General features: G+C 62.7%; 114 protein-coding genes and 3 pseudogenes (1 of these 117 running past the window's edge). 72 read left to right on the top strand and 45 right to left on the bottom strand.

Annotated elements, in window-relative coordinates:
- The 3 genes from V6S67_RS18220 to V6S67_RS20015 all read left to right on the top strand — a co-directional run.
- Nucleotides 1-378, top strand: partial view of a CBS domain-containing protein gene (locus tag V6S67_RS18220; protein WP_334211746.1) — the 3' portion only. It extends 39 nt beyond the left edge of the window; only the last 378 of its 417 coding nucleotides appear in the window; the start codon falls outside the window, past its left edge; the stop codon is at nt 376-378.
- Nucleotides 379-849: 471 nt separating this feature from the next.
- Nucleotides 850-1,215: a hypothetical protein gene (locus tag V6S67_RS18215; RefSeq protein WP_334211745.1), complete on the top strand. Its 366-nt coding sequence runs from the start codon at nt 850-852 to the stop codon at nt 1,213-1,215.
- A complete protein-coding gene (locus tag V6S67_RS20015) occupies nt 1,202-1,681 on the top strand; it encodes a pullulanase X25 domain-containing protein (RefSeq protein WP_442884900.1) in 480 nt (159 codons plus the stop codon). The genes V6S67_RS18215 and V6S67_RS20015 overlap by 14 nt, the downstream gene beginning before the upstream one ends.
- Nucleotides 1,682-2,274: 593 nt before the next feature.
- Here V6S67_RS20015 and V6S67_RS18205 read toward each other — a convergent pair.
- Nucleotides 2,275-3,153: a helix-turn-helix transcriptional regulator gene (locus V6S67_RS18205; RefSeq protein WP_334211743.1), complete on the bottom strand. Its 879-nt coding sequence runs from the start codon at nt 3,151-3,153 to the stop codon at nt 2,275-2,277.
- A 178-nt stretch (nt 3,154-3,331) separates the two neighbouring features.
- Here V6S67_RS18205 and V6S67_RS18200 point away from each other — a divergent pair, with 178 nt between their 5' ends.
- The 3 genes and pseudogenes from V6S67_RS18200 to V6S67_RS18190 form a co-directional block, all read left to right on the top strand.
- Nucleotides 3,332-4,213, top strand: coding sequence for an aldo/keto reductase (locus V6S67_RS18200; RefSeq protein WP_334211742.1), 882 nt, complete (start codon nt 3,332-3,334; stop codon nt 4,211-4,213).
- A gap of 120 nt (nt 4,214-4,333) precedes the next feature.
- Nucleotides 4,334-5,314 (top strand): aldo/keto reductase, encoded by a 981-nt coding sequence (locus tag V6S67_RS18195; protein WP_334211741.1) that lies wholly within the window; start codon nt 4,334-4,336, stop codon nt 5,312-5,314.
- A 285-nt stretch (nt 5,315-5,599) separates the two neighbouring features.
- Nucleotides 5,600-6,148, top strand: a pseudogene (locus tag V6S67_RS18190) (recombinase family protein); the annotation flags it as partial.
- 369 nt (nt 6,149-6,517) lie between these two features.
- On the opposite strand, the gene V6S67_RS18185 reads toward V6S67_RS18190, so the two are convergent.
- Together V6S67_RS18185 and V6S67_RS18180 are read right to left on the bottom strand one after the other, a co-directional pair.
- Nucleotides 6,518-6,793 carry a hypothetical protein gene (locus V6S67_RS18185; RefSeq protein ID WP_334211740.1) on the bottom strand — a complete coding sequence of 92 codons (276 nt, stop codon included), beginning with the start codon at nt 6,791-6,793 and terminating at the stop codon, nt 6,518-6,520.
- A gap of 142 nt (nt 6,794-6,935) precedes the next feature.
- On the bottom strand, nt 6,936-7,214 hold the full coding sequence (locus tag V6S67_RS18180; RefSeq protein ID WP_334211739.1) for a hypothetical protein: 279 nt from the start codon (nt 7,212-7,214) through the stop codon (nt 6,936-6,938).
- A gap of 811 nt (nt 7,215-8,025) precedes the next feature.
- Here V6S67_RS18180 and V6S67_RS18175 point away from each other — a divergent pair.
- The 6 genes from V6S67_RS18175 to V6S67_RS18150 all read left to right on the top strand — a co-directional run bounded on the left by V6S67_RS18175 (nt 8,026) and on the right by V6S67_RS18150 (nt 11,037).
- Entirely contained in the window at nt 8,026-8,166 is a 141-nt protein-coding gene (locus V6S67_RS18175) for a hypothetical protein (protein WP_334211738.1), read from the top strand.
- Between the two features lie 550 nt (nt 8,167-8,716).
- Complete coding sequence (locus V6S67_RS18170) at nt 8,717-9,031, top strand: RidA family protein (RefSeq protein ID WP_334211737.1); 315 nt, start codon at nt 8,717-8,719, stop codon at nt 9,029-9,031.
- Between the two features lie 209 nt (nt 9,032-9,240).
- Entirely contained in the window at nt 9,241-9,648 is a 408-nt protein-coding gene (locus V6S67_RS18165) for a hypothetical protein (protein ID WP_334211736.1), read from the top strand.
- A gap of 82 nt (nt 9,649-9,730) precedes the next feature.
- Nucleotides 9,731-10,060, top strand: a complete 330-nt coding sequence (locus tag V6S67_RS18160) for a hypothetical protein (RefSeq protein WP_334211735.1) — start codon at nt 9,731-9,733, stop codon at nt 10,058-10,060.
- Entirely contained in the window at nt 10,057-10,362 is a 306-nt protein-coding gene (locus V6S67_RS18155) for a DUF3040 domain-containing protein (RefSeq protein ID WP_334211734.1), read from the top strand. The genes V6S67_RS18160 and V6S67_RS18155 overlap by 4 nt, the downstream gene beginning before the upstream one ends.
- A 429-nt stretch (nt 10,363-10,791) precedes the next feature.
- Entirely contained in the window at nt 10,792-11,037 is a 246-nt protein-coding gene (locus V6S67_RS18150) for a hypothetical protein (RefSeq protein WP_334211733.1), read from the top strand.
- 202 nt (nt 11,038-11,239) lie between these two features.
- Here the strand turns inward: V6S67_RS18150 and V6S67_RS18145 are convergent, their stop codons facing one another.
- Both V6S67_RS18145 and V6S67_RS18140 read right to left on the bottom strand, forming a co-directional pair.
- Nucleotides 11,240-11,542 carry a DUF4193 domain-containing protein gene (locus V6S67_RS18145; RefSeq protein WP_334211732.1) on the bottom strand — a complete coding sequence of 101 codons (303 nt, stop codon included), beginning with the start codon at nt 11,540-11,542 and terminating at the stop codon, nt 11,240-11,242.
- A 162-nt stretch (nt 11,543-11,704) separates the two neighbouring features.
- Nucleotides 11,705-12,319, bottom strand: a complete 615-nt coding sequence (locus V6S67_RS18140) for a hypothetical protein (RefSeq protein ID WP_334211731.1) — start codon at nt 12,317-12,319, stop codon at nt 11,705-11,707.
- A gap of 294 nt (nt 12,320-12,613) precedes the next feature.
- Between V6S67_RS18140 and V6S67_RS18135 the strand changes: the two genes are divergently transcribed.
- Both V6S67_RS18135 and V6S67_RS18130 read left to right on the top strand, forming a co-directional pair.
- The gene (locus V6S67_RS18135) at nt 12,614-12,856 is read left to right on the top strand and encodes a hypothetical protein (RefSeq protein ID WP_334211730.1); all 243 of its coding nucleotides are present in this window, start codon (nt 12,614-12,616) and stop codon (nt 12,854-12,856) included.
- Nucleotides 12,857-13,150: 294 nt separating this feature from the next.
- Nucleotides 13,151-14,236: an AI-2E family transporter gene (locus V6S67_RS18130; RefSeq protein WP_334211729.1), complete on the top strand. Its 1,086-nt coding sequence runs from the start codon at nt 13,151-13,153 to the stop codon at nt 14,234-14,236.
- A 536-nt stretch (nt 14,237-14,772) separates the two neighbouring features.
- Here the strand turns inward: V6S67_RS18130 and V6S67_RS18125 are convergent.
- The 13 genes and pseudogenes from V6S67_RS18125 to V6S67_RS18070 form a co-directional block, all read right to left on the bottom strand.
- Entirely contained in the window at nt 14,773-15,105 is a 333-nt protein-coding gene (locus V6S67_RS18125) for a hypothetical protein (RefSeq protein WP_334211728.1), read from the bottom strand.
- 426 nt (nt 15,106-15,531) lie between these two features.
- Complete coding sequence (locus V6S67_RS18120; protein WP_334211727.1) at nt 15,532-16,374, bottom strand: sigma-70 family RNA polymerase sigma factor; 843 nt, start codon at nt 16,372-16,374, stop codon at nt 15,532-15,534.
- A gap of 460 nt (nt 16,375-16,834) precedes the next feature.
- Nucleotides 16,835-18,043 (bottom strand): globin domain-containing protein, encoded by a 1,209-nt coding sequence (locus V6S67_RS18115; RefSeq protein WP_334211726.1) that lies wholly within the window; start codon nt 18,041-18,043, stop codon nt 16,835-16,837.
- Between the two features lie 240 nt (nt 18,044-18,283).
- Nucleotides 18,284-18,694 carry a pyridoxamine 5'-phosphate oxidase family protein gene (locus V6S67_RS20010; RefSeq protein ID WP_442884913.1) on the bottom strand — a complete coding sequence of 137 codons (411 nt, stop codon included), beginning with the start codon at nt 18,692-18,694 and terminating at the stop codon, nt 18,284-18,286.
- A 944-nt stretch (nt 18,695-19,638) separates the two neighbouring features.
- Nucleotides 19,639-19,812 (bottom strand): annotated as a pseudogene (locus V6S67_RS18110) (IS256 family transposase); the annotation flags it as partial.
- A gap of 92 nt (nt 19,813-19,904) precedes the next feature.
- Nucleotides 19,905-21,728, bottom strand: coding sequence for a putative bifunctional diguanylate cyclase/phosphodiesterase (locus tag V6S67_RS18105; protein ID WP_334211725.1), 1,824 nt, complete (start codon nt 21,726-21,728; stop codon nt 19,905-19,907).
- 8 nt (nt 21,729-21,736) lie between these two features.
- A complete protein-coding gene (locus tag V6S67_RS18100) occupies nt 21,737-22,573 on the bottom strand; it encodes an alpha/beta fold hydrolase (protein ID WP_334211724.1) in 837 nt (278 codons plus the stop codon).
- Nucleotides 22,574-22,823: 250 nt separating this feature from the next.
- Nucleotides 22,824-23,390 carry a hypothetical protein gene (locus V6S67_RS18095; protein WP_334211723.1) on the bottom strand — a complete coding sequence of 189 codons (567 nt, stop codon included), beginning with the start codon at nt 23,388-23,390 and terminating at the stop codon, nt 22,824-22,826.
- Between the two features lie 321 nt (nt 23,391-23,711).
- On the bottom strand, nt 23,712-24,188 hold the full coding sequence (locus V6S67_RS18090) for a hypothetical protein (protein WP_334211722.1): 477 nt from the start codon (nt 24,186-24,188) through the stop codon (nt 23,712-23,714).
- Between the two features lie 90 nt (nt 24,189-24,278).
- A complete protein-coding gene (locus tag V6S67_RS18085; RefSeq protein WP_334211721.1) occupies nt 24,279-25,589 on the bottom strand; it encodes a nucleotide-binding domain-containing protein in 1,311 nt (436 codons plus the stop codon).
- Between the two features lie 2 nt (nt 25,590-25,591).
- Nucleotides 25,592-26,185: an SLATT domain-containing protein gene (locus tag V6S67_RS18080; RefSeq protein ID WP_334211720.1), complete on the bottom strand. Its 594-nt coding sequence runs from the start codon at nt 26,183-26,185 to the stop codon at nt 25,592-25,594.
- Between the two features lie 324 nt (nt 26,186-26,509).
- On the bottom strand, nt 26,510-26,782 hold the full coding sequence (locus V6S67_RS18075; protein WP_334211719.1) for a hypothetical protein: 273 nt from the start codon (nt 26,780-26,782) through the stop codon (nt 26,510-26,512).
- A gap of 380 nt (nt 26,783-27,162) precedes the next feature.
- Nucleotides 27,163-27,741: a recombinase family protein gene (locus V6S67_RS18070; protein WP_334211718.1), complete on the bottom strand. Its 579-nt coding sequence runs from the start codon at nt 27,739-27,741 to the stop codon at nt 27,163-27,165.
- 501 nt (nt 27,742-28,242) lie between these two features.
- On the opposite strand from V6S67_RS18070, the gene V6S67_RS18065 reads away from it, so the two are divergent.
- Complete coding sequence (locus V6S67_RS18065) at nt 28,243-29,661, top strand: SIR2 family protein (RefSeq protein WP_334211717.1); 1,419 nt, start codon at nt 28,243-28,245, stop codon at nt 29,659-29,661.
- Nucleotides 29,662-29,686: 25 nt separating this feature from the next.
- Nucleotides 29,687-31,651 carry an ATP-binding protein gene (locus tag V6S67_RS18060; protein WP_334211716.1) on the top strand — a complete coding sequence of 655 codons (1,965 nt, stop codon included), beginning with the start codon at nt 29,687-29,689 and terminating at the stop codon, nt 31,649-31,651.
- A gap of 212 nt (nt 31,652-31,863) precedes the next feature.
- On the opposite strand, the gene V6S67_RS18055 is transcribed toward V6S67_RS18060, so the two are convergent.
- Nucleotides 31,864-32,712 (bottom strand): hypothetical protein, encoded by an 849-nt coding sequence (locus V6S67_RS18055; protein ID WP_334211715.1) that lies wholly within the window; start codon nt 32,710-32,712, stop codon nt 31,864-31,866.
- 584 nt (nt 32,713-33,296) lie between these two features.
- On the opposite strand from V6S67_RS18055, the gene V6S67_RS18050 reads away from it, so the two are divergent.
- From V6S67_RS18050 to V6S67_RS18030, 5 genes are all read left to right on the top strand, one after another.
- Nucleotides 33,297-33,908, top strand: a complete 612-nt coding sequence (locus tag V6S67_RS18050) for a recombinase family protein (RefSeq protein ID WP_334211714.1) — start codon at nt 33,297-33,299, stop codon at nt 33,906-33,908.
- Nucleotides 33,909-33,958: 50 nt separating this feature from the next.
- On the top strand, nt 33,959-34,333 hold the full coding sequence (locus V6S67_RS18045; protein WP_334211713.1) for a hypothetical protein: 375 nt from the start codon (nt 33,959-33,961) through the stop codon (nt 34,331-34,333).
- A gap of 182 nt (nt 34,334-34,515) precedes the next feature.
- A complete protein-coding gene (locus V6S67_RS18040; RefSeq protein ID WP_334211712.1) occupies nt 34,516-34,917 on the top strand; it encodes a hypothetical protein in 402 nt (133 codons plus the stop codon).
- 1 nt (nt 34,918) lies between these two features.
- On the top strand, nt 34,919-35,170 hold the full coding sequence (locus V6S67_RS18035) for a helix-turn-helix transcriptional regulator (protein WP_334211711.1): 252 nt from the start codon (nt 34,919-34,921) through the stop codon (nt 35,168-35,170).
- A complete protein-coding gene (locus V6S67_RS18030) occupies nt 35,167-35,406 on the top strand; it encodes a hypothetical protein (RefSeq protein WP_334211710.1) in 240 nt (79 codons plus the stop codon). Before V6S67_RS18035 ends, V6S67_RS18030 begins: the two co-directional genes overlap by 4 nt.
- A 235-nt stretch (nt 35,407-35,641) precedes the next feature.
- Here V6S67_RS18030 and V6S67_RS18025 read toward each other — a convergent pair whose 3' ends face one another.
- Entirely contained in the window at nt 35,642-36,433 is a 792-nt protein-coding gene (locus V6S67_RS18025) for a GAF and ANTAR domain-containing protein (RefSeq protein WP_334211709.1), read from the bottom strand.
- Nucleotides 36,434-36,972: 539 nt separating this feature from the next.
- Between V6S67_RS18025 and V6S67_RS18020 the strand changes: the two genes are divergently transcribed.
- From V6S67_RS18020 to V6S67_RS17975, 10 genes are all read left to right on the top strand, one after another.
- Nucleotides 36,973-37,581 (top strand): flavodoxin family protein, encoded by a 609-nt coding sequence (locus V6S67_RS18020; RefSeq protein WP_334211708.1) that lies wholly within the window; start codon nt 36,973-36,975, stop codon nt 37,579-37,581.
- 193 nt (nt 37,582-37,774) lie between these two features.
- Nucleotides 37,775-37,951, top strand: a complete 177-nt coding sequence (locus V6S67_RS18015; protein ID WP_334211707.1) for a DUF1059 domain-containing protein — start codon at nt 37,775-37,777, stop codon at nt 37,949-37,951.
- Between the two features lie 212 nt (nt 37,952-38,163).
- Entirely contained in the window at nt 38,164-39,249 is a 1,086-nt protein-coding gene (locus V6S67_RS18010) for an EAL domain-containing protein (protein ID WP_334211706.1), read from the top strand.
- Between the two features lie 111 nt (nt 39,250-39,360).
- The gene (locus V6S67_RS18005) at nt 39,361-39,720 is read left to right on the top strand and encodes a hypothetical protein (RefSeq protein ID WP_334211705.1); all 360 of its coding nucleotides are present in this window, start codon (nt 39,361-39,363) and stop codon (nt 39,718-39,720) included.
- 226 nt (nt 39,721-39,946) lie between these two features.
- Entirely contained in the window at nt 39,947-40,726 is a 780-nt protein-coding gene (locus V6S67_RS18000) for a GAF and ANTAR domain-containing protein (protein ID WP_334211704.1), read from the top strand.
- Complete coding sequence (locus tag V6S67_RS17995; protein ID WP_334211703.1) at nt 40,726-41,115, top strand: hypothetical protein; 390 nt, start codon at nt 40,726-40,728, stop codon at nt 41,113-41,115. The genes V6S67_RS18000 and V6S67_RS17995 overlap by 1 nt, the downstream gene beginning before the upstream one ends.
- A gap of 29 nt (nt 41,116-41,144) precedes the next feature.
- Nucleotides 41,145-41,339: a hypothetical protein gene (locus V6S67_RS17990; RefSeq protein WP_334211702.1), complete on the top strand. Its 195-nt coding sequence runs from the start codon at nt 41,145-41,147 to the stop codon at nt 41,337-41,339.
- 1,014 nt (nt 41,340-42,353) lie between these two features.
- Entirely contained in the window at nt 42,354-42,593 is a 240-nt protein-coding gene (locus V6S67_RS17985; RefSeq protein WP_334211701.1) for a hypothetical protein, read from the top strand.
- Nucleotides 42,590-42,973, top strand: a complete 384-nt coding sequence (locus tag V6S67_RS17980; RefSeq protein ID WP_334211700.1) for a hypothetical protein — start codon at nt 42,590-42,592, stop codon at nt 42,971-42,973. Before V6S67_RS17985 ends, V6S67_RS17980 begins: the two co-directional genes overlap by 4 nt.
- 187 nt (nt 42,974-43,160) lie before the next feature.
- Complete coding sequence (locus V6S67_RS17975; RefSeq protein WP_334211699.1) at nt 43,161-43,916, top strand: GAF and ANTAR domain-containing protein; 756 nt, start codon at nt 43,161-43,163, stop codon at nt 43,914-43,916.
- A gap of 63 nt (nt 43,917-43,979) precedes the next feature.
- Here the strand turns inward: V6S67_RS17975 and V6S67_RS17970 are convergent, their stop codons facing one another.
- Complete coding sequence (locus V6S67_RS17970; protein ID WP_334211698.1) at nt 43,980-44,756, bottom strand: GAF domain-containing protein; 777 nt, start codon at nt 44,754-44,756, stop codon at nt 43,980-43,982.
- A 906-nt stretch (nt 44,757-45,662) separates the two neighbouring features.
- Entirely contained in the window at nt 45,663-46,352 is a 690-nt protein-coding gene (locus V6S67_RS17965; protein WP_334211697.1) for a helicase associated domain-containing protein, read from the bottom strand.
- Between the two features lie 363 nt (nt 46,353-46,715).
- Here V6S67_RS17965 and V6S67_RS17960 point away from each other — a divergent pair, with 363 nt between their 5' ends.
- The 4 genes from V6S67_RS17960 (at nt 46,716) to V6S67_RS17945 (ending at nt 48,785) form a co-directional block, all read left to right on the top strand.
- Nucleotides 46,716-47,195, top strand: coding sequence for a hypothetical protein (locus V6S67_RS17960; RefSeq protein ID WP_334211696.1), 480 nt, complete (start codon nt 46,716-46,718; stop codon nt 47,193-47,195).
- Nucleotides 47,196-47,341: 146 nt separating this feature from the next.
- Nucleotides 47,342-47,689, top strand: a complete 348-nt coding sequence (locus V6S67_RS17955; protein ID WP_334211695.1) for a hypothetical protein — start codon at nt 47,342-47,344, stop codon at nt 47,687-47,689.
- 96 nt (nt 47,690-47,785) lie between these two features.
- Nucleotides 47,786-48,133 carry a histone-like nucleoid-structuring protein Lsr2 gene (locus tag V6S67_RS17950; protein ID WP_334211694.1) on the top strand — a complete coding sequence of 116 codons (348 nt, stop codon included), beginning with the start codon at nt 47,786-47,788 and terminating at the stop codon, nt 48,131-48,133.
- A 31-nt stretch (nt 48,134-48,164) separates the two neighbouring features.
- Nucleotides 48,165-48,785 (top strand): hypothetical protein, encoded by a 621-nt coding sequence (locus V6S67_RS17945; protein WP_334211693.1) that lies wholly within the window; start codon nt 48,165-48,167, stop codon nt 48,783-48,785.
- A gap of 234 nt (nt 48,786-49,019) precedes the next feature.
- Here V6S67_RS17945 and V6S67_RS17940 read toward each other — a convergent pair whose 3' ends face one another.
- On the bottom strand, nt 49,020-49,283 hold the full coding sequence (locus tag V6S67_RS17940) for a helix-turn-helix domain-containing protein (protein ID WP_334211692.1): 264 nt from the start codon (nt 49,281-49,283) through the stop codon (nt 49,020-49,022).
- Between the two features lie 774 nt (nt 49,284-50,057).
- On the opposite strand from V6S67_RS17940, the gene V6S67_RS17935 reads away from it, so the two are divergent.
- The 3 genes from V6S67_RS17935 to V6S67_RS17925 all read left to right on the top strand — a co-directional run bounded on the left by V6S67_RS17935 (nt 50,058) and on the right by V6S67_RS17925 (nt 53,032).
- Entirely contained in the window at nt 50,058-50,183 is a 126-nt protein-coding gene (locus V6S67_RS17935) for a hypothetical protein (protein ID WP_334211691.1), read from the top strand.
- A gap of 1,535 nt (nt 50,184-51,718) precedes the next feature.
- Nucleotides 51,719-52,441 (top strand): ParA family protein, encoded by a 723-nt coding sequence (locus V6S67_RS17930; protein WP_334211815.1) that lies wholly within the window; start codon nt 51,719-51,721, stop codon nt 52,439-52,441.
- 3 nt (nt 52,442-52,444) lie between these two features.
- A complete protein-coding gene (locus V6S67_RS17925) occupies nt 52,445-53,032 on the top strand; it encodes a hypothetical protein (protein ID WP_334211690.1) in 588 nt (195 codons plus the stop codon).
- Nucleotides 53,033-53,123: 91 nt separating this feature from the next.
- Here the strand turns inward: V6S67_RS17925 and V6S67_RS17920 are convergent, their stop codons facing one another.
- From V6S67_RS17920 to V6S67_RS17900, 5 genes are all read right to left on the bottom strand, one after another.
- Nucleotides 53,124-54,797, bottom strand: a complete 1,674-nt coding sequence (locus V6S67_RS17920; protein WP_334211689.1) for a MarR family transcriptional regulator — start codon at nt 54,795-54,797, stop codon at nt 53,124-53,126.
- A 343-nt stretch (nt 54,798-55,140) separates the two neighbouring features.
- Nucleotides 55,141-55,380, bottom strand: a complete 240-nt coding sequence (locus tag V6S67_RS17915) for a hypothetical protein (protein ID WP_334211688.1) — start codon at nt 55,378-55,380, stop codon at nt 55,141-55,143.
- A gap of 334 nt (nt 55,381-55,714) precedes the next feature.
- Complete coding sequence (locus V6S67_RS17910) at nt 55,715-56,023, bottom strand: hypothetical protein (protein WP_334211687.1); 309 nt, start codon at nt 56,021-56,023, stop codon at nt 55,715-55,717.
- Between the two features lie 10 nt (nt 56,024-56,033).
- Entirely contained in the window at nt 56,034-56,804 is a 771-nt protein-coding gene (locus V6S67_RS17905) for a hypothetical protein (RefSeq protein WP_334211686.1), read from the bottom strand.
- Entirely contained in the window at nt 56,801-57,529 is a 729-nt protein-coding gene (locus V6S67_RS17900; RefSeq protein WP_334211685.1) for a hypothetical protein, read from the bottom strand. The genes V6S67_RS17905 and V6S67_RS17900 overlap by 4 nt, the downstream gene beginning before the upstream one ends.
- Before the next feature lie 174 nt (nt 57,530-57,703).
- On the opposite strand from V6S67_RS17900, the gene V6S67_RS17895 reads away from it, so the two are divergent.
- Genes V6S67_RS17895 through V6S67_RS17840 form a run of 12 tightly spaced genes read left to right on the top strand, consistent with a single transcriptional unit; the run spans nt 57,704 to nt 71,065 of the window.
- Nucleotides 57,704-58,822 (top strand): transglycosylase SLT domain-containing protein, encoded by a 1,119-nt coding sequence (locus V6S67_RS17895; protein ID WP_334211684.1) that lies wholly within the window; start codon nt 57,704-57,706, stop codon nt 58,820-58,822.
- The gene (locus V6S67_RS17890; protein WP_334211683.1) at nt 58,819-59,481 is read left to right on the top strand and encodes a hypothetical protein; all 663 of its coding nucleotides are present in this window, start codon (nt 58,819-58,821) and stop codon (nt 59,479-59,481) included. The genes V6S67_RS17895 and V6S67_RS17890 overlap by 4 nt, the downstream gene beginning before the upstream one ends.
- Nucleotides 59,478-61,028, top strand: coding sequence for a hypothetical protein (locus tag V6S67_RS17885; protein ID WP_334211682.1), 1,551 nt, complete (start codon nt 59,478-59,480; stop codon nt 61,026-61,028). The genes V6S67_RS17890 and V6S67_RS17885 overlap by 4 nt, the downstream gene beginning before the upstream one ends.
- Entirely contained in the window at nt 61,028-62,452 is a 1,425-nt protein-coding gene (locus tag V6S67_RS17880) for a MinD/ParA family ATP-binding protein (protein ID WP_334211681.1), read from the top strand. The genes V6S67_RS17885 and V6S67_RS17880 overlap by 1 nt, the downstream gene beginning before the upstream one ends.
- 2 nt (nt 62,453-62,454) lie before the next feature.
- Entirely contained in the window at nt 62,455-63,057 is a 603-nt protein-coding gene (locus V6S67_RS17875; protein ID WP_334211680.1) for a DUF6668 family protein, read from the top strand.
- 15 nt (nt 63,058-63,072) lie between these two features.
- Nucleotides 63,073-63,378, top strand: a complete 306-nt coding sequence (locus tag V6S67_RS17870) for a hypothetical protein (protein ID WP_334211679.1) — start codon at nt 63,073-63,075, stop codon at nt 63,376-63,378.
- A 40-nt stretch (nt 63,379-63,418) separates the two neighbouring features.
- Nucleotides 63,419-64,234, top strand: a complete 816-nt coding sequence (locus V6S67_RS17865; RefSeq protein ID WP_334211678.1) for a hypothetical protein — start codon at nt 63,419-63,421, stop codon at nt 64,232-64,234.
- The gene (locus tag V6S67_RS17860; RefSeq protein WP_334211677.1) at nt 64,234-65,901 is read left to right on the top strand and encodes a hypothetical protein; all 1,668 of its coding nucleotides are present in this window, start codon (nt 64,234-64,236) and stop codon (nt 65,899-65,901) included. Before V6S67_RS17865 ends, V6S67_RS17860 begins: the two co-directional genes overlap by 1 nt.
- Nucleotides 65,898-67,430, top strand: a complete 1,533-nt coding sequence (locus V6S67_RS17855) for an SCO6880 family protein (RefSeq protein WP_334211676.1) — start codon at nt 65,898-65,900, stop codon at nt 67,428-67,430. The genes V6S67_RS17860 and V6S67_RS17855 overlap by 4 nt, the downstream gene beginning before the upstream one ends.
- Nucleotides 67,430-68,971: a hypothetical protein gene (locus V6S67_RS17850; protein ID WP_334211675.1), complete on the top strand. Its 1,542-nt coding sequence runs from the start codon at nt 67,430-67,432 to the stop codon at nt 68,969-68,971. Before V6S67_RS17855 ends, V6S67_RS17850 begins: the two co-directional genes overlap by 1 nt.
- A 10-nt stretch (nt 68,972-68,981) precedes the next feature.
- Nucleotides 68,982-70,670 (top strand): type IV secretory system conjugative DNA transfer family protein, encoded by a 1,689-nt coding sequence (locus tag V6S67_RS17845; protein WP_334211674.1) that lies wholly within the window; start codon nt 68,982-68,984, stop codon nt 70,668-70,670.
- Nucleotides 70,667-71,065, top strand: a complete 399-nt coding sequence (locus V6S67_RS17840) for a DUF4913 domain-containing protein (RefSeq protein WP_334211673.1) — start codon at nt 70,667-70,669, stop codon at nt 71,063-71,065. Before V6S67_RS17845 ends, V6S67_RS17840 begins: the two co-directional genes overlap by 4 nt.
- 161 nt (nt 71,066-71,226) lie before the next feature.
- Here V6S67_RS17840 and V6S67_RS17835 read toward each other — a convergent pair whose 3' ends face one another.
- The 4 genes from V6S67_RS17835 to V6S67_RS17820 form a co-directional block, all read right to left on the bottom strand.
- Nucleotides 71,227-72,195: a DUF4862 family protein gene (locus V6S67_RS17835; RefSeq protein ID WP_334211672.1), complete on the bottom strand. Its 969-nt coding sequence runs from the start codon at nt 72,193-72,195 to the stop codon at nt 71,227-71,229.
- A complete protein-coding gene (locus tag V6S67_RS17830) occupies nt 72,176-73,294 on the bottom strand; it encodes an N-acetylglucosamine-6-phosphate deacetylase (RefSeq protein WP_334211671.1) in 1,119 nt (372 codons plus the stop codon). The genes V6S67_RS17835 and V6S67_RS17830 overlap by 20 nt, the downstream gene beginning before the upstream one ends.
- Nucleotides 73,295-73,570: 276 nt before the next feature.
- A complete protein-coding gene (locus tag V6S67_RS17825) occupies nt 73,571-74,317 on the bottom strand; it encodes a glucosamine-6-phosphate deaminase (protein WP_334211670.1) in 747 nt (248 codons plus the stop codon).
- Nucleotides 74,314-75,051, bottom strand: coding sequence for a FadR/GntR family transcriptional regulator (locus V6S67_RS17820; RefSeq protein ID WP_334211669.1), 738 nt, complete (start codon nt 75,049-75,051; stop codon nt 74,314-74,316). Before V6S67_RS17820 ends, V6S67_RS17825 begins: the two co-directional genes overlap by 4 nt.
- Before the next feature lie 209 nt (nt 75,052-75,260).
- Here V6S67_RS17820 and V6S67_RS17815 point away from each other — a divergent pair, with 209 nt between their 5' ends.
- The 11 genes and pseudogenes from V6S67_RS17815 (at nt 75,261) to tatC (ending at nt 86,034) form a co-directional block, all read left to right on the top strand.
- The gene (locus V6S67_RS17815) at nt 75,261-76,874 is read left to right on the top strand and encodes an ABC transporter substrate-binding protein (RefSeq protein WP_334211668.1); all 1,614 of its coding nucleotides are present in this window, start codon (nt 75,261-75,263) and stop codon (nt 76,872-76,874) included.
- A 68-nt stretch (nt 76,875-76,942) separates the two neighbouring features.
- Nucleotides 76,943-77,902 carry an ABC transporter permease gene (locus V6S67_RS17810; protein ID WP_334211667.1) on the top strand — a complete coding sequence of 320 codons (960 nt, stop codon included), beginning with the start codon at nt 76,943-76,945 and terminating at the stop codon, nt 77,900-77,902.
- 2 nt (nt 77,903-77,904) lie between these two features.
- Nucleotides 77,905-80,040 carry a dipeptide/oligopeptide/nickel ABC transporter permease/ATP-binding protein gene (locus V6S67_RS17805; protein ID WP_334211666.1) on the top strand — a complete coding sequence of 712 codons (2,136 nt, stop codon included), beginning with the start codon at nt 77,905-77,907 and terminating at the stop codon, nt 80,038-80,040.
- Nucleotides 80,037-80,837, top strand: coding sequence for an ATP-binding cassette domain-containing protein (locus V6S67_RS17800; protein WP_334211665.1), 801 nt, complete (start codon nt 80,037-80,039; stop codon nt 80,835-80,837). Before V6S67_RS17805 ends, V6S67_RS17800 begins: the two co-directional genes overlap by 4 nt.
- 32 nt (nt 80,838-80,869) lie before the next feature.
- Nucleotides 80,870-81,790, top strand: coding sequence for a dihydrodipicolinate synthase family protein (locus V6S67_RS17795; protein WP_334211814.1), 921 nt, complete (start codon nt 80,870-80,872; stop codon nt 81,788-81,790).
- Nucleotides 81,791-81,795: 5 nt separating this feature from the next.
- The gene (locus V6S67_RS17790; protein WP_334211664.1) at nt 81,796-82,758 is read left to right on the top strand and encodes an ROK family protein; all 963 of its coding nucleotides are present in this window, start codon (nt 81,796-81,798) and stop codon (nt 82,756-82,758) included.
- Complete coding sequence (locus V6S67_RS17785) at nt 82,745-83,419, top strand: N-acetylmannosamine-6-phosphate 2-epimerase (RefSeq protein WP_334211663.1); 675 nt, start codon at nt 82,745-82,747, stop codon at nt 83,417-83,419. The genes V6S67_RS17790 and V6S67_RS17785 overlap by 14 nt, the downstream gene beginning before the upstream one ends.
- Nucleotides 83,416-84,348, top strand: a complete 933-nt coding sequence (locus V6S67_RS17780; RefSeq protein WP_334211662.1) for an alpha/beta hydrolase — start codon at nt 83,416-83,418, stop codon at nt 84,346-84,348. The genes V6S67_RS17785 and V6S67_RS17780 overlap by 4 nt, the downstream gene beginning before the upstream one ends.
- Nucleotides 84,349-84,424: 76 nt before the next feature.
- Nucleotides 84,425-84,784 carry a Sec-independent protein translocase TatB gene (locus tag V6S67_RS17775; RefSeq protein ID WP_334211661.1) on the top strand — a complete coding sequence of 120 codons (360 nt, stop codon included), beginning with the start codon at nt 84,425-84,427 and terminating at the stop codon, nt 84,782-84,784.
- Nucleotides 84,781-84,981: pseudogene (tatA, locus tag V6S67_RS17770) on the top strand (Sec-independent protein translocase subunit TatA); the annotation flags it as partial. The gene V6S67_RS17775 and the pseudogene tatA, both read left to right, overlap by 4 nt.
- A 267-nt stretch (nt 84,982-85,248) precedes the next feature.
- Nucleotides 85,249-86,034: a twin-arginine translocase subunit TatC gene (tatC, locus tag V6S67_RS17765; protein WP_307086696.1), complete on the top strand. Its 786-nt coding sequence runs from the start codon at nt 85,249-85,251 to the stop codon at nt 86,032-86,034.
- 200 nt (nt 86,035-86,234) lie between these two features.
- Here the strand turns inward: tatC and V6S67_RS17760 are convergent, their stop codons facing one another.
- Entirely contained in the window at nt 86,235-87,275 is a 1,041-nt protein-coding gene (locus tag V6S67_RS17760; RefSeq protein ID WP_334211660.1) for a PDDEXK nuclease domain-containing protein, read from the bottom strand.
- Between the two features lie 938 nt (nt 87,276-88,213).
- On the opposite strand from V6S67_RS17760, the gene V6S67_RS17755 reads away from it, so the two are divergent.
- Nucleotides 88,214-89,116, top strand: a complete 903-nt coding sequence (locus V6S67_RS17755) for a hypothetical protein (RefSeq protein ID WP_334211659.1) — start codon at nt 88,214-88,216, stop codon at nt 89,114-89,116.
- Between the two features lie 101 nt (nt 89,117-89,217).
- Complete coding sequence (locus V6S67_RS17750) at nt 89,218-90,285, top strand: hypothetical protein (protein ID WP_334211658.1); 1,068 nt, start codon at nt 89,218-89,220, stop codon at nt 90,283-90,285.
- A 53-nt stretch (nt 90,286-90,338) separates the two neighbouring features.
- On the opposite strand, the gene mobF is transcribed toward V6S67_RS17750, so the two are convergent.
- Entirely contained in the window at nt 90,339-95,141 is a 4,803-nt protein-coding gene (gene mobF, locus V6S67_RS17745; RefSeq protein WP_334211657.1) for a MobF family relaxase, read from the bottom strand.
- 532 nt (nt 95,142-95,673) lie between these two features.
- On the opposite strand from mobF, the gene V6S67_RS17740 reads away from it, so the two are divergent.
- Entirely contained in the window at nt 95,674-96,102 is a 429-nt protein-coding gene (locus V6S67_RS17740) for a hypothetical protein (protein ID WP_334211656.1), read from the top strand.
- A gap of 328 nt (nt 96,103-96,430) precedes the next feature.
- On the opposite strand, the gene V6S67_RS17735 is transcribed toward V6S67_RS17740, so the two are convergent.
- A complete protein-coding gene (locus V6S67_RS17735; RefSeq protein WP_334211655.1) occupies nt 96,431-97,945 on the bottom strand; it encodes a ParB/RepB/Spo0J family partition protein in 1,515 nt (504 codons plus the stop codon).
- Nucleotides 97,946-98,543: 598 nt separating this feature from the next.
- Between V6S67_RS17735 and V6S67_RS17730 the strand changes: the two genes are divergently transcribed.
- The 7 genes from V6S67_RS17730 (at nt 98,544) to V6S67_RS17700 (ending at nt 105,980) form a co-directional block, all read left to right on the top strand.
- The gene (locus tag V6S67_RS17730; protein ID WP_334211654.1) at nt 98,544-98,954 is read left to right on the top strand and encodes a hypothetical protein; all 411 of its coding nucleotides are present in this window, start codon (nt 98,544-98,546) and stop codon (nt 98,952-98,954) included.
- 167 nt (nt 98,955-99,121) lie between these two features.
- Nucleotides 99,122-99,532 carry a four-helix bundle copper-binding protein gene (locus tag V6S67_RS17725; RefSeq protein ID WP_334211653.1) on the top strand — a complete coding sequence of 137 codons (411 nt, stop codon included), beginning with the start codon at nt 99,122-99,124 and terminating at the stop codon, nt 99,530-99,532.
- A 34-nt stretch (nt 99,533-99,566) separates the two neighbouring features.
- Nucleotides 99,567-100,160, top strand: coding sequence for a DUF305 domain-containing protein (locus V6S67_RS17720; protein WP_334211652.1), 594 nt, complete (start codon nt 99,567-99,569; stop codon nt 100,158-100,160).
- Nucleotides 100,161-100,632: 472 nt separating this feature from the next.
- On the top strand, nt 100,633-100,968 hold the full coding sequence (locus tag V6S67_RS17715) for a heavy-metal-associated domain-containing protein (RefSeq protein ID WP_334211651.1): 336 nt from the start codon (nt 100,633-100,635) through the stop codon (nt 100,966-100,968).
- A 56-nt stretch (nt 100,969-101,024) separates the two neighbouring features.
- Nucleotides 101,025-103,235, top strand: coding sequence for a heavy metal translocating P-type ATPase (locus tag V6S67_RS17710; protein WP_442884897.1), 2,211 nt, complete (start codon nt 101,025-101,027; stop codon nt 103,233-103,235).
- A gap of 964 nt (nt 103,236-104,199) precedes the next feature.
- A complete protein-coding gene (locus tag V6S67_RS17705; RefSeq protein ID WP_334211650.1) occupies nt 104,200-104,880 on the top strand; it encodes a DUF305 domain-containing protein in 681 nt (226 codons plus the stop codon).
- Nucleotides 104,881-105,155: 275 nt separating this feature from the next.
- Nucleotides 105,156-105,980 carry a F510_1955 family glycosylhydrolase gene (locus V6S67_RS17700; RefSeq protein ID WP_442884911.1) on the top strand — a complete coding sequence of 275 codons (825 nt, stop codon included), beginning with the start codon at nt 105,156-105,158 and terminating at the stop codon, nt 105,978-105,980.
- A 164-nt stretch (nt 105,981-106,144) separates the two neighbouring features.
- Here the strand turns inward: V6S67_RS17700 and V6S67_RS17695 are convergent, their stop codons facing one another.
- A complete protein-coding gene (locus V6S67_RS17695) occupies nt 106,145-107,257 on the bottom strand; it encodes an IS110 family transposase (protein ID WP_334211812.1) in 1,113 nt (370 codons plus the stop codon).
- A gap of 689 nt (nt 107,258-107,946) precedes the next feature.
- On the opposite strand from V6S67_RS17695, the gene V6S67_RS17690 reads away from it, so the two are divergent.
- Nucleotides 107,947-108,153, top strand: a complete 207-nt coding sequence (locus V6S67_RS17690; RefSeq protein WP_334211648.1) for a hypothetical protein — start codon at nt 107,947-107,949, stop codon at nt 108,151-108,153.
- A 77-nt stretch (nt 108,154-108,230) separates the two neighbouring features.
- Here the strand turns inward: V6S67_RS17690 and V6S67_RS17685 are convergent, their stop codons facing one another.
- The 9 genes from V6S67_RS17685 to V6S67_RS17645 all read right to left on the bottom strand — a co-directional run bounded on the left by V6S67_RS17685 (nt 108,231) and on the right by V6S67_RS17645 (nt 113,376).
- On the bottom strand, nt 108,231-108,488 hold the full coding sequence (locus tag V6S67_RS17685) for a ParB family protein (RefSeq protein WP_334211647.1): 258 nt from the start codon (nt 108,486-108,488) through the stop codon (nt 108,231-108,233).
- Nucleotides 108,489-108,749, bottom strand: a complete 261-nt coding sequence (locus V6S67_RS17680) for a hypothetical protein (protein WP_334211646.1) — start codon at nt 108,747-108,749, stop codon at nt 108,489-108,491.
- Between the two features lie 78 nt (nt 108,750-108,827).
- The gene (locus V6S67_RS17675; RefSeq protein ID WP_334211645.1) at nt 108,828-109,286 is read right to left on the bottom strand and encodes a hypothetical protein; all 459 of its coding nucleotides are present in this window, start codon (nt 109,284-109,286) and stop codon (nt 108,828-108,830) included.
- Between the two features lie 121 nt (nt 109,287-109,407).
- Nucleotides 109,408-109,956 (bottom strand): single-stranded DNA-binding protein, encoded by a 549-nt coding sequence (locus V6S67_RS17670; protein WP_334211644.1) that lies wholly within the window; start codon nt 109,954-109,956, stop codon nt 109,408-109,410.
- A gap of 96 nt (nt 109,957-110,052) precedes the next feature.
- Entirely contained in the window at nt 110,053-110,307 is a 255-nt protein-coding gene (locus V6S67_RS17665; protein WP_334211643.1) for a glutaredoxin family protein, read from the bottom strand.
- 114 nt (nt 110,308-110,421) lie between these two features.
- Complete coding sequence (locus tag V6S67_RS17660) at nt 110,422-110,718, bottom strand: hypothetical protein (RefSeq protein WP_334211642.1); 297 nt, start codon at nt 110,716-110,718, stop codon at nt 110,422-110,424.
- Nucleotides 110,719-110,821: 103 nt separating this feature from the next.
- Nucleotides 110,822-111,259 (bottom strand): hypothetical protein, encoded by a 438-nt coding sequence (locus V6S67_RS17655; RefSeq protein ID WP_334211641.1) that lies wholly within the window; start codon nt 111,257-111,259, stop codon nt 110,822-110,824.
- A 683-nt stretch (nt 111,260-111,942) separates the two neighbouring features.
- Nucleotides 111,943-112,599 (bottom strand): TlpA family protein disulfide reductase, encoded by a 657-nt coding sequence (locus V6S67_RS17650; protein ID WP_442884895.1) that lies wholly within the window; start codon nt 112,597-112,599, stop codon nt 111,943-111,945.
- 129 nt (nt 112,600-112,728) lie between these two features.
- On the bottom strand, nt 112,729-113,376 hold the full coding sequence (locus V6S67_RS17645; RefSeq protein WP_442884909.1) for a vitamin K epoxide reductase family protein: 648 nt from the start codon (nt 113,374-113,376) through the stop codon (nt 112,729-112,731).
- Nucleotides 113,377-113,393 lie beyond the last annotated feature (17 nt).

The following is a 113,393-nucleotide window of genomic DNA, read 5'->3' as shown; positions in this document are numbered from 1 at the left end:
GAGTGCGTCGGTGAACGGGAAACCCTGGAGCAGGCAGCCCGGAAAATGAAGGACCTGAACGTGGGGTCGCTGCCCATTTGTGGGGAGGACCAGCGGCTTAAAGGGATGATCACCGATCGTGACATCGTCGTCAAATGCCTTGCCGATGGTGGTGATCCGAAGACCGTGACAGCCGGCGATCTCGGGCAGGGCAAACCCGTGACCATCGGAGCCGATGACGAGATCGACGTGGCCATCATGACCATGCAGGAACACCAGGTACGCCGGCTCCCTGTCATCGACGGACACGACCTCGTCGGCATCCTGACTCAGGCCGACATCGCCCGGAACTTCCCGGACGAGCGGGTCGGGGAACTCGTCGAATTCATCTCCTACTAACAACCCTGTCCGCTAAACGCCTGTATCCCTGAAAAGCAGGGAAATCTCCAAAAAGGCATGCGCAGAAGAGAGAAATGTGATGGCCGTCTGTGATACCTGCGGTAACGACTACGACAAGACGTTCACGATCAGCCGAGGTACGGAGACTCGGACCTTCGACAGCTTTGAGTGTGCGGTCCAGGCTTTGGCACCAGTATGCAGGCACTGTGGGTGCCGGATCCTCGGACACGGTGTAGAAGTGGGCCATAGCATCTACTGCTGCGCTCACTGCTCTCGACAAGAAGCTGCCCCGGGGGCCGAAGACAGAGTGTAAGCAGTAATCGCTTCTATATTGACGCTACCGAAACGCACCACCAACCCGTCCTGGGTCATCTTGTAGAACTGAGACTAGTTGAGGCGCTCTCCGAACAGCCCTGTCGACTTCATCACTCGTAAGTCCGTTGAACAACTGAGACGAAAAAGGGGTAAGCGGTGACAGACTCGCAGAGGCCGCCGGCGGTGCCCTACCGTCTGATCCCTGCGCGGGTCTCAGGTGAATGTGGACAGTTCCTCATCGACCTGGCGGCGCAGATGATGCGTTTACCGGCAAGCGGTACCTTCAAGGACCTCGCGGGCGGCATCATTCAGACAGGGCAGGATCCGCCTACTCGAGGGCAGCAACTCCAGGTGGACCCTGTGCGTGCGCTCAGCGATCTGGGTCTGCTGCGTATCCACGGGACGCAGTACAGCCTCACCGTCGAAGGAATGCGCGCAGCAGCAGCCCTCATGCCGTCATGGCCACAAGACGCTGAAACCTCAAACACCACACCATCAAAAGGATTTGATGAGCTCTCCTGACAGTTCCCGCGCCAACCACCCCTTACCCGCTCTGAAACCTGTACCGGTGGATCCATCGGTCGTTCTCGATCGCGTCGCTGCCCAACCACACACGGTCAACATTGCCGGCACCTTCCCTTCACCAGCCACCTCATCCGGATCGCCATCACCAGCCGATCCATCGGCTTCAAACATCCAGCAGTGGGATCCCGCGGAGCCCGGGTATCTCATGGCCTACCACCCCACCGACGGGTACTGGTGGCTGACGGTCGACCTGCCAGCAGGACAGTACGACTACAAAGTCACCATCGACGAGTCCTGGGAGGAGAACTACGGGGTGCGAGGAATGCGCAACGGCCCAAATCTCAGCCTCGAGCTACGCATCGCCCAGAAGGTCACCTTCTGCTTCGACTACGACACCAAGATCATCGAAACCACGGAACTCGACAACCCCACCACACCCCCACTGGCCCCCATCGACCAATAACGACCAGCACGCCCACCCACTGAGCATCATGGTCGAATTCGGGTTTGACTTGATCCGCACCGGGACTCGAGAAGGCATGGCTGTCAGGAAAGCCAAGAGCCTACTTCGTGGCAAGCAACCTAAGATTTCGAAGCACCTACCAGGCCTTACTGACGGCGGCGAGTACACGAGGTTAACGACACAGCCGTACTCCTATTCGCAACCGTTTCGAGCACGTCTCAAAAAGCTAAAGCTGGTCAAGACACTTCGAGCGGTCCTGCATCGAACGACCACTCCCCAGTGAATTCGCCGTTCTCGTAGTCTCGGAAACTTGTCTCGACGCGTTTCGTGTCAAAAGTCCTCATATTTGAGGTTTATGAGTCAGAATGTCCGAATGAGAAATCTGGGGTACACCTGTGAATCGCAGAGGTGAGTGGCGTTGTCTCCGCAGCGTTCGATGGCCGACCAACGTTCGTATCAAGCTCTCTCAGCGTGCGTGTTTGAGACTGTTTCACAGTGTGCTCACGGCGGGTTGGAGGGCCCGGAAGCGGGCCACTCGCACAGCCGGATTTACGGCATCAGCGTGCCCGGGTGGTCAAGATATCCGGGGCGGGTTAGCCGCTGGTGCGGGTTGTTAGGTCGGTGAGGGTTTCGTTCGCGGTCCAGCTCCGCAGTAGGTTCAGGGCGTCCGCGGAGGGTGTGGCAGGTTCGGTGAGGTAGGTCATGAGGACCAGCCCGGGTGTCGAGGTGATGGCCAGGGTTTCATAGCCCAGGGTCATGTCACCGACGATGGGGTGGTTGATGCGCTTGGTCCCGGTTGAGTGGGTCCGTACTGTGTGTCCGCCCCACCAAGTGCGGAACTCGTTGCTGCGGGTGGCGAGCTCACCGACGAGGGCCATCAGGGCTTTGTCGCTAGGATCCTGGCCGGCGAGCAGCCTCATCCCCGACACGGCCTCCAGTGCGGTCGTCTCCCAGTCTGGGTAGAACACCCGGGAACGCTCGTTCAGGAACATGTAGCGGGCGCTGTTCAGGACAGGCTTTCCCGCGGGGAAGAGGTCGGGAAACAGTGCCCGGCCCAAGGGATTGGACTCTACGGGGTCCCCGAGGCGGGTCATCGCGATCGCGGGAACATCGCTCATTGCATCGATCAGCTGCCCAACCCGGGTTGATACCCGGGGTTGGGGTTTCGTCCGGGGTGCCCGGCGCGGCCCGGATGCTGCTCGTGTCAGGTCGAACAGGTGCGCGGTTTCCGCCTCGTTGAGTTGCAGGGCCCGAACGAGAGCGAACAGCACGCTCTCGGACACGCCGCTGAGGTCCCCGCGCTCCATCCGCGTGTAGTAGGCGGTACTTACCCCGGCGAGTTGAGCGACTTCCTCGCGGCGCAGGCCGGGGACGCGGCGTTCCCCACCGAACACGGTCAAACCCGCAGCCTCGGGGGTGAGGCGGGCGCGCAGCGCGGTGAGGAACTGCTGCACGTCATTACGGGTATCCATACCCTCAAGGCTAGGCGCGTCGATGACGGAATTGGGAGTCCCTGCCGTTATCTCCCAACCCCCACGAGCTGGGCCCGCCCTTCCGTCCGACAATGCGTTTTTCGCCGCTGCCGGGCGCCGCTGGGGGATAACACCAGTGGCTCTCACCCCAACCTGTTTCCTGCCTACCGTTGAAAACATGACCAACAACATGATCACTGTGAACAACGACGTGAAGCTTCCCGCTATCGGACTCGGCGTCTTCCAAACCCCACCCGAGGAAACCGTCTCAGCTGTCGAGGAAGCACTGCGCGGCGGCTACCGACACATCGACACCGCTGCCGCGTACGGCAACGAAGTGCAGGTGGGCGAGGGCATCCGTAACTCAAGTGTCCCCCGCGAAGAGGTCTTCATCGAAACGAAGATCTGGATCAGCGATTACGGCTACGACGCGACCCTGCACGCCTTCGACAAGAGTGCCGCCAAGCTCGGCGTCGACTACATCGACCTGCTCATCCTGCACCAGCCGCTGCCTTCCGAATTCGAGCTCACACTTAATTCCTACCGGGCGCTGGAGAAGTTACTGGACGATGGCAAGGTTCGCGCGATCGGTGTCAGCAACTTCATGCCCGAGCACCTCGACCAGCTGCTCGCCGCGACGACGGTCGTACCGGCCGTCAACCAGATCGAGCTGCACCCCTACTTCCAGCAGAAGGACTTGCAGGCGCTGCACGCCTCGCACGGCATTCTGACCCAGGCGTGGTCGCCCATCGGCGGGGTCACGACGTATATGCCTGATGCCAAGAGCACCCTGGATGACCCGACAATCCAGGCCATCGGCAAGACGCACGACAAGACCCCGGCTCAAGTCATGGTGCGCTGGCACCTTCAGCAGGGCCGGTCGGCGATCCCGAAATCGACCAAAGCCCACCGCATCGCTGAGAACTTCGACGTGTTCGACTTCGAACTCAGCGCCGAGGAACTCGCCGTGATCGATGCTCTCGACACCGGGGTTCGCGGTGGCCCCCCGGTCGAGGCAATCACCCGCGAGGCTTTCGCCTTCACTATCCCCGAGGCCTGATCCCTTTTCCGGCGTGGGCGGCACCCCGCCGCTCCCGCCGGAACCGCCGGAACCGCCGGAACCGCTCAACCCTCCGCACGCCCCGCTTCACCTGCACACCCTTTGATAGGAACACGCACCATGGAATACACCCGACTCGGCACCTCCGGGCTGAAGATCAGCCGCCTGACCCTGGGCTGCATGGCCTTTAGCGACCCGAACCCGATGGCCGACTGGTCCCTTGGCGAAGACGGCTCCGCGCCGCTCTTCCGACAGGCGGTGGAGCTGGGCATCACCTTCTGGGACACCGCGAACGTCTACGGCATGGGCAGTTCAGAAGAGATCGTCGGTCGCGCCATGCGCGAATACAGCACCCGCGAGGAAACTGTCCTCGCCACCAAGATCTACTGGCCGATGAACCAGAACCCAGGTGGTGGCGGGCTGAGCCGCAAAGCGATCCTCGAACAGGTCGATGCCTCGCTCACACGCCTCGGCACCGACTACGTCGACCTACTGCAGATCCACCGCTTCGACCCCGAAGTCCCCGTGGAAGAGACCATGGAAGCGCTGCACGACGTCGTCAAATCCGGTAAAGCCCGCTACATCGGCGCTTCATCGATGTGGGCGTGGCAGTTCGCGAAGATGCAGTCGGCCGCTGTGCTGAACGGGTGGACGAGGTTTGTCTCAATGCAGGACCAGTACAACCTGCTCCAGCGCGAGGAAGAACGCGAGATGCACGGCCTGCTTACCGACCAGGGCGTCGGCAACTTGGTCTGGTCCCCGCTCGGCGGCGGCATCGTCGCCCGCCCCTGGGGAGACAAGTCCAGCACCCGCGCCAAGTCCTACCCCACCACTGACCAGTTCGGCCGGCCCCTCTACCTCGACTCCGACAAAACGATCGTCGACGCTGTCGAGCAAATCGCCGCCGAACGGGGCGTTGCCATGGCGACCGTCGCGCTGGCCTGGGTCCTGAGAAACCCCGTCGTGGACACCCCGATCATCGGCGCGACGAAGGCAAAGCACCTCATAGACGCCGCCGCCGCACTCGAGATCACCCTCACCGACGAAGAAGTAGCCGCACTGGAGGCCCCCTACACGCCCCGCGAGCCCACCTTCTTCTAGGCAGTACCGGACAAGGTGTTCCGAACCACGTCGGTTCGGAACACCTTGCCGCCTATCAGCCCTATGGAACATTCCGAGCGGTCGATCCGGGTTGGCGATGAGGATGTACGCACAGACACCCTTGCGCGCGTCGGCCACACCCCTTATAGGTGTCGATTTGGAGTACACCCATACCGGACGTCAGACGCTTTGGTACAAACCGTCAGATTAGGCTCCGATTTGTCATTTGTGGACAGTAGTTGTCGCAGGTCTTAGAGTCAAAGCTGACAGATGAGGGGTATTCGGGTGACCGGGCAGCGAGTTGGCTACATCAGGGTGAGCAGTCTTGACCAGGTGACGCTCCGTCAGCTCGACGGAGTCGCCCTCGACCGGAAGTACACCGATCACGCGTCGGGTAAGGATCAGAACCGACCCGCCCTGGAGGACCTACTCGATTTCGTCCGTGACGGCGACACCGTAGTCGTTCACTCGATGGACCGGCTCGCCCGCAACCTCGAGGACCTACGCAGCATCGTGCGACGACTGACCACAAAAGGCGTCCGGATCGAGTTCGTGCACGAGAAGCTCACATTCACTGGGGACGACAATGCAATGGCGACCCTGCTGCTGAACGTCATGGGCGCATTCGCCGAGTTCGAACGCTCCCTGATCCGCGAACGCCAGCGAGAAGGAATAGCCCTGGCAAAAGTGCGAGGCACCTACAAAGGACGTTCCCGGTCCCTGAGCCCAGAACGAGCTATCGAACTGTGCGAAAAGGCCGCCGCCGGCGTGCCCAAAGCAGTCCTGGCCCGTGAATACGGCATCAGCCGCGAAACCGTGTACGCCTACCTCCGCGCCGGATCCGGTCACAAGCCCGAGCCTGATCCTGACGGGGAGAGCACGCTGCGTGCCCTCGTTGAGAGTCTGCCCGCCGACACTAGGGACCTCCCCGACCTCACCCCTTACGACAGCCTGCTCACAACACCGACCGCACCCCAGATGCCGCCCCCTCAATAAGTACGTCACGCCGCACAGTCCAGGCGCTGGACCGGCGCTGGACCGGCGCTGGACCGGCGCTGGACTAGCGCTGACACGGTCAGCACTGCCCCGCAGACGGCTCATCTCTTCAGCCACTAACCGGTACAAGACGCGCCGTCTACCGCCGCCGATCATCTTTCGAGGTCGACCGCTGGTCTCCTCCGCGTTCTTTGGACCCGTTGGATATTACCTACGTGCGCGGGATCGGGAATAGCGACGTGCGAGGTCATTGAGGGCGAGTGTCGCGATGATAATGGAAACCGCTACGGCGGCCAGACCGACATAAAGCCCGGTCAGCATAGCCATGGGCGAGCTGGCTCCGGCCAGGAACCCAGCACCGCCGATCGCTCCTACCACCCAGAACACGATCACGGCGAGCACCGCAATGATCGACGGCACAGCACCCCGATGGTCCCTCAACCACAGCGCCGCACGTGCCTTCAGAACCCCCATGAATGCCATGCTCCCAGTCTCCAGTCACAACATCACAAGGACGCTGACGACACGTACTGGAATGGTCACAGTTCCCGGCACACACAGCCCACACCCCGCGGGTAAATCCCATCCTGCAGGCGATCAGGGCGACCAGTTGCCCAATACGCCGTCATCCGGAGATGTCGAGGCAATCGTTGATGATCCACCAGACATCGTCGATGGTGTACCCGCGGTCTAGGTCCTGGCTGAGTGCATGTGCCCGGACTGCTCGCATGGCGACACCCGCGTGCACCCAATCGACCGTCGCATCCCGATCGTTGGCGTACCGGTCCCACAGGTCATCGTGCCGCTTCTTCGGTAGGCGCACCATCGCTCCGTACGGCCCACGGAAATCATCGGCCGGGCCGTCGAAACGGACCGTCGCGAAACCGAGCCGCGCTTCGGCCAATAACAGCCTCAACCCGCTGATCCTCGGACAGCGCGCAAACACCCGCTCAATCGCTCGACCATACTCCTCAGGCCCCGGCTCTCTCACTGCGTCCCCCATGACAAGAAGTGCCCCACCCTCCCCACCAGCACTTTGGGCACTTTAGGCACTTCAGGTACAACGAACACATCTACCCCGCTAAACAGCTCCTTAGAAAGACCGGCACGCCGAGAAAAAGTCACATCCTCAAACTTTTTGAGGGGTGACGGCGGGCGGGCCAAGAAACGATCGGAGCTGACCGATTGATGCGTTCGCGAAGCGGCGCGCCTCCTGACCAGCTGTGCACGGCACAAGCTCCCCACGCTCCGCTGCTTGTCCCGCACACACCTGGACAGCAGGAACCAGTGGTCCGCCTGCACACAACCACCTGCGTCACCGACACGGTGAAGCTTGCCCCGAGCGAACGGTGGATGTGCACAGCCTCCTATCAGCGTGATCGCGATCAGCATGACCTCGGTCCAACACTGGGGGCCAGCAGGACGAATAGGACTAATAGGACTAATAGGACTAATAGGACTAATAGGACTAATAGTGGCAATAGGGACAGCATGGCTGGAGTCGGTTGCTGTAGCCGACCATAGGAGCTGTCCATGGCTGGGGTCAGGTCGGGTTATCCACGGCTGAGTTCAAGGAGCCATCCGGGTAGCTCCCCAGCCGTCGTAGCGGTGGATAACCCTCCAGAGCTGTCCCTAGGTGTGGGCAGCGGCGCAGAAAGGATCAGCCCCGTTTCTCCCGCTCATGTCTGCAATTTTGATGGCGATACTCTTGGGTCGTGACGAACTTCTACAACCAAAGCGATCTAAACCTTTACGGCGCCGAGGACGACTTCGAGATGGAAGCCATCCTCGATGCGATTGACGAGGCGACTTCGTCGACAACGCTCGACTCCGCTGAGCCTGCGGGTAAGGATTAGAGTCGGCTCCTTACGGCGCTGAGACGTGCTGCAAGTGGGCTGCCCGCGCGGATTTGCCGAGTGAGCCTGGGGTTTACCTGTGGTCGCGTGGTGGGGTACCGCAGTATGTCGGTACGGCGACGAGTTTGCAGAAGCGGGTGTCGACGCACCTTGGCGGAGGTGTGAGCCTCGCGGGATCTTCGTTGCATCGGAATGTATGTGAACTGCTGTTCCGGATCCCGCCTAATGTCGCGGGCAGTCCGACCCGGCAGAAGGTGACGACTGGGCAGGCGACCGCGATTCGGAGCTGCCTGCTGGGCCGTGACGTCTCCTGGCTCCGAGCGCATACTGAGCGGGACGCTGCCGCGTTGGATGCCCGGCTTCGGCATGTATTCCTGCCGCCGTTCAACCGGGCGTAGCCACCAAGCTACGGACAGCGAGGCCACCACGGCCATCCGTGAATATCGGGCGACACCGCGTGCTACAGCGGACCTGCAAGTCGGTCCTCCCGAGCCATTTACGGCAGGTGGGATGCTGGAGCTTCGTCGATACGAGGGAAAGCTGAGCGCGGATGGTTTCAACAGTGACTTTGATTCGCTCCACCGCACTATCTGAGATGGCACAGTACGCATCCGCGGCTACTGCGCCGGCAGATGCTCGACTCATCTTCTTCGCAGGGTCCTGCCCCCTCGATACGGCCGAAGCGTCGGTAAGTCAAGGCGACCATGCAGCTCAGGCTGCACAGTGCATCAGGAACATGACGACTGCTCTCCAAAAAGCTGGAGCGACCATCGAGGACGTAATCAGTACTCGGGTGCTCGTGGCGTCTACTGATCGGGATGACCTGTTCCGTGCTCGAAAGGACATACGTGACCAGTCGGGCTAGGGACGATGGCCGGTCCGGAAGAGGTTCGTGCTCGATCGGTGGGATGTAGCGAGCTCCTTCCACGCTGATGGGCAGGAGATTTTATCAAAGGCGCAGCCGTGATGGAGCCAACGAATTGTGCCCTGTGGTTCAGGAGGTTCGGTAGCGTTGAAGGTGGTGGTTGAGCAGCCGGGCACCATGAGAGTTTTCCTTACCGGAAGGTAGCCCTTATGGCCCATAAGCTCGGTGTGATACCGCATTTCAATGGTGAGACCGCGCAGGCTGACCTGCGCATCGCGGGTTGCCTAACCGTGAGCAGCAGTATCGCGTTACGGCCGCTGATTCGACGAGCGTTGTCCGTGACCGGTGTTCGTTCGGTCGTCGTGGACCTCACGACAGCGCGACATATCGACGTAGACGGACTCGAGTCGTTGCAAGCGTTCGTCCACACCATCACCGTAAACGGTAGTGACAGCCAGGACGATGACGCCACTGCGTCGCTTTCAGCACATAAGTCCGCGCAGATCGAGGTGCCCGACGAACTGCCTGCCTGCCCTGCCTACAGGGTGTGCCGGATCCCTTGGGAGCCTCCAGCGCGCACGCACCACGCCTCGACTGTGGCAAACGTGTTCGTCTGAACGCTTCCCTCGCCACCTCGTGTGATCACCGCGGACCCTAGTTTTCTCGTTGCCAGATGATGAAAGGAGAGAAGTTTTGAGCGTGACCACTGACGCCGCCGTCCTGCTGTCGGACACCGCAGAAGTGCTTTTCATTGCTGCCACTACTGATTGTTCACACGGGCTGGTCAGTACCGAGGTCCTGCACGCGTTGCAGCGAACTCTCGTATCTGTGCATCACACGCTGATCGCCATGGAACAGGCCCGCCCTGGCGCAGTGCCCGATTGTCAGGTCCTTGCCAGTCAGCTCGACAGCATCTCGACTGCCCTGGGACAGCAAGCCAATGATCCGCGCCCCAGGCTGCGGTTGGTCCCATGCCCAGCCCCTGTTGCCATACTGGAAGGACATACCGATGCCGGAGAATTACGATGACTCTCTCTGATGATGAACAGCGCCGCCTCGACGACATCGAGCACCAGCTCTGGGTAGAGGATCCCCGTTTCACCCGCCGGCTCGACACCCTTCACAGTGAGTACGTGAGCGGCATGCCTGGGGAGATCGATGTGCGGGGCCTGCTGATCGTGTTTACCGCACTCGTCATCGTGTTCGTCGGGATCATGGTCAATCTCCTGCCAGTGGGCGTGCTCGGTTTCGTGGCGATGATCGTCGGCGGAAACATTGCTCTTCAACACAGCACGCACCACACCTCGGAAGCGGCTGGGGTTCATACCTGAACATCAGATTGAGCGCCTAGTACGGAGCCTGAAAGCTGGTTCCGCATCCGGCCAGAGGATAAGCGGCGGAACACAAAGTCACCGACGCTGCGTCGGTGGACGTCTTCGCCTCTGATAACACTCCTGACCTAGCAAGTGTTGCGACGCTTACCAGAGTGCACCCGTCCTGCCGCACTCATCTGCCCACCCACAGCACAGCGGCGCAGGCCTGGTGATGTGGACTTCCTGCCACCGATGAGAAGCGATTTGGTTCCGAGCGTTCTAGTACCCGATGATCATTCTCGGACACTGCTTGGCTGGACGGTCATTGCCGGCCTTCCTTCTACTGGAAAGAACATGCCAGGGGCTGCAGGATACAAAAACGCAGCGGACACTGGCACCTCCGGACACCGCCGCCCTTGAAGATTGTGGAGTGACGAATGAGGTGTGATGAGTAGCCGGCTTCGCCCCGACGAGTTCTTCCCTCAGGACCTGGGTGTTCTGGCAACCGAGGATGTCGAGGTGCTCAACAGTAAAGTGCACCGGGAGCTTGAGTTCGAATACCGTGAGCACGGATACCCGGACCCCGAAACGGAGTTCCGGCTCGAGGACCTCAATGACGAGCTCGACCTTCGGGACGTTCTCGACGAGAACACAGCGGCCCGGCCGAGTAGCGAACACTTCACCGATGAATGAGATCTCCGCACCATGCACCCGACGGTGCCCAGTGGCGAGTATGGCCAGGAAAGCAGCGAGGGATCCTGTGATGACAGGCCACCAATAGACGCATACATCACTGATCGCGCGTGCGGTGGCCTGATGAGAGACTTCACCGTCGAGCCGCACACGCACAGCCATCTCTTCGTTTGCTGGAGCCGGGTGTTGTCGCTTCCAGTTATTAGTCGACGCATTCGGTGCAGTACTGACCGGTCGGTCCTTCCCCGGCGAGCTGGCTGCGGTGATGGACGAGGAAGCACACCTTGCAGGTAAATTCGTCCTCCTGAACCGGTACCACCTGCACCAATAGTTCTTCCTCGAGCACTGCCCCGGGCAGATCGAAGCCTTCTGCCGTGTCGGTGTCCTCGACGTCGATGAGGGCGGTTTGCGTTGTCGCACTGCGCTGGGCATTGATCGCTTCAAGCGATTCATTCGCAGGCTGGTCTTCTTCCCGGATGCGCGGGGCATCGAAATCAGTGGACATGAGAATGTGAGTCGCCTTTCTCCTGGAACCGTCGCAACAGGTTACCTGCGCCCGGGTCGCCGAAGCACGAGCTGTTTCCCCTTGTTTCTCATCCCCGTCTGCCGGTTCTGTGCTTTCACGTTCTGCAAGGACCCCGACACAAAAGAAAGTCTGACCGAGACCTCACCGGAACCGCGTGGACGGCACTTGGTCGGGAGCGATCACCACGCACTGCACAGTACTGAGTTCGGCTACCTCTAACACGGGATTTCCCGTCCCGGATGACGCGTGCTGCTGCATCCGGGCAAGGACTTTGCTGTGGTCTGCCTCTGTCTCATCGATGAGGTGTGACACGTCACCGCCGAGTATAGCGGTCAGCGGGTAAGTTCCCGTTCTCAAACGTTGGATCTTGCGGCCAGGGGAAAACGACAGAGTGAAACGGACCTCCGGAACGTCTCGGCCATGGTCCTTGGCGTACCGGTTTTCGTGGTGCAGGACAGCTGATAGGAGTGGATTCATCGATTCATTCTCGAGGCTCTTCGCGGCTTCGGAGGGAATGAAGGTATGCAGGCTGACAAGATGCTGCGGGTGGACGCTGGACACCACAACAACGCGTCCTGTGTGGACCTCGATCTGCAACCACGCCCGGTCTGCGTCGATCCCGCACTGCTCGGCGATCAACGATTTGGCTGAGCAATGATCCAGTGACGCCGCGAGGTGGGACAGCTCGGGGAAATTTGGGCTGGTGATCATGAACCCGTCCCCGACGGCATGGGCTCGTACTGTGAAGACCTGCATGTGAGACCGCCTTCAGGGTGCGATCAGCACCCGATGCTCACAGCGTAGAACCATCCGACGTCAAAGCACCACAAAAAACACTTTTTCTCAGCATGATGAGCATCTGATCTCGTCAATGACTCGACTGCGCCATCCCTATCAAGACCAAAGCACGCATAGGGGGTGGGATCACTGGTGTACCGGCGACCGTTTATCGTGAAGTCTCTGGTAGCTCATGAGCAGTGCGTATGAAAGCTGTACCTTCCGGATAGGAGGCACCTGATGCTGTCTCGGGCGCAGGTCTATGCTTCCCGGATGGGTGCACACACTGCCTCTCATGTCCTGGTCGTCGGCGTCGTCCTTCTCAGTGTTAGCGCCTGCACGGATGTGCTGACGGCGGAGAAGTTCGAGGCGTGCATGGCTGCGGAACAACACGCCATCAGCGCGTCCATCGACGGTGGCGCTGATCCTGAGCAGACCTACCAGCAGGCAATGGATGACTGCGGGTACGCCGACCTCACTGAGACCGAACGCGACGAGCTGTTCAACGGCCCCTAGAACAACGTTCACTCCGACAGCGAACCTATAAGCACCATTTCGACGAGGTGGGGGCGGACAGACGAGGACGACATGACGCGCACTCCCCCAGGCGACAACTCACCACAACCACACGACGCGCGCACGCCACACGATGCATACGGACCACATGGACCACAACAAGACACGGCGCCAGGGTCACCGAAGGATCCGAAGCCGGCAAAGGTACCGAGGCCAGCACTGAAGCCGGGGTCGGGTCGATTCGCGGGAGGCTTCTTCACCGCGGTCAGGTGGGTCGCGGGGACGATTGTCATCGTGATCGGCTTGTGGATCCTGTGGCAGGCCGCAGCGTACCTGTGGACTGTGCTTTTCCCGGTCCTGCTGGCACTGCTACTTGGCAGCGTCCTCTGGCCCGTCAACCGCGTCGTACGCAAAATCCTGCCGAACGCTGTAGCTGCCCTGCTGACCATCCTCACGCTCCTTGCCGCGATGTACGCGATCCTGCGGTGGATGATCCCTTCGCTGGTCACCGAATCAGCCGGGCTGCTGGAGAAGGCGCGTCTGCTGCTGGTCGACGTGAGCGCCTTCTTCCAAGGGCCTCCGTTCAATGTGCAGGACGTGGATTTGAGCGCACTGATCGAGGCCGGGCTCGACCAGATCCGCAACAACACCTCGGCCATCCTGACCGGCATCAGTTCAGGCATCTACTCCAGCGTAGGAACGGTCACTTCCTGGGTTGTTATTTTCCTGCTGGTCGTCGTGTTCGTGTTCTTCACCCTCAAGGACGGAGACAAGTTCCTCCCCTGGGCTGCCCATTGGAGCGATGCCCGCACCTACCAACACGTGCGGGCGCTGACCACTGCTGCGTGGGCGGCGCTGTCCGGGTACGTCCTCGCCCAGGTCGCCGTAGAACTCGTCGATGCCGTGTTCATCGGTTTGGGACTGTGGCTCCTGAACATTCCCTTGGCGCTTCCATTGACCGTGCTGATCTTTTTCAGCGCGTTCATCCCGATCATCGGGGCGGTGACCTCCGGTCTCCTGGCCACCATCGTCGCTCTCCTGGACGGTGGGTGGACCGCCGCACTTTTGGTCCTCGGCATCGTGCTGCTCGTCCAACAACTCGAAAGCAACGTCCTGCAACCAGTCCTGGTCGGACACTCCCTCCAAATCCACCCCGCCGTCGTGCTCTCCGCCGTCACCGTCGCAGGCACCCTGTTCGGCATCGCCGGAGCCTTCATAGCAGTACCCGTCACAGCCGTCGGCACCGTCATCCTCCGCTACATTCGCGATACGTCCTTCATCCCTGCACATCCATCCGCCGACGACGTACGAAAGATCAACCGCCGAGCACGAGCTTGGAAGAAACGAACACCAGGCCCCGACCCACAACCGGAAAAGTGAACGCACATTTCAGATACGTCATTGCGTTGGATCCGGCGCAGCTCCTCCCAGCACGATCGGTGCCGGACCGGGCTGCTGCTGGTCCTGCCGTTACGAAGACTCAGTCAGAGCCTGTTTCACGTAAATGTGCCCGTGTCGCTATCGCTATGCGTCCACGCTGCGTGTACGCGCTCCGGGTTTCGTTTACGCCTGGGAACAGGACGCTGTGGTGTGAGAAAACACGGGTGGGTGGGCCCGCCCCGGGATAAGTTGCCGTACCCCTTCACCCCCGGGTTGACACTCAGTTGTTACCTCGCCGTTGTTACCTCGCCGTTGTTACCTCGCCGTTGTTACCTCGCCGTTGTTACCTGGCTGGGTGGGCGGGGCAGTGCCGGTGTTTCGCTATCCAGGGGTGGATCACCGGCACTGTGGATGAGGTGTCTCGCAGCCCATCCGTCCCCCTTACCCATGGGTAGTGGGTTAGGCACGTCACACGATAGCCGCTGTCCAGCGTGAGCGTGAATTCTTTCGACGACTCACTGGGAGAGGTAGCGCCCTCATGTTGCTCGGGCCGGTCTGGTTGGGAGCAGCAGGGCGGTGATCTGGCCGATGATTGCCGCTTCCAGGAGCTCGCCGGCGACCTCTCGGACGATACCGGTGCTGGTGATATCCATATCCACGTTTTCCCTTCCGTGACCGGCACCACCACTGTCAAGACCGTTCGCTGCCGTGGGATTGGTCATGATGACCGTGCCGGACAGGAATCGTTCGGTGGGTCCCGACGCCGGTCTGTGGACATTCAGGAAAAGTTGCACCAGGACCCGCAGTTTCGGGTCGCGCCAGTACTCGCGCGGAAGCCCGGTCAGGGCGAGGTAATCATCGACGCTCATAGTGAATCTCTCCCACAAGTCTGAGGATGCACGGCTTGATGCAAAGTTCGAGCATCAAGTATCCGCAGCCATAAGTACGGACCAAAGCCCTTCACCATGTCCCTCCCTTCAAGCTACTCACGAGGACCTCAGCCGTCCGAAGCGTTCTGCTCGTCGCCTCAGACCGCTGAGGTCCTTCCCCCTTTGTCACACAAGTGTCAGCCTCGGACGAGCCAGTGCCAGTATTTAGCACCGGTTATGTTCGCGCTTCAACCTGAGAAAAGAATCATGCGTCGGTTGTGACCGTCATAAGGTCGGGCCATGACCGCCGACTCCCTATCCCTTCATGCCTCACGAATGGGTGGCTTCCCGAGAATCACGACGACCTCGAGGACTGATTATTAGGCCACCGGGAGCGGGTGTGGCCCCGTTCTTTAGACGGCGGTTCTATGACGCCAACGTGAGTACTGGTGCGGTAGGTCTCGTGGGTAGCCGGGTGTGTTCGCGTGATGGTGTGAGGGCTGCGCCGAGGGCGGAGAGGTACTCGGCGCGTCGCTTCGGTGAGATCCGTGAGACGGGGACAGGTGTGGTGCTGTTAGAAGGGGCGTCGGGGTAGTGCGTTGCGAGGCCGTCTTGTAGCAGGCGGAGCGCCTCGGATTTTTGCTGTGATACCGCGGAGTGGGTGGTGCCAAGTTCGGCCGCTATTTCGGTCACGGACCGGCCCTCGAAGAAGACTTGCTCGATGATGAGACGCATGCGTCCGGGCAGGTGCGCGACGGCCGCGCGCAGGTGCCGGATCTGCTCGTCCGCGAGCAGGGAGGCCTCGGGAAGCTGCTTGGATGAGACCCTGTCGACGAACATGTCGATCACGGTCTCGTCGAGCGTCTGCACGGACCGGCCGGCGTCATCGAGTGCAGCCTGGACGTCCTTGCGGCTGATCCCGAGTGTGGCCGCGAGCTCGTCGTTGGTCGGGGTGCGGCCGAGGGACGCGGCGAGGGTGTCCCTCGCGGCGAGGGTGTCTCCGATGCGGCGACGCACCACGCGAGGAGCCCAGTCATTGGATCGCAGGTCGTCGGCGAAGGCTCCTATGATGCGGCGTCGGGCATAGGCGCCAAACGGCACACCGAGCGTCGAATCGAACGAATCCGCCGAGGTGATCAGCGCAATCGCCCCCACCGAAGCAAGATCATCTCGCGACAGATGCGTAGCGCGCGCACACATCCTAGACACGAGGTATCCGACCAACGGCAGGTTATCGACGATGAGTTTTTCACGGTCACGTGAATGCATGAGCAAGCTCCCCAGCCAGCTAGAAGACGCTGCAACCCGGCACAATCGGCCAATCCTTCTGGCGCTTATCGGGCAGCACATTTCACGCTGACGCTACATCGGACACCACAGACCAGTTAGGAACCTGAGGCAACCCTGTCCCAAGGCTGAGGTTCCAGACGAATGTTGCACCGAACCTGCACATTCTTCGTGTGTTGAGGCCGAACTGGAGCACGCTCATCGGCCGTCGTCACCATCATTGCAGTTGTTACAGTCGTCGTTCACAACAGGCGGCACGCCCGGCGTTGCCAGCTCATGACGCACTATCGACGCTACTCAGAAGATGGTTAGGGCTCGTCTGATGTGGTGGCGACATCACTGACACTGAGAGTGTTGTGAGCGGCACCGCATCAGGCCCGGGTCAGCAGCACTTGCCCACGACAGGAGGTGTTCACGACAGTGTTTGCTGGATGTTTTGATGTTATTGGAAGTCGGCGAGCCAGAGGTCGGGGCCAAAGACTTCGTACTGGATGTCCTGTGCAGGGATTCCTCGGGTGATGAGGGAACTGCGGACAGCTTGCATGAACGGCAGCGGCCCGCACAGGTAGTACTCCGCATTGGCGGGAAGTCCGATGTCGTCGAGGTTCATGAAACCCGTAAACCCGTTCTTTGTCTGCTGGCCGTCCGTGGGGGGCTCCAGGAACCACGTGATGAGGGATGCATCGGGCAGTCGTGCGAGGTCCGCGCGGACCTGGTCCTGCAGGGCGAAGGACCCTGCGGAGTCATCGGCGTGCAACAGGGTCACCTGGCGTGCGGAGTTGGACTGGACGAGATGGGAGATCATTCCTGCCATGGGGGTGATGCCGATACCGGCGCTGGCGAACACGATCGGCCGGTCACCAGGCTTGAGCACGACGTCGCCGAAGGGCACCGACAACACCACTTCATCGCCGACATTCACGCTCGCGTGCAGAAGGTTGGACACTTCACCATCCGGTGTCGTCAGGCCGTGGAGGCGTTTGACGGAGAACTGGCGGTGCCGGCCGTCATCGGCGCGGGTCAGGCTGTACTGGCGCGGCTGGTGCACACCATCGGGCATCAATGCTTTCAGCGTCACGTACTGGCCGGGCAGGGACGGCTTCACCTCACGCTCATCGGTGCGCTCCACCACGAACGTCACGACGTCCTCGGTCTCCCGAATCTTCTCGGCAACCCGCCAGGAACGCCAGATCGTCTCCGGCGCCAGCCCCACAGCCGCATACATCGAACGTTCCTGATTGATCAGCACGTTGGCCATCAACCAGTACACCTCATCCCACGCCGCAGCGACCTCCGGTGTGACCGCGTCCCCCAAGACGTCCACGATCGCCCACATCAGATGCTCATGAACGATCTCGTACTGATCCGGCCGCAACCCCAGCGACACGTGCTTGTGGGAAATCCGGGACAGCAAATGATCAGGCATCTCATCTGGCCTGTTCACCAGGTAACCGGCGAACGCCGCAACGGAACCCGCCAAAGCCTGCTGCTGCCTGCCATCGGCCTGATTTCCCCGATTGAACAACCCATCCAGCAACTCCGGCCTGTCCTGAAACATGTGCGCGTAGAAACGCTCCGCGATGACACCGATATGTTCACCCACCACCGGCAGAGTCGCCTCAACCACAGGACGGGACTTATCAGAAAGCATCAGCCAACCCCTTCACACGTAACGGTTTGATGCACCCATCATAGTCCGATTTCTACAGCGTGTAGAAAAGTAGTTGCGCGTTGGATTTCCTCGCTTCAGCGGCCGCGCATCTCACCTGAGAACGACGGCTCAGCTTCGGGACGATCACGGTACCGAACTCCTGTTTACGGTGTCGGGCGTCCGGCGCAGCGTCGTCGTACCGTCGTTCCGTGCCGTCCTTGCGTGCCGTCGTCCGTCGTTTCAGCTGGTGCCGACGCGGCGGCCGGAAATCGAGGCGGATACTACCTGCACGAGGTGACGGCGGTCCCCGCCCGCCCATGGTTCATTCGTCATCCGCCCCCATACTGAAGCCGACAGGGCCTCGTCCTGCACGGCCGCCGTGGATCCCTGGACGAGGACGGTCCACCCCGACATTTGCTCGGGGGTGACGTGATCGACTTGGAACGCTACCCGATCCAACGGGGAGCGACCTAGATCACCGGATGCTGAGGTGCGAAAGAATATTGCCTGGTCATGGACGAGGTAGTTCACCGGGAAGATGAACACGCGTCCATCCCGGAGAAAACCAACCCGCCCGGTCAACCCGGTACCTAGCAAAGCCCAGCACTGCCCAGGCTCGAGGGATACATGCGAACGCCCCACTCCTGGCATTTCCCAAAAGTCGTCACCGGTGGACATAGTCACTCCTTACACTCGGGAACATAAACGTCTTACCAGTATGTGCGCTGGGCTGATCCTTGTGACTGTGACAGGTTTCGCTGGCCCTACCCGGTTGGATCTAGCCCCATTGGTGGAGCAAGGAGGCCAGCCATCTGACCGTTTTCGAACGGCAAAGACTCCTCTCAGGATCGACCGAGAGTAGGGCGCGGGTGATGTGCTGGGTAGAGCCCGGTCCGGGCTGACCGTTTAGTGGGGGGAAGCACTATGTGGGGAACCGGATTGAAGCGGCGGGTTCCCTGACCGCGGAAGATGCGCATCGCGATCGACGGCCATGTGCAGCATCTAAAGATGCTGTTGTTCATCCGTCAGGCGTGGATGATCGCTCAGGATGTGACTATCCCGGAGCTTAGCCCAGCGCCGGACATCGGAGCTTCGCGGATCCCAGAGTCACCGAGCCGGGAAGACTGGGAGGACCGGTGAAAGCGGGAATGGGAGCGTAGCTGGGCCTGGTACGACACAAGGGAGATTCAAGATGCCGCAGTCTCCCAGGTTGAGATGCGGGACATCTCACGGCCTGGTCAGGGTCTCCATCCGATCGTGCCGCCCTTTTGGCCCGTCGAATACGGTACGGACGGCTTTGACCTGACAGCCTTTAATATTTGGTACAGGATGACGCTATCGATTTTCCCTTCGCGGGCGGAGAAAGACAGCATGCCAGCGTTGGTTGCAGCGTGGGGGGGGACGGCTTGACGACGATCATTGTGCCGCCGTACAGCGGCTACTTCGCCAAGCGCCTCAACCACTCATTTGGTGGTGTCCCTAGAAACGAGGCAGAGCCCGGAGCCCTACAGCAGAGCGCTGAGCACCCGACCCTGAGGCCCCGGGTTCGGCCAACTTGAACCATCGACCGGGGCCACTCCAACCTGTCACAGCCACCCGAGTTGCTCCGTCAGCTCCGCCTCAAGCGCAGTCTCCAGCACGTTCCTGGTCAGCTGGTTCAGCAGCCCGCCTGGGCCGACAAGGCTCACACCCTGCTCCTTGGCCTGCGCGAGTAGCCGTTCTGCAAGGTCCTTTTGATCGATGATCTCTCCCGTCACAGGATCGATCATCGCCTCTGGTACTTCGGTCGTGAAGTTGTTTACAGCCATCTCCGCTCGGATCAAGCCGGACCCTCACACACCGTTTTTCTTACAGTCCCCGGCTACGTCGTTGCGGGTTCTCGGGCGGGGTGTCGGGATTGTTGGTGAGTGTTGTCGAGATCAGCTAGTGGTCGTGTGTCGACGAACGTGTTCTCGGGTGTGGCGCAGGTGTTGCTGGTGATCCAGTTGGTGAGGTGTTCTGGGCTGAGGGGTCTGCTGTAGTGGTATCCCTGCGCGAGGTCGCAGCCCATGCTGAGCAGGGTGGAGCGTTGGTTGTCTGTTTCGACTCCTTCGGCGACGGCTTTGATGCCTACGGCGTGGGCGAGTTGGATACAGCTTGCAACGATCGCGCTGTCCCCGTCATTGCTACCGAGGCCGTTGACAAAGGACCTGTCGATCTTGAGTTCGTCGATGGGGAAGTCTTTGAGGTAGGTCAGGCTCGCGTAACCGGTTCCGAAATCGTCGATGGCCAGTCCTACGCCCAGTGCTTTGAGAGCAGTGAGCACCGTGAGCGCTACCGCTGGGTTGTCCATGAGTGCGGTCTCGGTAATTTCCAGGGTCAGCATATGAGGATCGAAATTGTGCCGGGCAAGGGCGGCTTCGACGATTCCGGTCAGTTGCGGATCGATGAGTTGGCGGGCGGAGAGGTTCACGGCGATCTCGACCGGAGTGTGCACCACGGTCGAAGCGCTCCAATGGGCGCCCTGCTTGATAGCTTCATTGAGCACCCAAGCGCCCAGATCTCGGATGAGTCCGGATTCCTCTGCCAGGTCGATGAAGTCGATTGGTTGTAGAAGGCCTCGCGTCGGGTGTTCCCACCGGACCAATGCTTCGACACCGTTGATGATGCTCGTCGCGACGTCTATGCGGGGTTGGTAGTGGACGCGCAACTGCCCGGCCTCGATGCCGTGGCGCAGTTCTCCAAGGAGGCGCATGCGGTTCACTGCCGGATCGGACTCGGAAGGATCATGGACGTCCCAGGTGTTGCGGCCCCGCGCTTTCGCCCGATACATGGCGATATCAGCTCGCCGCAGCAGCCGATCGGCATCGGCGCCCTGGTCATCGGTGAGGGCAATACCAATACTGGCGGAACAGATGATTTCCAGGCCCTCGATGATCATCGGACTGTTCACCGTTTCGAGCAGCCGCTGGGCCAGTACTGTCGCATCGGACAGGGCACTGACCTGCTCAACCACGACGAATTCATCTCCAGCGAACCGCGCGACGGTCCCTGTATCCCGGATGGCTGAGGAAAGCCGTCGCGCGACAATGTTCAGTAGCTCATCCCCTGCATTGTGTCCCAGGCTGTCATTGACCGACTTGAAGTGATCGAGGTCCACGAACAAAGCTGCGACCTTCATGCTGGGCAGTGGTTCGGCGATATCCCGCTCGAGGATAGCCGCCAGGCCCGCCCGGTTCGGCAGCCCGGTGAGGGAGTCGTGCAGTGCGAGGTGTTGCAAGCCTGCTTCGGCGCGGACGCTTCGCGCTTCGGATTCTTCCGCGCGCCGGCGGGCCGCGACGAGTTCAAGCTCGTACTGGCGGCGTTCGTGCGCACTGAAGATGATGACCCGGATCTCCACACCACCGTCGGAACGGACTGCCCGGACAGCTGTGAGCAGGGCGGCCCGGCGTTGTCCTTCCACGTCGAGGATCTCAAGGGACACCTCGGACACGGTCCCGGTGAGCTGCATCTGAGGTGCGCTGTGGGTGGAGTGCAGAAGACGGTCGCCTATCGGCATCAGCCGGGGTAAAGGTGTTCCGATGACGTCGTCGCTGCCGTACCCCGTCCAGGCCAGGAAGCTCGCGTTAGCGGCAGTGATCGTCCACGCCTCATCAGTAATCAGGTAGCTGCACGGTGCATCCTGAAACAGCTGCTCGTAGTCCATGGCCAAGCTCATGAAAGGCTTGCCACCTGGTGCTGCAGGTACTGCAGAATCGCGTGTGCTGTTTCCTTCGGGGCGCTGGCCTGAGGTACATGTCCGGTCGCTGCGAGTTCGACGAGCGTACTGCCGGCCAACCGCCCCTTCAGGTAACGGCCCACCTCGGCGGGTGCGAGCATGTCATCGGAACATTGAAGGATCAGCGCCGGAACGGTCACATCAGTCAGGTGCGAGCGGATATCGGAGAGGAAACTGACCCTCGCGAAGCCCCGTGCGGTGTCGGGGTTGGTGCGGCAGAAACTCGCCTCAAGCTCATCCGTCAATTCGGGAGTGGTGGGATTACCCATGACAATGGGAGCGAGCGAAGCGGACCAAGCAAAGTAGTTGCTGTCCAGCGACTCCAGGAGACCGTCGATGTCCTGCTGCGTGAAACCGCCGACATAGCCCTCGGACGGATCATCAATGTAGGACGGCGACGGAGCTACCAGGACCAACCCACGGAACCTGCCCGCGTCCGCGATAGCGGCCTCAATGGCCATCATGGTCGCCACGCTGTGCGCTATAAGGACAACATCATCAAGCTCAAGCTCACGACACAAAGCGAGCAAATCCGCGACATAGCCGTCAAGGGTCGAATACTTCTCGGGATCGTACTGGTCGAGGTCGGACAGCCCGGAACCCATATGGTCGAATGACACGATCCGGTACTGGTCCTCGAAAAACGGGATGACCCGATGCCACATGCTTTGATCGCAGCCGAAACCGTGAGCGAACAGCAGCACCGGCCCATCAGATCGACCACTAAATCTGATGTTGTGCCGTTCGATGAGGTTCGAAGTGTTGGCGTGCAAGCGAATCTGCTTTCTACGGTCGTGAAGCAAGGCGTAAGGACTGATCCCCCGTTGGTGACTATCGGCATGCACGCGCTCCCCGTCAACAGTCAAGGACTTGCATCATCTCCGGCGTCTCAGCAATTTCAACCAGCAGCCACGAGCGAGCTCCCCGGCTGGCTGAAGTGGCAAACCTCCCTGCCATAATCAAACCGCGGAAAACCGCCCCGTAAGACGATCCACATACGGGAACCTAGGTGGGTGCACGACATCATGGCTTGTCGTTGAGTGAGCTGGGAATAGGGAACCCCTCGGGAAGCGGTTCGATGTAATAGTGCCGGTTTCCAACACCACGCAGTTTGAGGTTGCCCTCGGTCGTGCGTTCGTAGGCGTAGTACCTGCCCTTCGGCAGTTCACCTAAGTCCGCGTCTGCTGGGATCTGCTGAGTGAGCTGTTGGCCGTCGTGTTCGTAACGCCACTCCAAAGGCCCGCACAGGGTAAAAGTCTGATTCGGCATCACGATCCCGAGTTCCATCACAGTCTGGCTCTCGGCGTCCGTTGTGGTCAGTATCCTTTGCCCACTCGGAAGCGCGGGGCGCTGCTCCAATAAGGTCGGATAATCACCTTCATGCCAGGCGGTGACGTGACCGCCAACGGCTTCACACGCTGACACCGGATCGATGACAGCTCCTGCAGGAGGGCGTGCTGCGACCGTGCAAGCACCGAGGGGCGGTTCGACTTCGACATTCTCGTAGTGCTGATTATCCGCAACGAAGAAGGTCAACTCCTCGCACTTCACGCTCGTGGAGACGTTCTGAACCTCTGGTTCGGGCGCCACTGGAATAGGCGGAGACGATGTAAGGGCCGTATAGAGCACGATGTACCCGAAGGTCACTATCCCTGCGGCGGCTGCAATCGTTCCTCTCCGGTAAGGACTGCTAGGAGCCGGTTGCTGAGGTTGGCCGTCAGGTGAGAGGTCCCCTGAGTCGTTGAGCGAACCGATGTCCTCAACCGCTGGCCCGTTACTTCCCGCCCCCATGGCACTGTCTCCCTCTAAAGCTCTCCAAAGCTCTGACGCTATGGGATCTCAGGTTGCCCAGCGACATGCCTCACCGAAGGACGGCTGAATCTGGCATCCGTCCGTTTCACTGAGGATCCCTCAGCAGGGAGATAGGGCTACGTCGCAGCCGCTGTTTGTCGACTCCCCATCGACCGTGAAGTCCAGGTGCAGAGTCGCGGCTGCTGAAGGTGGTGCCGGCGTATAGACGCGCATGTCATCCCAACCAAGACCGTCACCCACCATTCGGAACCCGGACGGCTCGTACTGGGTACCCTCGTCGTCCGTAATGGTGACGCCCACTGTGTCGAGATTGCTCAACTTGGGAGGTCCGTCATTTTGGGCTTCCTCAGCTTCTGCCGCAAGGTCCTCACGACTTCGGGTCTGAGCGATTTCCGCGTCATGACTTACCGTCTCGTACCCTCGCACGGCGCTGAGATAGACAACTACGCAGGGGGTGCCTAAGGGAACGTCCACGTGGAGGGGAGCTTTCGTAACGTCGACCCCCGCGAAGCGAACATCTACCTTCTCGATGGTCGCAACGATTAGGTTTCCTGGTGCCCGAACGATGCTTGTCATGAGTCACCCTAGCCCTTGGCCTCTAGAAGGTGGCTCGTAGAAGGATCGGGCAACCCCGAGACGGGTTCCTACGGCGGCAATCGAGTCGGTTCAAGTGTCTGAGGTAGTTGTGATGGGCACGTCGATGCGGTCCCGGGCGACCACGATTCCGTCCCTGATTAGGTAGCACTCCACGATATGCTCACCTCGAAAAGTTGAGCTCTCCCTCCGGATGCCGGGCTCTGTCGAACCGACGATGTCGCCGCGTATCATGCGGCGACGCTCCGCCTCCGGTCCCTGATTAAGCACCTTCCATTTCAGCGTGTACGGCTCGGGGACCGTGCAGCCGGTAACCTCAAATTTCAGACGCTTACCAGCGATGAGCGGTACTCCGGCACGCCCCATCTCGCGCAGCCGCCACGGGCGCCAACCGTTCTGCGTGACTTCGCAGTCGATAGACACACTGCCGGTGATGTCAACCGGGTACCGATCCTCGATGAACTCCTCCGTGCGCTTGGGCATATTGCTGGCCGAGGCCTCGAGGACGTCGTCGGTGACCGTGAGCGGGACGTTGGTGCCAAAGACCTCCCGCCACTTTTTGATCGAGATGGTCTTGCCCTCGTTCTCAATCGCAGAGACACATCGCTTGTAGGCCTTCTTAGCCTTGGCCTGGAACTTCGCCTTAACGTAGACGCGCTGCCGGCTACCGAGCGCTAAGTAATAGTCCTTCTCTGGCTCGTCGACCAAAAACGAAAAGAAATCCCGTGACATCAGGTCAAACGAGCTGGTCTTCGCGGAATCGTAATCGTTGGTTTGCGCAAAGAAGTTGTATACCAAAGTGTCAATGACCAGGCCGCCGAGGTTTACGCCGTTCGCGTTCTTCCAGGAACGCACCATCCGGGAGAGGTGACGCATATTCGTCGAAGTGCGGTCATTGCACTCCTTCGTCGCGATAATCTCCGCGCGCGGCTTCGTGGTCCTCCAGGACTCCGCCTTAGTGTCTGGATAGTCGAAGCTACCGTCCGTATTGTCGAACGCTGGCTGAACCTCGAACTTGAACTTATCGGACGTGAACTGTACGCGTACGACGCATTGGTCGACACGGATGTCTGTGTTCTTATATCGCGCCTTTAGCACGTCGCGCACACGCTCAAGGATCCGACGAGGACCATTGGGGTCGTTGTAGTCGTCTCGCAGAGCCGGCGGCAGAATGAAGATCATATCGAGGTCGGAGATGGACTTAATCGCGGTGTGTCGTCCGAAGGAACCGATCATCAGCCTGTAGTCAAGGCAACCATCCTTATCTCGGAAGTTCTTATTGAGGGATTTGGTGATCTCGTCCCGACGGGACCGGATCGTCGCTACCTTCTCTCCCACCTTGAGGTTCGCCAGCAGCCCGTCAAAAATCTCGGAGGTCTCCATCCTTAGTTTTCACCTTCGTTCAGTCGTAACTTTTCAGGAAGCAGGAGGTCGAGCTCACGGGAGGAGAAGGTCAACTCCTCGTTGTCCTTTAGTCCCTTTTTGGCGCGGTCATACGCCTTCGCGGTGGTGCGCGGAGAAGACAAGTAGACCTCGCGGGTGGTCTCCTGCAACTCATCTCGGCGCATCCGGGCGTCGGAGTCAGCGATGGTGGCGGACATCAGATCGGCTATAAGCGAGACGAAGGACTCGCGCACATCCCACAACCGCGAAGCGATGTCCCGGTGAGCCTCGGCTTCCTCATGGAACCGGAACGTCTTTGAGCCAAGCGTGACCCAGGTGACCAAGACAGCGATGGTCGAAGTCACCAGGCTTGTCAACGTTGTACTCGCGATCGGGCTGACAACGGCGACCAGGAACGTGCCGGAACTGATCGCTGTCAGCGCGATGAGCACGCCCTGCTGCCAGCGGTGCTTCGTGAAGCAAATATCAGCCTGCTTCTCGTGAGTCTTGTGGCTATAAGCCACTCGCCCGAATGCCTCGCGCACCTGTGCAAGCAGGTATTGGCCAGGTTCGGGCGTCTCATTCTCGTCGATCAATTTGCTCCGATCACTCCTCGATGGTCAAAACACCCCCCCACCAGCGAGTGGACTGATCCGAGTATGGCCGAGACCTCGGACATTCTCGAAAGGGTCAGCCCGAGTTCTAGCCAGAATTGGGGTGGCGCGGTGGTCGAACGGGCAGTTCTTCGTTGTCCGAGTTGCTGTTGTCTGTGTAGTCGCCTTCGTTGCTCGCCCAACAAGCACGGCAAATCAGTGCAGCTAGACGCCGAAGGAGAGGTGGATCCCTGCGGAAGAGGTCGTCCGTAAGCCGGTCCATCTGTGGGTGAGCCGCAGGGGGAGCGCTGATGCAGACCGGATAGACTAGCCGTCCTCTACTGCCGCGTGTTGGGCTTCCTTGTACTCGGCGTACGTGGGGCCTGCGGTAAGCAGGATGGAGCCGATACCGATGAATCCGGCAAGGGAGTCTTCGAAGAGGGGCATGAAGTCCTCGGTGTCCATGCCAAAGAGAGCTGTGACCGTCGTCGTGACTCCGAGCGCCAGCCAAAACCAAACCATGATCCGAGAAGTTGTAGTGGCTTTGACGTACCCGGCGGCCGATCCTGGCTTGCGGGAGATCCTGATCGCCCAGACCAAGCAGATCACCATCGACCCCAGAGCGCACACCAAAGCTGCCGTCGCAGGCCATTTTCCCGGGTGGGAGCCCGATGCCACGAGGACCAGGAGCCCGAAAACGATTGTCAGTGCCCCGTAATGCAGGCGCTGCTGCCGCACCGGAATCGAGGCTCTCGTCCGGCGTTCGGGCGCACTTGTGCCCCTGCGCGATTCTGCTTGAACCGCGGCTGCACCATCACCAGGCATCTGCCCTCTTCACTGATTGGAAACTCCTACTGACTATCTACCTTGGTGCTGTGGCCGCTCCAGTGCCCGGTTACGGTGCCAGCGGCGTGTCGCAGTACCGGAATAGCTTGTGAAGCATGCCTTCGATTCCTAAACGAACAGGACCCCGGCCGGCTTCACTGTGGAACCTTGTCGTTGCTGCCAATGTTCAGGTAGCGGTACACCGTCGCCCGGCTGGCCCCAATGATCTTCCCAATATCAGCCGGCGCTAGTCCCTGAGCTTTGAGGTCTCGAGCGCGTCTGACCTTCGCATGATCGGTAGTCACTTCCCGCCGGCCGGCTTTCCGCCCGTGTTCAGCGGCCGCAGCCATACCTGCTCTGGTCCGCTCGGCGAGCTGGTCACGCTCGAGCTGCGCGAACGCGGACATGACAGTGAGCATTGCCCTACCCATCGGCCCAGTCGTGCTGATGCCTTCGGTGACGCTGCGAAAGTGCACACCCCTGCGCTCCAGGTCGTCGATGAGGGCCAACAGGTTGCGCGTGTTGCGCCCCAGCCTGTCCAGCTTCCACACCACGACCTCGTCACCTTTTCGGACGTGATCGAGGAGCTTGTCGAGTTCCGGCCGGCTGGCCCTCGTTCCACTCACACCATGGTCGGTGAAGATCCGATCACACCCCGCAGCAGTGAGCGCTGCGTGCTGCAGATCCGCGTTCTGCTCCAGCGTGCTGACCCTGGCATACCCGATGCTTCCCACTCGTCCACTCCTCGTGCTCATCAAAGGCTTTGTTCTGATTTGTTGAGAATAACAGGAGTGAGACACATTGCTGAGACGAAACGCGGAGGCCAACCGCCTTGCGGTTGCTGGAGTGCGCAAGCTGCCCGAGCAAGCACTTCAGTCGTCCAGTCAAAGGATCCTTTGCTTGGACAGGTAGCCAACGGTCGGAAGCTCCCCTTGATGCACGAACATGGCACCTTTCCGTACGTTCGCACTGCCCGGGCCAAACCCCCATTGCTCGATGCAGGGGAGCGCGCCACGGTTCCTGCCAGAGTATCAGCGTCGCGCGACGGGCCTGCGGCCGGCTAGAGATTCTGATTCGGACAACTCGTGTGGCGCTCGGCTGTGCTCGGCCTACGCCGTAATTGGCCGATCGGCGGGAGCGATGAAGGCTTAGGAGGTGCTGTGTCAAAGGTTTGCCCCTCTCCCCTCCACCGACCGCTGTTCACGGGGATGTGTCAGCGCGAGGCAGACACTCCGGTGACGCATGCCTACCGCACGCATGTCGATGCGATGGACGATTCGACAGGACCTGTATCTTTGGCACCGGCACCAAACTGGTGCGGGCCTACTGCTGGGGGTATTTTGACTACTGAGGCTATAGATCGTTCCCTAACGTTCCTCAAGGGCGGCAAGCACTACCGGGCCGGCACTCCTGACGCTTCGCAACGAACCGCCTACGAGATCGCGAAAAGCGACTTTAACGAGATATTGTCCTCCAAGAATCTCACGTTCCTGTTTGGCTCTGGATGCTCATCTCACGCTCCCAACGGCAGCGATGAACATGGCATACCTACGATGGGGCCCCTAGCACAGGGTCTTCTCGCTCCTGAGAATATAGACGTAGCAAATCAATACGGCCTCACAACCGAGATTCGGCGAACGTTGGAAGCTGACTTGGGAATTGATTTAGCCGACCCAGATTACGCTTGGAACCTCGAGCGGCTCATGGAAGTTCTGTTTGGCTTTCAATTTGCATTGGCGAAAACTCAGAAAGCAGAGTTGAGATCGTCGAAAACAGCCTTAGATGCTGCAATCGAATCAGTCAAGCGATACGTTTTTGACCAATGCAAAAGCGGGCAAGAAGCAGAAGCTTCAAATACCGTTCTAAGATTCTATCAAACCTTTTACCGTAAACTTTCGCAGCGTTCGAGATCATTGCCGCGCCCGACCATCGCGACCACCAACTATGACTTGTTCAACGAGATAGCAATGGACCGTATCGGCGTTCCCCACATCAATGGCTTTCTCGGATCGGTCGAAAAACGATTCAACCCTGCATCATTTCGATATACCCTTGCACAACGCTTAGACCTTACCTCTCAGCGATGGACATCTCTCGACAACTTAGTCTACTTCCTCAAGCTTCACGGATCACTCAATTGGCATGCTGTAGATACCGGTCTTTTCCCGGTCGAAGAGCGACCCCTAAGCGAGAGTGGGGATGGAAAGGCTATGTTAATATACCCAACCCCTGCCAAGCAGAACGCGAGTTTTGCTGCCCCATACTCAGACATGTTTCGTGAGTTTCAAAACAAGATCGTGCAAGAACAAAGCGCGCTAGTCACCGTTGGCTACAGCTTTGGTGATGAACACGTGAATAACAGCATATATCAGGCACTCACGATACCAACGTTCAGGTTGGTGATATTTAGTAAGCCAGAGTTGGGGACCAAGACGTCGAACAAGAATGTCAAGATGCTTCAAGAACTCAACGATCCGCGCATATGGATCATCGGCACGGAAGACTCGAATGCGACGTGGAAGGCGCACTACTTTAAGGAATTTGTCGATGACATCATGCCAACCGGAAACAATGATCCTGCAGACCAAGCGGTAGAGAGAGTCATGAACCTATTCGCTTCATTGAACAAGGACAGCGACGATGGCGACAAGTGACTCTCGAAGGCGACGGCTGGGAACCGTGGTCGACGTCACAGCGGAGTACTTTCGAGTCGAGATGATGGATAGTGCAGATGGGTACACGCTCGTTGGCTTCGACGGTCAGCATTATGTGGCACGCATAGGTTCACTCGTACTCATCCCGTTGACGAATACCTATGTAGTCGCGGAGGTCATCGGCCTTCAAGAACGAGTAGGATCATCACCAGTTTCTAGTGCGCTGAAATCATTGGAGGACATCACTCAATCCTCCTCCCGACAGCTCTCTCTGTCGCCTCTAGGGACGCTGCCCTTCGACCATTCTCTTCCCTTTTCTTTCGGCGTTTCCGAGTATCCGCCGCTTTACGCAGACGTTCTCCATGTAGAGAATCGTGACCTCGACCGAATCCTCAACGTAGCGGACCAAGAAGTCCCAGTCCCAGAGTCAGAACCAGCAGCAACGAAGCTGAGAAGCCTGACGGTTGGTACATCTGTGATTTTCAACGATTATGATGTGAAGCTGCGAATTAATGATTTTTTCGGCGCACACGCCGCTATCCTTGGTAATACTGGGAGCGGAAAATCTTGCACCATCGCGAGCATTCTGCAAGCGATCCTGGGTAAGAAAACTAACGCTCCCGCGGGTGGTAGCACGTTTATTCTCTTTGATACTAACGGAGAGTACCGTCGCGCATTTTCCCAACTACCCTCTCCGATACACCGAACATATGCACGTATCAACCACACCCAGGCCGCTGACCCATCCCCGAAAGAGCCCTACGACAATCGCGAGACGATGACCACGTTCCGCCTGCCACACTGGCTACTAACAATTGAGGAATGGGAGCTACTACTCCAAGCAAGTGATCGTGTTCAACGACCTGTGCTCCGCAACGCACTAGGATTGACTTCCCTTTTCGCGAACTCTGCGGCTGCCGACTTGAACGCTCTCCGAAATCATATTCTCTCTTCTTGCTTGCTGCACCTTCTCTCGGAGAGTGAAAATCATACAGCAGCTCGTTCACGAATCGGAGGACTCCTCAATGTTTACGAATCGGTAGAAATATCGAGGACGGCCTTCATTGAGCGGCTAGGCGTCTCCTACGGGAACTTTAGCGATAGAAACTACGAGTGGATGGTCGACACGCTGAAGGCCCTGCAATCACCAAGTAGTGAAATACCTCCTTACAGAAATCAACCTTTCAGGTTCGCTGACCTCGAAATGGCACTCGAAATGGCTATATTGTTCGAGGAAAGCCACGGGAACCGCCGTGTTCGCGACTACTGCGCCACTCTCATGACTCGGGTTAAGTCACTCATGTCTAGAGACGAATTTGAATTTTTGAAGGTAGAGTCCTCTGCTGATTTAATGGGTAATAGAACGACCGAGTCGTTCGTGAATACGTTGCTCGGTATCGCTGAGCGAGATATTGATTCAATGAAACAGGCTCAAGTTTTTATACTGGATCTAAGTACCGTTGATGATGAAATTGTTGAGGTAGTATCTTCGGTCGTTACCCGCCTGGTTTTTGATAGAGTTCGAAGAAGCAAAGCCCGAAATACTTTTCCTGTCAACTTGATCCTTGAGGAAGCTCACCGGTACGTTCCACGGCAGTCGACTTCAGCAAGCACGCTCGACGCGACTAAGATCTTCGAACGGGTCGCAAAGGAAGGACGCAAGTACGGGCTTTTCCTGATGCTGTCTTCTCAACGTCCGAGTGAATTGTCCGGAACAGTCCTATCGCAGTGCTCAAACTACATCATCCATCGCATTCAAAACCCAGAGGATCTTCAGCACATCCGTAAGATGACGCCCTTTATTTCCGAGTCAGTACTTAATCGTTTGGCCTCGCTGCCAAAGCAGTACGCGCTTGCTTTCGGCACAGCAGTAAGTATCCCGACAACCTTCAGAGTCCGAACTGCAGATCCTCTTCCTCATAGTGATGATTCCGATGTGAGCAGTCACTGGTTCCGCATGCCAAGTGACGTGCACCCGCTGCCTACATAAGGATGCTTACCGTTGGTGGGCTGTGAGAACGAACCACAGACGGGGAAGGGCTTCGCCATGACGTGAACCCCTGCCGCGGTGTAAGTACAGTGGTTGGTATCCTCATGGGCATGTGAGGCGTGGATGCGGCCTGATCAGTGCCGGCGGCGCGAGATTCCGCTCAAGGATCGTCTCAGTACCTGAGCACCAGTCGGCTTAGCGAACCTGAGCCATCAGGCCTCGGCCAAGACAGATCCGACAGCGATTAAGGATGTTCCAAACTCACGATGCTCATTAGGATCCTCCCCAAATTTCTGCATAGCGTCCGTCATGATTTTCGAATGAACCGAGAAGGCGCCCCACGCAATCTCAGCCAGAAGCTCATCAGATGCCTCAATTCGTGACGCGTGCAGCCCCGGAGCGATATGGGCCTGCTCTCGCACGACGAGACTGTGTATGCCACTGTTTTCCGCGTGAGCCACAGCTGAAAGCCTGGAGTACTCAAGCGAACCATCGTCCTCACCGTAAACGTGGTTGTAGACGTCGACAGCGAGAGCTGTGAAACTTAATTGGAGATCAGCTGGAGTAAAGCCGAAGGCAGTCGCATCCCCCTTCAAGGAGTCTCTCAACTGTTGCAGCCTAGCCTTATCTGCTCCATCTTCGGCCGACTTTATGGCCCATTTCAGACTGCTGAGCCGAGTGGCCATCCAACGTCTTATAAGACGGTCGACGTCAGTATTCTCTAAGAGGAAGTGTGCACGACCATAGGCTTCGACGGAACCTCGCACAATCGTGGAGAGCGAGTAGCCGAGTGTTTGGGAGGATTTGACGCTTGCAGCAAGCGCTGTCAAGTGGTCAATACCCGAGGCCAAACTCCAAGGTATCCCCGCCAGTGCTTGGGTAGCTGGTGCCGCACCTACGGCTTTTCCCTTATAAACGGCATCTCCCTGGGCCATCTTCGCCGCCCAACTACCGACGGGATAGCCACCCTGCGTGATGCGCGTGCTCAACTGAGCAGCCACATCTAGAGCCGGATCGATGTGTGCCTCGAGGGCAGCACTTAGGTTATCCCGAAAAGTCACAGTGACAGTATCGCCTTAATCCATCGTGTATGAACAAGGGTGTGTGCGGCCGTGTCTTGTGGCTCCTGCTGTCAAGTCTTCGTGCGGAGGAAGCAACGTCGTTTTTCCGCACGGCAGCAACACCGCTCGATTCCGGCACCGCGCAGCCGGCAGTGTCGCTCATTGACTCTGCGATGCTGCTCCGCAATGTCGTATGCGCTGCTATCGGCACCTCAGCTTCGCACAGTCCATCAGCACCATTGCGACTTGGTCCTGGCGGAACCGAACACCTGTATGTCGCCGCGACTACGTGGGTCTTAGACGCGGCTGAGTTTGTAGGGTCATCCACCTGTGGGCGGGTGGAGCCCGAAGGGTAGAGCTCAAAGCCGTCCACCTGTGGGTGAACCTCTAGACCTCTGACAAACAGCTACAGCTATCGTCTCGTAACCGGTGGGTAGCAAGACACCAGGACGAGACACCATCACTCCCCCCCCATCACTGCCCCTTTTGGTCTTGATACCCTGTCTCATAAGCAGGGGTCCGAAATCGTGACGTAAGAGATGGTTGCAAGACACTTTGTGGAGATGTGGACGCGAAGGAGTGGTGTGGGCAAGCTGATTGGGTACGCGAGGGTGTCGACGCGCGCCCAGTACACGGACCGGCAGGTCGCTGACCTCCTCTCCGCTGGTGTCCGCCGCGATGACCTTTATGTCGATTCCGGGGTCAGCGGCGCTCATGCCCGCCGCCCACAACTCGACAACGCTCTCGGGGCGCTGCAGGGGGGCGACACCCTGATCGTCACGACCCTCGACCGGCTTGGCCGGTCTACCGCGAACATGCTCGCCCTGGCCGACGAGCTCCGCCTCCGCCAGGTGAACCTCCGGGTGCTGAATCTTGGCGGCGGGAACGTGGACACCGGCACGCCGATGGGATCGATGGTCTTCACCGTCATGGCAGCCCTCGCCCAGATGGAACTCGAAATCAAACGCGAACGCGTCAATGACTCCAACACCAAGCGCCGGAGCGCCGGCATGGACCTTGGTGGGCGGCGGCCAGTGTTCAGTGACAGTCAGATCGCGAACGCCCGCCGGCTCATCGAGCAGGGCCAGCCCGCCTCCCATGTCGCCCGCGACCTGGGCATGTCCCGGGCAACCCTGTACCGGCGCATCGCACACCTCGAGGCGCAACAGTGGGTCACGTCCTATCCGCCCGCATGAGTGTCGACACCACAGCACCCGAGGAACCGTCGGATACACCAGGCGGACCAGTGAGTGAAGTGCCCCGTCACACCATCGAGGACCACGGGCACTGGATTGAGGTCCGGTTGATCGATGGAAGCGATGTCACCGACGCGGACCTGCTCGCCTTCCGCGACGACCTGACCGCTCTACCCGGGTGGCGGGAGAAACCGGTACTGATTCACATGGGAGCCTTGCGCGGCGTGAGCCTGGAGGGCCGGCAGCGACTCATCCGGTATCGGCACCCCACACTCGTCGCCGTCCTGGGATCAGGCCCCATGGACCGGGTCCTGGCGAACTTCATCATCCGCTCCACGCGCGCCCAGTACTTCTCGACACGCGCCGACGCCCTGCACTGGCTGAGCATCGATAACCCAGACAAGAACGCCCTACCCGCGCCGTGAAAGGTCCAGCAGGACGAGCCCCTTCCCCGGCGGTTCAGTGCTGCATCTATGGACAACTCCTGTCATGTAAAGCAAACTAGACATGTAAAACAACATGTACATATCAGGGGGTAACAGTGACGGATCAGAGCGGACGCACCACGTGGGGTCGCACAACTTTCGGCGCGGGACGATACCCGGCCATGGGGATCGCCCTCCCCTGCGGGATCATGATTGGCGCCCTGCTCGGCGTTCTGGCTGCCCTGCTCGGCGTTGGCGGACCCAACCCCGTGCTCGTCGGGGCAGTATTCGCGGTGTGCCTCGCAGCTCCGTCGACGATGCTGGTCTACCTTTTCGTGGTGGATCGTTCCACGATGAGGGGCGCGGCTGAACGTCCGGAGGAGTCCGTCGAGGCGGGCTGGTACGAAAAGGCGGCTGCCGGGGCCCTGACGGATATCGTCCTCGTCGCAGGCGTCACCGCGACCGTCCTTTCCTTTGTCCCGGAAAAGTTCGCCTTCGAACCGGGCCTGCTGCTGGCCGGCGTCATCACTCTGGCCTTCGTGTCGGTCGCGGCACGTTACCTGCTTCAACGCCGCAGAGGCTGAGGTGAAGAACCTGGTCAACGACTCCCGCACCCGGCTTCAATGGTCGCAGCAGAAGCTCGCCGATGAGTTGGGCGTCTCACGTCAGACGGTCATCTCCATCGAGCGCGGACGCTTCGACCCCTCGTTGCCGCTGGCGTTCCGGCTGGCGGCGATCTTCGGAATGTCCCTTGAGGAACTCTTCTTCCCCGACGACGTACCCTCCCCAGGACCTCCCACAGGAGCAACCGATAGCTCGGTAGTCTCACGAGCATGACAATGGGGACGAACGGACAGGCGAATCCACGCGCACGATTACACAGTTCGACGCGTGAGGCACTGATCTACGGCTTGGCGGGCATGGTCTTTGCGCTCGTGTCCGTGATGCTGCTCCGGCGCGCTGATACCTGGTATCTCACGCTCGGTGCCGGTCTCGTAGCCCTGGCCGCCGTCGCGTTCGTCGCCAAAGCGATCATCGCGCTACACACAGACGATCACGCATCACCCGAGTAGCCCCAGTACTACCGCGCCACAGGCGCCCCGGGACCTACCCGAAAGCCACTCAGTAGTGTCACGCCCATGACCCTGGAAAACGTGCACCTTCAGCAGCCCGCCATACCTCCGCGCACGTCCAGGCGGCCTTCAAGGACACCAAGGGAAACCACAGCGTTCAGGAACCCGCAGGGTCACCACAGCATTCAGGAACTCGCGGGGTCACCGCTGGGCTGGACGTGGAGTGGGCGTGGGATTAGGTTCGGCGGCGGTGGGAGGGTAGTGCGCCGGTGGTGGCGAGGTGTTCTGCGACGTCTGGCAGCTTGATGTTGGTGTGGGAGCTGGCCTGGGTGAGCAGGATGAACGCGTTTTGGGCGGTGAGGCCGTAGCGCTCCATGAGGATGCCCTTGGCCTGTCCGATGACATCGCGGGAGTGGAGGGCATCGTGCATCTGCCCGAGTTTCGTGGCGTCTGCGAAGGCGATCGCTGCATGAGAGGCGATGAGCAGCCCGACGTGTTCTGATTCCTCGGTGAAGGCGTGGGGTGTTCGTCCGTAGAGGTTCAGGGCGCCCAGGTTGTCGCCTTCAACGTAGAGCTGGAAGGAGAGCATGCTCGCCGCACCGAGAGCGGCGGCGTTGCGGCTGAACTCGGGCCACCGCTGCTCGGAGGCCAAGTCAGGGACGCGCACCGTTTGATGCTCATAGACAGCGTCCAAGCAGGGCCCCTGATTCACCTTCGACTGCAGGGCATCGACCTTTCTCGGCAGGTCGCTTGAGGGTGCCTGCGACTGGATATCGCGTCGGCCGGTCACCGCGCTGATGGAGCCTTCGTCGGCACCGGGGACGAGCTCGATCGCGGCACGCACCAGGTGGGCCAGTATTTCCTGGGGATCGTCCTCTGCCTGCAGGGACCGGGCGAGTTCGCTCATCTGCTCAGCCAGCCCTCCCACCTCCCCATTCTGGTCCTTACCCTCGTCCTGCCCCTCCGAGCTGTCGGCGGCGTTACTGGCGTCGTCGTTCCCGTCTGATCCTGCACCGTTGGTTGCCATCCACCCAGTATGGTTCCCGTGCACAAGCCACCCATCCGTACTCGGCGGCAGAATCGAGCAGTCTCACCTGGGACTCGTTAGAGGCCGCCTCCACTCCCACTTTCAGGACCGGGACCGGGACCGGGCCCGGGCCCGGGCCCGGGCCCGGGCCCGGTACAACCCGCACGTGGAGAACCTTCACCGGGACCCGGACACGGGCAGGGTCGGGACGGGGCAGGGAGAGGGTGTGTAGCGCCGGACGACTTGTGGGGTGATGGCTCCTGCGAGCAGGTTCTTGGCGTGCACGTTGGATAAGTGCGAAATGGGCGTGCTGGTCCACCCGTGCCCGTGGATGCTGCGGCGCGGCGGGGTCTGATTGGTGCTGCGATGTTCTGGGGTGGAGATCCCGATGGCGGAGCTGGATTTTGCTCGCTAGCGTAACCGGAGGTGGTTGATCATCCTGCTTTCGGGGTTCGTGAACCATCCGATCGTGCAGTGATCAACGAATCAAACCAACCCAGTGCGCTCAACCCACCGACGACAGCCTCCGGAGGTTTCCTGTGACCGAGCTTTCCGCTCTTGCCCTGATCTGCACTCTTACCCAGTCCCCCGACCCGTCGAGCAGCGAACTCATGGCTCAGCACATCCTCGATGAGTTCAAGGGCCAGGGGGTCAGCACGTCCTCGTTGAGGGTTGTCGATTACGACGTCAGGCCAGGGGTGAAGACCGATATGGGCGGCGGAGATCAGTGGCCTGAGATCCGTGAACAAATCCTCGCCGCGGACATCCTGGTCCTGTCCACCCCCATTTGGATGGGGCACCCCTGCAGCGTCGCCCAGCAGGTTATGGAGCGGCTCGACGCCGACCTCTCCGAAACGGACGAGCAAGGCCGGCCGATCATGTACGGGAAAGTCGCGACCGTAGCCGTCGTCGGCAACGAGGACGGCGCCCACAAGACAATCGCCGACATGCTGCAGGGACTCAACGATGTCGGCTTCACCATCCCCGCCCAGGGCGGCACCTACTGGGTCGGAGAAGCCATGCAAACCATCGACTTCAAAGACCTCGCCCAGGTCCCAGACCCTGTCGCGTCCACGAACGCCGGCCTCGCCCGCAATGCCACCCACCTCGCGACATGCCTCACAACCAACCCATACCCTGCGGACTAGGCCCCACCAGCGCCGTACCCGCACAAAGCACGCACCCGGCAATCCCCCATAGATAATCAACCGCTCCACAAAGCACCTCCCGATGCTGGCTCCAGCAGACTGTGCCGCCATCGCATCTAGTTACCGGTTGGCCGGATGCGTATATTGGACAGGTTGCTTCAGCGAAGAAGCAGGTACTGAGACGGAGAAATAGATGAAGTCTTTTGCGTGCGGTGACGTGGTGCCCGGGTGCGATGCCCGGTGGGTCTGCAGGTCAGACGATGAGGTCCTCTCCAACGTGGCAACCCACGCCGCTGCGGCTCATGGTCTTGGCGCCCTTCCGGACGATGTTGTGGCGAAGGTCCGATCCTCCATCGTGTCCGTTGGCTGATCCATCCTTCCGTTTACAGGCTTTCTCCGTTCACTCGAGGGCCATGCCGAAGGGTATGGCTGCGCCCGAACACAGTTCGATCGCAACGCGATACCCGCGATGTGAGCACCAGCACGCCGGCCGTGTGACACAGCGGCTCGACAGCAGGCGACGCTGTGGCGGGTGAATACAGTGTCGTGGGAGCAGTGATGCCCGGGACGGTGACGCGGGAGATGGTCATCGCAGTGTGTGAGGGGCATGGCGCCGGGACGGCTTACCAGCCGATCGTCGACACCGCTCGGGGTAGCATCGTCGGCTACGAGGCCCTGGCCAGGTTCCCCGGGTACGAGCAGAAGAACCCCGAGGTGTGGTTCGCCGCTGCCCGGGACTTTGGTCTGTCGGCAGCGCTTGAAGCCGCCACCTTACGCAGCGCTCTGGCCCGCCGTTCCGATCTGCCCGTCAACTGCTTCCTGACCGTGAACATTTCGCCGGCGCTGCTACTCAACGGTGAAGTGCAGGCGGTCTGGGCCGACCAGGGCGGGTTGGGCGGGATCGTGGTGGAACTGACCGAGCAGACACCCATCGAGTCCTACCTTGAACTCGAACCGGCACTGCACCGGCTCCGTAGTGCAGGAGCGATGATCGCTGTCGATGATGCCGGTGCCGGATACGCCGGTCTCAATCACCTGCTGGCGATTCGACCGGCCCTGATCAAGTTGGACCGCGAACTCGTCCGGGACATTGACGAGGACCCCGCCAAACGCGCGCTGGTCGAAATGATCGGCATGTTCGCCGGTCGCATCGATGCTTGGATACTCGCTGAAGGCATCGAGCGTGTCGAAGAACTGGATGCCCTCATTGCCCTGAAAGTGCCGCTCGTGCAGGGCTACCTCCTGGGCCGGCCGCAGGCCTCATGGTCGAGCCTCGACCCAGATCTTGCACACCGCATGCTGACGCGCACCCGCGACACCGGCGGGGCGACGCTGCGCCGCGTCCTCGAGACATGTCCCACCGCGCCCAGCACACGCGCAGCCGCCGCCCTCCTCGCAGCCCAGCCGCACCTACGCCGCGTTGTCGTCATCGACGACCACCAACGCCCCCTCTGGATCGTCGATGCCCAGCACGCAGACCTCGGCGTGGCCAGTCCCGGCGTTCGCCTCAATCTCGACACGCCTCTCAACGACGCCCTACACCGGGCCCTCACGCGTGGAGAACAACAACGCTACGACTCGCTGATGATCACTGACAACGCCGGACGTTACACAGGCGTCGTCCACATGGACCGCCTCATCACCGCCGCCATCACCCCGACCACCTAACAGCTGCACCGGTCGCGGTACCGGGGGTACCCGATGCGCCCGCCGGTGATGCCCGCTGTACGGTGTAGCTACCCAAAGTCGGAATTGGCCGCCAAACGAAGAGGTTTCGCCGTGCCCTATCGGAGTAAACAGGTGTTGGAGCAGTGGGTACGGGAATTCACTGCTGATACGGACAAAACATCCACCACCATTGAGGTTCTGCGGCATGACGGCGGTGCGGGCGCGGACACCGGGCTGGTCGTCATGCGAATGCACGACCTGCCCTCGGACGTTTTCTTGTATCCCGTAGGACCGGGAGACCCCCGGTGGGAGGTGAACTTCGGCCCGCGTGAGCGCGACCTTGTCATGAGCGCAGGGAAACTTCGTGGTCTCGCCAAGGAACTCGATCGTGTGGCCGCGCTGTGCGAGTTCTTCGAATTCAAGTCCGAACAGCACGCCTCACGCTCGAGACACACACCAACGACCTCCTGAACCTGATCCTGCCGGTGACGCACCCCTGGAAGCAGGTAGCACAGGAACCACGGAACGGGAGCTACAGGCAGCGCGAAAAATCCTCCCAATGGTGTGGAGGCGGCAGCAGTACAGTACGCAGTAGATACCCGATCCCACAGTTGGGCGAGCGGGATCTATCGGGGTTGAGCAGGCAGCCTCTTACCGGCCGGCGCGGCATCCCGGTGCAGGACAGCTAAGGCCCACCGTGAATACCACCCCGCAGCCCTCCCCCTCCTCCCCCTCCTCTTCTTCCTCGTCGGTTTCCTCCTTCCCGCCCGAGTTGTTGGCGGTTTTCGGGCGGACCAACGGGTACCTGCTGACCGAGCAGACCGCCCACGACGCCGTCGACAGCCTCGCCGAGATCGCCCGGGATATCATCGACGCGGCGACCGGCGCCGGTGTGAGCATCATCGACACCGACGGCACCCGGGTGAGCGTCGGAGCAACGAACCCTGATGTCCTCGAAGCCGACAATCTGCAATACGAGTACGGCCAGGGGCCATGCATGAGCGCCTGGTCCACCGGTCAGCCCGTCTACATCGCCGACACCACCACCGATGACCGGTTCACGGACTGGACGTCCGCGGTGACCGAGCTCGGCATCCGCTCCTGCCTCAGCGTGCCCCTGCTGAACAAACCGGCCGGCCTGGGCGCGATGAAGGTCTACTCGGACACCATCGACGCGTTCACGAACGAGGACCGGCGGCTACTGATCAACCTCGCCCGCTCCGCCGCGACCCTCCTGGGACATATCCAGGCCACCGACACCCCGCAACGCATCAGCGACGACGTGAAAGCATCCCTCGCCGAACGGGACACCATCGGTATCGCCCGCGGCATCCTGATGGAACGCTTTGACCTGGACCGGCAGGCGGCCATGAGCCACCTGATCGACCTCGCCACCGACACGAACACCACCATCGGTTCGATGGCGGCCATGATCAGCGAACGTCAGGACGGCACCCACCCCACTGATGGTGCGTGATGTTCCAACACACCGCAGAGGAACAACGCCGCCGCACGCTACACGCCATCCAGGCCAGCGGCCTTGATGTGCAAAGCGTCTGGGTCCGCTACTTCTCCCTCTCCGGCAGCGCCGACGAATTCGAAGTCGACGCCTACCTCAACGGGCTCATCAGCCTCACCCCACTGGAACGAGACCTCGTCTCCCACGCCGTCAACGAACTCATCACCGAAACACCACCACCCACCGCCCCCTACAGCAACGACCCCGCTGAGCTCAACGACCCCGCTGAGCTCAGCGCCCCCGGCGAGCTCAGCGACGCAGCGGCCTCGGCCGATCTCAACCATCGGGATGACCAGGACGGCCGAGAGGATGATCTGAAGGAAGACGGCCCAGGACAAGGCGACTGAGTGCGGGTATCAGCCGGGCAGGATGTTCAGTGGCGGCGGCTCCACCATCGGGCCTGATGTTCATGACGGTGATCGTCGTCCTACTGCTCCCGGACTGGACCGGGTCAGGCGACACTCGTCGCGTGTGGGTTTTTACCGTGCCCGTCCTGCTCGGCCTCGCTGGAGCAGTCATTGCACAAGCCCTGAGTGGTTCGGTGCGCGGCAAGATCGTGCCCGTGGGGTGAGTCCGCTCCTTTTTCGTATCTGCGGCCAGGATCTTGGCGTGAACGTCGATACCAGCGTCAACGACGCGCTGCCCCGAGCCATGGTGTGAAACAAACAGCACCGGGTCAATTCGCTGCTCGTCGCGGGCGATGCCGGCTGGCGGCTCACGTCCCAGCGGCAACCTTTTGAACACCGGTCATCGTGTCACCCCGCAAAGACCAGCCTTTCTGACGGCAAGATCTTGCGCTGACTGATCAAGGTCATGTGGTGGCACAATTGATGATGGCGGCAACGAGGGGCGACGTGCTTCAGCGTCCGTGGGTAGCCTGTTTAGATGGTTGCGCGGTGAGCTCGTGAGGCCCTTGACTGCGTCCAGTTTTGACTCTGCTGTTCTGTTCATTCGGCGATGGACGCAGGCTGCAGATGTAGTGGAAGGGACCTCGCGCCAACGGTTTTCACTTAACCGTTCTACTGCTTTATGCTGATGATCTGGTCCTGCAAGCGGCCAGTCGGTTTTCTCTTCATGGAGCCACCATGTACGACCGCCTTCTCACCCTGATCAGGGTCGACCTTGCCAATAACGGAGCAACGATTTTTGTCCGGGGTCGCTTTACCGCCACGAACTACCGTGCCCTTGTGCCCCTGATTAGACGAGCCCATGCACTCCCGGGTAACCCGATAGTCACCGTTAACATCACACGGGCATCAGCAGTGGAACCTGACGCGATCCGCCTCCTCATGGATGCCTGCCGCTCGGCTTTCCTGCACACGACCATCGTGCAAGTACGCACCACCGACCCCACTGCATCACGGCTCGCCTCACCGATGGCCGCCTGACAGGTCAACGCACCTCCTCAAGCAGTCACCCCACCAGCCCCTATATAGCGGTTGAAGGTCTTCCGCCTGCGCTGTATCTGCACCATCGACGCAGAATCGTTTCCCTGCAACGGAAGAGCACCAGCGCAACCGGCGTCCTCGGTCTTTCTCGCACTGCAGCTATCTCTTCTCACCCCTTTTCCCTTTAAGGAGTTGTCATGAATAGTCGTCTCTTCCCTACCGATTCTTTCCCCGAGGACCTCACGGCATTGGAGGACATTGAATTGCAGGTCCTACACAGCAGGGTTCAGCGGCAGGTCGATTACGAATATGCCCATGACATCGAGGTGAACCCGGAGACCGATTTCCGCGCCGCTGACATCGCTGAGGAGTTCGAGCGCCGCGAGGCACTGACATCGCCATGGCGTTCCCTGCTGCACCCGATGTTCCAGGCATGACGGCTAGCAGGACCATTGACGCCTTCCCACACTTCGAGCGCCAAACCTTCGACGTGCTGACAGCGGAGCTGTCCCCCGCCGCCGCGTCCCGGTTCGCAGCGGACTTTGTATCCATGCTTCCGTCGCGAATCCACAGGATTACTGAGGCGTTGGTTGCGGAAAACGACAGGGAGGAGATGGTCACGGCGCTGTTAAGTCTGAAGGCCAGCGCAACCATGATTGGAGCAATGCGTCTGTCCTCGACCGTTGATAGAGCGCTGGGCGATCTCACCAGGGCCGTTCATCCCAGCACGTTACTGCCGGTTCGTCTGCAACATGAGGCACAGCAGTTTGTAGCCGCGTATGCATCCTTCCAAAATGCTGCGTCGCGGGCTGCTTGAGAGACTTCCAGGAACCGGTCGAGGAGTCGGCGGAGGAGCCCGTTGCAGGGAGCATGCCGCCCTGGGGTTATGCAATCCAAGAATCCAGCCTCCGCTGACGTGTGGCGTAAGATTTTATGGGCCTACGAAGTGGCCTCGGTTCAACAGTGAGCCTTCTCTACCTTCTTGAAACCTAGATGAGGAACTGATGCCGGACGAGCAAGAATTAGCCCGTGAGGCCGAGCGTGACACCTTCACCGCTCAGTTGCAGAACATGGTGCTCGAGAGCGATGACGTTCAGGATTTCCTGACTGGGCTGGTCACCGTCGCAGCCGAGGCGTTCACCGGACCCTACGGGGATGTGTTCTGCGGAATCACCCTTCTGCGGCCGCGCTCGATGATCACCGTGGCCAGCAGCAGCGACAGGGCCCGGCAGGTCGACGAAGTGCAGTACGGGTTCAATGACGGGCCCTGCCTGCGTGCAGCCCGCGACGGCGTAACTATTCATGTCCGCGATTTCCTGACCGAGTTCCGGTTCCCCGAGTATCGCGAAGCGATCGCCGGCTACGGCCTGCGCTCAGCTCTGGGCATACCGATCCGCCTCGACGAGGGCGCCAGCGCCGGCCTAGACTTCTACTCCACCGAGCCGGGTACGTTCGACGACAAAGGCATTCGCGTTGCCGAAGGATTCGCCCGTGACGCATCCCAGTCCCTGCGCCTGGCAGTACGCATCGCGAAGCTCACTGACGCAACGACGAATATGCGGGCAGCCATGGAATCACGTACCAGCATCGACATGGCTATTGGCGCGATTATGGCCCAAAACCGGTGCAGTCAGGACGAGGCCACCAAGATCCTGCGCCGCGCGTCCTCGAATCGGAACGTGAAACTCCGCGATCTGTCCGTCGACATCCTCAGCTCGCTCGGACAGCACAAACCCATCACCACCCACTTCGACACCTGACCTTCGGCTCAATCACTGTTCCCTCTGCCGCAGCATGCCGAAAGGCGTGGACAGTAGCCGCAGCTAGGCGTTAATCTCGTCTTCGACCAAGCGGGCTAGTTTGCGCAGGAACCGCCCGTCCTGGGCGGAAAAATTCCGGGGCTTCTGATCGATGACACATAAAGTCCCGACAGTCCAGCCGCCGGGACCCCGCAAAGGATATCCGGCGTAGAACCGGATGAACGGCTCTCCCACAACCAGGGGATTGGTCCTGAACCGGTCGTCCTCGCGTGCATCCGGAATGATCAACGGCCCGGCATTACGGATAGTTGCAGTGCAGAAGGTGACTTCACGTGGCAGATTCTGCTCGATGGATCCAATGACGGACTTCAGAAACATGCGGTGATCGTCGATGAGCGCGACGACGGAGGAGCTGACCGCGAAGTAGTCCCGTGCCTGCTGCGTGTACTGGTCGAAACGACTCTCCGGAGGTGAGTCCAGCAGATTCGTCCGGGTCACGGCGTGGAGACGCTCCCGTTCAGCTTCCTCCGCAGTGAACAGGAAAGCGCCCAGGGCACCCAGGGACCTGCGGGAGGCTTCCGGTGTTTCGGCGGCCTCGTCTTCCTCGCTACGGGGAACCCGGATGTTCACCGGGCTGCCTTCGAGGAGTTCGTTCATGGCGTCGGCGAGAACATTCCGCTCACTACCCGGTAGGACGAGGAGCCCGCCGAGGTATGCCTGGACCTCGAACTCCGAAACTTTGCCACCGACGGCGTAGTACCTCACCCATAGCTCGCTAACAGTCACGCCCGCCTTCGAGAGGGCGAGTGTTATCAGCCTGACTTGTATCTGACCGTTCATTGAACCTCCGAGCCCGATCGTCCCCACTACTCAGCCCCGTCACCACATGCCGATACCAATACCGAGGTCAGGGCAGGAGGACGATTACTGCGTTACGACCCCCGCCGACCCTCAGCCTACTTATTGTTCCCAAGGTAGTGCACGCTTCCCCGATCGGCCCATTCCGGTAGTTTCGTCTAGGTTCTTCTGCAGTAACCTCGCATAAAAACCCGCACGCGATGCCGCACCCACATGATCGGGAATTTGTTCGGTAATGTCTGATGCCTCGCGCGGCGCACACCCATGCCTCGTGATGCAGGAAACAAGGGCTGGAATTCGTCCTATGTTTGCGGCATCCCGACCTTTAGGATTGCCGCCTAGGACTGGGCAGGGAACCCACCGGCACACCCCCATACAGCAGTGACCGGAATGGCGGAAGGACACCGCTGAACGGCGAGCGAAAACGACGCATGACTTCGGGCCTCGGCACCGGGAGGCCTCAAAGACCCAGATACACCGGCTCTTGGCACCATGAACGTAGAAACGAGATTCACCATGACGCACGAAAGCCATCAGCGGCCCGGCACCGAAACCCCCGCCACCCACTTCGACTGACACCCCACCTGCCACTGCCGGACCATCCCCGCATCACCCCCTTGAGGTCATCCACCTGTGGGCGGGTGGAGCCTGAAGGGTGGAGCTCAAGCCGTCCACCTGTTGATGAACACCCCACGTCACTGCGACCGTGTCAAAAATATCCAAACCCACCGCGTCCGTGCTGCATTACCAGGTTTCCCCACACTTCGCTGCTTGTCCTGCGCAGACCCCGACCGGCAGGATACCGGCCTGAAAACCACGCCTCACTATGTTCTCCGCCCGTCACCGACCCTGCTGGCGCACCTCGAGTGCGTGGTGAGGGCTTTGCTGTCAGGTCATAGCGGGCGCACTCCAGCCAGGCAGCACCACACTTAGGGTTTCCCGTCGGTCGGCGCGGAGCCGGCCCTTCCGGTCCCAGGTGCGCTGGCGGCCCAGCCAGACCGCGAGGATCTTCTCGTCCGGGTGGCGCTGTGGATCATAAAACGGGAACCTGCCGGTATCAGCCTTGAATTGCCGAGCTTCTTCGAGACGCCGCGCCCACAGTTCCTCCGGATTGCTCTTCCGGGTACCGAGCCACTCCCCCAGCCTGTCCAGGGCCTCGACCTTGTCACGGGCGAGCCGGCCCGTGTCGTGGCTCCGGCGCTGGTTCTCCAACCACCGGTACAGCATCCGGGCCTCCACGCTGTCGTTCTGCGCCGGCACCCCACCCACCCGGGCCACGTAGGTGCTCATGGCGGTGTAGTGCTCCCACCACACCTGCTCCCGACTCCGCCGGAAGCGACGCCGGTCGCGGCGGCGTGCGGGCTGGTCATGGAGTACCCAGCACCGATCGAACCACCCCGGATGCCGGCCAATCTGCCGGTCAATAGCCCGGTGGACGCGGCGGACATCAACCCTGCACCATGCGGCGATCACCGCCGGAGGCACCCCGCGGGAGTACATCAGCAGCCACTCCTGCCGGTTCTCACACGCACCCTGCGGGTAGTCGTCCTCGGCCAGGATCAGGTCATCGAAACGCATGAGGCCCCGCGCCTGTCTGATCAGCCACCGCTACTCCCCCGGGCACCGAAGGACCGCGCCCGCCACGGCTGGGCCGTGTCGGCCCTCGGCGAGGGATCAAAACGATCAGGACGTATCTCTCCTCCGTTGGGCGCAAGCGGTGTGCGGTGCATGGTGTTGACAGTAACGACCGTCCGCAACAGTGTCGCGGGCGGCTCATCCACAGGTGGACGGCTTTGAGCTCATTCCTCCGGGCTCCACTCGCCCACAGGTGGATGACCCGCAACCCCCACCCTCGTTCGCGACCCGGCTTCCCAAATAATCGAACCTGTGTTCTATTTTAAAGCCTGTACGAGGAACACCAGGGCGAGGGAGAAGCAGCCGGTGACAGCGCAACCAGTGGACACCACACCACCCACAAAACCAGCCCAGCACGCGGCCCAGCAAGCAATCCAGGACGCTGCGCGCGAGGGTACACGGGCAGGTGCGTGGCATGTCCTGGACGAGCCGGCCGCCGTCCGGTTCCTGCCCTCCGGCACGCCCCTGGCGCTGCGCTGGCGGGGCAGCATCTGGCAGGTCATCGGCGAACCCCTCGCCTGGTCGAGCTCGGACATCTGGCGGGAACCCGTCACCACTCCCCCAGCCACCGACAACACCCACAGCAGCCGTGGCAGCGTCGGCAGCATGGACGGGCACAACACCCTGAGCGGCCTGGGCGGTCTGGGCAGTGTTGTGACTACTCGGTTCTGGCGGTTTCGGGCGCAGACCGGGCCGGCGTCCCCGGTTTTGGAGTTCGATATGAACGCCGATGCCCGGTGGGAGGACTGGCGGCTGCGCCGCGTCACCACCATCGACGGCTACTAGCAGTCACTGACGGCTATTGACGGCTAAGGATCGTCTCGAACATTGTCCGACCAGGTCCGCGCCATAGGGCATGACGAGCAGGTGGCGGGGCGGATTGCAGGGCCATGGGTCAGAACAAGAGATACGCGAAACGGTACGCGAGACTGATGGACGACCGGATTGAGGAGTTCGTCATGCGCGAGGAGCTGATCATGCTCACCGCCGCCGAACTCGACCTCGAGCACACCCCGGCCACCGACTTCCCGGAACCACGTCGGGTGTACGCGTGGATCCGCTACCCGTCCAAGGCAATCCGGATCCAGGCCCACGCGATCGCCTACACCAGGACTGCCGTGAAGATCCGCTTCCTGGAACCTCTCATCCAGATCCAGCGTGAGGGCTGGGTATGGCTCAATTCGGTCACACCCGTCCCCAATAACAACAACCACAGCAATCACGACGACAAGCAGAACGACAATCGCGACCAAAAGAAGAACAACCACTCCGGTGAATGAAACCGGGACATTCTGCTGGCGTACACCACATTTTCCGACACGATAGGGTGGAAGGCTGGGGATCATTGATTCATGTCTAATAACTCAGGAGTGATAATGGCGCAGCGTGTACAGGTGCAATTGGTGGACGATCTCAATGGTGACGTCGCACAGGAAACGGTCCGGTTCGGGGTCGATGGCATCGACTACGAGATCGATCTGACAACGGAGAACGCGCAGAAGCTGCGCTCAACCCTGTCCGAGTACGTGGACAACGCCCGCAAGGCCAAGACCGGGCGCAGGGGCCAGGGCGGCCAGAAGGCTACCGGCGCATCGTCTACGGGCCGGTCCAAGCGCGAGGACACCCAGCAGATCCGCCAGTGGGCGCAGGACAACGGCTACAACCCCAGCTCCCGCGGACGGATCACCCAGTCCATCATTGACGCCTATAACGAGGCCCACTAGAAGCTGACCCGCTCGATCGATCAGGGGGGCGGTGGCCGGGGTGGAGGATCCGAGGACGGCAGCCGCTGCCCGGTGGGCGAAGGCCGGGCAGTACGCGCAAGGCTACGCCGACAACGGGATGGGTGAGGCCTTGCGGGTCTACTACACCCGCTATCTGCCGTTCGGCACGCTTGCCATCGTCCTTCTCCTGTCTCTGCTGGGCCCCATCGTCATTCCAGACGGGCCAGAACAGCTCCCGATTCTTATGCAGGCCGGGTGGTTCATCTTCGCCATCGCCGCCCTGGCCGGCGGACTCGTGTACAACACACAACGGCTCAAACCCCAGGTCAAGCTGGGATCAAACGTTGCCATCACGTTCCCCTTGGAGAAGGACGAGCAGAAAGCGTTGATGCGCGGCATCAACGGCAAGGAACCCGTGCCAGCGAACCACCTCAGCGTGGCACGGGCCGTTGCCGTGCGCAGCCGCAAGGACGCCGCCACCACGCTCCTGATCGTCCCCGCCTACACCTACTTCATCGGCCAGGCCGTGGGGAACCTGGACTGGGTGTACCTGGCCTTTTTCGCGGCCTTCGCCGTCCTGGCAGTCCTCCAGGTCAGAAGCTTCCAGCGCCAAGGGCGCTTCCTCGCTGCTACAGCGTCACCGGGCACCTGAACCGGGAACCGCCGGCTGAACAACCGGCCAGCGGTAGCTGGCGGCCGCCCACGAGTCGTCGGCTCGTCACACCAGCGCGCCGCGTGGATTAGTCGCAGTTCCCGCGACGGACCGCGATGTCGCAGACGAGCTTCCCGGGATTAGTGATCACGCCGTTGGCTTGAAGAAGCGCTACCGCCACGCCTGCCAGCAGAGCCATCATCAGGCCCGCAATAACCCAGGCGCGGGCTTGCATCATGTTGCTGCGCCGTCAGGCGTGTCGATGGCGCCGCGGGCGATGTCGGTGCGGGCTTTGGTGTAGGCGGCGCTGATGTAGTCCTCGAGCTTGGCGCGTTCGATGCGCCACTGGCCGCGCCCGCCGATCTGGATGGCCGGCAGATCCCCTGAGGCGATGAGGGCCCGGATGGTGTTGTGCTTGGTGTTCAGCTCGTCGGCTACCTGCTGCAGGGTGAGGAACCGCAGCGGCCTGGGCTGCTCCTGGAGGGATTGGTCTGTCATGTACCCAGCATCCCAGCCACCAAACGCGGCAACCCGGACCGACGCTTTGATTGATGCCCTTAAGGGGTGGAAACGGAATCGCACCACACAGTCCCGTCTCCGGTTTTCCCTCGTGACAAGGAATGCCATCAGCGCCTGAATGTTTTGGCACTGGAGGTTCGGTGGCGCCGACACACCACCCAACCCGAACGTCTACGAATTGGTCTGTCGATTGCCACTACCCTGGCGGCTTTGTTCATGGCCCTGACGGTGCACTCCCCCACGTCAGGTTTCCTCTCAGCTGCGTGTGAGCATCAGTCCTGGAGGGACGAGGTCGCCGCGAGTACCTGAAACCTTAACTGGGTATTCGGTGAGCTCCTGTCCACCACGGCATCCTGACACGCAGGCCATCAAAACGGAGGGCTCGTCAGGGCGGGGATTGGTCAGGCTTTGTTGGCGTGGTTGGGGCAGCAGTAGCGGCCGACTTCGACGGTAATCGTCCGGTATACCCAGCGCTCGGGCAGGAGCCATCCCTCACCTGAAGCTTGTGGTGTGGCAAATGCAACACTGCGCAAGGGCCGGAGTCCTCACTGACTCACCTCTCCATGTCGGAGCTGGCTCAGGAGCGCTCTCACCTAGCACATCCATCTGTGAAGGCTCCGGTCGTCTGTATGTTTATACGCTCGGTACCGTCCGTTTGGCCGACTGGATCCAAGATTCCAACGCGGACTACATGGCAGACGGCGTCCGGACGCACCGGTCCGCATCGAGTCCCAGCTCGACCTGCTTTAGACGATGCGCGAGAACAACGTGCGCCAGTTCGCAGCACGCCAGCTCGCGGACCACTCCCCAGAGACCCTGCGGCAGATCCGCGCGATGATCGACGAGCAGCTCAAGGCAGAGCCTTCGCCGGCCCTGTAGTCCGCCAGCACGTCAGAGCCCCGGTCGCAACCGCCGGGGCTCTTTCGTACCCGGGATTGCCCTACTTCGCCCGCTCACGACCTCGCGGCATTGCCACCGCCGACGCTCCGCTGCGAAGTCGCAGCGCCCGCAGGCCGCCCCACAGCGAGTCATTCCAGTCCCTCCCCCACCGCTTCGAGCAAACGCTCCCCACGCGGCCGGTCCATCTACTCAGAGGCAGCCGAACCATCGCACCTCCGAACCTCGGAAGTTCGGTACTGCCGACGGCCACCGGCAGCAAGGATGCTGGGAGGCACTCCCGAGCTTCCGCAGTTCGTAACCTCCGACAGCATTGTCTTCTAAACTCCGGAAGTTCGGCAGTACGGGCACGGATGTATGCACGCAGTCGAGCTTCCAGGCCCCCGCATTTGGGGTTAGCCAGGCTCAAGCAGCACCGGGGTCTGGTCCTTCCGAACTTCGGACGTTTGGGAGTATCAATGTCCAACTCTTGTGTCCGTGCAGCCTTCCGCAGCTCGGCAGTTCGGAGCCTCCAGACTCAGAGAAATCCGGAGTCCGTGTCTTCCGGACTTCGGAAGTTCGGCCAAACCGGCGGCACGACCCCGTACCGGCACGAGACACCAGACATCGGCCGTTCGTAACCACCAGGGTCAGGATGTCCCGAGGATCAGTGCTTCCGAACGTCGGGGGTTCGGCAATGTGCACCAGCAACCGCCTCGGACCTCAACTTGGCAGTCGATAAACACCTAAATCGGGAAGTTCCGAATCTTGATCCTTCCGTACTTCCGTACTTCCGTACTTCCGTACTTCCGGAGTTCGGAAGCAAGGGCAGCAACAGACCCGATCGAGCGGAACACCAGCGCTCAGCAGATCATCACCACCATGGCCAGGCGTGCCCGGGCTTCGGATCTTTCGAACTTCCGGAGTCCGGCAGTTCGACACTTGAGTACGCGTCGACGAAAGCCCCAAACCTCGGAAGTAGGGGACCATGGGAGCCCACCCCGCCCGAGTTCAGTCCTTCCGGACTTCGGAGGTTTGGCAGTGGTGAAGTCGCCTACAGCTCAGCTGTCCAAGCTCCCGCACCTCGCCAGTCAGCCACCCACGAGTTGACTAGGCCCCGTCCTTCCAAAGTTCCGGACTCAGTAACTCCGAAGTTTCGGCAGTGCTCCCGCCCCCTCAGCAACACTTGGCCGCCAGCCTACAAACCTCGGGAGTCTGGTGGTGCAGCGCCTGGTCCAGCTCCGGAGTACCGTTTTCCCAATCTGCCAAACTTCGGAAGTTCGTGCTGTCGGTTGTGGCTCACGCGCGAGTAGGATCTCGCGGCAAGCTTGATCCTTCGGAACTCTCGTAGTTCCGGAGTTCGGTACCTCGCTCCTTTGCAAGTACAAACCTACAGACTCCGGTACGTCGGAACTCACCGGCGGTTCTTCCGGGGTGGGGGAGGGGCCCACTGGTAGGTTGGGTCCGTTAGCTTGCCGGCTGACAGCTGGAACTCTGTAAGTTCCGTACCTTGGGTGGCCCTGTGGCTGCTCCGTCTAATGCACACGCAGATTCCTACTGCAGCCGGACCATTTGTCATTGCAGCGAAGGATCCGTGCGACATGAGAGTTGTCTCTGTCATCAACCAAAAGGGCGGCGCCGGTAAGTCCACGACCGTCATGAACCTGGCGTCGGTGGTCGCCGAGCACTCACGCGTGCTCGTCGTGGATGTTGATCCGCAGCTGTCCGTCACCTCGTGGGCGACCACGGCGGAAGAACTTCCTGATGACCGCCGGCTGCCTTTCGACGTCGTCGCGGAGACGGACGTGGAGGTCCTCGCTCAGCTACGCGGTGCGGATTACGACACGATCTTCGTCGATACTCCCGGAAACCTGGAGAACATGGCGGTTCTGAAGGCCGTCGTGGCCAATTCGGACTTCGTGATCCTGCCGACCGAGCCAACGGCACTGGCCATGCTGCCTCTGGTCAACACGTTCAACAGCATTGTCGAGCCCGGGGGAGTGGACTACCGGGTCGTCATCACGAAGGTCGACTCGAGGTCCCTGGTCGATGCCACGGACGCCCAGGACGAGCTGCGCGACGCTGGCCTGAAGGTCTGCAAGTCGTATGTGCGGTCCTACAAGGTGCACGAGCGTGCACCGCTTACCGGTCAGGTCGTGACTACTTATGACAAGACGCGGGCGGCCGAAAAGGCCGGCGCGGACTACAAGGACGTTGCCCGGGAGCTCTTGAGCATCTGGGCCAATCAGGAGACGAGGTAGATCATGGCGGTCAAGAAGGGGTTGAAGGGGCTGCTGAACCAGGGCAGCCAGGAAATGCTTGCCGCCATGCAGCGCGACCAGCAGGACGAGGCAGATCGCAGCACGGGTAGGGGAGTGGGAGCCACTCTGCCCGTAGCCGCGCCGGCCGCGCCATCGTCAGCGGTCGCTACGGCGGTCCAGGAACCATCAACAACCCGGCCGGCGGCCCAGGCGGTTCCCGAGCCTGTTGAGCCCGCCCCGGAGCCAGCTCCTCGCGCTCAACAGGAGGCTGTTCCGGCGGCGCCCAAGCAGGCGGCTCCGCAGCCTGAGAAGCCCGCGGGGGAGCGGGCCACAGCGGCGGAGCCCAAAGCCGCGAAGAAGCCGTCGTGGGAGGAAATGGACCGCAAGGAGGTCCGTGTCTACGGGGATCAGGTGCTGGCTCTGACGACGCTCCGCATGAAGATCAACAAGGGGAAGAAGGGCCCGGAACGCATCACGGACAACACCCTGATTCGTACCGCCATCGACCTGCTGTTGCAGCACCAGGACGAGCTCGGGGGAGTGACGGAGAACGAGATCCGCGCTTCCTGTGGCCTCGACCCGCGCTATTGACCTACAGGACTACGGAGTACCGAACTTCCGAAGTTAGGACACCACTCCCGCTCTTTGCACCTCGTATCTCCCGAACTCTGTAATTTCGTCATCAGCCCGCCGGCCTGAACGCTAAATCCGCGAGGGATAGGTCGTCGGGCGGTCCCTCGTACGTCTCCCACGGGTAGTCGTCATCGGGGGAGGGGAACAGCGCATCCGGAGCACGCCCAGCGAGCCATTCCCGCCAGACTGCGCGCTGCGTCCTGTAGAACTTCACCTGTGCTGCGACGTCCTCCAGGACGCCCAGGCACTCGGCAACCGTGGACAGGCTGGTGGAAGCCTCCATGGTCCATCCTGCACGCCCGCGAGTCGCGAGGTTCCACGCAGCGAGGATCTCGAGGGACTCGCTGACCGTGGTGCGGGAGAGCCTCGTGATGCGGACGAGCTCAGCCGTCGATAGGGGAGTGGCCGACGTCTCCAACGCCTCGTACACGAACGCGGCAGGGAAGCCGAGCTCCCTGAAGGCAGGCCGGAGGGCATGCAACTTGCCCTTCTTCCAAGCCAAATCTCCGGCACTATCTTTGAGCGAATCCGGGATGGTGAGCTCGTACTGATCTCCCCGCGTCCCCTTTGCCTTCTCGAGCAGGGCGATGAGGGGGTTGGCCGCCGATCGAAGCGCGCGCAGATGACCGGCCACAGTGGTGTGATCGAGCCCTGTCGCGACAGCCAATGATCGGACCCCGAACTCGACGACCGATCCCCCGGTCATATGTGCCGCGGCTCCCAGTGCCCTGAGCACCATCCTTCGTGCGAGGTCAGCCCTTGAGGAACCCATTGTCTGCTCAACCAGCGAAGCGGCGTTTCGCCAGGTCCTGATGAATCGATGCTCGGCGGCAGAATCGACGAGCGTGGAATTACCACGGTGTAGTACGGGCGGCTGTGTATGTGGCTGGCTAGTGGGGTTTTTATGGTCACTGCTCTGCCTTGCGGTGTTTGTGGCCTTTGATTTGAGGTGCCGATGTGAAGCAGCGAGGTCGCGCTGAAGTGCCTGGACTCTGTTGCCCGAGCTGTAGCGGGCGTAGAAGGACGCGAGGCCGGGCCAGATCCCCTGGGTCATGCGGCGGTAGATGTCGGTGGCGTCCAGTCCGGCAGCAGCAGCTCCCGTGATGACTGCCTGGCGGGCCTCGGAGTTGCTGCCGTAGCGGTTGGCGTCGTACAGCCCTGTGCGCGCGATGCTCTGCATGGCCTGGGACATCCGGGGAGCCGAAGAGACGTCCATCGTGTCCGCTGTGGACGTTTCGAGCACGGGGGCCACCGCTTCGAGGCGAAGGGCCCGGGCAGCCTGGATCTCGTCCCGGAGGTCGCGGCGCATCGCCGCCCAGACGGTCGAGGCGTTGGGCCGGCGTGCGACGTCGTAGGCCATCGACAGGCTCATGGCGAGCTGCTGGTGGCCGCCTGTCTTGTGCCGGCTCCCGGGCACGCGCATGCACCCGTGGAGGAGGTTCTGGTGGGGCGTCCTGTCGAGGCTCGGAAGCCTGTTGCCCAGCGCCTCAACGAGCTCCCGGGCATCGGTGAAGGTCGCCGGGTCGGCCAGTGGCACGTAGACGTGACGTCCGCCGTTCGGGGAGAAGTCCTCGATCCAGCGGGCGCCGAGGCGGTGCAGCCATTCCTGCAGGGCCCGGACGTCAGCTGTGACCTGGGCCAGGCCTCCCTTGGAGGCGTCGAAGTCGAAGAAGAGCGCGCGGCAGGAGCCGTCCTTGCCGAAGACGCGGACAGCTGCGGGCACGGTCGGCAGTGCATCGGTGAGATCCCGCTCGAACTTTTGCGGGTAGCTTCTACCGGCGTCTCGCGACAGCCTCACACGGGGCTGACCTGCCAGGAGGGGTGCTAGTGCAGCCCATACGACCGAGGGCTCGTCTTTGACAAGCGACACGCCCGAACTCTGTAAGTCTGGCAAGGCCCAGCCATGCTGGGGTAAAGTGATGGTATTCCTCCTGAAGGAATGACAGAGGTCCGCTCCTCCCAAGGGAAAAGACGTTTGTTGGACTTACTTCCTGATCAGCCGGCAAGCAAACACAGGTTGTGAGTCGAAGTCTTCGAAGGCCCGCCTACGGCGGGCCTTCTCTTCGTTAAGAGGCGAGGCGGCCGATAGGCAGAGCCTCCTGCTGGTTGGGCTTGGTGAGGTCGGTGTGCTGGATGCGATCTTCGACAACGGAGGCTACCCAGTCGCTGACGTGCTCAAAGCCCTCAGCGGATGCGATCTCCCGCACCGTGTTGGCCTTCTCCGTCGCCAAGCGAAAGCCAATGAGCTTGCGGTCACCCTTGTGCCTGCGGCCAGGTCCAACTCGACCGTCTGCTGTCACAGCCATGATTACCACTGTCCTTTGAATCTGCTGGCCCCAGGGGCCTTCGCTTCGTGATCAGTTCCAGATGTCCAGCGACCTTGCGGTCTCGATTCTCGCGTGAGCGAAAACAGTTTCTTTTCCGGACACTCCGAACCTAACACCACGCTCAGTGACTACGAAGCATTACGGCAAAACTGTTTTTGTGTCGTTTCGCGGTCGCCCTGCAGGGGAGAGTCGTGAGTGGCCGTGTCTTGGCACACGCTCCCCTTTCTGCCGGTGGGCTGCATCTGGCCTCCTAACGATTGAAGGACTGTACCAATATGGCACAGTCCTTCAATCCATAGCAATTAGTGCGCGGCTAGCTCTTCCACGCCCACTGGATCAGCTTCGCCTGAGCGTCTTCTGCTGGGACGTCGATCGAGGTGGATCGGAAGGCTTCTCCAAACATGGTCCTGACCGACTTCGCTGTGCGGAAGTATTGGCCGTGCTTGTCGATCCTGCGGGCGGAGACGCCGAGGTACCGGGCAGTCTGCCGGCGGTTCATCCCGGCCTCGATGCAGATTTTCACGGCACGGAAGATGACAGCGTAGGCGGCCTCGTTCTCCGGGTTCGCCTTGGTCAGGATCCGCTCTACCGCGATCTTGGCCTCTGGTGGTGTCTGACTCACGTTCCACTCCTCACTTGATCGACAGACCGGTGTCGAAGGTCTTGCGTGCCAGCTGGCGTGACCTGGCGAAGGCGAAAGCCCACAGTCCGAGGACGACGCAGGCTGTCGATACGTGCGTGACCAGCTCGAAGATGTAGAACGCTTCAGCCCCCGCCCGTAGTTCCAGCGGGTAGGCCAGGGCGCGTCCGATCGAGAGGATGAAGCCAACGAAGATCAACCTCGAGGCCAGTCGGCCGAAGCGCAGAGGGTTCCTGCGGCTGTCGCGGAAGACCGGCAGCAGGAGGGGCACCAGTACGTAGGCGGTGTAGGCGAGGACAATCCACTCGTTCAGTTCCACCGCGCGCTGCTCTTGGTACATCTCCAAGCGGGGTGACGCCTCGGGGGTATCCGCCACGAGGAGCGTGAAGAGCACCCCTGAGGCCGCGATCACGCCCACCAGGAGGCCGCGCTTTCCAACGATCCAGGTGGTAGCCGTCTCTGAGCCGTAGGCGACGGCGAGGTGCACGCCTAGGACCCCTACAGCGGTCATAGCGCAGCATTTGGCGATGAAGTCGGTGCCGTTGGAGATAGGCACGATGGCCTCCAGCACCTGATAGACGCCCGGCAGGGAGAAGACGTAGGCGGCGGTCAGCAGCACTCCCATGAGAGCCAGCCGGCCACTGGGTCGCAGCAGTGCCCGCGCGCCTTCGGGTGTGCGCCTGGAGGTCATGCGGTGGAACGTCAGTCCACCGAGGAAGATCAGCATGAAGCTGACTGAAATGACGTAGATGCTGTCGTTCATCCGATCAGGTCCGTGAGTTTCTCCGCGTATTCGAGAGCTTCCTTGCGCTGCCGGAGGCGGCGCTGGAGGAGGTTCAGTCGTTGTTGGATGAGTTCGACCAGGTCCTCGTTCTTCATCACCATCAGGGCTGTCTCCCGGATGTCCTCGGGCCAGTCGCCCTCTTCCATGGTGATGAGTCCGACGACGACAAGCCCCGCGACCATCGACGTCCCGCTGACCCGGGCAGCAGTGACCGCCTGGATGGGGGTGAGCTTGTTTTCCGAGAGCTGGTTGAACAGGTAGGTGATCGCCGTTCCTGTTTTTTCGGCCACGTCGTGCCGGACGTCGCCGGTGTCGATGGCGTCGATCCACGCTCGATGGGAACCGTCGTGGGGAAAGTCGATTTTGACCTTGTCGTTCCGGGGGAACAGGTCTTCGTGGAAGCGGTGCTGCAGCTCGACCATGAGGTCGGCGTGGTGGACCTGGCTGAGGACTTCCGCGGCCGTTGGTGTGCGGGGCCGGCTGTCGAGGTCTTCGTAGTCCTTGAAATCGGCCAATGCCGTGACTGGGTCGATACCGACGCCTCGGGCCACGCCGACCACGGTCGATTCGGGGACGTTACCGCGCCGGATCTGGTTGCCCACCGTGACGCGATGCAATCCGGTCAGGCGGCCCAGCTCACTCGCCGAGGTGGTGATGCCGCGACCTTCGAGCCAACGCTTGAAGTCAGAACCAGAAACAGCCACGGCACCTCCTTCAAGAGAGCACTAAATGGGCACGGCACGCCCATCTAGCGAGGATGTCAAAATTTAAGCTATTGTAAGAACTAAGGAATTGGTTTCATCCCCCTTTCTTCACGTCTCAAATTTTACCGGGCAGACCCTAACCAGTCTGTGCCTTCACGCCGCTGGGAGGTAGCAGTGGACGAAGACGACAAGCATGGAGCGTCACCGCTACTGGCCCTGGCGATCCTTGTACCTCTCCTGGCTGGCCTGCCCGTCGCGGGCATCGCGGGAGCTGCGATCCTCACACAGACCGAGGAGAAGCCCGCTGCGTGCGTCGTCTCGGCAGTCGGCGAAACCGTCGGTAACCTCACCTCGACGCCGGCAATGCCAAACGGCTGGGGCGACCTGGTCGACGCCGCCGCGAAGACAGCGGGCCTGCCGGTGAGTGTGGTGGCGGCGCAGCTCAAGCAGGAATCGGGCTGGAACGAAGGCGCGCGGAGTCCTGCAGGGGCCCAGGGTGTCGCTCAGTTCATGCCCGGCACCTGGGCAATGTACGGGCAGGGCGGCGACCCGTTCTCAGCCGAGGACGCCATCCCTGCCTACGGCCGCTACATGGCGGCCCTGAAAGGGCAGGTGCAGCCGCTGGCCGGTGACGACGCCGACCTGCTGGTGCGACTGACGCTCGCGGCCTATAACGCTGGCCCGGGTGCTGTGCAGGCAGCCAAGGGCATTCCCGCGTTCACGGAGACCCAGCAGTACGTCGAGAAGATCCTTTCCTCCGGGCAGGGCGACTTTTCCGCCGACTGCACGGCACCGGCGGGCACGATCGCGTGGAACGGCGACCTCGGCGACGGCGAGTGGACCAACCCGCTCCCAGGCGGCGTCTTCACCTCCGGCTACGGCCACCGGAACATACCGACCCTGCCCGCTTGGGCGCAGGACCACGTCGGGGTGGATTTGTCCTCTCCGGGTGTCGGCTACGGCAACGGCGGACCGGTCATCGCACCGACTGACCTGCGCATCACGGGGTTCAACGACAAGGACGGGTGTGTGATCGCCAAGGAGGACGGCGACGATCCCGATTTCGGGTTCGCGTTCTGCCACCTCAACGCCTACAGCGTGGCCGTGGGGGACAGGTTGAAGCGCGGCGACGTCGTCGGCACCGAGGGCAACAAGGCCGGTCTCGGGTTGGTCGCCACGCACCTGCACTTCGAGATTTACAAACCGGAAGCACCGGAGGTCGTCTACCCGTACCAGGGCTGGAACCTCGACCCGGAACCGATCCTGAAAGAGAAAGGAGCGTGGGTGCGATGACCCGCCGCTCACACACACCCCTGTACCGGGCCGCCGCTCTGGCGGTCTCGATGATGGCACTGGTCCCGCTGACCAGCTGCGCCGCCGACGCACCGGCATCGGAGGACGTGGCCCCGATTTCGGCTCCTACGGAGGTCTACGAGGGTTCCTACACCTCACTCCCTGCCGAGGAGATCCTGGGCGGCAACACGTTCGCATCCCCGGAAGATGCCGACCGGTCCGACGCCGACTCGACCGCCCGGGTCGCGGCACTGATGCTGCATTCGTGGGACACGACGGTGGACCGCACCGAGACGGCGGCCGCGGTGCGCGCCATTCCACTGATGAGCGATCAGTGGGCGGCGAACCAGGTCGAGCCTGAGCGCAACGCGAGCAACGGCGAATGGTTGGAACCAGCCAAACACGGCGCTTACAGCGTGCCCCGGGCGGTTCCGGCGATCGGTGACGCCACGCAGAACGTCACCCCGGACAAGGCGACTCGGGTCATCGACGTGACGTGGCGCTGGGTAGCCCGTGACGAGACACCACTGGACGGCGGCGGTCACCGGCAGGTGACCGTGTACCTCGAGAAGACCGACGGTCGGTGGGACGTCGTCGGGCACCAGACCCGCCACATGACCGCCGCGATGCCCGGCTCGAGGACGGGGGAGGGCAAGTGACTCCGGCAGTGCATTCCTGGCCCGTCATCCGCCTCACCATCGGGGAGGGCGAAATCGTCGCGGACGCGAACGGCGACGTCCTCACCTACCCGGTGCTCGACGAGGCATCTGCAGCCGACGTGGCCGCCGATGCGGCGGCCGAAGCGTGTCGGCGTCTGGGCTTGGCTGCGTGCCGGGTGCAGGGACTTACCGAGGACGGCGACGTCTACGAGATGGTCGTCGACGCCGAGCTGGGCACGCTCGAGGAACGGGAAGACACCACCTCCACCGGTACTGCCGGCGGCGCAGGTGCTGGTACTGCCCGTACCGGGTCGAAGTCTGCACGTCGTCGTACGCCTGCGCGCCGTAAGGCTGTGCTGTGGGGGAACGCAGGCGTCCTGGCGGCCACGGTTGGTTTCAGCGCCTTCTCTACGCTGCAGGACAGAACAGCCGAGCCGGTGGCGACGGTCTACACGCCGCCTCCCGCGCAGCTGCCGGTCCCGGCTCCTGCCGGGTGGGACACCTACGGTGACTGGACAACGCCGATGACCGGATCCACTGTGAAGGCGATTTTAGACCCCTCAGGACAGCCGGTGAGCGTGGACGGCTCAGAGCTGATCGGGCATGACCCTCGGACGGGTGTGGAGCGGTGGACGCGCACCGCTCCGTTCACGGTCGCGCAGCTCGCCCTGTTCACCCTCGATGGGCAGTCCAGGGTAGCGGCCGCAGCAACCCGCGAGCTGGTGCTGTTCGGCGACGGGGCGGACCCGATCCGCGTCGACGTCCCCAAGGACGGAACGATCGTCCTGGACGGCGGGACGGCTCCTCGAGTGGACCTACCGAACAAGCGGACACTGATCATCGCAGCCGACGGCAGTACAGCGGCACGGGTGGTCCCGGCAGCCGCTGAACCCATTGAAGCTCTTGGAGACGACCTGGTGGCAGCGGACACGCGCTCCGGCCGGATCTGGCGCGTCACGCAGGACTCGGAGGCCCTGCCAGCCCCGGCGAAGTTGCCTGCGCCGTCGGCAGGGGCGGAACTGGTCACGGTCCTCGGATCCGTGAACGGGACGGTCGTCGCGGCATGGAAGACCAACGACACCACCAGCATCGGCTTCTACGCCCTTGGAGATGCCGCCGATGCGACGGAAGCGACGCAGGTCGGCATCGTCGACGTCGAAGGAACCGACGTCTCCACCTCCGGTATCCAGGTGGACCGGGAAAACGGCCTACTGATGGCCGGCACGGTCCTGGTCGACGTCGACGCGAAGCAGGCCCACCGCCTGCCCGGAGCCGGAAAGCTCGCCGCCGGTTACGCCTGGGTCACCACCAACACCGAGCAGCTGCGGATCAACGCGCAGGGCGTCACCGAAACGACGACCGACGCCGCCCGGGCAGCGATCCCCGACGCCATCACCGATAACGGCAAGGCAATCACTAGGGCCGAAGGCTCATCCACCGGCCTGCTGTATGCGCTAACACAGGTCGCACCCCGACCCACAGCAACACCCACCCCGACTTCTACTCCGAGCCCCACCTCGACTGTTTCCCCGAAGGAGAACCCTTGATGAGAATGACCGCTGTCATCGACCCGGCCGGCACCCTCGAGCTTGATCTGGGAGGCGAGAAAACCACCGCCGGCTACCCCTCGGTCATGGAAGCCCGTCGATCCGTCATGAGCACCGCGACCGACCTCGCGGCCGAGACGAGCACCGCCACCGAACTGCACATCGAGGACCCATCCGGCTCCCGCACGATCCTCGTTCAGACCAACGGCGCCGTCATCGAGCAGGACGCTGAGAGTGAACCTACGGAAAGCGGGCCAGTACAGTCCGCCGAGGCAATCGAACATGCGGTGTCCCCGGTGACGCCAAAAGAGTTGACCGTGCCAGAGGCCACGGCGGAAGCACCAGCACCTGTTGCCACTCCTGCTCCTGCTCCCGCTCCTGCTCCCGCTCCCGTTGAGGCTTCCGTGGCCACGGAAGCGACGGCACCGGAAACCGTCGTTGCATCAGCCGTCATATCGGCAGTGGTCCCGGTAGAGACGGTGGGACCACTGCCGACCCGCAGGATGGCGATGCCATCGTTCGTCGACCGGCCGGACGCCGACTCACCGGCACAGGTTGGGGTCCGTGGTCTGCTGAATCAGTTCGGGTTGAAGCTCGCCGCTTCGCCGGCGGAGTTGGAGCAGCGCCGCGACGAGAAGACCGTCTCTCAGCACCGGGCCGGGCCCCGCACGATCACAGTCCTGAACCCCAAGGGCGGGGCGGGTAAGACGCCGACGGTGATCTGCCTGTCCGCTGTGTTCGCCCGACTCGGCGGCTCCGGTGTCCTGGCGTGGGACAACAACGACTCGCTCGGGTCGCTGGGATGGCGGACCTTTGACGCCGGCCATGAGGCGACGGTGGTCGACCTTCTCGAGCAGACCGGCTACTTTATGACCGCCGGCGCGCGTGCCGGGGATCTGGCGTCCTACATCCACCACCAGCCCTCGGACCAGTACGACGTCCTTCGCTCCGATGACCGGTCGGGTGCGAAGAAGCGACACGAGGTCACCGGTGACGAGGTCCACCGCCTCTACTCGGTGGCCGCGAAGTATTACCGGTTGATTCTCATGGACTCGGGCAACACCGAGCGCGGGGACAACTGGGAGGCCATGATCGGGCACTCCGATCAGGTCGTCATCCCGGTCAAGTCCGTCGACGACGCAGCCGAAGGCGCATCCCGGGTCCTCAGCGCCCTGCGGGCGGGCAACGAGCACGCGCAGTCGTTGGCGGACCGCGCCCTGGTGATCGTCTTGGGCTGCACCCCGTCCCACGGTCCGGCGAAGCTGAACGAGCTCGCTGAGTCCTTCCGCCCGTTCGTGAAGTCGGTCGTCACGGTGCCCTACGATCCGTCGCTGATCGAGGGCAGGATCCGGTTCTCCTCGATGCTCCCGCAGACCCGCCGCGCCTGGCTCCGGGCAGCCGCGCAGATCGCGGAGGGACTGTGACCGTGACCCCGCAGCGCAATCCGTTCGTCAACGAGCCGGAGGTCGAGCCGCAGGAAGACCCGATCGACGATGACCCGATCCTCGGGCAGCGCGAGTCGCTGAGGGGCCCGCGGAACATTCAGCAGACCCTCGCCGCCGAGCCTGTCGATGAAGCCGAACCAGCAGCCCCCGTAGCGGTGACCAGCGCGACCTTGTGGCTAGTCGGTGCCTCCGGTGGCGTCGGCACCAGCACCCTCGCGGGCCTGTGCTCGGAGAACGTCGTCGATGAATCCGAGCGGCGTCCGACCTACGCGGGCCGGGCCCTGTTGGTCTGCTCGACCAGTGCGTCCTCGCTCGAGGCCGCGCAGCAGCTGGCCCGCAAGTCCGCGTCCGGGCAGCTGCCCTATGAACTGGTCGGCCTGGTGATCGTCCACGACCGGCCCAAGAATCGGCTGACGAAGCCGACCCTGGACTTCGCGCGCGGGGTTGCGCGGATGTTCCCGGTGGCCATGACGGCGCCGTATGAACCCTCGTGGCACGAGGTTGGCGTCACCCCACAAGTTTCCGGGACACGGCTGAAAAGCGTGCTCCGGAAAATCGAAAAGATCGCCCGCTCCGGGCACTGAGAAAGGCAAACTTCCATGTTCGGAAACACTCTGGCAGCACACACCCTGACCACCATCAACGCGCTCACCCCGGCCCGTGAAGGATCGCTCTCAGCTCAGACCTTCACCCCGACGCAGCCCCCCGGCATGGAGGGCATGACCACCGTCATCGGCTGGATTCTGTGGGGTGCGGGTCTGGTCCTGTTCGTGTTCTTCATCTTCGGCCTTGTCGCGGCGGGCAGGAACCGTCGGCAGGGCAACGAGATCGAGGCACCCATCTGGCCTATGGTCGCGGCCTGCCTGCTGGGTGCTTCGGGTGCAGTGTGGACTGCAATCACCTGAGCAACAACGTCCACCCATCTGATCGAGAAAAGGACAGACGATGAGCACACAGGACACCACCCAGGAACCAAAGGCCCGCCCGAAGTGGTTCGGCGCTGCCGCGATGCTGCTGGCCCTGGTGCTGGTCGGCTTCCTCGCATGGGGCCTGCGGGTATTCCTCTTCCCCAGCAACGACGAACCAGCAGCGGACCCAACCACCGCTGCAACGCAGACAGCACCGGCGTCGGCGTCCGCGTCCGCCTCCGCGACGGCAGCACCCGTCGAGGAAGCGGACGCCGCGTGGGACTGCCAGGCGGACCTCAGCAGCGACACCGTCTCTGTTGCTGACAGTGCGCTAGCGGTCGAGGAATGGGTAATCGGCGGATACAACGTGATCCCGTTCTCGGAGTTCGGCGGTTGCGAGAAGCGGCCCTCCGGACTCCGTGTCGGCTTCGCGCATACCGAAGCAGGTTCCCTCATGGCAGCAGCAACCTATGCGATGGCCCTGGATCCTTCCGTAAGCGAGGAGGCAGCTGATGATGTAGAAGTTGCCATTGCTGAGGGACCGGACCGCGACCGGCTCGCTGAGAAAGCGAAGCGTATCCGCGACGGCCTGGAACAGGGCGCCGACGGCACCGCATCCGCAGCCTCTACCCTCATCGGATATGCCCAAAACTTCTACTCCGAGGACGCCGCTTCATACCGCCTGATTTACGAGGTTCCTACGGCCGACGGTCTTGTCGGGCAGGTCTCCCTGCAGGCTGACCTGCTGTGGGAAGACGGCGATTGGAAGCTTGATCCGGCTTCCGGAACAACCTTCATGACTTCGGATCTGTACCAGGGACAGCCCTATATCGAATGGGGGCCAAAGGTCTGATGCCAAACATTGGGGACGTCCTCGAAGGCGTTGCAGGCAGTGCGATCCAGAAGCTGATCCAGTTCCTTGCGGGCTGGCTGGTGCAGGTCCTGACGGAGATGATCAACTTCGTCGGTGCGTGGTGGTTGAAGATCGGTGCACCGTCGATGGGTGCTGGGTCCGCGACCGATCGTATCCAGCAGTCGACGTTGATCTTCGTCGGGATGGCCGGTGTCATCGGGACGGCGTTCGCGCTCATTAAGCTCGCCCGGGACCAGGACCGCGCCTCTACAGAGAGCCTGATCATGGGCATGGTGCGGACCATCCTCACCACGGCGCTGGCCGTTCCAATGGTGGGCCTCCTGTTCGGTGTGACCGACGTCCTCGCACCGTGGCTGGTGACCACCATTTCCGGGTCTGCGCAGGAGGACGGGCTCGGATCAGCGATGGGCCTCGATGCCATCGCGGGAACCACGATGACCATGCAGCTCGCCGGCATCATCCTGTTCGTCGTGCCGCTGGCCCTGCTCGGGGCGATCATCAACGCGGTCATCGTCATCTTCTCCTACGGTGCGGCGATCGCACTGTGCGGGGTTCTGCCGATCTTCGCGGCCACATCGCAGACCGAACGCGGCCGGAAGTCCTTCGACAAGGCCGTGGGTTGGTTAGCGGCCGTCGTCCTCTTCAAGCCTGCTGCGGCGATCCTGTACGGGGCGGGACTCGCGCTCCTGAATGGCATCAACGGCAGCGCAGACAACGAACTCGGGAACACCGCGATCGGCCTGATCACCGGCCTCGTCATCATCAGCAGCGCCTGCATCGCCATGCCGGCCCTCGCCAAGGTCCTGGTCCCTGCCGTCAGTGCAGGACCGCAGGGCATGGGGGCCTCCGGCCTGGCCATGGTCGGCGGTGCCGTCGCCCTCGGAGCAATCACCGGAGGGGTGGGTGCGGCCGCTGGTGCAGCAGCTGCAGGTGGTGGTGGGGGCGCGGCCGCCGTCACTGGTGGAGGGGCCGCAGCAATGGCCGGGGAAGCAGCCGCTACGGGTGGAGGCGCCGCAACTGGTGCAACTGCCGCCGCGGAAACGTCTCCAGCCGCCGGCACAGGAGCAGTAGGAGGATCCAGCGGTAGTGCCATCCCAGCCAGTGGAGGCGGAAGCGGCGCCTCCGGTGCAGGTAGTACCAGCGGGGGACCCGGAGGAAGTGCTGGGGGTCCCAGTGAAGGTCCCGGTGGGGGTTCTGGTGGTCCTTCGGGCGCAGAGCAGCGCCCGGAACGATCCGGGGCGGAGACGTCACCGGTCGATGATGCCGGTACTGGTGCAGGCAGTGCCGACAGCGGTGCTGGCGGAAACAGCGCACCCGGTGGTTCGAACGGCCCAACGGGTGCGCCGCCGCAGGCGGAACGAACCGGCGCACCTTCGGAATCGCCGGCGGAAGCACCATCCGGTACCGGTGATGGTAGCTCGTCAGCTGGAGGTCCAAGCGGTGCAGAGCCCGCAGCAACAGGTGACAAGCCTCCAACGGAAGCTCCTGGGGCCGCACCCGCGACCTCTCCGACGGCTGAGGGTTTCCGAGCCGGTGCGCCATCGGGGGCGGATAAGTCGGCCCAGAGCCAGCAACGCATCGAGTACGCGATGCAGAACGCAGTCAGGGACATGGAACGCGCAGTGGAAAGTGGGGATGACCAGTGAGTACGGAACAGACAATCGTCCGGCAGTACGGCAACATCGCAGAAGACCGGACGGCGGGTCTGATGGGGTTCTCGATGGCCTCGACCGTCGTTCTGGGCGCGGGAGCCGTCGGGGTGTTCATCGCGATCATGGCCTCGCAGATTTGGGTCGCCGTCGGCATCGCCCTGGTCGCATTCATCGCCGCCACGATCCTCGGCTCGAAGGACCGTCACGGTCGTTCCAAGCCTGAGCGGTGGCTGGCGCGCAGCATGCACGCCAAGGCCAAGAAAGTCGGGAAGACCGTCTACAAGTCCGGGCCCGTCTCGCAGATCCCAGACGGTTCGTTCCGTGCTCCTGGCCTACTGGCCGCGACCGAGCTGATCGACTTTCAGGACCTGTTCGGCAACGAGGGTGTCATGCTGTGGCATCCAAAACTGAGGACAGGAACTGTCTTCTTCTCCACCAACTCCTCGGGGCTGGGCCTGCTGGATCAGGACCGTGTCAACCGGCTCGTAGGGTCATGGGCCGCGTTCCAGCGCGACGCCGGTTCCAACGCACGGGTCGAGCAGATTGCGGTGACGACACAGTCGACGACTGATCCGGGTGAACGCCTGCCTGACGCTATCGCGGTGGCACGGCAGCAGGCCGGATCCCACGAGGTGCCCGCCTTTGCCCGTCAGGTAATGGATGACGTGGTGAACAACCTCAACCTCGATGTGCCCAAGCTCGAGCAGTGGGTGGCGCTGACGTTCAGCGGCAAGGCCAATGACGGGGACAGGGCACCGGAACGCTCCGCCGAGGAACTGGTGGCCGATGTGAAGTCGCTCCTACAGGGATTCAAGGAAGAACTCGAGGACGTCGGCGCGGGCAGCGTGTCACTCATGCGGGCGGCTGACCTCACCGACCAGACCTATGTCGCGTTCAACCCGCACGCCGCGGCTGCTGTCGAACGCGCCCGCCTCTCCGGCGACGGAACCGGCCTGGGCTGGCACGAGGTCGGACCCTCGGCCGCCCGGACGATTGGCTACCCGGGCCGGTACGACCACGCCGGGGTTACGAGCAAGTCATGGCAGATGTTCCGGCCGCCGGCCGGGACGTTCCGCGAGAACGCACTGGTGGCCCTGCTGGGCCCGGATGCGAGCATGCTGCAGAAGCGTGTCACCGTGTTCTACCGCCCTCAGCCGCCGGAGAAGTCAGCGCAGCAGGTCGCGCAAGCACTCACCAATGCGCAGTTTGCCACGAACCAAAAGGGCCGCCGTCCAACCAGTTCGCAGATCATCGCCCTCGAGAAGGCACGCAAGGCCGAGCGGGAGCAAGCCGAAGGGGCCGCGCTGGTGCGCTTCGCCATCGGTGTCACCGCGACGGTCGAGAGCCCGGAGCAGCTGCAGGCGGTGGAAGCGAAGATTATGCGCAACGCGGCCACCGGTATCCAGATCCGCATGCGGTCGTGTGACTATAACGACGACGCTGCGTTCTCCTTCAACCTCGGGCTCGGCCTCGTGCCAGAGCACCTGGCCACCATCTCCTCCGACGTCAGGAAGGCCCTCTAATGTCCGCGCTCGACAGAATCGTCGACAAGGTCATGGACCAGTTCCTGGGCCGCTCCGAGACGGCAGCCGCAGTTACCGCTGCATCCTTCCCGCAGCTTACGGAGAAGGGCATGCGGGTCCAAGAGGGCGGCATGGTGACGTGGGTCGAACCTCCGCCGGAGTTCACGGCCACCTCGAACCAGACCGCGGGCCTGTGGCCGTTCTGCGTCGGCACTTCCTCGCCGCTGGTCGGTGCTGTCCTGGGCCGGAACCTGCTCAACAGCTCTGTGGTGTGCGGGGATCCGATCAGCCTGTTCCTGCACGGCATCATCTCCTCGCCGTCCGGGTTCATCCTGGGCCTGAACGGGCGGGGGAAGTCATCGGTCGCCGTCCGCATGGCACTGGCCCTGATCGACCAGGGGTTCCTGATCCTCGTGGCAGGGGACCTCAAACCCGACTTCGCCGGCGTGGTCCTGGAAACCAACGGGCAGGTCGTGCAGGTCGCCCCCGGCGTCGGGGCGATCAACCCGCTCGACGCCGGCCCGCTCTGGCGGGAACTCGAACGCCTCCCGGCCCCGATGCAACGGCAGATGCGCGCCGAGATCCACGCCCGGCGCCTGATGACCCTCACCGGGCTCATCGAACTAGTCTTCAAGGAACCATTGGATGCGAAGAAGCAGGAACAAACGGTGCTGTCCATGGCAATCGCCCTGGCCGCCGAAAAGGCAGAAGCCGAGGACCGGCAGCCACTGGTCGGCGACGTCGTCGACGCCATCAAGTCCGCGCCACCGCAAATCCAGTCGGCGCTGCTCATCGAGGACTTCAAGGAATACCTGCCGCAGGTCAAGAACCTCCTGGCGGGCCTGAACGCCCTCGGCGAGCACGGCCCGTTCGGGGACGTGTTCTGCCAGCAGACCACAAAGGAGATGAAGATCGATACCTCCGTCGACTTCGACATTTCCCTCATTGACGAATCCCAGCTCACGCTGCGCGCAGCGGTGCAGACGGTGTGCTGGTCCTACGGGCAGGCCGGCATCTCGGCCGCGAAGACCCTGGCTGACGCCGGTTTGATGGAGGAGCGTCATCACCTGATGATCATGGACGAGCTGTGGCAGTCCCTGCGCGCGAGCGAGCTGCTGGTGCACCAGATCGACTCCATCACCCGCCTGAACCGGACCAAGGGCCTAGGGCAGCTGATGATCACGCACTCCATGAAGGACCTGCAGCTGTCCACGGACGAGCTGACGAAAATCGCCACCGGCTTCGTGGAACGCTCATCCGTGAAGATCCTCGGCGGGCTGGCGCAAAACGAGATGGACCTGCTGGAAACGGTGTTCCCCGTCTCCGAGCGGGAGAAGGCGATGCTGGTCGGCTGGTCGGCCGAAGGGTCGATGAACCCGAACACCAATCAGGTCTCCCCGCCTCCCGGACGGGGCCGGTTCATGCTGAAAACCGGGTCCGAACCCGGTGTGCCATTCCAGGTGAACCTCACCGCCGGCGAACTCAGGGCCCACAACACGAACCAGGCGTGGGCTGCTGCGCAGGCGAAGGTGAACCGATGAAGGCGAACCGATGAGGAACGAGGAGAACGGCCCTGTTATCGCGTTCTCGTTTTTGGTCCTGGCCACGTTCGTCGCGGTCGCCCTGATCCACCTTGGGGAAGCCTTCACACCGGTTCCCACCGACCTGTCATGGAACCCGATCGCACTGGCGATCGGTCTTGCCACCGGGGATTCGTGGCCGGCGGCCGCGAGCTGGTTGCTCGGCGCCGAAGCGGTCGTGGTTATCGCTGCCTTTGCGTGGTGGAGCACCCGCCCGGCGTCCAGGACCGCCGAGGCATCCCGACGGATGAGCCCTGGCGGAAAGATGCGCCCAGCGATGCTCGATGCCCGCCTCACCGAAGCAGTCCGCCTCCACCCGGATGCAGTCATGATCGGCCCGGGCCTGACGATCGGGTACACGGGCGACACCGGTACCAAGGCGGTTATCCAGGGTTGGCGTGAGTGCTCGACCCATGTGTGGGGGACCGGGCGGGGTAAGACGACGACGCAGGTCGTCCGTCACGCCCTGGAGGCCCCCGGCGCGTACCTGATGACCAGTAACAAGGTCGACGGTGTCGCCGAGGTCCTGGCCGCCCGCTCCGAGACCGGGACGGTGTGGCTGTTCGACCCGCAGCGGATCTGGCGCGACAGCCACCGTCCGGCCATGATTTTCAACCCGCTCACGATCGTCACCGATACCGTGAGCGCCGGCGAGGTCGCGTCGATCTTCGAAACCTCCTCCGCGCCGAACGCCGGGCAAGGCAAGGGGGATGCCCAGTTCGACTCGCAGGGACGTGACTTCCTGGCCTGGTGCCTTCTCGCCGCCGCGAAAAGCGGCGGCACGGTGAAGGAGGTCCTGCGGTGGGTGTCCTCAGCGGACTTCATGGAGCCGGCCGAACTGCTCGAGCGGGCAGGCCATGCGGGTCCGGCATCCGCATTGAAGGGAATGAGCGCCCAACCGGACGACACCCGCGGGTCCGTTGCCGCCAGCGCCCAGCGCATGGCCTCCGCCCTCGTCCACGACGAGCTTGCGGCATGGTCGACGCCCACCCCGGGCGTCCCGGTGTTCGATCCGGCCCGGTTCCTCACCGGGAAGGACACCCTGATCCTGCTCGCGCAGGACTCCGCCGGTTCCGGCGCAGCGTTCGTGTCCACGCTCGTCTACGCGGTGTTCACGGCCGCGCAGCAGGCCGCCCGTCGTGCCGGTGGTCGCCTGCCGGTGCCGCTGGTCGCTGACCTGGACGAGGTCGGGAACGTCGTCAAGCTCAAGCAGCTGCCTGAGTGGTATTCGTTCTTCGGGTCCATGGGCATCGTCGTCAGCTCCTACTTCCAGACTCGCGGGCAGGGGATGGCGATGCTCGAGCGCACCGGGTGGGACACCCTCTGGTCGGCTGCCGCAATCAAGGTCTACGGCGGTGGTTCCGACGACACACAATTCCTCGAATCACTGTCCAAGACGATCGGTCAGTACGACGCGAAGGTTCGCAGTAGCTCGACTTCCAGGAATGGGTCGTCCCGGTCCATACAGACCCAGCGGCGGGACATCATGTCCGTCTCCCAGCTCTCCGAACTTCCCGCCAACCGTGCATGGGTGAAGACTTCCAACGGAGGCGGAGCCATCGTCCGCACGGTGCCCTGGTTCCGAGATAAGGCCATGAGTGGCCGCATCAAACCCACAGTCGGGCGCATCAAGGCAGCGAAAGTTGGAAACGCGTCATGACCGGAGCTACCAGTGATCCCGCCGCGGATGGTACTGAACCTAACGGTCAGAACGGGGGAGAGGACTTCGCGTTCACGCCTGAGGAGTTGGTGGACTGGGTGGAGGTCCTGGTCGGGATGCTCGAATCGGTGGACCGGTCCCAGAACCAGTACTGGTGCTCCCAATGGTGGAACCACCCCGAAGCCGTCGACAGGCTCCGCGCCCTATATGAGCAGTGGCTCGAGGCACAGGCGAACCGTGGCATGTCGTCGTGGTGGATTGATCACTTCGACCGCCACGCTACCGTCCTCTTTGCCAAGCGCGGCCCGTTTGGAGAATGCGGCACCGCGCACGTTAAAAGGACCGCCCGGCGGATCCTGTCGGCCGAACAGCCAGCATCCACGTGGGGATGGTGACGCGGGCTGCAATGCATCCCCCAGCCAAGCCACTCTTGATGCTTCAGTGTCTCTGTGTTCACGTGCATCTGCATCGAGCGCGTGAAAGCGCGTTTCCCTCTCAGCGGAGATCGACTTCGTTAGCTATCGACGCAAAACCACGCAGCAGCTGGTGTGGGAGCTTAAACGAGTTCGAGCTGGCAGCGGGCTAGAGCGTCGAGAGCGTCGGCAATCATGGTGACGCGTTGCCTGACGGTGGCGCTCCGGTCGGCGCATCCTACCTTTACTCCGGTCCAGGCGAGAGGACCTGCAGCGACGAGGGCGTCAGTCAGGCGCGCCTCGGTGAGCAGGGAAGTAGGTTCGCCGAGTGGATGTCGGGGAGAGGCTTGGAAGGGGTGGTGAGCGTCAATCCACGCGGGACCAAAAGTGCTGGGCTGGTCGGAAGCACCAGAGACCATAAGGCCACGCAGGAGCCCCGATCGGGCCGCTGTTTCGATGTGTTCAGTGACGCGGTCGGCGTCGCGCAGCTCGATGGCTGAGCGACCCCAATTGAGGCTTATGCCCACGCGTGAGCCTGACTGTTTGATTGCTTCCAGTTCATCGGCCAGGGTCAGGTAGCCTTTCTCGGGCTGTTGACCGGGGATCTCCGCGTCACAGTGTTCGACGACGAGTGCTGCCCCGTCCCAGTTCCACGCGGAGAGCTCATCTAGCGATCGCGCGAAGTTTCCCGCCGAACCGCGTGCCGCACGCGGGGCTGAGTGCAGTTCGATGACCCGGACGGCACGTCTGCCCAGATGATCGTTGAGTTTCTGCACATCACGGTGGAGCGTCGCGAGGACCTTGAGTGCGTGTGCCCTGCCGTCCGCGCTCAGAGATGCAAGGCCGACGTCCGGGTCCCGGGCACATCTTTGTGCAGTGCCCGGTATGTCGGTCAGGACGACATCCATTCCGCGGGGCAGATATTGGAGGAGCCATCCTTCGTCGTGGGGATGGAGACTGTCGATCCAGGGCAGTTCCAGCGCTGCCACCTGAGGCAGCGATGCCACCGCCTCGAGATACTGGCGTTCGAGTTCGGGGTGCCAGTCCTGGTGGGCGGGCGAGGCCGCGTAGGCCCCCACGACGTAGCGGCGGTCAGGGACGATCGGCGGCATAGCCAGCTCCATGATGAGGTGAGGCTGATTCCCCAGGCTGCCGGCCGACCCACTGTCCCTGACGCATCACGTAGTCGGGTTCGAGATTCGCGTCAAGAATCAGAAGGTCCGCGGCGTGGTTCTCCCTGAGTTGCCCGACCCTTGGTGCGCGGCTGAGGAGGTTCCCTGGTGTGTGGGCTGCTGCAGTGACGGCGTCGTCGAGGGTGACGCCTGCGCGGGTCGTGTTCCGCAGGAGGTCGAGCATGCTTGCGGTACCGCCGGCGATGGCTCCTGTCTCGGCCACGCGTGCCACGCCGTCCTGAACGATGACCTCGGTGGGGCCCAGCCGATATAGCCCGTCGTGGAGGCCCGCAGCGGCCATGGAGTCGGTGACCAGTGCGATGTTGGCGGCTCCGAGGAGTTCGAACATCGTCGCGACGATGTCGGGGTGCAGGTGTGTGTTGTCCGCGATGAGCTCAACGACGGCGTTGCCGGCCCTCGCGGCCCGGAGGCAGGCGGGCAAGGCTCCGGGGGAGCGGTGATGCAAAGGCTCCATGGCATTGAAGAGATGAGTGACTGTCGGGCGCGGCCAGTCCTTCGTGCCGCTTCGGGCAGATAGCTGCTGGCGTGCAAGGCTCAGGGAGTGATTTGCTTCGAGGGGTGAGCAGGCTGTGTGCCCGAGGGACGGGACGACGTCGTTGTGTACGAGGAGTCTGACCAGCTCATCGGCTCCCGGCAACTCAGGTGCATAAGTCATAGTCGTGAGGTGGCCGCGCGCGCTACTGATGAGTGACTGGGTGAGGACGAGGTCGGGCTCGCGGAGCCACCGGGGATTTTGTGCCCCGCAGCGGGCTTCGGCGAGGAAGGGTCCCTCCAGGTGCAGTCCTGCCAGCAGGCCCTCATCGACGAGGTCCGCCAGCATGTCCAGTTGCCGGATAAGGATGTCCGGGGCTGCGGTGACGAGGCTGGCGACGAGTGTGGTGCTGCCCGCGGCGTGAAGCTTGCGGATCGCCTGCCGCGCTTCGTTGGCGTTGGCGGTGGAGAAGTCGACGCCGAAGGCTCCATGGCAGTGGATGTCCACGAGACCGGGCACGAGAACCTCTTCCTCTGCCAGGTGCATGACGACATCTGTGTCCGCCGGTCTGAACGCTTCGGTAGGGCCGGCGTGGATCAGCGTGGCACCGTCGACTACAACCGATGCACGATCAATGACTCCCTGCGGGGTGACTGCCGTTCCCAGAAGGACGAGGCGTGACGGACCAGGACCGGCAGAGTTCTTCGAGCCCACATCCTCCAGCTGGTGGTTGGTGGGTTGGGCATGATGTGTGACCAAGGACGATCCGTTCCACTACTGGAGAGAGCCGTATAAATGTGTGGCGGTGGTTGAGTGACTTGATTAGACGAGCAGTGCGCCTGCTGAATCATCGACGAGGACGGTGACCCGTTCGTGGAGTTGAAGGACGGAGGCGGGGCAGCTGGCAGTGACCGGTCCGGTCAGCGCGTTGTAGAGGGCTTCGGCTTTCTCGCTTCCCTGCGCGATGAGGAGGAGGTGGCGGGCCTCGAGAATGGTGCCGAGGCCTTGCGTGAGGCAATGGGTCGGTACGTCCGCCAGTGAGTCGAAGAATCGTTGGTTGGCCCGGCGGGTATCTTCCGTGAGCTGTTCCACCCTGGTTCGGGAGTTCAGGGGCGCTCCTGGCTCGTTGAACGCGAGGTGCCCGTTGCGGCCGATACCTAGGATCTGCAGATCAATGCCGCCCGCCGAAGCGATGAGCCCTTCGTAGGCAGCGGCTGATTGATCGAGGTCGTTCACCTGCGGATTGGGCAAGTGAACGGTCGCGGGGTCGAGTCCGAGCGGCTCGATAATTTCGCGTCGCAGGACTTCTGCGTAGCTTTGCGGGTGATGGGCCGGAAGCCCGATGTACTCGTCGAGAGCGAACCAGGTCACTGCACTGAAATCGCTCGTTCTAGCAGAAAGCGCCGAATAGAGCGGTGACGGCGAGGAACCGGTGGCGACACCGATCACAGGAGTGGGCGTCGCCTGAATGGTGTCAATGACGATGTCGGCTGCTGCATCTCCGATGCTCCTCGCGTCGACGCGGTGCACTACAGGGACCGTAGGATGCCGCAGGGTGTCGCTGCTCATGAGGCGTCCCGCAGCTTGGACAGCTCGGACCGAATGCCATCGAAGTGTCGCTTCAGTCGCTCCGAGGCCAATGCCTTATCCCCGGCCTTGACCGCTTCGAAGATGGCCCGGTGAATGGCGGCCGTCTCAACCAGGTCAATCAACGGATCGCCGCCCAACTCCGTATGGATCTTGCTGTAGACCTTCCAAAAAACGGACATGAGATTGGAAAGCAACTCGTTATCCAGCGGCTCGAAGAGTTGAAAATGGAAGTGCTCGTCGACCGAGGTGAAGACCTCCCCGTCTTCCGCCAGTGATTCCATTTGGCGCACAGTTGCCTCGATCTCGTCGAGGTGTTCGGGGGTGATGAGATCCATCGCCTCTCCAATGAGGCCGGCCTCCAGCGCCTGTCGGACATCGACGAGCTGGAGGGCCTCCTGCCCCTCGTGCCGCAAGGAGAGCCTGCCTCGGAACGTCAAGCCATCGGCGAGGGCATCAAAGTTTCGCGGCGCGACGAACATGCCGAAACCGTGCCTGATTTCTACGACTCCGAGTGCCTGGAGCACCTTCAGTGCCTCCCGCAGAGTGTTCCGGCCGATACCCAGGGCCTGCGCCAGTTCATTCTCGGTGGGAAGCGGGTCCCCGGCCTTCAGGTCGCGCTCGAGGATCAGCTCCATGATTTCGGCCTGTAGGGCGCGGGAGCGGTTCTGGGCACTGAAGCGTGCGGGTGGCAACCCAATGGCGGGCGAACTCATGCAGGTCCTCCTGGGGGACAGTACGAAGGTGATCGCATCCGATCTGGATCCAATCCCGTATGCAGGTTATCGGATGTCCCATGTCTTCGGAAGACGTCCCTCTCACCCGCCTTCGCTCGCTTGACGCGTCGCTGTGATGAACCTTACAGTTTCGGGACAACGGTTGGACATCCTACGTCCGATAAGTACCTGAAGGGTGAGGCGCATAGATGAGCAACACTTTCGAATCGACCGGGCTGGTAAGTGACTCCAGTCGCCGGAATTTCCTGAAACTGGCAGGCGTCATGGGTGCCGCTGCTGCCTTTGCAGGATCGATTTCTGCTTGCAGCCCCGGTGGCAGCCCAGCGCCCGCCGGCACCGGCGCGGCTGAGGGCACGGGCTCCATCGAGGCCGGTATCTCCTACCAGCTCTCGACCGGGTTCGATCCGATGCTGGCCACGGGAGCGACGCCCCAGGCCGCGAACCTGCATATCTTCGAAGGCCTGATGGAACTCCATCCCGCCACGCGTGAGCCCTACGTGGCCCTTGCCGCGGCTGAACCGACGAAGGTGGACGACACCACCTATGAGGTCCGGCTCCGCGAAGGGGCAACTTTCCACAACGGAGAAGCAGTTACTCCCGCTGACGTGGTCTTCTCCTTCACCAGGGTCCTCGACCCCGCCAACAAGTCGCTTTTCGCGGGCTTCATTCCCTTCATCGACAGCGTCACCGCCAAGGATGCCACCACGGTTCAGTTCAACCTGAAATACCCTTTCCCGGGCTTCAGTGAGCGCATCTCCGTCATCAAGGTCGTCCCTGAAGCAGCCGTGACCGCTGACCCTGCCGCCTTTGACCTCGCGCCAATCGGTTCCGGCCCCTACAGCCTGGTCTCCGCCGTCAAGGAAGACCGCATCGTCTTCAAGAAGTTCGACGCCTACAACGGCACGTACCCGGCCAGGGTGCAGGACATGACGTGGCTCCTGTTGGCCGATCCTGCTGCACGCGTCGCCGCCGTGCCCTCACGGACCCAGGTCATCGAAGACGTCCCCTACCTGGACGTCGACCAGCTCGCCGGCAAGGTGGACGTCGAATCGGTGCAGTCCTTCGGCCTGCTGTTCCTCATGTTCAACTGCCAGTCCGAAAAGTTCTCGGACAAGCGGGTGCGTCAGGCGCTGCACTACGCAATTGACACGGACGCGGTCATCACCAAGGCCCTGTTGGGCAACGCGACAGCCGCGACGTCCTATTTCCAGGAAGGGCACCCCTCCTACAGCAAAGCGTCCACGACCTACGGCTACGACGCTGCGAAGGCGAAATCCCTCCTGCAGGACGCCGGTCTCCAGGACATGACTGTCACCCTGACCTCCACAGACACCGGCTGGGTGGCGCGGGTCGTGCCCCTGATCAAGGAATACTGGGATGCGATCGGCGTGAACACGACCCTGGAGATCCTCCAGTCGGCCGCGGTTTACGCGCCGGAAAAAGTCGGCGGAAAGAACTTCGACGTCCTCTGCGCACCGGGCGACCCGTCCGTGTTCGGCAATGACGGTGACATCCTCCTGAGCTGGTTCTACCGGGGCGCAACCTGGATGGAAAACCGTGCCGGCTGGAATACCGCACCCGCGTACGCCGAGGTGCAGAAGAAGCTTAATGAGGCGGTCCAACTCGACGCCAAGGACGCCAAGGACGTTCACGCCGAGGTCGTCGACATCGTGTCCGACGAGGTCCCCCTGTACCCGTTGTTCCACCGCAAGCTCCCCACCGCCTGGGACAGCAACGCGCTCGATGGCTTCCAGCCGTTGCCCACCACGGGTGTCTCCTTCATCGGTGTAGGGCGCAAGTAGCCAGTTGACAGATGGCGGGGCGTCACACCCGGCGCCCCGCCAGCACTTCCCTGTATCGGAGTTATTGAGTGACCACGTTCATCCGCCTCCTAGGGCGACGGCTCGCTGTCTTGCCGATCATGCTGCTCGGCGTGACCATCATGGTCTTTATCGTCCTGTCCGTCGTTCCCGCGGACCGCGCGACCGCAGTTCTGGGAGAGAACGCCAGCGAGGAGGCAAAGGAGGCCTGGCGGGAAGAGCGCGGCCTGAATGCTCCCCTCGTCATCCAGTTCCTTCGCTACCTCAGTGGCGTCATCCGCCTCGACTTCGGTGTTACCAACCCGCCTGAAGAATCCGTGGCCACTAAGATCGCCACCGCGTTCCCGGTCACCCTTCAGCTGACCTTCCTTGGGATCCTGCTCGCTGTTGTCCTGGCCCTCACCCTCGGTATCACAGGCGCCCTCTACCGCGACCGCTGGCCCGATCAGGCCATCCGCATCTTCTCCATCGCGGCCATCGCCACGCCCTCCTTCTGGCTGGCGATCCTCCTCATTCAGTGGTTTGCCCTGCCGGAGGGCTCCATTTTCCCTACCGGCGGTCTGGCCTGGGCGGACCAGTACGGCTTTGTGGGATGGCTCTACTCCATGGCTCTCCCGGCCCTCGCCCTTGGTATCCCTGTTTCGGCGTCCCTGATCAGGGTCGTCCGAACGTCGATGGTGGAGGAACTTGATCGCGACTACGTCCGTACCGCCATCGGCAACGGTGTCCCCTACCGGACTGTCGTCGCACGCAACGTCCTGCGCAACGCCCTGGTCACACCCGTCACCGTGCTGGGCCTGCGGGTCGGTTACCTCCTCGGCGGGGCAGTGGTCATTGAGAAAATTTTCAGCCTCAACGGTATGGGTGATCTGATCGTCGTCGGGCTCACCACCTCGGACACGAATCTGGTTCAGGGGGCGGTCTTGACCATCGCGGTCGCCTTCGTCCTCGTCAACATCGTCGTTGACCTTCTCTACCTGCTCATCAACCCCAGAATCCGGACGGTGTAATCATGCGCAACGGACTAGCCGATCGACTCAGCACCACCGGGGCCCGCTTCACCGCACTGAACCTCACCTCCAGGCTCGCGCTCGGATTCCTTGCCTTCATCGTGCTGATCGCCATCATCGGCCCATACCTAGCTCCCTACGGGGAGAACGAGTCAACAGCTCCCGTGCTGGCGCCAAGCGGTGAGCACCCCTTCGGCACCGACGGGTCGAGCTATGACGTCCTCTCCCGGATGCTCTTCGGCGCGCGTGTATCCATCTCGATCGGCCTGGGCGCTGTGGCCCTGGCCCTCATCCTGGGAGCCATCCTTGGGGCTATCGCGGCCACGTCACGGAAATTCGTCAGTGAAACTGTGATGCGGATCCTGGACATCATGATGGCCTTCCCGGGCATCGCACTGGCCGCGGCACTGCTGTTCGCACTGCGGGAGCACTCCCTCAATTTGTTCGGCTCCACCGTCCCGGTCATCATCCTCGCGATCGCCATTGTTTACACCCCACAGTTGGCGCGGGTTGTACGCGCGAACGTCCTCGCTCAATACGGCGAGGACTACGTCCGCGCCGAGCGCGTCATCGGAGCGGGACGCACTTACATCCTGCTCAAACACATTGCACGGAACTGCGCCGCGCCGATCCTCGTCTTCGCCACCGTCATGGTCGCCGACGCGATCATCCTCGAAGCATCCCTGTCCTTCCTCGGAGCAGGCGTCCAGCAGCCGGCTGCCTCCTGGGGCAATGTCATGTCGGACGGACGCAATGTCGTCTTCAGTGGAGCCTGGTGGCCCACCACCTTCGGTGGCATCACGATCCTGTTGACCGTTCTCGCCCTGAACATCCTGGCCGAGGGGCTCACCGATGCGATGGTCAACCCCGGTACCTCCAAGCGCCGCCGGAACAACGCTCCGGCGCCTGCCGCAATCCAAGCCGTCGCCACAGCAGCCCAGCCCTCCGCCCTCGATGCCACCGGCACGTCGCTGACCCAGATGGACGGCGATCCAAGGTCCGACAATGTGTCCGTGATCGGCTCGGCAGCTGGGGCGAATGTGCACACACCCGGTTCCCTGGAAGCTCTCGCCGTGGAACTGGACATGCTCGCCGCCGTTGAAGCGCGGCGGACCGACCGTCTGCCCGCTGTCGCCGACACCGCTCCCGTCATCCTGGAGGTCAAAGACCTCTCGATCCGCTTCCCGGAGCGGTATGGGGACACCGCGATCGTGGACCGGGTGAGCTTCACCGTGCGGGAGGGCGAGACCATGGGCCTCGTTGGAGAATCGGGCTGCGGAAAGTCGATCACCTCGCTGGCCATCATGGGGCTTCTGCCGCGCACCGCCCAACTCTCGGGATCGATCACGTTCAACGGCAAAGAGCTGCTGACCAACGATCCCAGGGACCGCGACCGCCTCTACAAGGGCCTGCGCGGTGAGCAGATCGCCATGGTGTACCAGGATGCCCTCAGTTCGCTGAACCCCTCCATGCTCATCAAGGACCAGATGCGCCAGCTCACGCAGCGCAATGGCCGCAAGAGCCCCCGGGAGCTCCTGGAACTCGTCAAACTCGACCCGGACCGCACCCTCAAGAGCTACCCGCATGAACTCTCCGGCGGGCAACGCCAGCGCGTGCTCATCGCGATGGCGCTCTCCCGCTCACCGAAGATCGTGGTCGCGGACGAGCCGACGACCGCCCTGGACGTCACTGTCCAGAAGCAGGTTGTCGACCTGCTCAACGAACTGCGGGAACAGCTCGGTTTCGCGATGGTGTTCGTCAGCCATGATCTGGCCCTGGTCGCATCCCTCGCCCACCGGGTGACAGTCATGTATGCCGGGCAGGTCGTGGAGTCCGGGGACGTACCCGAGCTGCTGTCCAACCCCCGACATGAATACACCAGAGGTTTGCTGGGCGCGGTTCTCTCCATCGAAGCAGGCGCCGAACGCCTGCATCAAATCCAGGGCACCGTCCCATCGCCGAAAGACTTCGCGCCTGGCGACCGCTTCGCCGAGCGTTCTCTGCGCCCCGATGCCGACCCCAACCAGGTCCTCGACTTCGTCCGCGTGGGCGATACAGACCATTTCTGGGCGAGCCATGAGACACATCATCAGGACGTACTCGTCGACACCAGCACGACAGCGAGGCACCAGTCATGACCGACACCACCCCAGTGCTTGAACTGACGGACATCAGGGTTCACCACCGCGCCCGCTCGGGATCCCTGTTCCGCCCCAACATCGTCAAAGCGGTCGACGGCATCGATTTCACCATCAGCCGTGGAGAGACGGTCGGCATCGTCGGGGAGTCCGGCTGCGGCAAATCAACCCTCGCATCCGTCCTGGTCGGGTTGCAGGAGCCCACCTCCGGTGAAGTCCTCTTCCGGGGGACGAAGGTCAACACCCGAGCATCCGCATCGAAGAAACTCTTCGGCCGCGACGTCGGCGTGGTCTTCCAGGACCCATCCACCGCCCTCAACCCGAGGATGACCATCCACGACATCCTCACGGACCCGCTGCAGGTCCACGGGATCGGTGACCAGCAATCCCGCGACGCGAAGGTGAAGGATCTCCTGCACCTCGTCGGGCTACCCCAGTCCGCCGCAGAGGTCACCCCTCACCAGGTTTCCGGAGGGCAACGCCAGAGAGTCGCGATTGCCCGCGCCCTCAGTCTGGACCCGTCCGTCATCGTCGCCGATGAACCGACCTCGGCACTGGACGTGTCCGTGCGCGCCCAGGTCCTCAACCTCCTGGCCGATTTGAAGAAGGACCTCAACCTCGGCATGGTCTTCATCTCCCACGACATCCAGACCGTCCGGTACGTCTCGGACCGCATCTGCGTCATGTACTTCGGCCGCATCGTCGAGCAAGGCCCCGCCCGCGAGGTCTTCGAACACCCCACCAATGACTACACAAAGAGCCTCCTCGGAGCAGCTCCAAGTCTTCTGCACATCTAACTCACGTACTGGAGAATCCTTTGCCTAATGCACTGAAGTCCCGCTTCCACGGTGTCATCCCACCGGTCGTCACTCCCCGCACCAAGGACGGTGCAATCGACACCGCCTCCCTGGAGCGGCTCACCAAATATCTGCTCGAGGGAGGCGTCGCAGGGCTCTTCGTGCTCGGGTCCTCGGCCGAGGTGCCCTACCTCACCAACGACGAACGCGACACCGTCGTGCGGACCATCGCCGGCGTGAACGCCGGCGCCGTACCTCTAATCGCCGGTGCCAACGAGCAGACGACAGCACGGGTCATCGATGAAGGACGGCGTCTGATCGGCCTCGGCGCCGACGCCATCGTCGCCACGTCGCAGTTCTACGCCATCTCCGACGCACGCGAAACGGACACCCATTTCCGCGCCCTGCACGCCGCATTCGACGTGCCCCTGTTCGCCTATGACGTCCCCGTCCGCACCCACTTCAAGCTGCCACTGGACATGCTGGTCACCCTTGCACAGGACGGCGTCCTGGCAGGCGTGAAGGACTCCTCGGGGGACGACGTCGCGTTCCGTCAACTCCTCTTGGCGACCAAGGACATAGCGGACTTCGCGGTGTTCACCGGACATGAGGTCGTTGTCGACGGGGCGCTCCTCAGCGGGGCGCACGGCGTCGTGCCGGGCCTGGGCAATGTCGACCCGGCAGCGTACGCGGCACTGTATGGGGCAACCCAGCGGGGCGACTATGCGGCAGCGGCCCGTGAACAGGACCGGCTCGCCAACCTGTTCAACATCGTTTACACGCCAACTCCAGGGCGGGTCTCACCCGGTGCCGGCGGTCTGGGCGCGTTCAAGACTGCACTGATGCTCCTGGGCGTCATCGACACAAACCTGATGTCCGCGCCCATGGCACAACTCAATGACAACGAGACGCGCGCCATCCGCCTTGTCCTTGAGCACAACGGTCTGCTCTGATCCCGATGCCACATGTCATCGGCCTCGACGTGGGTGGAACGAAGATCGCAGGGGCGGTCGTCGACGCCACCGGCACCGCAACCTTCCACCGCACCGTTGGCACTCCGTCGCAGAACGGAGCCCACGCTGTTCTTGACGCGATAACAGCGCTGGTCGCATCTCTGCGGGATGAGGCCGAGCAGCAGGATCTCGTCGTTCAAGCACTCGGTGTCGGCGCGGCCGGAGTCATCGACTCCGTTCGTGGCGTCGTGATCTCCGCAACGGAAGCAATCCAGGGTTGGGCCGGAACGCAGCTCACCGCTGAACTGACCGACAGAACCGGTTTGCGGAGCACGGCGATCAACGATGTGCACGCCCATGCGCTGGGCGAGAGCTGGCTCGGCGCAGGCGCGGGCACCAGTAGCGTCCTGTTCATCGGTATGGGCACCGGCGTGGGCGGCAGCTATGTCCTGCACGGCGAATGCTTGCAAGGCGCGACAAACACTGCCGGTCACGTCGGCCACTTCGCCTCCCCCCACGCCTACGAGAACGGTGAACCGCTCCGCTGCAGCTGCGGGGGAGCAGGACATGTTGAGGCGATCGCCTCCGGTCCGGCCATCTACTCGGCCTTCCGGCGGATGGGGGGAGAACTGGCCACAGACACGCGCGGGGTCTACCGCCTGGCAGTTGCGGGAGATCCACTCGCCGCGGCTGCCCTTGAGCGCGGGGCAACAGCAGCCGGTCAGGCCATCGGCGGTCTCGCCAATATCTTCGATCCGCACATCGTGGTGGTCGGAGGAGGGCTTGCCTCGGCCGGCCCCCTCTGGTGGGACGCCATGGAAGACGCCGCACGCGAGGAGCTTCTGTTTCCCCTCACAGACCTGCCGATCGTCCCGGCGCAGCTCGGTGCAACCGCAGCCATCCGGGGCGCCGCGCGGAAGGCGTTAGAGCTTGTTTCCACTCCGGAAGGACAGCATGTTCACGCCTGAAAGCCTCCGCTCCTCCCTGATCGTGTCCTGCCAGGCTTACCCCGGGGAGCCGATGCGCGACCCTCGGACGACCGCGCAGGTAGCCCAATCAGCTGTCATCGGCGGCGCAGCAGCGGTCCGCGTCCAAGGGCTGGGGGACATCCAAGCCGTCCGGTCGGCCGTCGAAGTTCCCATCATCGGGCTCTGGAAGGACGGCCACGAAGGCGTTTTCATCACCCCCACCCTGCATCATGCCCTCGCGTGCGCCCACGCCGGAGCCCACATCGTCGCCCTGGACGGTACGAGGCGACCACGTCCTGACGGACTATCGCTGAAGGACACCATCACCGGTGTCCACGAGACGTCCAACGCTCTCGTCATGGCCGACTGCGGTTCGGTCGCCGATGCCATAGCTGCCGTCGAAGCAGGCGCCGACCTTATCGGTACCACCCTCGCCGGCTACACCGGGGAACGGCCGAAGACATCCGGGCCCGATCTTGAACTCATCCGCGAGATCGCAGCCCGCGAGCTGAATGCCCCCTTGATCGCGGAGGGCCGCATCCACACACCCGCCCAAGGCAAATCGGCGCTGGAGGCAGGCGCGTTTGCCGTCGTCGTCGGTACCGCGATCACACACCCCACCACAATCACCAGCTGGTTCGCCGCGGCGCTGGCACCATGAAATCTTTCATTGACCGCGTCGACCCGGAGCTCCTGCCGGGCCTGGACTTCTCCGAGGCCTTCCCACCGCCGACCACCATCGACGAGCTGCACTCATTCCGCAGCAAGACCACCGCGGACACCACGTACGCAGACTGCTCAGGCGTGACCTTCCAGGACCGGATTACCGACGGGCTGAGACTGCGGGTCTTTACTCCCGCCGGCGCAGGCCCCCACCCCGCGATCTACTGGATCCATGGCGGTGGGATGATCGCCGGAAGCGTCGACCATGACACCCCTTACTGCACGGTCCTGAGCGGGGAAACCGGTGCCGTCGTTGTTGCCGTGGACTACCGGCTGTCCCCGGAACATCCATTTCCGGCCCCCTTGGATGACGTCCACGCAGGCCTGCAGTGGCTCTTCGCTTCAGCGGAGGTCCTGTCCATCGATCCTCACCGGGTAGCCGTAGCAGGATCGAGCGCCGGAGGAGGATTAGCCGCGGGGCTGACCTTGCTCAACCGAGACAACGGCGGACCGCGCATCGCTTTCCAATACCTGATGTACCCGATGCTCGATCACACCCACACCTCCAATTCATCACGCGAGTTCCATGACATACCCACCTGGAACCGTGCCCACAGCCAGTTCGCATGGCAGTGCTACCTCGGCGCCGGTCAACCTTCCCCGCCCATCTATGCTGCCCCGGCGGCCGCAGAAGACCTTGCCGCTCTGCCACCGACGCTCATTCAGGTAGGGGACCTCGACCTTTTCCGCGATGAGGACATCAATTACGCCACCCGGCTCAGCAACGCCGGAGTACCGACCGAACTTCATGTCTACCCAGGCGCTTACCACGGGTACGAACTGAACTGCCCCACCTCCTCCCTTGGCGCTCAAACCCTTACCGACCGGAACAGGGCCCTGACCAAAGCGCTGCACCCGTCATGCTGAACAGGAAGCTAGCCGCGCCGCCCGAGCCGTGTCACCGGCGGTGGCCGTCGGAGCTGGGTCCGGACGGAGCGCCGGTGTGATCGGAATCAACGGCCTTGAGGCTCTCATCCTCGGCTTGCTCGTCGTCCTCATCCTGGGACCGGACAAGCTGCCCTCCTACGCCTCCAACCTGGCGACCCTCGTTCGGAACCTCCGGGCACTGGCCACGGGCGCCAAAAACCAACTGACCGAGGAGCTCGGCGACGAGATCGCGGACATCGATTGGCGGACCCTCGACCCGCGTCGGTACGACCCCCGCACCATCATCAAGGACGCACTCCTCGAGGATCTGCCCGGTGATATCAGCGCCGCACCGGTTGCAGCGTCTGCCAGCCCGGTACCGCACCAGACTCCTCACACAACACTGCAGCACCCAACGAAAGGCTTACCGTCATGAGGCTCGAAGGCTGGCACATCGTCATCATCATCGTTCTTGCGATCGTTCTGTTCGGCGCTCCGAAGCTGCCGGGCCTGGCGCGCAGCGTCGGTCAGTCCCTGCGGATCTTCAAGTCCGAGGTGAAGCAGATGAAGGACGAGAACAACACCCCGGACGCCGGGACGGATCCCGTGGAGGGCCGGGTCGTCAGCAACCCCGCTCCACCGGCCAACGCGCAGACCTACACCCCGACCTACCAGACGCCCGTGCAGCACCCGGGCCAGCCCGTGCAGCACCCGGCCCAGCCCGGCCAGCAGTACGGCCAGCAGGCACCGCACCACGCGGCCGAGGGCCGCACCGAAGGCACCCAGGCAGGCCCGTCGCAGCAGGGCAGTTCCCCCGCCGCCGGCCAGTAGGTCGGACACGTCCCGGTGTCACCAGCAAAGGGCCGCCCGCGCGGCAGGAAGGCCAACCCCGAGGGGCGGATGGCCCTCAAGGAGCACCTCCGCGAGGCCCGCAACCGGCTCTTCAAGTCGGCGATCGCCGTCATCCTCGGCACGGTGGCCGGGTTCTTCGTCTACGAGCCCGTCCTGCGGGCACTGGCCGCGCCGATCATCGCGATCAACGCCCAGGAGGGCAGGACCGCGTCGCTGAACTTCGACAGCGCCGCCTCGCCGTTCGACCTGCTCATCCAGGTCTCGGTCTTCCTAGGCCTGGTGCTCTCCAGCCCCGTGTGGCTGTACCAGTTGTGGGCGTTCATCACCCCGGGGCTGAAGACCAAGGAACGCCGGATCGCGCTGGCGTTCATCGCCGTCGCCTTCCCCCTGTTCCTCGGCGGCATCACCCTGGCCTGGCTGATCCTGCCCAACGCGGTGCGGGTCCTGACGGAGTTCACGCCCGAGGACTTCTCCAACTACATCAGCGTCTCCGTGTACTTCACCTTCGTCCTGCGGCTCATGCTCGCGTTCGGCATCGCGTTCCTGCTGCCCGTGATCCTCGTGGGCCTGAACATGGTGGGCCTGGTGTCCGGGAAGCAGATCCTCAAGGCCTGGCGGATCACCGTGTTCCTGGTGTGCCTGTTCGCCGCGATGGCCGCGCCCGGAGGGGACGCGCTGAGCATGTTCTACCTCGCCGTGCCGCTGCTGCTGCTGTTCTTCGTCGCCATCGGGCTGTGCCTGCTCAACGACCGGCGGCGCGCCCGGCGCAACGCCGCCCGGGAGGCGGCCGTCGAGGCCGGCGCCGACACCGCCTCACCTCTGGACGCCCTCTAGCCTCACCCCTGGCCGGCCTCTAATGGACAAGCCGATGTAATGCTCCCCGCCATGTGCAGCCGGTCGCAAAAAGCGAGGGGCACTGAATCGCCCATGCAACCCGCGCCCCGCTGCATGTGGCAGGGAATTAAGCCCGCTCGCGTCCTATTCGAGCAATCGCCGATAACGACTGTTATGTCAACCTATGTTGACGAATACCCCTACTCGCTGCCGTTCGAGCTGATCTGGTCGAAGGCTGCAGTGAGGTCATCAGCAGCAGGCAAGGCGCGTTGCTCCGCGGGTGGCAGGCTCTCGTATGTGTAGGTCGACACGGCCATCGGCGACTCCGACCTTCCGAGGGCGTATCGAACGGTGTGATCGTTCTTGCTGCCGCAGATCAGGATGCCGACCGTGTCGTTGTGTGCTTCGCGGCGGAGCTTGTCGTCAACGAGGGCAACATAGAAGTTGAGCTTGCCAGCGTACTCGGGCAGGAACTTACCAGTCTTGAGCTCGATGACGAAGTAGCGCAGTTGCTCGACGTGGAAGAACAGCAGGTCTATGTAGAAGTCGTCGCCTTCGACTTCGAGGTGCACCTGCCGGCCGACGAAGGCGAAGCCGGGACCGAGCTCCCGGAGTGTGTCGACGATGCGATCCATGAGTGCTTGTTCGAGGTCGCGCTCAGCTACTTCACCGGAGAGGCCGAGGAACTCGAACGCATAGGGGTCCTTGGCTGTCTGCTGGGCCAGCTCGGAGTCGGGCGCAGGCAGGCTGCGCGTGAAGTTCGATGGCGCGGTTCCAGTACGCTCCATCGACTTGTTCATGATCATGTTCGCCAGGACGTTTCTCGACCATCCGTACTGCACGGCCGCCGCGGCATACCAGTTACGCGCATCAGGCCCATCGAGCTTGTCGAGCAAAGTGACGACGTGGCCCCACGGCAATTGTCCAACAGGCTGTTGGACAATTGCTTCCTCCTCCCACGCCGCCGCGAAGGCCCGCATGTACTGCAGGTTGCTGCGCGACAGACCGGTCATGTCCGGGAACTCTGCACGCAGGTCCTCCGCCAGCCTCTTCATGACACCGGCGCCCCAGCCCTGTCGCTCGCGCCGAACCAAGATCTCGTGGCCCAAGTGCCAGTACAGGCTGATCAGCTCGGTGTTCACGGCCCGGTGAGCCTTCTGGCGTGCGCCTCGCACGCGTTCCTTCAAAGCCCGCAGCGTCGATCCGTACTCATCTGGCAGGGCAACGTCGGCAGAAGTCATGAGCATCATCCTTCCAGCATCAGCAGGACCGAGTGATCAGGCTCAGAGGAACGTTGCACCGCAGTAAACATTCTTACTCACGCCATCGTGAGGGCCGGAAGTACCGAACTTACAGGGTTGCGTAGCTCGCCAGGGGGCAAACGACTGCTACGGACTTTGGTACCGCTCCCCTACCAAAGCACTACCACTTCATTAGCAGGTTGACCCCAAAGCAGGCCCCAGCCCAAGTGCACGCACGAGTGACTGCACTGGCAGCACCAGCTCGTCGCTCAGGAGCATGGACCATGCGAGGTCGTCGCTGACCGTCCGACGGCCGCCGGAGGCGTGATCGGTCCATCGGCCTGTGGCAGTGCGACGGAGCGGATTTGCTGCTGGTGCCGGACTGCTTCACCGATGATGACCTGGTGGGTGGTGCGGGGATCCTCCCCGCGTGCTGTGCGCTCGACCGCGGCCTGCGTCGGGTAGAGATCCGGGCGGCGTTCCAGTTCGACGGGCATCGCCTGCACAGTCAACTGTGGCTTTCTGGTCGAGGCGTCGACGGGCTAAGTCAGGTCGATTGCCTGCCCCTCTGCAGGCCACCACCTCTGTGGCAACGCCCGGCAACTTCCGGAATCAGGATGAATTTGACTGAGCTCGTGGCTCGTCTATAATCTAGATGCAGGTGGACACACCAGTTCTCCACCCGAAAGTAAATACAGATCGTCAGCCCTCACAGGAGGGTTTGGCAGACCTCAGGTGAGTCGACATGGTTGGAAACGAATCCTAGCCAAAGTCTTCTTGCCGGACATCGGACGACTAGTCAACCCGATGTCCGCGAACCTAAGGGGGCCTTCTGGAGCTTCGGCGACAGTCGGCGGGGTCAACTGCATCATTCGTGGACGATCTCACGATCTTTGGAATAGCCTTCGCGGCTTCGCGAGGGCTATTTCCATGCAACCGTGGAGATCAACTTGACTGACACTGTATCGACTCCGACACCTGACCTCACTGAGGTCTTCGACGTCCTTCAGGAGGCAGCGCGATCCTCGGCCGCGGCTGGCCATGTGCTATATGGGCCGCGCGCGAAAAGCGTTCTGACTCTCACCTACCCCAACTTCACCGAACGCTCGTTCGGCTATAAGAAGTTCATCGAGCTTCTTCGAGCCGGCCATGATGCGGGCCGCTTCGAACTCGTGACCGTCGACGGCCACCCTCACATCATTCCCACGACCGCTGTGTCAGAGAAGCGGCCCGTGGAGCAGGGCTGGTTGCGTTCGGACCTGTGGACAACTCTGGTGACCTGGGACAACGGCTTACGCTACTGGGATCGACGCAACCGCCGCGCCATCTTCGTTCCCACCGACGACACGGGCACTCCCCTCTGGGAAGTGACGCCGGAGAAGTTCGTGAAGATTGACCCGGTGCCCATGCAGCGGCAGCTGGAGTGGATGGTCGATTTCGCGAACGATCAGTCCAAGAAGAAGCAGCACGTGCTATTGGAATCGCTGAAAGAAACTGCGCCGGGCGCGTTCAAGCGTGCACTCGGCGCGGTCGACCTCGATGTAGCGTGGCGGACTCGGCTGCGTGAGAAGGTGACGGAACACGCCGCTGAGTGGGCTGCGGAATCGAAGCTCCCGCCGATGACCATCCTCGATAGGGCGCCTCGCACCCCAGCACCTCGCACTCTGTCGTTGGAGCCTGTACTGGTATCAGCGGGAGAAACGGCAAGCCCCACTAATGCGGAAACCGCCAACGTGGAAATCGCGCAGCTGCGCGTTCGCCTGCATGCCGTGATCGACAAGATGAGCCTCGCGGAGCTCTCCCAGCTTCAGATTCCCGCCGCGTACTTGCTGGAGTTGTAACGCGGATGGCCGCTTCCTCTGCGCACCCTGTTGTCGGTGCGCTCACGTTCCTCACCCTGCATGAGCTTCCCAGCTCACCGCAGGGCGTTCTGGATGCGTGGGTGGCAGAGCGACGGCCGACGACACTACTACGGGACGCGCTTGAGGTACGTTCCAGCTACGCGTTCGTGGAGGAGATGGTCGAGAAGGCCGCTGGCGCGTTGGACGCAGAGGGGCTAGACCGCTCCGACGCACGGGCCGCTGTCGCTGAAGTCCTCAGTGCGCCGTCGTTGGCTCTGTCCGCCGGGTCAAAAGATCACGTGGAGGTGGTGCAGGCGGTTGTCATCCGCCGTGACGAGGCCGCCGGCCGGCCTGTGGAGATATTGGTATCGCTGCGGACGACGGTCCGCAAACGTCATCACCCTACTGGTGGGGTCGCGGTTTGCGCTGCGGTGGCTGAGTTCACTTTGTCCTGCCACATCCTCGACATGGAGGAGAGCGCGGACATCGGTGACCTAATGGTGCACTACATCAACTTGGTGCGTGGTCTCGGAGCGAATCGCTCGAAGCGCTCGTTCCCGCACACAGTATTGGTGCTCGGGGACTTGCTTGACCTCTCGACAAAGGATGCGCCGAAGCACTGGAAGGAAGACATTCGTCTTCTGACGGAGGCGTTCGACGGAAGGGTGGTCTTCGACAAGGGAACGAACATCCCGAAAGGTATTCCTCGGAAGCTGATGCGGTTGTTCACCCTCGACCCGTATTCGGGGAAGCTCCCGCAGGGCGAAGACGGCAAAGTGCCCGAATCGGTATCGGTCGACGCACGTACGCAGACGTACGGCCAGGTCTTCCAGCAGCTTGCCGCGGAACTCAGCAACTTTAAGGCGGAGGACGACTCCGGCCCGAGGGCATCCCGGGACCTGAAGCCGGGAGAGAGCCGGTACCACCGCAAAGTCGGAGATTCCCGCGGCGGGTACGACAACTTCGACGACGGCTCGGATACACCCATTTGCTCGCACAACAAAACCTACAAGCGCTACTTCAACAGCGATCAGGCTACTAAGGGTTTTGTCCGCCGATACAAGAACTTCGACCCGTCATGGATGTACCACTGCTCGGAAGGCAAATGCAACGTATACGCAGTCTTCGCTCCGGACAATGCCGCACCGTCAGCTGTCATCTCGGACTAGCGCTTCGTGCGTGATCGCGATTTCGGCCGGAGTCCCTGAGCCTTTCCTTACGGCTACAGTGACCGGCCGCTGTTTTTTGCCTGCTCAGCTCGATGCTTCGCGGCAGCGGAATCGTTCTTGCCTGATGCCGCTTCCCGGGCCTGACGCTCGGAGGCGGTAGCTTTCCTGCTCTGAATCAACTCGGTTTGCCGCTGACTCCTTTCTTTCTTCCGCGCTGCATCCTGTGCGGTGCCACCCTTTTCCTGACTCGCGGCGCTCTCCTTCTTCTGGGAGCTCGTTGACCGCCCGGTTGCCTCGCCGGATCCGGACGTGTCGGAGGACGACGTCCCTGCGGACTTCTCCGCAACTGCCCGATGCCGTGCGATCGCGCGTGCGATCGCGGCCTCTTCCGTCGCGGAGCGTTGCGGCTGCACCTCAGGTGTCGCCGCGGACTGCACAGCGGCCGGCACAAAGTCAGTGGACTGTAGGGCGCCGACGATGCGCGCTTCGCGCTGCTGCGGTGCCGGCAGCGGGTCGCTGGCAGCGGCACGTTCGGCCTGGAGGCGTTCGATAGCCCTGCGCGCTGCGGCCTGATTCGCGGTCATGCGGTCGGTGATCGCTGCTTCGTCGGTTGTCTGCTGCACCTGGGCGGCGCTGCGCGGCGGGACCTGTGTGAGGGCGCTGTGCTTGTGCAGAGCCGTGGCACGCTCGACCAACCGCTGCGCGACAGGGTCGTCCTGGTACTGCTTCGGGATCATCGCCGTCTCGCGAGTCCCGATGTTGTACCGGTTCCGATACGCCTCGGTCTCGGCCGCGATGCCATGCCATTCGGCGGCCTTGGACTCCTTCGCCGGCACCGGTCCGAGTGCGGCCGCCCACGCCGGTTGTTCCTCGGCGAGTTGCGCGCCGCGTACAGCGACCCGCTGTCCGAGGTGTGCCCGAAGCCGGTCAAGTTCATCCCTGTACTCGACCGGCACCCGTGCGTCCTGCAGGAGCACGGACGGTGCGAGGTCCTCGCTGATGGTGGACCGGTCGAACCCTGCGCCGCCGGCACTGGTGACCGTCCGACTGCTGGTGCTGGGGATGCCGGCCTCGCGTAGCTGGCGCTCCTGGCGGATTGCCTCGGCGATCGTGACCTGGTGGGCGCTGCGGGGATCCTCACCACGGGCGGTGCGTTCGATCGCTGTCTGCGTCGGGGAGAGATCCTGCCTGCGCTCGAGCTCGAGGGTCATGGTCTTCACCATCCACTGCTCTTTCCTCGTCGCGGCACTGATTGAGGCGGTCGGGTCGAGGGACTGCAACCGTTCCGCAACGTTGTCGCGTGTCTCGGTGAGTCTGCTGGTGTACAGGAGCGCGAACGGCCGGGCAGCCCATTCGGTGTCCATGTGAGCTTCACCGGGTGTCCGGCGGAGCTGACCGGCGGCAGCGCCCTCGGCGTGCTTCTCGGCCTGCTGCGCGAGGCGGTCGAGGTGATCGTCGGTGAGGGCACCGAGCTGCCGCTGTCCGGTGTTCGCCCGGATCTGCTGCGCGGTGTCGATCCGATTCTCCACGCGGAAAGCGAGGACGGCGGTTGCGTCGTCGGCGCCTGCGAACCCTCGTTCCCGGTACGCCTGAGCGAGGACCGTAGACGCGTCCAGGCCCTCGTTCTCAGCCCGCCGCAGGTGCGTGGCAACGGCGCCCCATGACTCGTGCGAGGTGAATGCAGCGGCGGCTTCCTGCCCCATGACGTCCTGCGCGATACCCCGGGTCTTCGCGGTCCATGCTGCTGCTTCGACCTCGTTGTAGACGCCGGCGACGGTGGCGACGTCACCGGTGCGGACGGCTTCGGCGCGGACTGTTTCGTGGGCGGACAGGGTCCGGTCGTAGTTTGCGGTGATCGACGCGAGGACGCTGTCGCGGGTGACGGTCTGGTCGTTGTCGTCGCCGAGAGCGACGTAAAGCTTGTTCGTCTCGCGTCCGCGGGTGGCGGCGACGTAGGCGCCGGCGCGGTCGGTCCGCTCGTCGAGGATCGCGTGTGCGGTGTCCACGGTGGCGCCCTGGGCGCGGTGCACGGTCGCGGCGTAGCCGAGCTGTCCGAGCTCGTTCAGGTAGTCGGCGTCGACAGTGATACGTCCCCGGTGGCCAGTGTGACGGAGGGTCACCCGCTGCCGGTCCTGTGTCTCCGGCTGTGCTGCTGCGTGGTCGGTGGTGGGGTTGGCGGTGACATGTTCCACGGTCCAGACGTCGTTGTTTTTGACGAAGTCCTTGCCCTGGTTGAGCTGCAACGTCCGGTCGTTCCTGCGGGTGACGACGGTGTCGCCGGGGTAGGCACGGAGCCCATCGCGGAGGACCACGGATGGCGTCGCTTCCGTGATCGGGCCTGCCCCGTCAGTGAGGTCACCTGTAGCGATGCGGGCGGCTTGGGCGCGGGCGTTGAGGTCCGTGACGGTGGCATTGTCGGTGGCGATCATCAGCGACGTCTTACCTGCTGCGGTGTCGGTCATCCACGCGGTGAAAGCATCCTGGGTCATGGCTTCGGTGGTGCCAGCAGTGACACGCTGGTTCTCGACGTACCAGCGGAAGGGGGTGTCAGCTCCGACGGTTGCCGGTTCCCGGAGGGCCAGGGAAGCCTCCGCTTCGCCTTCGGTGTGGAAGCGGTGGACCTCCTCGAGGCGGACTGCTCCGACCTCGTTGTTGAGCAGGCGCAGCGCGCCGCCGGAGCCGATGGCTCCGAGCTGCCGGTCATCACCTATTGCACGCACCACGGCACCGTTGCGCGCGGCGACCGCGACGACCTCGGCGAGTTTCGGCGTGGTGACCATCCCTGCCTCATCGACGATGATCACGTCTCCGGCACCGAGAGCGAAGGTGGACCCGCCGTTGTCGTGGCCGTCCTTGGCCATACTGTTTTGCTGGTTCTGCTGGCCCTGCTGGTTTCGGTGGGAGATGAGGAACGCGTCGATCGTTGTCGCGTCCGCTCCGATGTCCTTGGACATCACGGCGGCGGCCGCTGCGGTGGGTGCGAGTCCGATGACCTTCCCGCCGCTGTCACGGACGGCGTCAGCGGCCAGGGACAGGCTCGTGGTCTTGCCCGCGCCGGCGGGTCCGATGCCGAGGGTCAGCAGCTTCTCGTCGGTCGCGAAGGCGCGTGCGAGGTCGATCTGACCCTGCGACAACACTGGCGCCCCGTTGGCGGCGGCGGCCTCGACGTGCTGTGACAACAGAGTGTCGAAGCGTTCAGCTGACACGGCCGGGATGACGATCTTCTGTCCTGCAGCCAGGACCCGGTGCTCGGCGTTCAACACCTCCTGCGAGGTGAACAGGGTGACGTCGGCCTGCTGGAACTGACTCGTGCCGTCGGCGCGTAGGAACTCGGCCAGCTTCGGTGTAATCGTGTCCGGGGTGACCTGGAGGCTGTGCGTCCCGGTGGCTTCCCGGGTGACGTTCTCCACGGTCTCGTCGGTGATGGTCTGTCCGGGGAAGGCTTCTTTGAGGTGCCTGCGGGTCTGGGCGATGACGTGGTTCCGTCCCCAGACGGCACGCTTCGCGGCCAGCTCGTGGACAACCAGGCGTGCGTGTTCGTGGACGTCGAGGTCGTTGACCAGTGCACCTACGGGCGTTCCTGTGCTCGCGTTGCGGACGTGCTCGAGCAGGTCAGGTCCGACCGGCATGTTCGTGCTCGAGCTGTAGTCCTGCTGCCATTCCTCGACCAGCTCCGACAGACGGCGGGCACTCTTCTTCTCCGGCCTTGTCTCCAGAGTGGCTTGCTGCGCGAGGGCGATCTTCTGCTTGTCGCTGGGCGCGTACCCGTGCTTGTCGGCGAACTCGGCTTCCAGTCTGCCGATGGTTCTGGCGATGTCTGACCGTCGTGAGGATGCCCGGTGAATGGTGTCCAGGTCGATGCCGGCGACCTCGTAGATGGGTTCTCCGCCACCGGCTGTGCGGGCCACTGTGCTGACGCCGAGGGACGCACAGACCTTCTCGATGACCTTCGCGTTGTAGGTTTCTGACGCGGCGACGTTCATCTTGTAGAGGGTGCGTCCGTCGAGGGAGGACCACTTCCCGTCGTCGCCTCGCACCTTGTTGGCGATGACGACATGGTCGTGCAGCTGGGGGTCCCCGGCGCGGGAGTCGTAGTGCCGGAACTGGGTGGCGACCAGCCCGCCGTCGACGTCGATCTGACGGACCCCGTTCTTCCCACGGCGCGTGTAGGTGGCGTTCTTCTCGAGGAAAGTGATCGTCTCGGCGATCGCTTCGTTGTGTGCGGTCTCGATGGCCTTCCGGGCTTCGTCGCCACCGAGTGCCCACAGCAGGGACACCGATTTGGCGGGCGAGAACACCAGGTCATACCCGGCGACGGTCTGTTTCGAGGGGGTGGTCTGCGCAGTCACATACCGTGCCAGCTCCTCGTTGCTGCGGGAGTTCCGACCGTGTGACGCCCGGAACATCTCGCCGCCCACCCGGAACCGAATCTCGTGCATGACCTCGGTCGGCAGAACCTTCTCGGCGTTCTCCGGGCCGCTCCACGCGGGTCCGTTGGTGCGCCGGAATCGGGCCACTTCCTCGTCGATCCGGCGGGTCATCTCCGTATTGGCAGCTCCGTACTGGTGGTACTTCTGACCCAGTTTGATCTGCGCGGTCATGCCCCCGGCGGCGAGGATGCTCGCGGCTTCAGGGTGCATGCCCTCACCGAACAGGGCTTTCATTTGAGTTTCGCTGACCTCACCGGAGACCCCCAGCAGCTGTTCGGAGTGTCCGACCCACTGGCCCGGTGGCATGCCCTCAACGGTGTAGTAGTCCCCCAGCTCACGGTCGCCCGCTCGGAGCTCGTCGGCGCTGGCGACCTCAGAAGTGTAGTAGGCGTAGCCGTCCCCAGCACTGAGCTTATGGACGGTCATCACCGGCTCATTCTCGCGCAAAATCGGCGCGCGGTCGACCTCACTCATCAGGATGCATAAGGTGTGACAGATTGTGCTGGTTGGAAGTGTGTGAAATCGCATGGTGACGACGAAGGAGGAAACCAAGATTACGCGCCGTGGAAACCAGTACGATTGGTCCATCGAATCTCGATGCGGTTGTGCACATGAGAATGAGCGGTGGGTAACACGATTTTCGTTATCCACGGATCGTTCGATTGTGTGGAACCGCTAACGGACGTTATCCACCAGGTGGGCAGCAAAGAGACGTTGGGATATCTCGGAGCTGTCCACGTGTGGTCAACGTCCGTTGGATCCAGTCCGAGCGTCAGCGAGGTCCGCATGGGTATCTCACGGGCGCCGGCGGTGACGTCGGGCATGGTCGGTGATCGGTCGAGGTCGGCCCGTGGTGGGCGGGCGCTAACCGTTAGGTTTGGCAAGGAGAGTGCGTCGGTTCGCAAGTCGCGACCGGGGCGCGTATGAAACGCAGGATGAGTGAAGGGGACGAGTCATCATGGCAGCACCGAGGAAGTCAGCGCAGCAGGTAGCGGCACGGGAAAAGGCGAGGGCGAAGGCTCAGGAGCTGACCGAGCGGCACGAGCGGTTGATTGACCTGGCGGCGGAGTTCTTCGAGCAGGAGCAGCAGGCCGAGCAGATACGCGCCGAGGCGCAGGAGCGTGCCGATGCAATCCTGGCGAAAGCCGAGCAGGACGCCGAGGCGGCCGCGAAAGAAGCTGGCGCGAAGGTGCAGCAGATGCTCGACACCGGCGAGAGCCGGGCCGCGGTCGCCGCTCGACTCGGGCTCAGTACCGCCGAAATGAAGCGGGCCCTGGAAGGGGCCGACACCAGCTCACCGTCCGGCGAAGCGCGGACCGAGCCTGCGCTGGCGGCAACAGCGGACGACGTCGCAGACCAGGTTGCCGCCGAGACGAAGGCCGCCTAAACGGGCGCCGCTCTAACGGGCAGCACGAAGTGAGGGGGCCGACTGTGTCGGCCCCCTCTTCTGTGGGCGACGCATCTGCGTAGTCCTTTCTTCTGGTCGTGTCGGTGTGCAGCGCGGCCAAGGCGCGCGTACCTGGTGCGCGGCACCTGAGCCTCAGTGAGCGTGGGTGCGAGGACGGCGGTTCGGCGCCGGTGACCACAGCTCGAGGTTCGCGTAGCGGCGGCGAACCGCCCCGCCCACCTGTGGTGAGCTGACCGCTCGGTTCTTCCCCGTGGCCCGGGCCGGTGGTGCAGGGACGTCTATCTCCCTGCACCACCGGTGCCCGGTGCTACTCGGCGGTGGCGAACTCTTCCGCGATCATTTCCTCTTCCGTGGTGCGAATTTCCTCGAAGGCTTCCGCTTCGTCGGCGGTGTCGGCATCCTCGGGGTCGGCCTGCTCGGTGTCTGCTCCACTCGCGCCGTCCTCAGCAACGTCCTCAGGCGTGACCTCGGGGGCGGGAGCCTCTTCGGGTGCGGCTTCGGGTGCAACCTTGGGGGCGGGGTGAGTGATCAGGCGTTCCACGTCACTGAGGTTATATCCCCATGTAGCGAGCTGGGTCAGGTAGAACTTCGTGCTGGCCCCGCCGTCGCGCCATGACTGGCGGTAGGTGCCTTTCTCGAAACCGGCGAGAACCATGGCAAGGACGTTCGTTTCATGCCGGGCGGTCGGGCGGCTGGCGATCTTCACCAGTTCCCGGTTCCCACCGAAACGAGTCTCCGTCGTCTTGCCGGTCAGCAGTTCGGCGGAGAAATCGCTCTCGTCGTTCAGTCCCTTCGCCACGGTATTGGAGTGGGAGGCCATGGCCTGCGCGATGAATCGGAGCGCGTTCTTCGGGGGTGTCTTGCCTTTGAGCAGTCCCTTCACGAATTCGATGCGGACCACCTCAGCGGCGTCCCACGCCTTGTTGTTCTCGATCACGGTTCGGCGTTCGGCTTTTTCCTCCTCGGTCATCTTCCCGGCCCGGGGTGCGCCCGGCTTCACGAACCCTGCTGCCTTCCAATCGGTGTTGACGTAGGCCGTCGCGAGTCCTGAGTAGGTCCACCGGACGTAGGCGGCGTTCGCGTCCTCGACTGTCAGCCGCTCCCCGGTCTTGGTGCGCAGGTCGGTGATGTCAGCAATCGGACCCTTGTAGTCGTAGTGTGTGAACGCTGAGTCCTCGATGATTGCCAGACCTGCGGCTTCGGCTTCGGCCTTGGCTGCCGCGCCTGCGGCTTCCCGCTTCCGGTCGTCGCGGATGCGCTGCGCGGTGTGGTCGAAGCTCTGCGGGGCCTGCTTCGCAGCGGCTTCCAGCTTCTCGATTGCGTCGGTGTCTCCGGCGAATTCCTCGATTACTGCTGCCATGTCCAGCGTCATCCCTGCGGCGAGGAACGCGGTCGCGGTGTCGTCGGAGCGCACTTTCAGGGCCGCGTCCACGGTGGCCTTCCTCGCCCCGGTCTTGCGGGCGATCTGCGTCGCTGACACACCGAGCAGGGACAGCTGGTGGAAGGCTTCGGCGCGGTCGTTGTCCGTCAGTTCGCGGCGCTGGTCGTTTTCCACGATCTGCTTGGCGAGCCGCTCGGCTTCGGTGAGGGAATCGACCACGTACACCGGGATGGTGTCGAGGTTGTTCTCCACGGCGGCGAGGGTGCGCCGCTGCCCGTATAGGACGTGCACGGTGCCGTCCTCGATGCGGTGAGCGACGACGGGCTGAATGACGCCGTGCTCCTTGATGGAGGACAGGAACGCCTTGTCGAGGTTCGCTTCGGCGCGCACGTTCACGTCGATGGTGAGGGTGGCTGGGTTGATCTGTTCCAGAACAGACATGGTTGTGTTCCTTCTTGGTAGGTGTGGGTCCGGGCCTGTGGTGTGCCAGCGGGACTGTGGTGGCCCTTCCCCGACGCTTCTATGTCTGTCAAGCGGCTGGCAAAGGGGTCGGGCGCGGACCGGCGGCTTTGATGACCGGCCAGCTTCCCCTCTTCCCCGTTGTTTTGGCTGCTGGCGGAGCTTGCGGAGCTGTGGCCGACGGAGGCTTGTCTGCCCGTGAGGGCAAGGGGCGGGGAATTCTCGGAGGAAATCAGCGACGAAGGAGCGCCGCAGGGACATTTTCTGCACCGCAGGCCCCGACGAAGGAGGGGCTAGACAGGTCGGAGCGGACACGTACGATCCGTCAGGACAGCAGCAAAACAGAAAGATGGCTTCTACAGCCCGAGCGAAGCGAGGCCCGTGCAGTAAGCCTGGGCGCCTGCTGGGCGAGGCCGGAACCCAGAGTCTTCAGGCTACCGGCGGGTGTCAGCAGCCCGAAGAAGTGTTGCTGGTCAGCATGCTTAGTGTTCACTATGGTGGTTTGTGAACCGTTGAGCCGGGCGGAGGAGTCACGATCTTAGGACCAGCAGGAGGTAGGACGGTCACCACCTTACGACTGGTGGTGCGGGTACTGCTGGGTTTTTCGCTGCTGGTGTCGTTCACAACGTCGGCGGCTGCCGCACTGTGCCTTCAGATGGAACATCGCGATTCTGCTGGGATGATGGCTGCGATGGTCGGCATGGATTCCCCGGGCCAGACCACCACCAACTCTGACGACATGACCCCTGCTTCCGGCGCGCAGGAGTCATCCTCCGTCCATGCGTGCTGTCATCAGCAGGTCAGCACCGCGCCAGCAACAGTCGCATCCCAGCGGGCCCTGCCTGACGGGCAGACGGATGCGTTGCCTGCGGGAGCTGCACCAACACGGACTGACGATGGCCGTCTGCCTCCCTGGTTGTTCGATCCGGCGCTGGAAAAACGCGACCACCTCAAGCCGTCGCTGACGGCCCTTTCGATTAGTCGCACATAAATTTCTCCTTCGGTGTGCGCCCTGGCTTTTTCTGGGCGTGCCATCGCGTTGCTTCCTGCCGACTTGGTCGGCATCCGGGCTTCCGGAACGTGCCCGGGCATGCCAGTGATAAGCGATCCAACCAGCGGCTGACGTGGATCAGTCGCACCCTGAATCAGGAGAACCAAATGACACACCATGTGAAGTCGATGCTCGACACCTACCCCAAGGACCTGGGCGGAGTGGATAAGGACAAACTGGCGGAGTGTATCGAGGCCTGCTTTGAATGCGCGCAGACGTGCACTGCCTGTGCTGATGCCTGCCTGAGCGAGGACATGGTCGCGGAGCTGACAACGTGCATCCGCACCAACCTGGACTGTGCTGATATTTGCGCGACCACCGGCAAGGCCCTGTCCCGCCACACCGGGTACGACGCGAACCTCACCCGCGCAGTCCTGGAGGCCTGCCGTACAGCGTGCAAGGCCTGCGGTGATGAGTGTGAACGGCACGCCGAAATGCACGATCACTGCCGGGTCTGCGCCGAAGCATGCCGCCGCTGCGAAAAGGCCTGCGACGAGCTGCTGGCCACACTGGGCTAACCCATCCTTCCCCCGCGACTTCGAGGAGCACTTCGTGAACTCAGCAGAGAACACGTCCGGCCACCGCGCAGGAGCCTCCGGACGCAAGCAGAAGCACACCGAACCCCATCACCAGGAACGACCCACCGGTAGGGGCGAAGCTGCCAGTGGAGAAAAGGACCACACCGGTCACGGGTCTGCCCGGATGTATGTGAAGTTCGGGATCATCTTGTTAGTCAGTCTCGGGCTGATGTGGACGCTGTCGATGTCCATGGTCCGGTCAATCGATCACTTCTACTTCAACCTGAGTAACTTCTGGATGGCGTTGCTCATGGTGGGGGCGATGGCGATCGTTATGGTCGTGGGCATGTGGTCAATGTTCAAGAACACCAAAGCAAACATCGCCATGCTGGTCGGATTCGCTGTGCTCTTCGTCGGGGTGTTCGCCCTCGGGCGGACAGAAACCTTCGTCGGGAACGAACAGTTCCTGAAGTCGATGATCCCGCACCACTCCCGCGCGATCCTGGTGTGCCAGGAATCCAACATCACGGACCCGGAAATCACGGAGTTGTGTGAGGCGATCGTGGAAACACAGCAGGAAGAAATCGCCCAGATGCAGTCGATCCTGGACCGATACGCATCGGAGTGAATGGCCTCCTGCCAATGGTCGGGGTGCCCCTGCGGGGGTGCCCCGCCCACTACGAAGGCAGTTCCGCCGGGTTCCGCTTGTTCGACCAAGCCGAGCTGACCGTAGGCCGAGGCCGCCAGAGCCGCGCCGACGCCGCTGGGGGCAACCGATGACGGCGGGGGAGCCGCAGGGGCGCTCCCAGAGCGCCTCCTGTGCTGCGAAACCTTCTTTCCACGCGCCCAGAATCCCTCGCTGACAGGCGCCTTGAGTGTGAAGTACTACACCTTGACCAATACCCCCCGGGGGTATAAGTTCAATAGCACCTCAGAAGGTTGTCTCCCCTCCCCGGGACGTACGCCGTACAGGTCAACTGCACCGCTCGATGGAACCGGGGCCTCACCGAAGGTTCCCCCGTTCCTCGCTGCGGCTACCTCAACACTTCGCTGTTCACCAATTGCAGGAGATCACCATGACTGACACTGTCAGGACCCCGATGAACCTCACCGACATCAGCGGAACCCAAAACTCCGATGTGAACTCCCCTGCAGGAGGGTCGTGTGGGTGCTGCGCACCCCAGCAGGTCACTGCAGCGCAACCGGCAACCGAAGGCACCGTGTCTGCCGACTACGCGGTGACCGGCCTGACCTGTGGTTCCTGCGCCGGCCGTGTCAGCAGCGCCATCGGCGCCTTGAACGGCGTGGAGAATGTCCAGATTGCTCTCGTTCCTGGCGGCGTATCGACCGTCAGTGTCACCAGCAACCAGCCCCTTGAGGCGTCGTCCGTTCAGGACGCCGTCGAGAAGGCCGGCTACCAGCTCACGACCGCCTAAGCCGACCGGCAGAGGCACGGGTCCCCCCTTCAAGGGGGGCCAAAGGAAGAGTCATCATGAGCAAGAACCAGAACATCAACAACCAGCATCATCACGCGGCCGAACAGGAATCAACGCACGGCCAGGCCATGCCCGACCAGCACGCCCACTCGGCGATCTCCACTCAGGAACATCCCGATCAACATCCTGACTCCAGCCATCACGCGGGCCACAAGGGTCACGGGGCGGGTCATGGCATGGATGAGGATCATCAGGTCCATTCCCACGGGGAGCATGCCGGGCACTCGACCGCGATGTTCAAGAACCGCTTCTGGATCAACCTGATCCTCGCGGTTCCCGTGGTCGCCTTCAGCCACATGTTCACCATGCTCCTCGGGTACATACCGCCGGAGTTCCCGGGCTCCACCCTGATCGCCCCGATCCTCGGCACGGTCATTTTCGTCTACGGTGGCGCCCCGTTCCTGAAGGGAGGGCTGACGGAGCTGAAGTCCCGGCAGCCCGGCATGATGCTGCTGATCGCGATGGCCATCAGCGTCGCGTTCATCGCCTCCTGGATCACGACCCTCGGCATCGGCGGGTTCGACCTGGACTTCTGGTGGGAGCTCGCCCTCCTAGTCGTCATCATGCTCCTGGGCCACTGGATGGAGATGCGGGCCCTCGGTTCCGCCGCCGGGGCCCTGGACGCCCTGGCAGCCCTGCTGCCCGACGAGGCCGACAAGGTCACCGCCTCCGGTGTCGAAACCGTGCCCGTCAGCGCCTTGGTGGTTGGCGATGTCGTACTCGTGCGCTCCGGCGCTCGGGTTCCCGCCGACGGGCAAATCATCGACGGGATGGCCGAGTTCGACGAGTCGATGATCACCGGCGAGTCCCGAACCGTTTCCCGCACGATCGGGGAGACCGTCGTCGCCGGCACGGTAGCGGTCGATAACGCGGTCCGCGTGCGGGTGAACGCCGTCGGGTCGGAGACGACCCTGGCCGGGATCCAGCGGCTGGTCGCCGAGGCGCAGGCCTCCTCCTCGAGGGCGCAAGCTCTCGCGGACCGGGCCGCTGCCCTGCTGTTCTACTTCGCCCTCGGCGCCGGGATCCTGACCTTCATCGCGTGGATGCTCCTGGGCAGCCCGGATGACGCGGTGGTCCGGACGGTCACGGTGCTGGTCATCGCCTGCCCGCACGCGCTCGGCTTGGCGATCCCCCTGGTGATCGCGATCTCCACCGAGCGTGCCGCGAAGGCCGGGGTGCTGATCAAGAACCGCATCGCCCTGGAACGCATGCGCACCATCGACGTTGTCCTGTTCGATAAGACCGGGACCCTCACCGAGGGCCAGCACGCCGTCACCGCGACCACCACCATCACCGGCGTCGCAGAGGCCGAGCTCCTGGCCCTGGCGGGGGCCGCGGAGGCCGACAGCGAGCACCCGGTCGCCCGGGCCATCGTCACCGCCGCACGATCCAACCCGGATGCTGCAGACCTTGGTTACACGGGTACGGGTTTCGCGTCCATGACCGGGCGCGGTGTCCGCGCCACCGTCCACGGCCATGATGTCGCCGTGGGCGGACCGAACATGCTCAAGGAACTGGGACTCACTACCCCTGCAGACATTGATGGAACGGTGCAGGAATGGGTGGGCCGTGGCGCGTCCGTGCTGCACGTCATCCGCGACGGTGCCGTGATCGGTGCAGTCCGGCTCGAGGACAAGGTGCGGGAAGAATCCCGGGCCGCGGTGAAGGCCCTGCAGGCCCGTGGGGTGAAGGTCGCGATGATCACCGGGGACGCACGCCAGGTCGCTGATACCGTCGGCGCGGAACTGGGCATCGACGAAGTGTTCGCCGACGTCCTGCCGCAGGACAAGGACTCCAAGGTCACCGAACTGCAATCCCGCGGATTGAAGGTCGCGATGGTCGGCGACGGCGTGAACGACGCCCCAGCCCTCGCCCGGGCCGAGGTCGGCATCGCGATCGGCGCGGGAACGGACGTGGCGATGGAATCCGCCGGCGTCGTCCTCGCCGGGAACGACCCCAGGGCTGTGCTGGCGCTGATCGACCTGTCCAGGGCGAGTTACCGCAAGATGATTCAGAACCTGATCTGGGCCACCGGGTACAACGTGCTGGCCGTCCCCCTGGCCGCAGGCGTCCTGGCGTTCGCCGGCATCCTGCTCTCCCCCGCCGCCGGCGCGGTCCTCATGAGTGTCTCCACGATCGTCGTCGCTTTGAACGCGCAACTGCTTCGCCGGATCGACCTCGACCCGGAACGGATCAGCACCCACTGAAATCACCGCCGCCTGTGGGTGTTTTACCGGAGCACCGAACCTGCTCGACGATCTGTTCCTTGATCAGGTTCGGTGCTCGCAGCGGCACCTGGTTACGCTGGATGCCAAGACACGAGGGCAGAACCTACTGGCGACGAGTGGTCATCCCGACATCGCCGGAAACGTCGGGAAGCCGCATGAGGCGCAGCAACGACAGCAATGGCAACAAGGGAAGCGGAAGGACGGTGGAAGCAGTGAGAACGGGAATCAGCGCCGGAACGCGTCCTTTTGCACTGCTCCGCACACCCCCGACCTCCCTGTTTTCTGCTCTGCTCTCATTCGTCGGTCTGGCCGCTGTGCTCATCGGGATCCTCGCCATGCACGTATGGATGGGAGGACATGGGGCCACAACTCACCACAGCGGTGGCACCCCGACGTTGAACAACACGACGGTGAGCTCCACCGACATCCATCCTGCCTCCGCAACAGTGCCCTCAGCAGTGTCGTCCAGCCACACCCACGCTGATTCCGCGACGCAGTTGCTGCCCGCACTGACCCAGCTGGCCGGTGATCACAGCGATCAGGGAGTGCTTGCAGGGTGCGGTGAGGGCTGCGCGAACGAGATGGCATTGGGTATGTGTGTGCTGGCCATGGTCCTGGTCGGTATCGCCTGGCTCCTCACTCCGACCGGACGGGCCCTTACGTCCTCGCTGTTCCGGCGCGGACCACCCGTGGCGTACTGGGCATCCCGACCAGCTCCCACACCTTCACTGACTCAACTCTGCATCAGTCGCACGTAGAATCCGCGGCCTGCACTCCGGCATGACCGGTGGCAGGGCCAGCTCTCTCGTATGCCCGCGTGCCCTCGACGTCTCGACGTTGATTGACGGCGTAGCCGGCGCTGCCTTACCCCTTGGCCCTGTTCGGGCAGGGGTGAGCGACTGACAGCACACCACTTTTTCGAGCTTTGAAGGATCTGACCATCATGAAGCGTTACCTTTCCCTTGCCGCCCTGAGCCTCGCGATAGCCTTCGCCCTCTCCGCCTGCGGCACCGACTCCGGCACCACTAGTGTCACCAGCTCAGAGGCTGCTGCTCCTGCCTCGAGCGCCGCTGCTGAAACGTCCCCGTCCGCCGACGCGTCTGCAAGCACCAGTGCTGATGCCGTGTCTGAGGAGCACAACGACGCGGATGTCATGTTCGCGCAGATGATGATTCCCCACCACGAGCAGGCCGTGGAGATGAGCGACATGATGCTCGCCAAGGACGGCATCAGCCCCGAAATTACGGACCTCGCGACGAAGATCAAGGACGCCCAGGGCCCCGAGATCGAGACCATGACCGGTTGGCTGGAAGCCTGGGGTGAGCCCATGCAGCCCGAAGGCGGTATGGAAAGCCACTCCATGGGCGACATGGGATCTGACTCCGATTCCATGGAGGGGATGATGAGCGAGGAGCAGATGTCCGACCTCGAATCTGCCGAAGGCACTGAGGCGTCCCGCATGTTCCTGGAGTCGATGACAGCCCACCACGAGGGCGCGATCGGCATGGCTCAGACCGAGATCGACAACGGTGAGAACCCCGAAGCGATCGAGCTGGCCGAAACCATCGTCGCCACCCAGCAGTCCGAAATCGACGAGATGAACGAGCTGCTCGCGGGCCTCTGACCGCAGGCCAGCAACACCACGCAATCCACCCTTTGATCCGGTCCCTCAAGGACCGGGTCCGAGGGATGTGATTGCCCTCTGACAGGTGCCGGTGTGGGGGCCCCGTTCCCTCCACACCGGCACCGTTTCGACCACTCCCCCGATTCCTCGGTTCACCGGTCAGCTACTGCGACCGTTCCTGTATCGACTGTCTTTTCGACGCTTCCTGTAAGGACTGCCTGTTGTCTTCGTCTCTGTACCGCATCGCACGCCTTGGCTCGATCACCGCCCTCGCCGTGCTGCTCAGCGCCTGCACCACCCCCGCCTCGACCTCCCAGGACACACCAGCGGGTACACCAGCGGAGTCCGCGTCAGCGGCGGACTACCCGTCCGGGCATATCCACGGCATGAGCGTGGATCCCGGTACCAACCGCATCCTGCTAGCCACACACGACGGCCTCTTCGACGTCACCCAGTCCCCCGCCCAGCAGGTCGGCCCCACGATCGACCTCATGGGCTTCACCACCACCAGCGATGGAACCCTTTACGCCTCAGGACATCCAGGACCTGGCACTGACCTCCCCGACCCCGTCGGTCTGATCACGAGCACCGACGACGGCCGCACCTGGGAGCCCGTGTCCCGCCAAGGCGAAACAGACTTCCACGCCCTCGCTGCGACCAGTGACGGATTGATCGGCCATGAAGGCAGGATCATCACCAGCCCAGACGGTCATCACTGGACCGTCGCAGCAGACAATGTCCCCGCCTACAACCTGGCCGGAGCCAGCAGCGGGACCGTGCTCGCTACCACCGAAGAAGGCCTCTACCGGTCCGAGGACAGCGGAGCGACCTGGAAAACCGTGCCGGACACACCCCTGCTGATTTTTACGACCTTCGCCGGCGACACTGCCATCGGTGTCACCCCCGACGGGACAGTTCACGCCAGCTCAGATGCCGGCCTTACCTGGGAACAGCGCGGTGCTGTCGAAGGAGAACCGGCGGCCATCGCCGCAGCGCACACCAACGACGAAACACACCGCATCTGGGTCGCGACCGCCGAAGGAATCGAAGTCTCCAGTGACAACGGAGCGACCTTCCAGCCCCTTGGCTTCCAGCGATGAAGGCCTCAGCTGGGACGTCGGCAACCACTTCTGATCATCCAAACCGCTGCTCGCTCTAGATCAAAATCCTCGAGCTTCCTACCATGAGCGGCACGCGACACATACGGAGGTCTTATGGGTAGTGCAATTCACATACCGCGTCAGGATGCGCATGAGCGGATCCGCTAAAGGACACCATCTGAACCATCTGCCCCAGCAACGTGGGATGGGGCCGGTTCCGCGGTGGCGTAAAGGGCGTTGAGTTGGCGGTAGAGGATTCGGGCGATGTAGCGCTTGAGGGATCTGCGGATCTCGCGGTAGCTCCGCCCTTCTTGGGTGCGTTTGGCGACGTAGTCCCGAGTTCCGGGATCGTGGACCATCCGGGTCATGGTGATGGTATGCAAGGCACGGTTGAGGCGCCTATCCCCGCCCCGGTTGAGCCTGTGTCGGACAGTGTTACCGCTTGAAGCCGGCAAGGGATTCACTCCTGCCAGTGAGGCGAAGGCAGCTTCGCTGCGAACCCTTCCTGGATGCGACCAGGCTGTCAGGACGGTGGCGACAGTGACAGCACCGGCGCCCACCATCTCCAACAGCGGCGCCGCTGGGCTTTGCTGGATCAGTTCGGTCATGCGCCTCTGGTTTGCAGTCAGCTGAGTAGTCACTTCAAGAACGCGGCGCGCCAACCGGACTGCTTCCTCACGCGCGATCAGCAACTCGATTGGCTCGTCTCGTTCCCGCCATCTGGTGATTGTGGCGATCTGGGCGGCAACCAGCGGTTTACGAGCGTCGATTCCCAGGTCGTGTGCCCGGAGTAAGGCGATGAGTGCGTTGACGTTTACTGTTCGTTCGCGTGTCAACTGATCCCGAGCCGCGCTCAGGATCCTAAGCCCGGCACGGGTTCCTTCATCCCGGCGCGGGGCGCGGAGCTGGGACTCCTCCAAGCTGAGGACTGCGGTTCCGATGGCGGTGGCGTCCAGCGGATCGGATTTACCGATCCCCCGGCGCCCTCGGGCGTTCATCCTTGGAGCTTCGGCGACGTCGTAGCCGGCGTCGGCTACTGCCCTGGCCAGGCGTGCACCATAAGAGCCGATACCCTCAACGGCCCATAGACAGGACATATCCCCGCCTGTCCGTCGGCCTACCCAGGCAAGCGCGCGCGAAAGCCCTGCCGACGTGGTCGGGAACTGCTCGCACGCGACCCGTTGCTTAGTGCTGGCCTCAATGATGGCGTACGTGTGGGTGCGGGCGTGGCAGTCCACGCCGATGACGAATGGGCGGGTCTGCGCAACGATAGTCAATGCGGCCACCCTCCTTCCTTTCGAGCGGGCAAGACTGGTCGCATCGCGACCGGCACTGACCTGGGAGGAGTCACGTCGAGGCAATACTGTGATGAGCCACAGCCGCAGGGGCCGGGCAGGCTTCTAATCAAGCCACCGTCGTGGGACAGGTCAACGCCGGCCGCTCCACCCAGCGCGGACAAGTCGGGGGAAATGCACCCTGGCGGGGCAATTGTTTTTTCGAGTCACGCGCCAGGCAGAACGACCGGCATCAACACTGCCAGCTAGTCCCAGACCAGCCACCGTCAAGACTCACAGTTGTTTTTTGCCTGCCGGCGAGCTCGCTCGCTCGTCCCCGACGGAGCACTGTCAACCCGAAGGGCAGGGCCTGCTATGAAACCTCGAAGGAAATAAGCGACGCAGGAGCGCCGTAGAGGTTTATGGCCGGCCCCGTCGCGTCAGCGATTGACGGTGTGGAGCGGGGGCGCATAATCCGAAGGACAGCAGCAGAAAACATCAGGGTCGGGTGCGACGAAGGAGCGCCCGGGCCTTGTCAGGCCGGAGCGAAGCGCAGGACCGTTTCCCTGGTTGGAGCGCCAGCGGAGACCAGGGAAGCACTACAGGTGACACACCCGCGGCCGCCGGCCCCGCATCGTTTGTCCCTGGGCCGCAGCGGCAGCCAGGAACGTGCTCACCGTAGGGTGAGCTGCATGCGTGACCTCGCCAATCTCTTCGTACAGCTCGCCCTCATCGTCGGCATCCTGTTGATCGCCATGCTGGTCTTCGATCTGAACCTGGGAGGGGTGCTGGCTGGTTGCGGTGCGGGGCTGGGCATCGCCGTCACTCAGTACGTGAGGGCCCGGAAGGCTAAGCGGGCGACCGTTCACGGTGGCGGCCGCCGGCTACTGGAGGGTTAAAAGGTGGAAGCGGGAGGCTGCACCACCAGCTCCCGCTTCCGTACTGCTTTTCTTGCATTCCCCTGCATCGAGGAAATCTATGGGGCCCGATTCTTCTCTTCCTCGAGAGTCCGTCGGCCTGGCCGGAGGGCTCCCGGTGCTACCGGTTCCCACTTCCTGCCGTTGTTGTGCTTGCGCTGCAGGCGCTTCACCTCACGCATCACAGCTGCTTCGATCAAGTCTGTCACAGACCGGTACCCCTCTGCCTGTCCTGCGGCGAGGAACGCAGCTCGCACCTGGTCGGCGTCGTCCTGCGCGAAGTACGGGGTGAAAGACGCCGGTTTGCTCTTGCTCACCTACTGCTCCTCGTCATCGAAGGCTCCCGCCGGCGGTGGCTTGGTGTCACCGCGCAGCTGTTCGAGGTCAGCCCTGCTGTAAGTCTGAATAAGGTCTTTCCACTCTGCTGGCGGCTGGAACTTGTGCAGCGGGCAAAGGGTGATCTGCTCATCCGCGACATGGGCCCAGAGCTTGGGTGTTCCGTTCCCGGTAGTGGTCAGTGGGGATGTCCGATCGCACTCGGCGCATTCCGCGACGCGTCCGCTCGTTGGCGAGTCCATGAGCATCCTTCCAGTGTGTCAGCGCACCGCCTAGGTTTCGTGCCGTCCGCCTGCGTGCTGGAGTGCCGCGCAGCGGCTTTAGATGATGTTGCCGTTAGGCCAGTCGTAGAGCCGGGCGAGGCGGACGATGGACGTCGGTATACCGTCTTCGGTGAACTCGAACCCTGAGTGTTCGTGGCTTCCGCCGGCATGGGCGATCGCGGCGAGCACGAGGGCCAGCACGTCACGGTCCAGGCCCGGGATGACGTCGCCGAGGTCGACCAGCGCTCCCCCGTCGCCGAGGGAAGCGACCAGCAGCATGAACCGGCGTTCGCCACCGGAAAGCCCTCCAAGGTTCTCCTCGATCGCCTCGAAATCGACATAGGGCCAGCGGCTGCCCATCCCGATCCAGGGCTGCCCCGGCTTGGCGAATCGGCCATCATGAGCCCGGATCAGCAATTCCGTTGCTGCCTCGATCGTGTAGGTGCCTTTCGCCCACGACCTCAGCCCGCAGTGATGCTCGTTCGTGAGCGCTTGCGTCTCGGGGGTGCTGGTCATGGGTTTCTCTCTCCTACTAGGCGCCCTACAGGGCAGGTCACTGTGATTAGCGTGATGCGTTGGTGGCCAGCGTAGGGCCGGCCACCGACGATTGTCCCGCAATGCTGTGCAAAGCTGCGGGCTAGAACGGCGGCTCGCTCTCCGGCCCGTTGCCCCACCCACCGGCGCCGCCGGCAGGAGCCGCTGCGGGGGCTCCCCATGGATCTTCCGCGGGTTGCTGCTGCCATGTGTTGCCGGGCTGCGCTCCTCCCTGGAACCCTCCCCCGCCCTGGGCGTTACCTCCACCGGCGCCGCCGGATCCGCTGCGCTGGACGCGGGTGACTTTCGCCGAGGCGTAGCGCAGGCTCGGCCCGACCTCGTCGACCTCGAGTTCCATGACGGTGCGCTTCTCGCCTTCCTTGGTGTCGTAGCTGCGGGACTTCAACCGGCCATGGGCGATGACACGGGTTCCCTTGGTCAGAGTCTCGGCGACATTCTCTGCCGATTCGCGCCAGACGTTGCAGCGCAGGAACAGGGTTTCCCCGTCCTTCCAGTCGTTGGACTGCCGGTCGAAGGTGCGCGGGGTGGACGCGATGGTGAAGTTCGCGACCGCTGACCCGCTGGGGGTGAAGCGGAGTTCGGGATCCGCGGTGAGGTTCCCGATGACGGTGATGATCGTTTCTCCTGCCATGATGCTCAACTGCCTTTCGTATGGGGTGCTGGTGTTGTCATTGAATGAGTGAATGAGTATTTGAGTAGATGAGTGAGGGCGTCTGGCGCAGCTGGGCTACTTGCCGTCGAGGGCGATGACCTGGTTGATCTTGGTGGGGTTCAGGCCGGACCAGTGGTCCTCGCTGCCGTCCTTTTCGTAGACCACGACGGGTGCCTGGCTGTAGCCGAGCTCGTCGGTGATGTAGGCCAGGGCCTGGTCGTTGGTGGTGATGTCCACGGTGTTGAACTGGACGCCGGCGGCGTCGAACAGTTCCTTCGTCTTCTTACATCCGAAGCACCCGGTGGGCTTCTCGAAGATGGTGATGGTCATGGCGCTCAGTCCTTGGTTACGTGTGGGTTTTAGTGAGAGTCGACTGCTGTGCTGCTGGTACTAATTCTACCGTTTATTCATCTGAAAAACAGCAGTTTTACAGCATAAATCGAGCTAACTTTGGTCCTGGTTTTCGTCCGCTGGGCCGATGGTTTCCAGCTGGGACCAGCTCTCGTGCGGTTCTCCGGCTGCTTCGTGGAAGTGCCGGTGGTCGCGCAGCTCGGGGTGGGCTTCGATGTAGCGGCGGACGTCGTCGGCGCATATGTCGGCCTTGTCGTAGACGGGCTGGATCCAGTCGTTCTCTTTGGGATTCTCCTGCAGCCAGGCGAGCATTGCGTCTTCGTCGACGGCAATTCGGACGTAGTCGGCCTGGGTGATAGTCCGGTTCATGGAGAACAGCATTTCGGGCATCAGTGCGTGCCTGCTTTCGGGCTAGTGGGATGAGGCCGGTGAGGTCGAGGGCCGGGGCCGCACCCGGCCCGCTGGGGCGGGGTGCGGCCTTCGTCAGCGAGTCCTAGCAGCGGTGGATGCATCCGTAGGGCTTGGTGAACTCGTCGTCCAGCTCCTCGGCCGTGGCGGGCAGGTGGGCCGGCCCGTCTGCCTGTCCGTGCTTCCAGTACCAGAAGACCTCTGCGGTGATCGCCTTGTGGCAGGCGTCCTCGGCGCGGTACCAGTGCGTGTAGGTGTCGCCCTCGATGTAGGTCCCGTACCCGTACAGGGTGCCGGTCTCGTCTCGGTGGGTGGCGGTGGCGAAGAAGACGTAGGGCCAGGACCCGGCGTCCCATCCATCGGTACCCCACGCGCCCATGACCTTCCACGGGCTGCCGGTGAGGGTATCGAGCCAGTCGTACCCGTCCCCGGTGCGATCGTCCACCGGCAGGACCGGGGCGGTGATGATTTCCTCGGTGTCCTTCGTGGTGGTGCTGACCAGAACTGCGGTATCAGTGTTCATAGAGTTCACGGTGTTGCTCCTTATCGATGCAGGTGGTGGGGTCGGAGGCCTTGGTGACCAGCAGTGGCCCCTCTCCCCCGTTGTGTTTTGCCTGCTGGCGAGCTCGCTCGCTCGTCCCCGACGGAGCAGTGCTCAACGCCGCAGGTGCGAGGGTGCGCCGATCCTGGGAGGAAATAAGCGACGCAGGAGCGCCGGACAGGATCGGTGTGCCCGATGCCGGCGGAGCCGGTTGACGCTGTGGAGCGGGGGCGCACAATCCGAAGGACAGCAGCAAAAAACGTCGTGGACAGATCAGGGTCGGGTGCGACGAAGGAGTGCCCGAGCCCAATCAGGCCGGAGCGAAGCGAAGGACCGTTACCCTGCTCGGAGCCCTGGCGGAGAGCAGGGAAGCACTACAGGTGAAACAACCCGCGGCCGCCGGCCAAGAACCCCCGCAACGACGAAGGGCCGACACCTATCGGTTCCGGCCCTTTAGTCGAACACTCAAATACTCAAATACTCATCGGCCCCGTCCACGCGCGGTGACCGTGAGCGGGGCGGTAGTGGGGATTGCCGCGGCGAATGGCAAATTCCTTCGTGTTTCGCGTCCCTCAGATGGTGCCGTGCCGCTGGCTTCATATTCCGTGCTCGTGTCACAGAGGAAGCTCGACGGGGCCTATGCGGCGTCTTGTTGGGCAGGGTAATCAGGACGAACTGCGTGTCTCGGAACTGGTAGGCGGTGAGATCGATGTCGCTACGTCTTCGATCAGGGTCGTGAGGGTAGTTTCTTCGGCCAAGCCGAGGATGCGCGCCGATACCCTGCCTTGCCGGTCCAGGATCAAGGTTGTGGGTACGGCTTGGGGAGGGACGTACTGGGTGAGATTCAGCAAAATGCCTCCGTCCCGGTCATCGAAGCTCGGGTACGTGACTTCGAAGTTCCGTTCGAATGCCTCGGCTGTAGCTTTCTCATCGCGTACGTTGACGCCGTAGAAGCGCACTCCTTGGTCTTTGAATTGCTCGTGGACAGTGTTCAGTGTGGGGGCTTCGGTGCGGCAGGGTGCGCAGGCTGCGTACCAGAAGTTCAAAACCACGACCTCACCTGCCCAGTCGTCTTGACTGATGAGTGTTCCATCGAAGAGCGTGCCCTCCAGACTGACCGGGTCGCCTCGGTTCTCGGGTGAGTATTCGGCAACGGACCCGTCGCCGGCGATGTAGTTCTTGTTGTCTCCTGCTTCGGCTTGTTGAGCCAGGGAATCTGTTGCGGTGCAGCCGGTGAGGGCGAGCGACGCGGCGACGAGCAATACGCCGAACCGATGACTCATTCGGGAGGGAGTCGGGTTGGGTCGGGGTGTGTCATACATGGGAAGCTCCTTCGCGCTCATCCGTGATCGCAAATCCGCCCGACCCGGTGTCCTGTGGCTGTGGCTGTGTTGCGGTGGCTGAGGATGGCCGGTGAGAAGTGATCATGGACAAAGGTCGTTCGGCAGAGATCAGTCGATGAAGACGTGGATGAACCGGAAGAACACGGACGCGGCGACGGCGAGGTAGGTGATGACGATGATGGGTCCTACCCAGTCAGCGACCCACCGGGTCACAGGGGTGGGTGCGGGGATGACTCCGTGAACCATGTTGCGGACGGTGGTGAGGATGACCAGAGGGATCATCGCTGCCCAGACGATCATGCAGTAGAGGCAGAGGATGTAGATGTCGAACAGGGCCTGGCTCCAGAGCCAGGTCGCGAAGACAGCGCCGAGTGTGACGCCTATCTGGAGGCCGGCCCAGTACCAGTGGGCGAACCGGGCGCCGGCGAGCAGAGCCATGCCGGTGGTGATGATGATCGTGAAGCCGACGAGCCCGATGAAGGGGTTGGGGAAGCCGAAGAGCTCGGATTGCCAGGTTTCCATGACCTGACCGCAGGACACCCATGGGTTGATGTCGCAGCTGGTGACGTGGTCCGGGTTCCGGTAGAGCTCGAGCTTCTCGAGGATGAGGATTCCGGCTGCAACCCAACCGATGATCCCTGTGATGAGCAGGGTCAGGCCGAACGGCCGGGCAGTTGTGAACCTTGGGATGGTGAGCGAGCTACCACCGCGGTCAGGGGTTGCGCCACGGGCGTTGCTGTCCATGTCGTTGCCCATGTCGCCGGAACCGGTGA

Origin of the sequence: Arthrobacter sp. Soc17.1.1.1, assembly GCF_036867195.1 — a bacterium.
In the GTDB taxonomy this organism is placed as follows: domain Bacteria; phylum Actinomycetota; class Actinomycetes; order Actinomycetales; family Micrococcaceae; genus Arthrobacter_D.
Note: the sequence above shows the minus strand (reverse complement) of the source record. Positions and strands in the feature narration are given on the sequence as shown.

What these genes read in the sequence shown, in the direction of transcription:
- V6S67_RS20015 (WP_442884900.1), top strand. Translation starts at nt 1,202, where the DNA reads ATGAGCTCTCCTGACAGTTCCCGCGCCAACCACCCCTTACCCGCTCTG.
- V6S67_RS18205 (WP_334211743.1), bottom strand. Translation starts at nt 3,153, where the DNA reads ATGGATACCCGTAATGACGTGCAGCAGTTCCTCACCGCGCTGCGCGCC.
- V6S67_RS18200 (WP_334211742.1), top strand. Translation starts at nt 3,332, where the DNA reads ATGACCAACAACATGATCACTGTGAACAACGACGTGAAGCTTCCCGCT.
- V6S67_RS18195 (WP_334211741.1), top strand. Translation starts at nt 4,334, where the DNA reads ATGGAATACACCCGACTCGGCACCTCCGGGCTGAAGATCAGCCGCCTG.
- V6S67_RS18185 (WP_334211740.1), bottom strand. Translation starts at nt 6,793, where the DNA reads ATGGCATTCATGGGGGTTCTGAAGGCACGTGCGGCGCTGTGGTTGAGG.
- V6S67_RS18170 (WP_334211737.1), top strand. Translation starts at nt 8,717, where the DNA reads ATGGTTTCAACAGTGACTTTGATTCGCTCCACCGCACTATCTGAGATG.
- V6S67_RS18165 (WP_334211736.1), top strand. Translation starts at nt 9,241, where the DNA reads ATGGCCCATAAGCTCGGTGTGATACCGCATTTCAATGGTGAGACCGCG.
- V6S67_RS18155 (WP_334211734.1), top strand. Translation starts at nt 10,057, where the DNA reads ATGACTCTCTCTGATGATGAACAGCGCCGCCTCGACGACATCGAGCAC.
- V6S67_RS18150 (WP_334211733.1), top strand. Translation starts at nt 10,792, where the DNA reads ATGAGTAGCCGGCTTCGCCCCGACGAGTTCTTCCCTCAGGACCTGGGT.
- V6S67_RS18145 (WP_334211732.1), bottom strand. Translation starts at nt 11,542, where the DNA reads ATGTCCACTGATTTCGATGCCCCGCGCATCCGGGAAGAAGACCAGCCT.
- V6S67_RS18140 (WP_334211731.1), bottom strand. Translation starts at nt 12,319, where the DNA reads ATGCAGGTCTTCACAGTACGAGCCCATGCCGTCGGGGACGGGTTCATG.
- V6S67_RS18135 (WP_334211730.1), top strand. Translation starts at nt 12,614, where the DNA reads ATGGGTGCACACACTGCCTCTCATGTCCTGGTCGTCGGCGTCGTCCTT.
- V6S67_RS18125 (WP_334211728.1), bottom strand. Translation starts at nt 15,105, where the DNA reads ATGAGCGTCGATGATTACCTCGCCCTGACCGGGCTTCCGCGCGAGTAC.
- V6S67_RS18120 (WP_334211727.1), bottom strand. Translation starts at nt 16,374, where the DNA reads ATGCATTCACGTGACCGTGAAAAACTCATCGTCGATAACCTGCCGTTG.
- V6S67_RS18115 (WP_334211726.1), bottom strand. Translation starts at nt 18,043, where the DNA reads ATGCTTTCTGATAAGTCCCGTCCTGTGGTTGAGGCGACTCTGCCGGTG.
- V6S67_RS20010 (WP_442884913.1), bottom strand. Translation starts at nt 18,694, where the DNA reads ATGCCAGGAGTGGGGCGTTCGCATGTATCCCTCGAGCCTGGGCAGTGC.
- V6S67_RS18105 (WP_334211725.1), bottom strand. Translation starts at nt 21,728, where the DNA reads ATGGACTACGAGCAGCTGTTTCAGGATGCACCGTGCAGCTACCTGATT.
- V6S67_RS18090 (WP_334211722.1), bottom strand. Translation starts at nt 24,188, where the DNA reads ATGACAAGCATCGTTCGGGCACCAGGAAACCTAATCGTTGCGACCATC.
- V6S67_RS18085 (WP_334211721.1), bottom strand. Translation starts at nt 25,589, where the DNA reads ATGGAGACCTCCGAGATTTTTGACGGGCTGCTGGCGAACCTCAAGGTG.
- V6S67_RS18040 (WP_334211712.1), top strand. Translation starts at nt 34,516, where the DNA reads ATGGGGATCGCCCTCCCCTGCGGGATCATGATTGGCGCCCTGCTCGGC.
- V6S67_RS18030 (WP_334211710.1), top strand. Translation starts at nt 35,167, where the DNA reads ATGACAATGGGGACGAACGGACAGGCGAATCCACGCGCACGATTACAC.
- V6S67_RS18025 (WP_334211709.1), bottom strand. Translation starts at nt 36,433, where the DNA reads ATGGCAACCAACGGTGCAGGATCAGACGGGAACGACGACGCCAGTAAC.
- V6S67_RS18015 (WP_334211707.1), top strand. Translation starts at nt 37,775, where the DNA reads ATGAAGTCTTTTGCGTGCGGTGACGTGGTGCCCGGGTGCGATGCCCGG.
- V6S67_RS18010 (WP_334211706.1), top strand. Translation starts at nt 38,164, where the DNA reads ATGGTCATCGCAGTGTGTGAGGGGCATGGCGCCGGGACGGCTTACCAG.
- V6S67_RS17995 (WP_334211703.1), top strand. Translation starts at nt 40,726, where the DNA reads ATGTTCCAACACACCGCAGAGGAACAACGCCGCCGCACGCTACACGCC.
- V6S67_RS17985 (WP_334211701.1), top strand. Translation starts at nt 42,354, where the DNA reads ATGAATAGTCGTCTCTTCCCTACCGATTCTTTCCCCGAGGACCTCACG.
- V6S67_RS17980 (WP_334211700.1), top strand. Translation starts at nt 42,590, where the DNA reads ATGACGGCTAGCAGGACCATTGACGCCTTCCCACACTTCGAGCGCCAA.
- V6S67_RS17975 (WP_334211699.1), top strand. Translation starts at nt 43,161, where the DNA reads ATGCCGGACGAGCAAGAATTAGCCCGTGAGGCCGAGCGTGACACCTTC.
- V6S67_RS17970 (WP_334211698.1), bottom strand. Translation starts at nt 44,756, where the DNA reads ATGAACGGTCAGATACAAGTCAGGCTGATAACACTCGCCCTCTCGAAG.
- V6S67_RS17965 (WP_334211697.1), bottom strand. Translation starts at nt 46,352, where the DNA reads ATGCGTTTCGATGACCTGATCCTGGCCGAGGACGACTACCCGCAGGGT.
- V6S67_RS17955 (WP_334211695.1), top strand. Translation starts at nt 47,342, where the DNA reads ATGGACGACCGGATTGAGGAGTTCGTCATGCGCGAGGAGCTGATCATG.
- V6S67_RS17950 (WP_334211694.1), top strand. Translation starts at nt 47,786, where the DNA reads ATGGCGCAGCGTGTACAGGTGCAATTGGTGGACGATCTCAATGGTGAC.
- V6S67_RS17940 (WP_334211692.1), bottom strand. Translation starts at nt 49,283, where the DNA reads ATGACAGACCAATCCCTCCAGGAGCAGCCCAGGCCGCTGCGGTTCCTC.
- V6S67_RS17935 (WP_334211691.1), top strand. Translation starts at nt 50,058, where the DNA reads ATGCGCGAGAACAACGTGCGCCAGTTCGCAGCACGCCAGCTCGCGGAC.
- V6S67_RS17930 (WP_334211815.1), top strand. Translation starts at nt 51,719, where the DNA reads ATGCACACGCAGATTCCTACTGCAGCCGGACCATTTGTCATTGCAGCG.
- V6S67_RS17925 (WP_334211690.1), top strand. Translation starts at nt 52,445, where the DNA reads ATGGCGGTCAAGAAGGGGTTGAAGGGGCTGCTGAACCAGGGCAGCCAG.
- V6S67_RS17915 (WP_334211688.1), bottom strand. Translation starts at nt 55,380, where the DNA reads ATGGCTGTGACAGCAGACGGTCGAGTTGGACCTGGCCGCAGGCACAAG.
- V6S67_RS17905 (WP_334211686.1), bottom strand. Translation starts at nt 56,804, where the DNA reads ATGAACGACAGCATCTACGTCATTTCAGTCAGCTTCATGCTGATCTTC.
- V6S67_RS17890 (WP_334211683.1), top strand. Translation starts at nt 58,819, where the DNA reads ATGACCCGCCGCTCACACACACCCCTGTACCGGGCCGCCGCTCTGGCG.
- V6S67_RS17880 (WP_334211681.1), top strand. Translation starts at nt 61,028, where the DNA reads ATGAGAATGACCGCTGTCATCGACCCGGCCGGCACCCTCGAGCTTGAT.
- V6S67_RS17870 (WP_334211679.1), top strand. Translation starts at nt 63,073, where the DNA reads ATGTTCGGAAACACTCTGGCAGCACACACCCTGACCACCATCAACGCG.
- V6S67_RS17865 (WP_334211678.1), top strand. Translation starts at nt 63,419, where the DNA reads ATGAGCACACAGGACACCACCCAGGAACCAAAGGCCCGCCCGAAGTGG.
- V6S67_RS17860 (WP_334211677.1), top strand. Translation starts at nt 64,234, where the DNA reads ATGCCAAACATTGGGGACGTCCTCGAAGGCGTTGCAGGCAGTGCGATC.
- V6S67_RS17850 (WP_334211675.1), top strand. Translation starts at nt 67,430, where the DNA reads ATGTCCGCGCTCGACAGAATCGTCGACAAGGTCATGGACCAGTTCCTG.
- V6S67_RS17845 (WP_334211674.1), top strand. Translation starts at nt 68,982, where the DNA reads ATGAGGAACGAGGAGAACGGCCCTGTTATCGCGTTCTCGTTTTTGGTC.
- V6S67_RS17840 (WP_334211673.1), top strand. Translation starts at nt 70,667, where the DNA reads ATGACCGGAGCTACCAGTGATCCCGCCGCGGATGGTACTGAACCTAAC.
- V6S67_RS17835 (WP_334211672.1), bottom strand. Translation starts at nt 72,195, where the DNA reads ATGCCGCCGATCGTCCCTGACCGCCGCTACGTCGTGGGGGCCTACGCG.
- V6S67_RS17830 (WP_334211671.1), bottom strand. Translation starts at nt 73,294, where the DNA reads ATGCACCTGGCAGAGGAAGAGGTTCTCGTGCCCGGTCTCGTGGACATC.
- V6S67_RS17825 (WP_334211670.1), bottom strand. Translation starts at nt 74,317, where the DNA reads ATGAGCAGCGACACCCTGCGGCATCCTACGGTCCCTGTAGTGCACCGC.
- V6S67_RS17820 (WP_334211669.1), bottom strand. Translation starts at nt 75,051, where the DNA reads ATGAGTTCGCCCGCCATTGGGTTGCCACCCGCACGCTTCAGTGCCCAG.
- V6S67_RS17815 (WP_334211668.1), top strand. Translation starts at nt 75,261, where the DNA reads ATGAGCAACACTTTCGAATCGACCGGGCTGGTAAGTGACTCCAGTCGC.
- V6S67_RS17805 (WP_334211666.1), top strand. Translation starts at nt 77,905, where the DNA reads ATGCGCAACGGACTAGCCGATCGACTCAGCACCACCGGGGCCCGCTTC.
- V6S67_RS17800 (WP_334211665.1), top strand. Translation starts at nt 80,037, where the DNA reads ATGACCGACACCACCCCAGTGCTTGAACTGACGGACATCAGGGTTCAC.
- V6S67_RS17790 (WP_334211664.1), top strand. Translation starts at nt 81,796, where the DNA reads ATGCCACATGTCATCGGCCTCGACGTGGGTGGAACGAAGATCGCAGGG.
- V6S67_RS17785 (WP_334211663.1), top strand. Translation starts at nt 82,745, where the DNA reads ATGTTCACGCCTGAAAGCCTCCGCTCCTCCCTGATCGTGTCCTGCCAG.
- V6S67_RS17780 (WP_334211662.1), top strand. Translation starts at nt 83,416, where the DNA reads ATGAAATCTTTCATTGACCGCGTCGACCCGGAGCTCCTGCCGGGCCTG.
- tatC (WP_307086696.1), top strand. Translation starts at nt 85,249, where the DNA reads ATGGCCCTCAAGGAGCACCTCCGCGAGGCCCGCAACCGGCTCTTCAAG.
- V6S67_RS17760 (WP_334211660.1), bottom strand. Translation starts at nt 87,275, where the DNA reads ATGACTTCTGCCGACGTTGCCCTGCCAGATGAGTACGGATCGACGCTG.
- mobF (WP_334211657.1), bottom strand. Translation starts at nt 95,141, where the DNA reads ATGACCGTCCATAAGCTCAGTGCTGGGGACGGCTACGCCTACTACACT.
- V6S67_RS17740 (WP_334211656.1), top strand. Translation starts at nt 95,674, where the DNA reads ATGGCAGCACCGAGGAAGTCAGCGCAGCAGGTAGCGGCACGGGAAAAG.
- V6S67_RS17735 (WP_334211655.1), bottom strand. Translation starts at nt 97,945, where the DNA reads ATGTCTGTTCTGGAACAGATCAACCCAGCCACCCTCACCATCGACGTG.
- V6S67_RS17725 (WP_334211653.1), top strand. Translation starts at nt 99,122, where the DNA reads ATGACACACCATGTGAAGTCGATGCTCGACACCTACCCCAAGGACCTG.
- V6S67_RS17715 (WP_334211651.1), top strand. Translation starts at nt 100,633, where the DNA reads ATGAACCTCACCGACATCAGCGGAACCCAAAACTCCGATGTGAACTCC.
- V6S67_RS17710 (WP_442884897.1), top strand. Translation starts at nt 101,025, where the DNA reads ATGAGCAAGAACCAGAACATCAACAACCAGCATCATCACGCGGCCGAA.
- V6S67_RS17705 (WP_334211650.1), top strand. Translation starts at nt 104,200, where the DNA reads ATGAAGCGTTACCTTTCCCTTGCCGCCCTGAGCCTCGCGATAGCCTTC.
- V6S67_RS17690 (WP_334211648.1), top strand. Translation starts at nt 107,947, where the DNA reads ATGCGTGACCTCGCCAATCTCTTCGTACAGCTCGCCCTCATCGTCGGC.
- V6S67_RS17680 (WP_334211646.1), bottom strand. Translation starts at nt 108,749, where the DNA reads ATGGACTCGCCAACGAGCGGACGCGTCGCGGAATGCGCCGAGTGCGAT.
- V6S67_RS17675 (WP_334211645.1), bottom strand. Translation starts at nt 109,286, where the DNA reads ATGACCAGCACCCCCGAGACGCAAGCGCTCACGAACGAGCATCACTGC.
- V6S67_RS17670 (WP_334211644.1), bottom strand. Translation starts at nt 109,956, where the DNA reads ATGGCAGGAGAAACGATCATCACCGTCATCGGGAACCTCACCGCGGAT.
- V6S67_RS17665 (WP_334211643.1), bottom strand. Translation starts at nt 110,307, where the DNA reads ATGACCATCACCATCTTCGAGAAGCCCACCGGGTGCTTCGGATGTAAG.
- V6S67_RS17660 (WP_334211642.1), bottom strand. Translation starts at nt 110,718, where the DNA reads ATGCCCGAAATGCTGTTCTCCATGAACCGGACTATCACCCAGGCCGAC.
- V6S67_RS17655 (WP_334211641.1), bottom strand. Translation starts at nt 111,259, where the DNA reads ATGAACACTGATACCGCAGTTCTGGTCAGCACCACCACGAAGGACACC.
- V6S67_RS17650 (WP_442884895.1), bottom strand. Translation starts at nt 112,599, where the DNA reads ATGTATGACACACCCCGACCCAACCCGACTCCCTCCCGAATGAGTCAT.
- V6S67_RS17645 (WP_442884909.1), bottom strand. Translation starts at nt 113,376, where the DNA reads ATGGGCAACGACATGGACAGCAACGCCCGTGGCGCAACCCCTGACCGC.